At 49.0% G+C, this 115,343-nt stretch carries 90 protein-coding genes, 1 tRNA gene, 1 rRNA gene and 1 riboswitch; of the genes, 55 read left to right on the top strand and 37 right to left on the bottom strand.

What is annotated here, in order from left to right; translation table 11 throughout:
- Window positions 1-34 precede the first annotated feature (34 nt).
- From F458_RS0115460 to mutM, 7 genes are all read left to right on the top strand, one after another.
- Complete coding sequence (locus F458_RS0115460) at window positions 35-724, top strand: YjbF family lipoprotein (RefSeq protein WP_018984342.1); 690 nt, start codon at window positions 35-37, stop codon at window positions 722-724.
- A gap of 41 nt (window positions 725-765) precedes the next feature.
- Window positions 766-1,458 carry a capsule biosynthesis GfcC family protein gene (locus F458_RS0115455; protein ID WP_018984341.1) on the top strand — a complete coding sequence of 231 codons (693 nt, stop codon included), beginning with the start codon at window positions 766-768 and terminating at the stop codon, window positions 1,456-1,458.
- Window positions 1,455-3,560: a YjbH domain-containing protein gene (locus tag F458_RS0115450; protein ID WP_018984340.1), complete on the top strand. Its 2,106-nt coding sequence runs from the start codon at window positions 1,455-1,457 to the stop codon at window positions 3,558-3,560. Before F458_RS0115455 ends, F458_RS0115450 begins: the two co-directional genes overlap by 4 nt.
- A gap of 560 nt (window positions 3,561-4,120) precedes the next feature.
- Window positions 4,121-4,357 carry a 50S ribosomal protein L28 gene (rpmB, locus tag F458_RS0115440; RefSeq protein WP_018984338.1) on the top strand — a complete coding sequence of 79 codons (237 nt, stop codon included), beginning with the start codon at window positions 4,121-4,123 and terminating at the stop codon, window positions 4,355-4,357.
- A gap of 12 nt (window positions 4,358-4,369) precedes the next feature.
- The gene (gene rpmG / locus F458_RS0115435) at window positions 4,370-4,525 is read left to right on the top strand and encodes a 50S ribosomal protein L33 (RefSeq protein WP_013786148.1); all 156 of its coding nucleotides are present in this window, start codon (window positions 4,370-4,372) and stop codon (window positions 4,523-4,525) included.
- Between the two features lie 144 nt (window positions 4,526-4,669).
- Window positions 4,670-5,146 carry a hypothetical protein gene (locus F458_RS0115430; protein ID WP_018984337.1) on the top strand — a complete coding sequence of 159 codons (477 nt, stop codon included), beginning with the start codon at window positions 4,670-4,672 and terminating at the stop codon, window positions 5,144-5,146.
- Between the two features lie 11 nt (window positions 5,147-5,157).
- A complete protein-coding gene (gene mutM / locus F458_RS0115425; protein WP_018984336.1) occupies window positions 5,158-5,967 on the top strand; it encodes a bifunctional DNA-formamidopyrimidine glycosylase/DNA-(apurinic or apyrimidinic site) lyase in 810 nt (269 codons plus the stop codon).
- Here mutM and coaD read toward each other — a convergent pair whose 3' ends face one another.
- A complete protein-coding gene (gene coaD / locus F458_RS0115420; protein ID WP_018984335.1) occupies window positions 5,968-6,459 on the bottom strand; it encodes a pantetheine-phosphate adenylyltransferase in 492 nt (163 codons plus the stop codon).
- Between the two features lie 66 nt (window positions 6,460-6,525).
- Complete coding sequence (locus tag F458_RS0115415; RefSeq protein ID WP_018984334.1) at window positions 6,526-7,245, bottom strand: 3-deoxy-D-manno-octulosonic acid kinase; 720 nt, start codon at window positions 7,243-7,245, stop codon at window positions 6,526-6,528.
- A gap of 137 nt (window positions 7,246-7,382) precedes the next feature.
- On the opposite strand from F458_RS0115415, the gene F458_RS0115410 reads away from it, so the two are divergent.
- From F458_RS0115410 to glpG, 8 genes are all read left to right on the top strand, one after another.
- Window positions 7,383-8,339, top strand: coding sequence for a glycosyltransferase family 9 protein (locus tag F458_RS0115410; RefSeq protein ID WP_083928650.1), 957 nt, complete (start codon window positions 7,383-7,385; stop codon window positions 8,337-8,339).
- 101 nt (window positions 8,340-8,440) lie between these two features.
- Window positions 8,441-8,908, top strand: coding sequence for a type 2 periplasmic-binding domain-containing protein (locus tag F458_RS0115405; RefSeq protein WP_018984332.1), 468 nt, complete (start codon window positions 8,441-8,443; stop codon window positions 8,906-8,908).
- A complete protein-coding gene (locus F458_RS0115400; RefSeq protein WP_018984331.1) occupies window positions 8,905-10,065 on the top strand; it encodes a hypothetical protein in 1,161 nt (386 codons plus the stop codon). Before F458_RS0115405 ends, F458_RS0115400 begins: the two co-directional genes overlap by 4 nt.
- Before the next feature lie 3 nt (window positions 10,066-10,068).
- A complete protein-coding gene (locus tag F458_RS0115395) occupies window positions 10,069-12,510 on the top strand; it encodes a putative bifunctional diguanylate cyclase/phosphodiesterase (RefSeq protein ID WP_018984330.1) in 2,442 nt (813 codons plus the stop codon).
- 132 nt (window positions 12,511-12,642) lie between these two features.
- On the top strand, window positions 12,643-13,839 hold the full coding sequence (locus tag F458_RS0115390; RefSeq protein WP_018984329.1) for a glycine C-acetyltransferase: 1,197 nt from the start codon (window positions 12,643-12,645) through the stop codon (window positions 13,837-13,839).
- Entirely contained in the window at window positions 13,836-14,858 is a 1,023-nt protein-coding gene (gene tdh / locus F458_RS0115385) for an L-threonine 3-dehydrogenase (RefSeq protein ID WP_018984328.1), read from the top strand. Before F458_RS0115390 ends, tdh begins: the two co-directional genes overlap by 4 nt.
- A 5-nt stretch (window positions 14,859-14,863) precedes the next feature.
- Window positions 14,864-15,175 (top strand): thiosulfate sulfurtransferase GlpE, encoded by a 312-nt coding sequence (glpE, locus tag F458_RS0115380; RefSeq protein ID WP_018984327.1) that lies wholly within the window; start codon window positions 14,864-14,866, stop codon window positions 15,173-15,175.
- Between the two features lies 1 nt (window position 15,176).
- Entirely contained in the window at window positions 15,177-16,031 is an 855-nt protein-coding gene (gene glpG / locus F458_RS0115375) for a rhomboid family intramembrane serine protease GlpG (protein WP_018984326.1), read from the top strand.
- On the opposite strand, the gene F458_RS0115370 is transcribed toward glpG, so the two are convergent.
- Complete coding sequence (locus F458_RS0115370; RefSeq protein ID WP_018984325.1) at window positions 16,028-16,393, bottom strand: flagellar basal body-associated protein FliL; 366 nt, start codon at window positions 16,391-16,393, stop codon at window positions 16,028-16,030. The two genes, glpG and F458_RS0115370, sit on opposite strands and share 4 nt — an antisense overlap.
- Window positions 16,394-16,611: 218 nt before the next feature.
- Between F458_RS0115370 and F458_RS0115365 the strand changes: the two genes are divergently transcribed.
- Both F458_RS0115365 and ubiA read left to right on the top strand, forming a co-directional pair.
- On the top strand, window positions 16,612-17,178 hold the full coding sequence (locus F458_RS0115365; protein WP_018984324.1) for a chorismate--pyruvate lyase family protein: 567 nt from the start codon (window positions 16,612-16,614) through the stop codon (window positions 17,176-17,178).
- Window positions 17,179-17,180: 2 nt separating this feature from the next.
- Complete coding sequence (ubiA, locus tag F458_RS0115360; RefSeq protein WP_018984323.1) at window positions 17,181-18,056, top strand: 4-hydroxybenzoate octaprenyltransferase; 876 nt, start codon at window positions 17,181-17,183, stop codon at window positions 18,054-18,056.
- A gap of 8 nt (window positions 18,057-18,064) precedes the next feature.
- Here the strand turns inward: ubiA and ubiK are convergent, their stop codons facing one another.
- A complete protein-coding gene (ubiK, locus tag F458_RS0115355) occupies window positions 18,065-18,331 on the bottom strand; it encodes a ubiquinone biosynthesis accessory factor UbiK (protein ID WP_018984322.1) in 267 nt (88 codons plus the stop codon).
- A 114-nt stretch (window positions 18,332-18,445) separates the two neighbouring features.
- On the opposite strand from ubiK, the gene rep reads away from it, so the two are divergent.
- The gene (rep, locus tag F458_RS0115350) at window positions 18,446-20,461 is read left to right on the top strand and encodes a DNA helicase Rep (RefSeq protein WP_018984321.1); all 2,016 of its coding nucleotides are present in this window, start codon (window positions 18,446-18,448) and stop codon (window positions 20,459-20,461) included.
- Between the two features lie 41 nt (window positions 20,462-20,502).
- Here rep and F458_RS0115345 read toward each other — a convergent pair whose 3' ends face one another.
- Window positions 20,503-23,103, bottom strand: a complete 2,601-nt coding sequence (locus tag F458_RS0115345) for a sensor domain-containing diguanylate cyclase (RefSeq protein WP_018984320.1) — start codon at window positions 23,101-23,103, stop codon at window positions 20,503-20,505.
- A 208-nt stretch (window positions 23,104-23,311) separates the two neighbouring features.
- Window positions 23,312-23,722 (bottom strand): c-type cytochrome, encoded by a 411-nt coding sequence (locus F458_RS0115340; RefSeq protein WP_018984319.1) that lies wholly within the window; start codon window positions 23,720-23,722, stop codon window positions 23,312-23,314.
- A 398-nt stretch (window positions 23,723-24,120) separates the two neighbouring features.
- Here F458_RS0115340 and F458_RS0115335 point away from each other — a divergent pair.
- From F458_RS0115335 to F458_RS0115325, 3 genes are all read left to right on the top strand, one after another.
- Window positions 24,121-24,197 (top strand) — tRNA-Arg (locus F458_RS0115335).
- Between the two features lie 146 nt (window positions 24,198-24,343).
- A complete protein-coding gene (locus F458_RS0115330; protein WP_018984318.1) occupies window positions 24,344-25,330 on the top strand; it encodes a thymidylate synthase in 987 nt (328 codons plus the stop codon).
- Window positions 25,327-26,274, top strand: a complete 948-nt coding sequence (locus tag F458_RS0115325; RefSeq protein ID WP_232362677.1) for an alpha-glutamyl/putrescinyl thymine pyrophosphorylase clade 3 protein — start codon at window positions 25,327-25,329, stop codon at window positions 26,272-26,274. The genes F458_RS0115330 and F458_RS0115325 overlap by 4 nt, the downstream gene beginning before the upstream one ends.
- On the opposite strand, the gene F458_RS0115320 is transcribed toward F458_RS0115325, so the two are convergent.
- The 5 genes from F458_RS0115320 to F458_RS0115295 all read right to left on the bottom strand — a co-directional run bounded on the left by F458_RS0115320 (window position 26,271) and on the right by F458_RS0115295 (window position 30,980).
- Window positions 26,271-27,356, bottom strand: a complete 1,086-nt coding sequence (locus F458_RS0115320) for an ImmA/IrrE family metallo-endopeptidase (RefSeq protein ID WP_018984316.1) — start codon at window positions 27,354-27,356, stop codon at window positions 26,271-26,273. The genes F458_RS0115325 and F458_RS0115320 overlap by 4 nt on opposite strands.
- A gap of 426 nt (window positions 27,357-27,782) precedes the next feature.
- Window positions 27,783-29,426 carry a replication endonuclease gene (locus F458_RS0115310; RefSeq protein ID WP_018984314.1) on the bottom strand — a complete coding sequence of 548 codons (1,644 nt, stop codon included), beginning with the start codon at window positions 29,424-29,426 and terminating at the stop codon, window positions 27,783-27,785.
- On the bottom strand, window positions 29,413-29,697 hold the full coding sequence (locus tag F458_RS0115305; protein WP_018984313.1) for a hypothetical protein: 285 nt from the start codon (window positions 29,695-29,697) through the stop codon (window positions 29,413-29,415). The genes F458_RS0115310 and F458_RS0115305 overlap by 14 nt, the downstream gene beginning before the upstream one ends.
- Complete coding sequence (locus F458_RS0115300) at window positions 29,697-29,933, bottom strand: helix-turn-helix transcriptional regulator (RefSeq protein ID WP_018984312.1); 237 nt, start codon at window positions 29,931-29,933, stop codon at window positions 29,697-29,699. Before F458_RS0115300 ends, F458_RS0115305 begins: the two co-directional genes overlap by 1 nt.
- 78 nt (window positions 29,934-30,011) lie before the next feature.
- Complete coding sequence (locus F458_RS0115295) at window positions 30,012-30,980, bottom strand: hypothetical protein (RefSeq protein ID WP_018984311.1); 969 nt, start codon at window positions 30,978-30,980, stop codon at window positions 30,012-30,014.
- Between the two features lie 531 nt (window positions 30,981-31,511).
- On the opposite strand from F458_RS0115295, the gene F458_RS0115285 reads away from it, so the two are divergent.
- On the top strand, window positions 31,512-33,002 hold the full coding sequence (locus F458_RS0115285; protein WP_018984309.1) for a phospholipase effector Tle1 domain-containing protein: 1,491 nt from the start codon (window positions 31,512-31,514) through the stop codon (window positions 33,000-33,002).
- A gap of 223 nt (window positions 33,003-33,225) precedes the next feature.
- On the opposite strand, the gene F458_RS0115280 is transcribed toward F458_RS0115285, so the two are convergent.
- Entirely contained in the window at window positions 33,226-34,458 is a 1,233-nt protein-coding gene (locus tag F458_RS0115280; RefSeq protein ID WP_018984308.1) for a tyrosine-type recombinase/integrase, read from the bottom strand.
- Between the two features lie 515 nt (window positions 34,459-34,973).
- On the opposite strand from F458_RS0115280, the gene F458_RS0115275 reads away from it, so the two are divergent.
- A complete protein-coding gene (locus F458_RS0115275; RefSeq protein ID WP_018984307.1) occupies window positions 34,974-36,668 on the top strand; it encodes a class I SAM-dependent methyltransferase in 1,695 nt (564 codons plus the stop codon).
- Window positions 36,669-36,722: 54 nt separating this feature from the next.
- Here the strand turns inward: F458_RS0115275 and F458_RS0115270 are convergent, their stop codons facing one another.
- From F458_RS0115270 to xylB, 10 genes are all read right to left on the bottom strand, one after another.
- Window positions 36,723-37,343, bottom strand: a complete 621-nt coding sequence (locus F458_RS0115270; protein ID WP_018984306.1) for a mechanosensitive ion channel family protein — start codon at window positions 37,341-37,343, stop codon at window positions 36,723-36,725.
- A gap of 190 nt (window positions 37,344-37,533) precedes the next feature.
- Complete coding sequence (locus F458_RS0115265) at window positions 37,534-39,021, bottom strand: tryptophan halogenase family protein (RefSeq protein WP_018984305.1); 1,488 nt, start codon at window positions 39,019-39,021, stop codon at window positions 37,534-37,536.
- A 7-nt stretch (window positions 39,022-39,028) separates the two neighbouring features.
- Window positions 39,029-40,078 (bottom strand): cupin-like domain-containing protein, encoded by a 1,050-nt coding sequence (locus F458_RS0115260; RefSeq protein ID WP_026294713.1) that lies wholly within the window; start codon window positions 40,076-40,078, stop codon window positions 39,029-39,031.
- Complete coding sequence (locus F458_RS0115255) at window positions 40,056-40,823, bottom strand: SapC family protein (protein WP_083928648.1); 768 nt, start codon at window positions 40,821-40,823, stop codon at window positions 40,056-40,058. The genes F458_RS0115260 and F458_RS0115255 overlap by 23 nt, the downstream gene beginning before the upstream one ends.
- A gap of 306 nt (window positions 40,824-41,129) precedes the next feature.
- Window positions 41,130-44,207, bottom strand: coding sequence for a TonB-dependent receptor (locus F458_RS0115250; protein WP_018984302.1), 3,078 nt, complete (start codon window positions 44,205-44,207; stop codon window positions 41,130-41,132).
- A gap of 239 nt (window positions 44,208-44,446) precedes the next feature.
- Window positions 44,447-46,957 (bottom strand): glycoside hydrolase family 3 protein, encoded by a 2,511-nt coding sequence (locus tag F458_RS0115245; protein ID WP_026294711.1) that lies wholly within the window; start codon window positions 46,955-46,957, stop codon window positions 44,447-44,449.
- A 109-nt stretch (window positions 46,958-47,066) separates the two neighbouring features.
- Window positions 47,067-48,755 carry a glycoside hydrolase family 9 protein gene (locus tag F458_RS0115240; protein ID WP_018984300.1) on the bottom strand — a complete coding sequence of 563 codons (1,689 nt, stop codon included), beginning with the start codon at window positions 48,753-48,755 and terminating at the stop codon, window positions 47,067-47,069.
- A complete protein-coding gene (locus tag F458_RS0115235; protein WP_018984299.1) occupies window positions 48,748-50,685 on the bottom strand; it encodes a sialate O-acetylesterase in 1,938 nt (645 codons plus the stop codon). Before F458_RS0115235 ends, F458_RS0115240 begins: the two co-directional genes overlap by 8 nt.
- Window positions 50,686-50,747: 62 nt before the next feature.
- Window positions 50,748-52,067 (bottom strand): xylose isomerase, encoded by a 1,320-nt coding sequence (xylA, locus tag F458_RS0115230; RefSeq protein WP_018984298.1) that lies wholly within the window; start codon window positions 52,065-52,067, stop codon window positions 50,748-50,750.
- 115 nt (window positions 52,068-52,182) lie between these two features.
- Window positions 52,183-53,640, bottom strand: a complete 1,458-nt coding sequence (xylB, locus tag F458_RS0115225; RefSeq protein ID WP_018984297.1) for a xylulokinase — start codon at window positions 53,638-53,640, stop codon at window positions 52,183-52,185.
- Window positions 53,641-53,810: 170 nt separating this feature from the next.
- On the opposite strand from xylB, the gene F458_RS0115220 reads away from it, so the two are divergent.
- The 20 genes from F458_RS0115220 (at window position 53,811) to F458_RS19720 (ending at window position 85,706) form a co-directional block, all read left to right on the top strand.
- Window positions 53,811-55,022, top strand: coding sequence for a XylR family transcriptional regulator (locus F458_RS0115220; RefSeq protein WP_018984296.1), 1,212 nt, complete (start codon window positions 53,811-53,813; stop codon window positions 55,020-55,022).
- Window positions 55,023-55,188: 166 nt separating this feature from the next.
- Window positions 55,189-56,838 (top strand): glycoside hydrolase family 43 protein, encoded by a 1,650-nt coding sequence (locus F458_RS0115215; RefSeq protein WP_018984295.1) that lies wholly within the window; start codon window positions 55,189-55,191, stop codon window positions 56,836-56,838.
- Window position 56,839: 1 nt separating this feature from the next.
- Window positions 56,840-59,695, top strand: coding sequence for a glycosyl hydrolase 115 family protein (locus tag F458_RS0115210; RefSeq protein WP_018984294.1), 2,856 nt, complete (start codon window positions 56,840-56,842; stop codon window positions 59,693-59,695).
- Between the two features lie 162 nt (window positions 59,696-59,857).
- Window positions 59,858-61,006 carry a glycoside hydrolase family 43 protein gene (locus F458_RS0115205; protein WP_018984293.1) on the top strand — a complete coding sequence of 383 codons (1,149 nt, stop codon included), beginning with the start codon at window positions 59,858-59,860 and terminating at the stop codon, window positions 61,004-61,006.
- Window positions 61,007-61,056: 50 nt separating this feature from the next.
- On the top strand, window positions 61,057-62,442 hold the full coding sequence (locus F458_RS0115200; RefSeq protein WP_026294710.1) for a sugar porter family MFS transporter: 1,386 nt from the start codon (window positions 61,057-61,059) through the stop codon (window positions 62,440-62,442).
- Window positions 62,443-62,602: 160 nt separating this feature from the next.
- A complete protein-coding gene (locus F458_RS0115195; protein ID WP_018984291.1) occupies window positions 62,603-65,074 on the top strand; it encodes a glycoside hydrolase family 9 protein in 2,472 nt (823 codons plus the stop codon).
- Between the two features lie 186 nt (window positions 65,075-65,260).
- Window positions 65,261-66,124, top strand: coding sequence for a DNA ligase (locus F458_RS0115190; RefSeq protein ID WP_018984290.1), 864 nt, complete (start codon window positions 65,261-65,263; stop codon window positions 66,122-66,124).
- A gap of 198 nt (window positions 66,125-66,322) precedes the next feature.
- Complete coding sequence (locus F458_RS0115180; protein WP_018984288.1) at window positions 66,323-67,021, top strand: PEP-CTERM sorting domain-containing protein; 699 nt, start codon at window positions 66,323-66,325, stop codon at window positions 67,019-67,021.
- On the top strand, window positions 67,018-70,182 hold the full coding sequence (locus F458_RS0115175; protein WP_018984287.1) for an endo-1,4-beta-xylanase: 3,165 nt from the start codon (window positions 67,018-67,020) through the stop codon (window positions 70,180-70,182). The genes F458_RS0115180 and F458_RS0115175 overlap by 4 nt, the downstream gene beginning before the upstream one ends.
- Window positions 70,183-70,418: 236 nt before the next feature.
- The gene (locus F458_RS0115170; protein WP_018984286.1) at window positions 70,419-71,720 is read left to right on the top strand and encodes an efflux RND transporter periplasmic adaptor subunit; all 1,302 of its coding nucleotides are present in this window, start codon (window positions 70,419-70,421) and stop codon (window positions 71,718-71,720) included.
- A 3-nt stretch (window positions 71,721-71,723) separates the two neighbouring features.
- On the top strand, window positions 71,724-74,849 hold the full coding sequence (locus F458_RS0115165; RefSeq protein ID WP_018984285.1) for an efflux RND transporter permease subunit: 3,126 nt from the start codon (window positions 71,724-71,726) through the stop codon (window positions 74,847-74,849).
- 111 nt (window positions 74,850-74,960) lie between these two features.
- On the top strand, window positions 74,961-77,045 hold the full coding sequence (locus tag F458_RS0115160; protein ID WP_018984284.1) for a TonB-dependent receptor: 2,085 nt from the start codon (window positions 74,961-74,963) through the stop codon (window positions 77,043-77,045).
- 83 nt (window positions 77,046-77,128) lie between these two features.
- Window positions 77,129-77,908 (top strand): MBL fold metallo-hydrolase, encoded by a 780-nt coding sequence (locus tag F458_RS0115155; protein ID WP_018984283.1) that lies wholly within the window; start codon window positions 77,129-77,131, stop codon window positions 77,906-77,908.
- Window positions 77,909-77,956: 48 nt separating this feature from the next.
- Window positions 77,957-79,066: a hypothetical protein gene (locus F458_RS0115150; RefSeq protein ID WP_018984282.1), complete on the top strand. Its 1,110-nt coding sequence runs from the start codon at window positions 77,957-77,959 to the stop codon at window positions 79,064-79,066.
- 62 nt (window positions 79,067-79,128) lie between these two features.
- Window positions 79,129-79,332 (top strand): DUF1656 domain-containing protein, encoded by a 204-nt coding sequence (locus tag F458_RS0115145; protein ID WP_018984281.1) that lies wholly within the window; start codon window positions 79,129-79,131, stop codon window positions 79,330-79,332.
- Window positions 79,333-79,335: 3 nt separating this feature from the next.
- Window positions 79,336-80,196: an efflux RND transporter periplasmic adaptor subunit gene (locus tag F458_RS0115140; protein WP_018984280.1), complete on the top strand. Its 861-nt coding sequence runs from the start codon at window positions 79,336-79,338 to the stop codon at window positions 80,194-80,196.
- A 3-nt stretch (window positions 80,197-80,199) separates the two neighbouring features.
- The gene (locus F458_RS0115135; RefSeq protein ID WP_018984279.1) at window positions 80,200-82,275 is read left to right on the top strand and encodes an FUSC family protein; all 2,076 of its coding nucleotides are present in this window, start codon (window positions 80,200-80,202) and stop codon (window positions 82,273-82,275) included.
- Window positions 82,276-82,340: 65 nt separating this feature from the next.
- A complete protein-coding gene (locus tag F458_RS0115130; protein ID WP_018984278.1) occupies window positions 82,341-83,015 on the top strand; it encodes a hypothetical protein in 675 nt (224 codons plus the stop codon).
- A 443-nt stretch (window positions 83,016-83,458) separates the two neighbouring features.
- On the top strand, window positions 83,459-84,820 hold the full coding sequence (locus F458_RS0115125) for a YcjX family protein (protein WP_018984277.1): 1,362 nt from the start codon (window positions 83,459-83,461) through the stop codon (window positions 84,818-84,820).
- On the top strand, window positions 84,813-85,706 hold the full coding sequence (locus tag F458_RS19720) for a YcjF family protein (protein ID WP_018984276.1): 894 nt from the start codon (window positions 84,813-84,815) through the stop codon (window positions 85,704-85,706). Before F458_RS0115125 ends, F458_RS19720 begins: the two co-directional genes overlap by 8 nt.
- Here F458_RS19720 and F458_RS0115115 read toward each other — a convergent pair whose 3' ends face one another.
- The 14 genes from F458_RS0115115 to F458_RS0115045 all read right to left on the bottom strand — a co-directional run bounded on the left by F458_RS0115115 (window position 85,707) and on the right by F458_RS0115045 (window position 100,776).
- Window positions 85,707-86,933, bottom strand: coding sequence for a threonine/serine exporter family protein (locus F458_RS0115115; RefSeq protein ID WP_026294707.1), 1,227 nt, complete (start codon window positions 86,931-86,933; stop codon window positions 85,707-85,709).
- A gap of 150 nt (window positions 86,934-87,083) precedes the next feature.
- Window positions 87,084-88,391 carry a cation:proton antiporter gene (locus F458_RS0115110; RefSeq protein ID WP_018984274.1) on the bottom strand — a complete coding sequence of 436 codons (1,308 nt, stop codon included), beginning with the start codon at window positions 88,389-88,391 and terminating at the stop codon, window positions 87,084-87,086.
- A gap of 83 nt (window positions 88,392-88,474) precedes the next feature.
- The gene (locus F458_RS19715) at window positions 88,475-89,329 is read right to left on the bottom strand and encodes a PhzF family phenazine biosynthesis protein (RefSeq protein WP_018984273.1); all 855 of its coding nucleotides are present in this window, start codon (window positions 89,327-89,329) and stop codon (window positions 88,475-88,477) included.
- Window positions 89,330-89,386: 57 nt separating this feature from the next.
- The gene (gene thiH / locus F458_RS0115100) at window positions 89,387-90,502 is read right to left on the bottom strand and encodes a 2-iminoacetate synthase ThiH (protein WP_018984272.1); all 1,116 of its coding nucleotides are present in this window, start codon (window positions 90,500-90,502) and stop codon (window positions 89,387-89,389) included.
- Window positions 90,499-91,266 carry a thiazole synthase gene (locus F458_RS0115095; RefSeq protein ID WP_018984271.1) on the bottom strand — a complete coding sequence of 256 codons (768 nt, stop codon included), beginning with the start codon at window positions 91,264-91,266 and terminating at the stop codon, window positions 90,499-90,501. Before F458_RS0115095 ends, thiH begins: the two co-directional genes overlap by 4 nt.
- 3 nt (window positions 91,267-91,269) lie before the next feature.
- On the bottom strand, window positions 91,270-91,470 hold the full coding sequence (thiS, locus tag F458_RS0115090) for a sulfur carrier protein ThiS (protein ID WP_018984270.1): 201 nt from the start codon (window positions 91,468-91,470) through the stop codon (window positions 91,270-91,272).
- 5 nt (window positions 91,471-91,475) lie between these two features.
- Window positions 91,476-92,219: a HesA/MoeB/ThiF family protein gene (locus F458_RS0115085; protein ID WP_018984269.1), complete on the bottom strand. Its 744-nt coding sequence runs from the start codon at window positions 92,217-92,219 to the stop codon at window positions 91,476-91,478.
- Window positions 92,209-93,687 (bottom strand): thiamine phosphate synthase, encoded by a 1,479-nt coding sequence (gene thiE / locus F458_RS19710; protein WP_018984268.1) that lies wholly within the window; start codon window positions 93,685-93,687, stop codon window positions 92,209-92,211. The genes F458_RS0115085 and thiE overlap by 11 nt, the downstream gene beginning before the upstream one ends.
- Window positions 93,688-95,556 carry a phosphomethylpyrimidine synthase ThiC gene (gene thiC, locus F458_RS0115075; RefSeq protein WP_018984267.1) on the bottom strand — a complete coding sequence of 623 codons (1,869 nt, stop codon included), beginning with the start codon at window positions 95,554-95,556 and terminating at the stop codon, window positions 93,688-93,690.
- Between the two features lie 97 nt (window positions 95,557-95,653).
- Window positions 95,654-95,759: riboswitch (TPP riboswitch) on the bottom strand.
- A 184-nt stretch (window positions 95,760-95,943) separates the two neighbouring features.
- Window positions 95,944-97,116: a heme biosynthesis HemY N-terminal domain-containing protein gene (locus F458_RS0115065; RefSeq protein ID WP_018984265.1), complete on the bottom strand. Its 1,173-nt coding sequence runs from the start codon at window positions 97,114-97,116 to the stop codon at window positions 95,944-95,946.
- Window positions 97,113-98,387 (bottom strand): uroporphyrinogen-III C-methyltransferase, encoded by a 1,275-nt coding sequence (locus tag F458_RS0115060; RefSeq protein ID WP_018984264.1) that lies wholly within the window; start codon window positions 98,385-98,387, stop codon window positions 97,113-97,115. The genes F458_RS0115065 and F458_RS0115060 overlap by 4 nt, the downstream gene beginning before the upstream one ends.
- A gap of 2 nt (window positions 98,388-98,389) precedes the next feature.
- Window positions 98,390-99,103 carry a uroporphyrinogen-III synthase gene (locus tag F458_RS0115055; RefSeq protein WP_018984263.1) on the bottom strand — a complete coding sequence of 238 codons (714 nt, stop codon included), beginning with the start codon at window positions 99,101-99,103 and terminating at the stop codon, window positions 98,390-98,392.
- A 2-nt stretch (window positions 99,104-99,105) separates the two neighbouring features.
- Window positions 99,106-100,038 (bottom strand): hydroxymethylbilane synthase, encoded by a 933-nt coding sequence (hemC, locus tag F458_RS0115050; RefSeq protein ID WP_018984262.1) that lies wholly within the window; start codon window positions 100,036-100,038, stop codon window positions 99,106-99,108.
- Between the two features lie 66 nt (window positions 100,039-100,104).
- Window positions 100,105-100,776 (bottom strand): alpha/beta hydrolase, encoded by a 672-nt coding sequence (locus tag F458_RS0115045; RefSeq protein ID WP_018984261.1) that lies wholly within the window; start codon window positions 100,774-100,776, stop codon window positions 100,105-100,107.
- Between the two features lie 139 nt (window positions 100,777-100,915).
- Here F458_RS0115045 and gmk point away from each other — a divergent pair, with 139 nt between their 5' ends.
- The 4 genes from gmk to F458_RS0115025 all read left to right on the top strand — a co-directional run bounded on the left by gmk (window position 100,916) and on the right by F458_RS0115025 (window position 104,599).
- Entirely contained in the window at window positions 100,916-101,563 is a 648-nt protein-coding gene (gmk, locus tag F458_RS0115040) for a guanylate kinase (protein WP_018984260.1), read from the top strand.
- 113 nt (window positions 101,564-101,676) lie between these two features.
- Window positions 101,677-101,949, top strand: a complete 273-nt coding sequence (gene rpoZ, locus F458_RS0115035; RefSeq protein ID WP_018984259.1) for a DNA-directed RNA polymerase subunit omega — start codon at window positions 101,677-101,679, stop codon at window positions 101,947-101,949.
- Between the two features lie 133 nt (window positions 101,950-102,082).
- A complete protein-coding gene (gene spoT, locus F458_RS0115030) occupies window positions 102,083-104,191 on the top strand; it encodes a bifunctional GTP diphosphokinase/guanosine-3',5'-bis pyrophosphate 3'-pyrophosphohydrolase (RefSeq protein ID WP_018984258.1) in 2,109 nt (702 codons plus the stop codon).
- 21 nt (window positions 104,192-104,212) lie between these two features.
- Window positions 104,213-104,599 (top strand): RidA family protein, encoded by a 387-nt coding sequence (locus tag F458_RS0115025; protein WP_018984257.1) that lies wholly within the window; start codon window positions 104,213-104,215, stop codon window positions 104,597-104,599.
- A gap of 89 nt (window positions 104,600-104,688) precedes the next feature.
- Here F458_RS0115025 and F458_RS0115020 read toward each other — a convergent pair whose 3' ends face one another.
- On the bottom strand, window positions 104,689-107,364 hold the full coding sequence (locus tag F458_RS0115020) for a glycoside hydrolase family 3 C-terminal domain-containing protein (RefSeq protein ID WP_018984256.1): 2,676 nt from the start codon (window positions 107,362-107,364) through the stop codon (window positions 104,689-104,691).
- Window positions 107,365-107,575: 211 nt separating this feature from the next.
- Between F458_RS0115020 and recG the strand changes: the two genes are divergently transcribed.
- From recG to F458_RS0114975, 8 genes are all read left to right on the top strand, one after another.
- Window positions 107,576-109,645: an ATP-dependent DNA helicase RecG gene (gene recG, locus F458_RS0115015; protein WP_018984255.1), complete on the top strand. Its 2,070-nt coding sequence runs from the start codon at window positions 107,576-107,578 to the stop codon at window positions 109,643-109,645.
- Window positions 109,638-110,396, top strand: a complete 759-nt coding sequence (locus tag F458_RS0115010; protein ID WP_018984254.1) for a class I SAM-dependent methyltransferase — start codon at window positions 109,638-109,640, stop codon at window positions 110,394-110,396. Before recG ends, F458_RS0115010 begins: the two co-directional genes overlap by 8 nt.
- A 13-nt stretch (window positions 110,397-110,409) precedes the next feature.
- Complete coding sequence (locus tag F458_RS0115005) at window positions 110,410-110,883, top strand: peroxiredoxin (protein ID WP_018984253.1); 474 nt, start codon at window positions 110,410-110,412, stop codon at window positions 110,881-110,883.
- Window positions 110,884-111,152: 269 nt separating this feature from the next.
- Window positions 111,153-111,839: a helix-turn-helix transcriptional regulator gene (locus tag F458_RS21090; protein ID WP_018984252.1), complete on the top strand. Its 687-nt coding sequence runs from the start codon at window positions 111,153-111,155 to the stop codon at window positions 111,837-111,839.
- 99 nt (window positions 111,840-111,938) lie between these two features.
- On the top strand, window positions 111,939-113,117 hold the full coding sequence (locus tag F458_RS0114995; RefSeq protein ID WP_018984251.1) for a BaiN/RdsA family NAD(P)/FAD-dependent oxidoreductase: 1,179 nt from the start codon (window positions 111,939-111,941) through the stop codon (window positions 113,115-113,117).
- Window positions 113,118-113,189: 72 nt separating this feature from the next.
- A complete protein-coding gene (locus F458_RS0114990; protein WP_026294704.1) occupies window positions 113,190-113,549 on the top strand; it encodes a hypothetical protein in 360 nt (119 codons plus the stop codon).
- A 176-nt stretch (window positions 113,550-113,725) separates the two neighbouring features.
- A complete protein-coding gene (locus F458_RS0114985) occupies window positions 113,726-114,661 on the top strand; it encodes a type 2 periplasmic-binding domain-containing protein (RefSeq protein WP_018984249.1) in 936 nt (311 codons plus the stop codon).
- Between the two features lie 488 nt (window positions 114,662-115,149).
- Window positions 115,150-115,343 (top strand): 16S ribosomal RNA (locus F458_RS0114975); the annotation flags it as partial.

Below are 115,343 nucleotides of genomic sequence, written 5' to 3'. Positions count from 1 at the left end.
CCTTCTGGATTTTGTCTTTAAGCCACGCCTCTTCATGAATATAAAATTTGTTTTCAACGTGTTTTCGACTGCACTGCTGTGTCTGGCAGTGGCAGGATGTTCTTCTACCAACCGGGCCTATTACGATACTATTAAGCTAGCTCTTGCATCAGATGAACCTGTAACACTGTCCGTCGACCAGGTAAGGGCCAGCCAGGCTGATTTGCTGCAGGTAAAAAGTGGCGAAAGAGCGCCAGCAGTAATGGCGCTGGCATTTATTGAAAATGGCCGAAATAAGTGGGTTTCTGCCGATAAAGCACAGCTTCACATTCATCATGGTGTCATCGTGACCACCCATGGCCTTGATAATGACCTATTGTATACCGGCAATCTGGACGACAACCCTCTGGCCGAGCCTTTGCCATTGGCGTTTGACTGGTCGCGTAATGTGGATATCAAGGGTGTCGGTTATGGTTTGCCTGTAAGCAGTCAGTGGCTGGTCGCTGGCGAAGCCCGTATCTCGATTTTGTCATCACAATTTGCGGTGCAACGTATTGAGGAAACGATTTCGTTCCCCAAAACCACACCGTATATCGAAACCGGACTGAGCTGGAAAAATACGTATTGGATAAGCCGTCAGAATGGTGATTTACTGCGCGCGTCTGTCAAGCTGACTCCGCAGTCGGACCGTTTTGAGATGACCTACCTAAGCCGCGCTGCCCGGTTACTTGAAGAGTCGCAATAATGTCTATGTTCAGAGTTTTATGTATCGCCTGCATGGTGATAATGAGCCACACTGCACTGGCCAGTGTTAAAGTTGATATCAATGGTCAGCAATATCGGTACAGTGAGCCGGTGCGTCTTGCACAAGTGCTGGCACCGGTCGCCATGACCCAGGACTGGTATTGGCCAGCCAGCCGTTTTTACGATTTATCAGTCGATGTGGAAGAGCAGCGAGCTGAAGTCATTGCCTTGATAGACGCGCTGACTGTAGAGCTGGAACCAAAAGATGAACGGGCCATTGGTCTTCGAAGTTTGCGTCAGCAGGTAGAGGGATGGAAACTGGCTAAACGTGTCAAAGTGCCGGTAAACTATGATGTGGCCCGACTGGATATTTCGGCTAATCCACAGCTCCAGGCCGGTACCTATAAGCTTTCCTTAACCACCCGGCCTAATATTGTACACATCAGCGGCTTGGTAAAAATGCCCGGGACCTATGAGTACCAGTCCATGGCGAGTGGCTTTCAGTATACTCAGGCGGTAGCGCTACGGGCTGACGCAGAGCCTGACTTTGTGTATGTAATTTCCCCGGATGGCGAGTTGCGTCGCCTGGACACAGCGTACTGGAACCGTGACTTCGCTTCGATTATGCCCGGCAGCCAGTTAATTGTTCCTGTGTTCTCTTATCTTCTTACCCCTTCGCTGTCTGAGCTGAATCAACGCGTTGCGGAGCTAGCTGTAAACAGAGTATTTCAATGATTTCAGGCAAACCTCGTTACCTTTCAGCCCTCGTGGCTACTCTTGTGGCCGCCCCAGCGGTAAACGCACAGGAAAAGCACTCGTCCTTAGCAGTGACCCCTTCACAGATGGTTCAGGGGGGCACCGGGCTCATTCAGACGCCGACATCCAGAATGCGTCCTGAGGGCGATTTGGCCATCAGCTATTCCGATAACGATCAGTACCGTTTCTGGACGGTAAGCATGCAGCTTTATCCCTGGATGGAGGCAACCGCTCGCTACACCGATGTCAGAACACGGTTGTACAGCCAGGTGGAAAGCTTCAGTGGCGACCAAACGCTCAAGGATAAGGGGCTGGATGTCAAATTCCGTTTACTGGAAGAAAGCTTTTACCTGCCCGAGGTATCGGTGGGCTTTCGTGATTTCGGCGGTACCGGCTTTTTTGAAAGTGAGCATGTCAGCGCCAGTAAAGCCTGGGGACCCTTTGATTTCCACCTCGGCTTAGGCTGGGGCTATATGGGTACTGCAGACGATATCACCAATCCGTTTTGTAAGGTTAAAGACAGTTTTTGTGCCCGACCGTTAGGGTATTCCGGAAATGGTGGGAAGGTAGATTATGATCAGTTTTTTAAAGGCACCATGGCGGTATTTGGTGGCGTAGAGTACCAAAGCCCCTGGGAGCCTCTTCGTTTCAAGCTGGAGTTCGAAGGGAATGATTATAGCCGGGATCGTGCCGGCAGGCTGGAGCAGGATACGCGCTGGAATGTTGGTGCGGTCTATCGCTGGCACAGTTTTGATTTCTCGTTGAATTATCAGCGGGGCAATACTGTTGGTTTTGGTATTACCTATAACTTTAATATGGACACCTTCAGTCAGGTTAAAATAGATGAACCGCCGAAGTCGCTGTTCTCCACAAAATCCGCTGAGAGTGTGGAAACGGTAAATCGCGCCAGATTATCCCGCGAACTAGCTGCCGACGGCGCATTTTATATCCACGATGCTAACATCACAGAAGATAGTATCACCGTCTACGGTTCGCAGCGGGCGTACCGGGATCTGGTGGAGGCAACCGAACGTGTAGGGCGGCTGATAGCAGCTGAGATGCCCGATACAGTGAAAGAATATCGTGTGGTGGAAACACAAAACGGCTTGCCCATGACCACCACCCGTATCGACGCAGATGCGTTTAAATCCGTGGCCCGCTATGAAGGGCTTGAAACGACCATCGAGGATACTTACCAACGTGTGACGCCAAGTGATGCTGATATGGCTGAGTATGAACCGAAAGCGGTTACCGGCTTTGGTTATTCAACAGACTTTTTTTGGACCCAGAGTTTCGGCGGGCCGGAAGACTTTTATCTTTATCAGGGTGGGCTGATCCTAAGCGGTGCTTACTCTTTTAATGAAAACTTCGGTGTTTTTGGCGGAGTTTCTGCAACCTTGCTGGAAAACTACGATAAGTTTAACTATACCCTGGACCGTGCAGATTCCACATTGCCAAGGGTGCGAACCTACGTCCGTGAATATGTCACTCGCTCAGATGTGCTGATGACGGACCTGTACGGCCGCTGGGTCGACAAAATTGCGGATAATTGGTACGCCCAGGCTTATGCTGGTTATCTTGAGACCATGTTTGGTGGCGTTGGCGCAGAAGTAATGTATCGCCCGGTTGATAGCAACCTGGTGTTTGGTTTTGATGTGAATTATGCCCGTCAGCGTTCCTATGAAAATGACTGGGACTATTTTGATTACGATGTAATCACCGGTTTTGCTTCGGCGTACTGGCGCCCTGAGATTCTGCCCGATACGCAGCTTACAATCAGTGCCGGGCAGTTTCTGGCAAAAGATAAAGGTGTGAATATAGATTTTGCCAAACGCTTTGACAGTGGGATTGTAGTAGGCGCTTACGCGGCGTTTACCGACGCTTCGGCAGAAGATTACGGTGAAGGCAGTTTTACCAAGGGCTTTTATATTTCGGTGCCGTTGGATTTATTTGTGCTTAAACCCGCGAAGGGACGTGGACGATTCCCGTGGGTGCCTATCTCTCGAGATGGTGGACAGATGTTGAATCGTCCTTCAAGACTCATTGACTTTACCGCGCCGCGTTCACCGTTTTATCGGTAATCTTGGTGACAGGCGCTGCACTTTAGCGGGGTAGCGCCTGTAAGCAGCTTCTCATTCTGACCTGACTGGGTGTCTTGTTGCACGCTTACTTTGTACCTGATGATTTTGCCAAATTTCTCAGGGGGTGCTGGCGCTTACGTTTTAAGATATGTCGTTCTTTGAGCTATTTGCGAAGGGTGTATGTAGTGAAACGTATACGAGAAGTAGCACTTGTAGACGTGATCGAGGATCCTATGATAGATCACAAACATCAGTATCACCTACAGATCCCCAATGGCTGTAAATGGATCGCGAATAAAAAAACGCCAGTTTTAACAGTTAAAAAAGGCTTTTCGCTTCATTGCTGAGCTGGTTTGCGGTAGAATCCGCACCCCGGATCAGCCGGGATCGCATCTTGAGGGGCTTTTGCCAGGTTTTTTTGTTGCTTACCTTGTATTTTGGCTAGCTTTACTGTATAAAATGCGCCCTCTAATTTATAGTAATACGTCATTTGACCCAGTGACTAATGAAGTGGTGGGATCGATTGGCGCGACAGTTATCGTTGTTCTGGAGACAAATACATGTCAAAAGTATGTCAAGTTACAGGTAAGCGTCCTACGGTTGGAAATAACCGTTCGCACGCAAGAAACGCGACCCGTCGTCGCTTCTTACCAAACCTTCACTCTCACCGTTTCTGGGTTGAGAGCGAAAACCGTTTTGTTAAACTGCGTCTGTCTGCCAAAGGCATGCGTATTATCGACAAGTGCGGCATTGATTCAGTATTGACTGATATCCGTGCTCGCGGTGAAAAAATCTAAGGAAGCCTGAAAATGCGTGATAAAATCAAATTAGTTTCATCAGCAGGTACTGGATTTTTCTACACCACTGATAAGAACAAGCGTAATATGCCTGGCAAAATGGAGATCAAAAAGTTTGATCCCGTAGTGCGTAAGCACGTTATGTTCAAAGAGGCCAAAATCAAGTAATAAAACTTGCTTTTGTCTCCACGAAAACCCGGCTTTTGCCGGGTTTTTTGCGTTAAGGAACCGGTTAATTTGAACATCCATAGCCTTGTATAGGACATTGCTATACACTTTTTATTTTGCGTTGAACCCTCGTAGGTACTTAGAATGGCAAAAACCCGGATTTCCTCCAGAGTCATGAATAACATCGTTATTTTCGCGATGCTTTTCATGATTTTGTTGTTTAATCTGGATTCATTTATCCCAGAAAAGACAACGCCGCAAGCGCGCCCGATGCTAAGTCAGGACGATTATCTGTTACGTATTGAGCAAGGACAATATCGTCTTGAACGCGTTGGCCAAAGCTGGCGCCAAAGCCAGCTGGAAAGCACCAGCACCACCGGGCCGGATAAGCAACTCGCCGCCTGGCAACAGGCTGTATTGTCCCCCGCAGACGCAATACCTCAGGATATTACCTCTGTGGAGCCCTATGTCGCAGTGGTTTGGCTGGCGGGCGAAACGCAGGGCCAGGTTTTTGCGTTTTATCCTCACGCCGGGCAAACTTACGTTAAAACACAAAAGCAATGGTTTATCCTGAAACAGGCTACCTTGCCCACACTCTTACCCTGGAATACAACCAATTAAAGGCGCTTATCATGCCAGAGTTACCTGAAGTGGAAGTGAGTCGACGTGGCGTTGCTCCCTGGCTGAATGACCAGACTATTACTGACATCATCGTACGCCAGCGACAAATGCGCTGGCCTGTGCCTGAGGAAATCGCGTTGGCGGTGGGTGAGACTGTGCGCCAGGTAAAGCGTCGTGCCAAATATCTACTCATTGAAATGGACGCTGGCACTATTGTGTTGCATCTGGGTATGTCGGGAAAGCTAAGGGTGGTAGATGCCAGCCTGGAACCGGTTAAACATGACCATATTGATATTGTGCTGGGCAGCGGTAAATGTTTACGCTTTAACGATCCCCGCCGTTTTGGTGCGTGTCTGTGGCAGCCTGCCGACAGTGAGCTGGCCCAAATGCAGAATCTGGGGCCTGAGCCACTCACCGATGCATTTGATGATAAGCGGCTTTATACGCTCTCGCGTCAGCGCAAAGGTGCCGTTAAAAACTTTATTATGGATAATGCTATCGTGGTGGGGGTAGGGAATATCTATGCCAACGAAGCATTGTTTATGGCGGGTATCGATCCACGCCGGGCAGCGGGCCGAATCAGTGCTAAACGCTACCAATTACTGACTGACGCGATAAAAAAAGTGCTGGCAGATGCAATAGAGCAGGGCGGTACTACGCTGAAAGATTTCACCCAAAGCGATGGCAAACCAGGCTACTTTAAGCAGAAACTACGGGTATACGGGCGGGCCCAGGCGCCATGCGATATCTGTAAGACGCCAATCAAAAGTGTCGTCATCGGTCAGCGCAATACCTTTTATTGTCCCACCTGCCAGCGCTAATCAGGTAGCGCTGTCGTGAAAGCGTTCTGCCAGCGCTTTTACCACCTCAGGATGGCAAAACTCTGTCACTTTGCCGTGGTGCATGGCGACTTCTTTAACCAGGGTGGAAGAAATAAACGAATTTTCTTCTGCCGGCGTTAAAAACACACTTTCCAGTTTGGGATTTAGCCGGCGATTCATATTGGCAAGCTGAAACTCGTATTCAAAATCAGATACCGCCCGTAACCCGCGGATAAGAATAGTAGCATTTTGCTGGTCAGCAAAATCGGCCAGCAAACCGGTAAAGCCCTGAACTTCGACATTGTCTAGGTCACCGGTAACCGTTTTAATTAGTCTGACCCGCTCCTCCAGCGAAAATACAGGCTTTTTGCTCGGATTGGATGCAATGGCCACTATCACATGAGAAAACATCTGTGAGGCGCGCTGGATTAGATCGGCATGGCCGTTAGTAATGGGATCAAACGTCCCCGGATAAATCGCTCTGGTATGCATAATTCAAGAATAAAATGCTGATGTTATTGGCACACTACCGCCTAATGACAACGGATGCAACGCGGTTTAACCATGGCGATACCCCACCATCAGCGTATTCCAGTCATGTTGCTCCCAGTGATAGGTAGCGGTCCGGCGCCGCTCTTTTTCAAAGGAGCGACGCAAACGTTCAAGATTGGTTTTTTTCCAGCCACTTGCCTGTCGTTGAGCGCAACGGTCAAAATCGATTATCCACACCTGTCCTGCGTTATCCAGCATGATATTTTTCACATTCAGGTCGTGGTGATATACCTGCACATCGTGCATCTTTCTGATGGCACGGCCCACTTCCAGCCATATATCTTCATCCAGCGCTTCTTCCTGGATAACCTGATGTAATTCGCGGGCATCGGGGATCCTTACCGTAATTAAATCTGCCCGATAAATCATGCCGCTGCGACGCACCTGCGCAGCCACCCCCACAGGCACATTTAGCCCCTGTTTTTGCATGTCTTCGAGCAGATTCAGTTCCATAAACGGGCGAGTACGGGATAGACCGGCATACAGAAACTGATCATACAAAAGCTTGCCAATTAATCCGCCACGGCGGTAGTGGCGCAACACCCAGTTTTGGTTTTCAGGCGTTTTTAACAATAATGTTGTACCACGCCCCTTTGCTTCACCGATAACCGCTTTCTGGCTGTACCAGTATTCAGGGGAAAATACGTCTGTGTCCACGCTTGACAAGTAGTGGGTATTTACTAACGTATGATGTCCAATACCATGTTTCTGATGTATGATAGGCATATTTGCTTTATCTTGTGATAGATTCGCTATTCTAATGATTAGCTTACGCTATTTAACGTTTGGGGTACGACGCGTTGACGAAAAAAATATGTCTGGTTCGTTTGTCAGCCATCGGTGATGTCACCCATGCTGCTGCCATGGTGACCCGAATTCGTCAGACGTGGCCAAACGCAGAGATTACCTGGGTTATTGGTAAAATAGAATACCAGTTGGTACGCCTGATTCCGAATGTTCGCTTTGTTATTTTCGATAAAAAAGAAAAAAAAGCGGCCGTGAAAAAACTCAAAGCCGAACTTGGCGATGAATCCTTTGATGCACTGCTGATGATGCAAGTCGCATTAAGAGCTAATCTGGCCTCGCGGGTCATAAACGCCAGGCGTCGTATCGGATTTGACTGGGCGCGCAGTAAAGAATTGCACTGGTGGTTTGTAAACGAGCGCGTGGCGGCATCAAAACATGCCCATGTTCTTGAAGGTTTTATGGACTTTGCCGATAAGCTCGGTGTACCAGAAGCGCCGTTACAGTGGGATATCCCGCTGCAACCTGAGGCTACCACGTGGGCTGCAGAGCAGCGTCAGGCATGGGGCCGGTTTGTAGTGATAAGCCCCGCCGCCAGTAAAGCCGAAAGAAACTGGCTGGCTGAACGGTACGCCCAGATTGCTGACAACCTGGCCGAACGGGGGCTGCAGGTAGTGTTGTGTGGTGGGCCTGCGCCGTTAGACAGGCAAACCGGCGACGCTATCAAACATCATGCGCAAAGTGAGCTGATAGATCTTATCGGGCAGACCAGTCTGCATCAGATGGCGGCGTTGCTGGGCCAGGCGCAGATGGTCATAGCCCCGGATACGGGGCCGGCGCACATTGCGGTTAGCATGAGCACGCCGGTGGTTGGCCTGTATGCACATTCTAATCCGCGGCGTACCGGGCCATATAATAATTTAAATAACGTTGTCTCTGTATACGATGACGCTATTGCGCAAGAAAAAGGACAGGCATGGGACCAGCTTCGGTGGGGCACCCGTGCTAAAGGAAAGGAACTCATGTCGCTAATTACCGTGGAACAGGTATGGGAAAAAGTGGCAGCATTGCTATAGAAAGAGCAGCGCTGCGCCGATACCGTGTAACGCAAAAACGAAAACAATAACTACACTTATAATAAATGCTAAATTTCGGCACAACCAGGGAGAAGCGCTGGGTGTCCAGGCTGCTTGGGTTTATCCTGTTACAACGGGTGCGTTTCGCAATAGGAATTGCACTTATAGCACTGTCTCAATTATCTGTAACCTCTGCGAGGGCTGCAGAGGATAACCTGCAATTTGTGTTTCATCCTTCGGTGGGCAAACAAAACCTCACCCCTACAGAAGCACGTTCCATTTTTACCGCCAGGCAACAGCACTGGGAGGACGGGAATAAAATCCATGTGTTTGTGCTACAAACAGATTCTCCTACCCATCGCCGTTTTTGCCGGCAAATGCTACAGATGTTTCCTTATCAACTAGAACGCATCTGGAACCAGATAATTTATTCCGGACAAGGCGACGCCCCGCACGTCGTGGTCTCTCAGGAAGCACTCATCGACGCAGTACAAGCCACCCCTGGTGCGGTGGGCTATGCCAGCGAAGAACTATTAGAAAACCGGCAAGATAAGGTCGACCCGCAATGAAACGGCTGTTTTTTCTCTCCCTTTTTTCCGTCTGTGCACATGCTCAGGATGTGCAGTGGCACGGCTATGTATCACAAGGGCTTACCCAGTCGGTGGGCAGCGACTATATTACTGATGATGATGACATCACTACCGATCTAACTGAAGTAGGTATAAACGGCCGCTGGCAAATCCATGATCAGCTGGCTCTGGTAGGACAATTAAATTACCTCAATGGCGGCAATCGCTATGAGGCCGGCGCGCGCGTCGATTACTTATTTATTGACTGGGCTGTGCCACATATTGCCAACTGGTCGACGCATATTCATCTTGGCCGATATAAAAACCGTCACTGGCTGTACTCTGCCAGTCGCGATGTACCGCACACTCGTGCTACCGCGATACTTCCGCAGTCGGTTTATTTTGATGGCGCCAGAGATATTGCTCTGGGTAGCGATGGCATCAGCGTGCAAAGTACTCACAGCGACAGGAATGGGGTCTGGGAAGTCAACTGGAGTTATGGTAAGTCGCCGCTGGATGACCATGATACTGAAGCGTTTCTGGGTCCGAATGCTCTGGGTAAAACGGAGCAGGATTATGTTCATCAGTTTAGTGTTTTTTATCAGCCACCTTCTTACAACTGGCGGCTGGGTGCAAGCTGGCTCAGCTCTGATTTTCGTTATGAAGCGGCACCCCGGGAATTCTTCTTTGATGGTAAAAGTGAGATTGAGCGTGTTGTTTTATCCGGTATTTATTTTAGTGAGTTCTGGGAGTTAAGCGCAGAATGGGTGCAGGAAGCCCGGCTGGATTCCGGTGCGTATGCACCCACTTTCGCCACAGATAGGACCGGCGAAGGCGGCTATGTTCAGGCGCGCTATCTGTTTAACCCTAAATTTAGTGCACTGTTGAGCTACGATACGTTTAATCTGGATCGTAATGATCCTAACGGCCATAAGTTATCGGTTATGTCTCAGGGCCTGATACCTTCTTATTATGGCTATGAAAATACCTATGCTATTGGCGCGCGTTGGAACATCGCGCCCAACTGGCGCTTACAGGCCGAGCATCACTGGGTGGAGGGTGCTGCCCGCTCCACCACACGTATCATCCCAATGAATGCAGGGGGCACCGATAAGCACTGGCGCATGTGGGCGGTACAGCTGATGTACTGGTTTTAAAACATGCAGGTGAAGCTTTCGTTTCTCACTAAAGTCATGTTGCTGGTGTTGCTGATGATGGCCAGTATTACCGCAACTATCAGCTCGCTGCTGATCAAGCAGTCCAACATGGCGATAGAAACGCAGCATCAGGCGACGCAACAGCTGAACATGCGGCGTTATCAGCTGCTCAGTACCCTGCTGGATGATCGTATTCTGTTGTGGGCCGAAACATTTGCACGGCTTAAGGGGGGGCGGCCGGCCACCCTGGACGATCTCACCGCTTCCATCGAGGGCGCCAGGGCCTCTTTGGATGTCTCTTTGCAAATTGACAATATCTGGCTGTTTTCCGCAAATGGTGAACTGCTGCATGGGGAAGCAGAGGCGATGCCGGGGTTTGTCAGCACTATGCGCGAAAAAGCATATACCGAATTAAGACCCCAAACAATTACCTCCTGTGAACATCTGTGCCGACGTTACGTAGCGACGCCAGTCATGGTACAGGGGGACGATCCGGCCGTGTTGATCTTCTCATCCGGCACGCAAGCCATCCTGGCGCTGTTGTCACGGTTTGCTGATGTAGAGCGCATCGCCATTGCCCGGGGCGATGAGAAAGCTGCCTCGATGGAAGTCATCAGCCGTCTGTCCCCCACCAATAAAGCGCGGGTGACTGATATTTTGCAACAATTGCCTGACGATACCACTATTGAAAGTCTCATCGCCCAGGGGCGGCGTATAGACTTTGACAACCGGTTGATGCTGGTGAGTCTGCTGCCGGTGTTGGATGGTCGACTGCCTGACAGCTATATTTTGTTTACCCGGGACATTACCCAACAGGTGATGTCAGCGCGCAATTACCAGGACTGGGTTGTAGGTAGCGCACTGGTCACGCTGGCAGCGTTTGCCCTGTTGCTATACCTGATACTCAACCATTCACGAACCAAACTTATTGCACTGAGCCAGCGTCTGCCACTTCTGGCAGAGCATCGTTATGATGAGTTCAGGCGTGATGCCGCCAATAGCCGCAACTTTCGTAGTACACGTTTGCCGGACGAGCTGGATGTGCTTGAGTCTGCCGCCACCAATTTGGCAGCCGAACTGGAACGTATCGATATCAAGATGAATGAAACCACCGCTAAGCTTGAAAACATGGCGATGTTTGACGTGCTTACCGGCTTGCCCAATCGAAATATGCTGATGTTTCAGATGGAAAAAGAAGTCTCACAGCGCGCGCGCACCGGCAATTCGATGGCGATACTGTTTCTGGACATGGATGATTTCAAACGCATCAATGACATCCACGGCCATGACGTGGGTGATAAGCTGATCAAAGCTGCGGCTGAGCGCCTTGCCACGCCGCTGCGGGAAAGTGATGTGGCGGCTCGCTTTGGCGGTGATGAGTTTGTAATCTTGCTCTCTGGCACAGAAAACAAAGCGCAGCTTGAGGTTGTTGCGAATAAACTATTGCGCGCGTTTGAGGCGCCCATCCAGTTTGATGCGCATCAGTTTTACATTTCCCTTAGTATTGGCATCGCCTTTAGCGAAAACAGTGATCTCAGTGCTGTGGATCTTCTGCGCCATGCTGATATCGCAATGTATGAAGCTAAAGCCCAGCATGGTTCGGCATACTGCATCTTCGATAAAACCATGCATCAGAAAATTATGCGCCGGGTTGAGCTGGAAAATGATGCACGCATAGGGCTCAAGCAGGGGCATTTCTCACTGGCATTGCAGCCGCAGGTTGAACTGCCGTCACGCAAACTGGTTGGAATGGAGGCACTGATACGCTGGAACCATCCGGAAAAAGGGTTTATTTCGCCGGCTGAGTTTATTCCCTTACTGGAAAATACCTCACTAATGATGACCATTGATTATTGGGTTATTTCTCAGTCAATAAGCCGTCTGGCGCAGCTGCACGCCCGTGGTTATACCGATGTAAAAGTCGCCATAAACGTATCGGCGGCACAATTTCTGGACATCTCACTACCGAGTTATCTACAGCAGCAGATCAATTATTACGGGGTGTCGCCGGCGCACATAGAGCTGGAACTAACAGAAACCGCGCTGGTGGCTGATATGAATCGCGCCACGGCGACCCTTGAGGCCATTCGGGCGATGGGGTGTTTAATCGCCATTGACGATTTTGGTACCGGTTATTCTTCATTAGGGTACCTGAAAGCCTTACCTGCAGACTTTATCAAAATAGACCGGTCATTTGTATCAGGCATGGAGAAAAGCGCCCATGACCGCTCAATTGTTGCCTCGACCATTTCCATGGTCAAGGGCATGGGGCTGACGGTGATCGCCGAGGGCATAGAAACAGAAGAACAGTTCGACATGCTGACCGGGTTTGGCTGTCATCAGGGGCAGGGTTACCTGTTCAGCCCGCCAATTCCTGAAGCCTCCTTGTGGGACCAACTGAACAAAAACCTTACCCAGGGTGTATGGAAAAGAGATGCGTCATAACCTGTAAACCGTTAAGGTGTGGCGAATTATTTACAATAAATTCTGCTGTCACCCGTCATGCTGACGGAAAGAGTGTACCCTTCACCCCGCATTCTTTAAAATGACGCTTTTATTTTCTCAATGGAGATAAGCATGTCTGAGGCATTCATTGCACACCTTAGCTCACAGCTCGACCAGGTTAAAGAAGACGGCCTGTATAAAAAAGAGCGGGTTATAACCTCGCAACAAAAGGCTGACATTCAGGTAGAAAACAGCGAGCACGTTATTAATTTTTGTGCCAACAACTACCTTGGACTGGCCAATCATCCTGATCTTGTGGCCGCTGCCAAAGAAGGACTGGACAGTCACGGCTTCGGCGTAGCCTCGGTCCGGTTTATCTGCGGCACACAGGATATTCATAAGCAGCTGGAAACCAAAATCAGTGACTTTCTGGGCACCGAAGATACCATCCTGTATCCATCCTGCTTTGATGCCAACGGTGGTTTGTTTGAAACCATTTTGGATAAGGAAGATGCCATCATCTCTGATGCGCTAAACCATGCCAGCATCATTGACGGTGTGCGTTTATCCAAAGCTAAACGCTACCGCTATGCCAATAACGACATGGAAGCACTGGAAGACCAGCTTAAGCAGGCCAATGCCGATGGCGCCCGGTTTAAAGTAATTGCCACTGACGGTGTCTTTAGTATGGATGGGGTCATCGCCAACCTAAAAGGCATTTGTGACCTGGCCGACAAATACGATGCGCTGGTAATGGTTGATGATTGTCACGCCACCGGCTTTTTAGGTGAAAACGGTAAAGGCAGTCACGAATATTGTGGTGTGCTTGATCGGGTGGATATTCTGACCGGTACACTGGGCAAGGCGCTGGGCGGTGCTTCCGGCGGCTATACTTCAGGTAAAAAAGAAATTGTGGAATGGCTGCGTCAGCGCTCACGTCCTTATCTTTTTTCTAATTCTGTGGCGCCGCCGATTGTCTCTGCGTCACTCAAAGTCTTCGATATGATGGCTGACGGCCACGAGCTGCGCGAGCAATTATGGCGCAATGCCGGCCACTTCAGAAAGCGTATGCAAGAAGCTGGTTTCACTCTGGCTGGCGACGACCATGCCATCATTCCGGTTATGCTGGGGGACGCCAAAAAAGCCAGCGAAATGGCCGATAAACTATTGGCAAAAGGCATTTATGTCATTGGCTTTTCTTATCCGGTGGTGCCCAAAGGTGAGGCGCGTATCCGCACCCAGATGTCAGCCGGCCATAGCATTGAACATATTGATCAGGCAGTCGATGCGTTTATCGAAGTAGGTCGTGAGATGGGAGTGATTGAATGAAATCCTTGGTAAAAGCAAAACGCGAAAAAGGGATTTGGCTGCAGGACACCCCCAAACCCGAAGTTGGTCATAACGACTTATTAATCAAAATTCGTAAAACCGCCATCTGCGGCACGGACATGCACATCTACAACTGGGATGAATGGTCACAGCAGACCATCCCGGTACCTATGGTAGTAGGGCACGAATATGTGGGCGAAGTAGTGGGAATGGGCCAGGAAGTCCGTGGCTTTGAAGTGGGTGACCGGGTATCTGGTGAAGGCCACATCACCTGCGGTCACTGCCGTAACTGCCGGGCGGGCCGGCGTCATCTGTGCCGGAATACCACCGGTGTAGGTGTAAATCGGCCAGGGGCATTTGCTGAATTTCTGGTTATACCTGCTTTCAATGCCTTTAAAATACCTGAAAATATCAGTGACGAGCTGGCCTCGATTTTTGACCCCTTTGGTAATGCGGTGCATACCGCCCTGTCGTTTGACCTGGTCGGCGAAGATGTGCTGATTACCGGCGCCGGTCCCATTGGTGCAATGGCAGCTGCCGTGGCCCGGCATGTGGGCGCTCGCCACGTGGTCATCACGGATATCAATCCATACCGGCTGGAGCTGGCGAAGAAAATGGGGGCGACGCGCACCGTGGATGTCAGCAAAGAAAACCTGCAGGATGTGATGACAGAAATCGGAATGTCCGAAGGATTTGATGTAGGCCTGGAAATGTCCGGCGTCCCCTCGGCGTTCCGTGATATGCTCGATAAAATGAATAATGGCGGCAAAGTCGCCATGCTGGGCATTCCCCCATCTGATGTCGCCATTGACTGGAACCAGGTCATTTTTAAAGGGCTGGTGGTTAAAGGCATTTATGGCCGGGAGATGTTTGAAACCTGGTATAAAATGGCGAGTCTGTTACAAAGCGGACTGGACCTGTCGCCGGTTATTACCCATCAGTTTGATGTCGATGATTTTCAGAAAGGCTTCGATCAAATGGGCTCTGGCGAGTCGGGTAAAGTCATTCTTAACTGGTAGGATTTATGTCTGAATTTAAGCATATCAGCGTACAGGATGTGGCCGACAATATGTCGGCCTATCGTATTGTGGATATCCGCGATCCAAACTCGTTCACCATGGGTCACATGCCTGATGCGATTCCTTTGAATAATGACAATTTCGGGGCGTTTGTTCAGCAAACCGACCGGGCTCAGCCGGTGGTAGTAGTCTGCTATCACGGCATCAGTAGCCAACAGGCGGCAACGGTTATTGCTAATCAGGGTTTTGCAGAAGTGTATAGTATGGACGGCGGCTTTGAAGCATGGAAACAAACGCAGCCTGTGGTAACTGACTGACGTGTCGCAGCCTATCTTAACTATTCGGGATAAAAAATATGCGCACCTGTTGGCTAATTATTTGGTCAACCAGGGGCACCCGGTACAGGTTATCCCCTTATCTGATAATGAATATCAGATAAGCCTGGAAAACGACGCCGATTCAGAGCAGGTCAAACTGATTTGTGAGGCGTTTATTCGCGAACCGAACCATCCACGTTATCAACAGGCGGCCTGGCAGTCTGGCAAGCAAATCACTATGCCCAGGCGCTCCGGCGGTACCTTGAACACTGTGAAAAACAACGCCCGGCATGCTCCTTTTACGGCGCTGATATTTGTGGTTTGCACCTTAACCTATGGGCTTTCTCTGTTGGGGTTGTTTCCAACCATCTATAAGGGGTTGATGATGCAGCCGCTGGGTATGTTGTCGACCTCCCACGAGTGGTGGCGCTTAATCGGCCCGGTTTTTCTTCATTTCAGCGCCCTGCATTTTGTGTTTAATCTACTGTGGTGGGCGACCCTTGGCGCGCAAATAGAACGGACCCTCGGCGTGTCGATGTTGCTGTTGGTCTTTGTTGTTTCAGCCATCGCTTCTAATGTCGGGCAATTACTGGTGAGCGGCCCCAATTTTGGTGGCATGTCTGGCGTAGTTTATGCGCTGCTGGGCTTTATCTGGTGGCTGGGCTGGTTAAAACCGTCCTGGGGGTTAACCCTGCCGCGGTCAATCATCGGCTTTATGTTGGTATGGCTGGTCATCGGCTATGCCGATATATTGTGGGTTAACATGGCCAATACCGCGCACACTGTCGGGCTGGTCAGCGGTTGCCTGCTGGCGGCTTTGCTTGCCCTGGGCAGCAACCGCCGCAAAGCCGGTTAAATGTGATAAAGGTATTTGGTGAAAATCACATTTTTTATAATCTCTGCACCGGTCTCTCGTTTCATATGATCCTGCAGGGCTTTTAAAATAGCCAGCCGAATATCCTCCCGGCCAGTCAGCGACTTTACTTTTTCAGCTGTTTGCTGGCCGAACACTTCAATTGCCGTAGCCCGCAGCAACGGCATATGATGCTGGGCAATTTCCAGCTGGTCAGCATCATTGATCATCAGCTCTACAGTCACTCTGACATACCCCAGTTTGCGCGCAGAAGGGCTGATAAAATTTGTTACGATGTCTGGCTCCAGCCCCAGATAGGCATAATTGGCTTTTGTTTGCGCGTGAGCCGTCGAACTCAACAGCATAAACACACCACAAAGAGTAACAACGAGGCAGCTAAAAAAACGCTTATTCATAAGAGAGCTTTTCTTAAATGAGTTATTGCCAGATACAAGTGACTGTATAGTTTAGCAAAGAAGATTCATTAAACGGGAAAATTACCGTCTGTATGCTGATAACAGACTGGGACCATTTAATACGTAATGCTAAGATAACGCGCAAAGCAGCAAGAGTGAATTAGTCTTTGGAATTAACTTTTCCTTTTGAACACGGTGTATCGGTGCAGTGGATGCACGCCAGCCATGCTCACATACCTTCACAAAACCTGCGGCGATGGCTGCTGGATACCGGATCGCTCACAGAGCGGTTGCAGGAGTGTTGTGATACTTTCTCATTAACCCGGCTGGGACAGGGCGAGGTGCCGCTGTACGCTAACGAAAAGCGCTGGCTGCCCACTGCTTCGCAGAAGAGCTGGCAGATAAGAGAAGTCGTGCTGTATGGCGATGGTGCCCCCTGGGTATTTGCCCGCTCTGTTCTGCCTGAAACACTGATAACCAGTGAGCTGGCCAATCTGGGTACCCAACCTCTGGGCGTCAGATTATTCAATGATGACCGCTTCATACGCAGTAATTTTGAACTCTGTGAGGTGCCGGCCAGCGCATTTGATTTCTCCAACAGGCAGATAGAGCAGTCAGACGGGCCTCAGCAGACGATGCTATGGGGCAGGCGCTCACGGTTTCACATGGGCAATGATTATATAATTGTCGCTGAGATCTTTTTACCGGACGCCCCCGCCTACAAGAATGGATAAGCATGGATAATCGTCTCTCGTTTTCAAATATCAGCGCTTATATTCAGTTAACCCGGCTGGATAAACCTATTGGTATTTATCTGTTACTGTGGCCGACCCTGTGGGCACTGATTATTGCTGGCCAGGGCGTGCCTGCGCTGCATATTATCGCCATTTTTGTGGCCGGGGTGGTACTGATGCGTTCAGCTGGTTGTGTAATTAATGACTATGCCGACAGAAAAGTGGATGGCGCGGTGGAGCGAACCCGTCAGCGCCCCTTGGTCTCAGGCCAGGCCACAGAAAAAGAGGCGTTGCAGCTATTCGGTTTGCTCGTGAGCCTATCTTTTGTTCTGGTGCTGTTTTTAAACTGGCAAACCATCGCGCTGTCATTCGTCGCGGTGGCGCTGGCTTTTTGTTATCCCTTCATGAAGCGTTATACGCATATGCCGCAGGCTGTGCTGGGCGCCGCCTTTGGCTGGGCAATTCCGATGGCATTTATGGCAGTTAACGAAACGTTGCCGCTGGTGGCCTGGGTGCTGTTTGCCGCGAATGTGGTGTGGACAGTGGCTTATGACAGTATGTATGCCATGGTCGACCGAGAGGATGATTTAAAAGTCGGGATCAAATCCAGTGCTATTTTATTTGGCCGCTACGATCGGCTTATTATCGGTATTTTGCAGCTGGCTACGCTGGGTTTACTGACATGGGTTGGCATGCTAATCAATGCCAGCTGGGTGGTTTACCTGGCGTTACTGGTCTGCGCCAGTTTGTTTGCCTATCAACAGGTACGGATTCGCCATCGGGATCGCCAGGCCTGCTTCCAGTCTTTTCTGGATAACCATTACATTGGCCTGGCATTTTCCGTAGGTTTACTGTTGCATTATTTAATTATTCGTTAGCAGAGTAATCACTGACTTTTCTTTTCTGAGGCCGGATTTTTACCTTCAAGTTCGGCCAGCCGGGCTTCCATCGCGTCAAGCTTTTCGCGGGTACGGATTAATACCTGACTTTGAATATCAAATTCTTCACGGGTTACCAGGTCCAGTTTGGCAAGCTGCGCCTGCAAAATCTGCTTGATACGGCCTTCGGCACCCTCGGCTGCGTTGCGAACGCCCGGTGGCACTGCACCTGAAATTTGTTTTGCCAGTTCTTCGAGTTTTTTCGGATCGAGCATGGTTTTCCTCTATAATGCGCCACAGCATGAGTCTGTCTATTCTAAAGAGAAGTCGGGCACATGCAACGAAAACCACCTTTACCCTAAATTCAGCAATTTTCCGGTAGTGAATTCATGCGTTTAAACGATGCCCAACAATCTGCAGTTACATACGTGTCAGGACCCTGTCTGGTTCTGGCCGGTGCTGGTAGTGGTAAAACCCGGGTAATCACCAATAAGATTGCCTATCTGGTGCGCCAGTGTGACATCCCCGCCCGGTATATTGCAGCGGTGACGTTTACCAACAAAGCCGCCCGGGAAATGAAAGAGCGGGTGGCGCAAACGCTGGGTAAAAGCGAAGCGCGAGGTCTCAAGGTTTCAACATTTCATACCCTGGGCCTGCGTATCATTAAATCGCATGTTAAAGATTTAGGTCTCAAAGCCGGGTTTTCTTTGTTCGATGACAAAGACTCGATGGCTCTGTTAAAAGATTTAACCGAGGACATGCTGGATGGTGACAAAGATCAGCTCTCGCTATTGCAAAGCTGTATTTCAAACTGGAAGAACGACCTGCGCTTACCCGATGAGTTGCTTAGGGAAGCCACTAGCACCGGTGAAAAAGAGTTTGCACAGGCCTACCGGGAGTATCAGAACCATTTAAAAGCCTATAATGCGCTGGATTTTGACGATCTGATTTTACTGCCGACATTGTTGCTTAGAAGCTCGCAAACTATCCGTGAAAAGTGGCAGCGTAGATTGCAGTATTTGCTGGTGGACGAATATCAGGATACCAATACCAGTCAGTACGAGCTGGTGAAGCTGCTGGTGGGTGAACGCGCCCGTTTTACCGTGGTAGGCGATGACGATCAGTCCATCTATTCCTGGCGGGGTGCACGGCCCCAGAATCTCAACCTGCTGCAGCAGGATTTCCCGCGACTCAATGTTATAAAACTACAGCAAAATTACCGTTCCTCAGGCCGGATTTTGCACAGCGCCAACATTCTGATTCAGAACAACCCGCACCTGTTCGACAAAACGCTTTTTTCTGAACTGGCATATGGCGAACCTCTAAAAGTCATTGTGGCGAAAAACGAAGAGCATGAAGCCGAGCGGGTAGTGGCCGAGCTTATTGCGCACAAGTTTATGAATCGCACCCAATTTAAAGATTACGCCATCTTGTATCGGGGGAATCACCAGAGCCGGTTATTTGAAAAGCTGCTGATGAGTAACCGTATCCCTTACAAAATCAGTGGCGGCATGTCATTTTTCGGGCGCACAGAAGTGAAAGATATTATGGCGTATCTGCGCCTGCTGGTGAATCCGGATGATGACAATGCACTGTTGCGGGTGATCAATACCCCGCATCGTGGAATAGGACGTGCCACCCTGGAGCGGCTGGGTAATTTTGCCAATGAACTGGGCGTGTCTATTTTTGCTGCTGCGGTGCATGACGGGTTGTCTCAGGTTATGAGTGACGGCGCGTATCAGCGGGTGGCAGGCTTTGGACGCTGGATGGTGGAGTTGTCGGATAACGCCCAGCGTGGTGACACCAAAGCGGTGTTACGGGAGATGATAAAATCCATGCAGTACGAAGAGTGGCTGTATGAGCAAAGCAAAACGCCTAAAGCCGCAGAAATGGGTATGGCAAACATCAGCACATTGTTTGGCTGGGTTACCGATATGCTGGAAGGTAATGATCTTGACCCGCCAATGACGCTGCCAGAGGTCGTTAACCGTCTGATCCTGCGGGATATGATGGAGCGGGGCGAAGATGATGCGGAGGCTGATCAGGTTCAGCTAATGACCTTGCACGCATCGAAAGGGCTGGAATTTCCGATTGTGTTTTTAGTCGGCATGGAGGAAGGCCTGTTGCCGCATCAAAGCAGTATTGACGAAGATAATGTAGAGGAAGAGCGCCGCCTGGCCTACGTGGGGATCACGCGGGCCCAGCGCGAACTGATCTTCTCCCTGGCCCGGGAACGCCGGCAATTCGGTGAGGTCATCAACCCAGAGCACAGCCGCTTTTTAGATGAACTGCCACCGGATGATCTTCAGTGGGAAAACCAGAAAAAAACGGTAAGCGCAGAAGAGCGCCAGGAAAAGGGGCACAAGAGTATTGCCAACTTAAGAGCAATGCTGGGTAAGGACTAAGCCGTACAACTGGAAACCGGACGTGCAGGTGCGTTACGTAACTAAACCGCTATCCGGTCATTGTTCAGTGGTTCAGGCCGGCTGAGTACCTTGCCCTGGGCAAAGTTACAGTTAATTTCAGCCAGAGCAGCCAGCTGTGAGGGTGAATCAACGCCCTCCGCAATCACCTTAAAGCGCAGATGTTCAGAAATCAGCATCACCGACTGAATCAGCTTCTGATTGCGCTGAGAGCGCGGCAGCGACTTCACAAACCGGTGATCGACCTTGATGTAGTCAAAGGGATAGGCGAATAAATAGCTGAGGGACGCCAGCCCACTGCCAAAATTATCCAAGACCAGCGTGATGCCCGCACGTTTTAACTTTTTAATGGCTGGCAGAATATATTGCGAGCGCCGGTTTAAATCATTTTCATCAAACTCAAACACCAGCTCTTCAGGCGAGGTCCCACGCTCTTCAATGATTCGGATAATTTTGTTGACCAGGGACTGCTGCAGCAAGTGATTGATAGAGACATTTACTGCAATACGGGTAGGGCGACGATGTGTTTCTTTCCAGTTTTGCAGCAAATCACAGGCCTTGTGTAATTGGTACAAATCTAAGTCCAGTGTTAACCCACTTTGTTCTGCCACCTGACGAAACTGTTCACGGGCGACCTTACCGTATTGCGGATGTGTCCAGCGAACATACATTTCATGATAAATTGCTTCGTCGGTTTTAAGGTTAACCACCGGTTGCAGGTAACAGTCAAACTCTTCCTGGCGCAGCGACTGGCGAAACTCGTTTTCTAGTTCCAACTCTTCAAGAAGCCGTTCGCGCATACTTTTGTCGAACATGACAAAACGACCGCGGCCCAGCGTTTTAGCCTGGTACATTGCCGCATCGGCATCCCGCAATACCTCGTCAGCCGAACGGTAATAGTTTTCCAGGTGGGCAATGCCAATGCTGGCGCCTGAGTACATGTCCTTACCTTCCAGGGTAAAGGGCTCTGACACCGCTTCAATAATGCGCGAGGCTACCTCTTCCACATCTTCCAGATCTTCAAAAGCGTCAAGCAACACCACAAACTCATCGCCACCGAGACGGGCCAGTAAGTCATGCCCGCGAATACACAGAGAAATGCGTCGGGCCACTTCAATCAAAAACTCATCACCGGCATGATGACCCAGCGTATCGTTGATTACCTTGAAGCGGTCGAGGTCGATAAAAAGTACCGCAAACAGATTTTCTGAATAACGCTGCTTGTTGGCCAGCGCCAGATCTAACCGACTGGTAAACATCGCCCGATTGGGCAGGTCGGTCAGCGCATCATGATGGGCATCATGAATCAGCTTCAGCTCCATTTCCTTGCGTTCTTCAATTTGCTTGCGCAGGCTGGCGTTCACTTTATTCAGCTCTTCGGTCCGCTCGCGAACCCGTTCTTCCAGCTGTTGATTATACTGATGGATGGCATCGGTACTGCGCTTGCGCTCCATAGCCACCGCAATGTGATGTGACACAAACCGTAAAAGCTCCAAATCCCGGGCGGTATACTTGGCCAGTTTTCCGTAAGTCTGCACCGCAATAACGCCGGATACCTCACCATCGACCACCAACGGCGAGCCCAGCCAGGAGTTGGCACTATTAAGCATACTTTGGGCGACATCCACATCAATCTCGCCGGATTCGGCCAGCTCAAGCACGCGGGGTGGGTTGATCAGTTCTGCCTGACCCGTTCGCAGTACAAATTCAGTCAGGCCCAGGCCGAGCGGACGCACTTCAGCGCTATCCTGCTCTCTGTCACTAAAATAAGGAAAATGGAGTTTATCGCCGGTGTCATTGAGCGTAGCAATATAGCAGTTAGGGGCGCTGATGAGTCGGGCCAGGATGACGTGCAGGCTGGAGTAAAAACTGCCCATATCTCCTTCCACGTGCGCGGCCAGTTCTGATATCTCAAACAGCGCATTTTGCAGCTGTTCTACTTTCTGACGCTCCAGAATTTCTTCCTGCAGATCATCATTAATCTTGCGCAGTTGCCGGGTTCGGTCACGAATGGTGCGCTCAGTGAGCTCGCGGCTCTTTACCCGGTCGACGGTGGTCACAATGTGCTGGGAAACAAACAGCAGGACTTCAAGATCTTCACTTGAATAAGAGACTGCCTCATCGTAGGTCTGCACTACCATGGCGCCAATAACCTGCGAGCCTCTTTTCAGGGGGACACCTAAAAACTGGTGAGGCAACGCGCCGACCAGTTTGACACCGGTATCAACGGCAAAGGCATCTGCATTGTGTTTGTCTAGAAAAACATGATTACCTGTACGCAGAATATAGCCGGTAATGCCATCCATAAGCTCGTGTGCTGGAACCTGATGAATGGTTTGTTCATCGAACTCATCGACAAAGTAAGCAAAATTGATCAGATTAACGTCGCGCTCATAAAATGCGACAAAGAAGTTATCGGCGTTCATGAAATCGCCAATGATTTCGTGGATAGCTGTGTAAAGGCGGTTTAGCTGGCTGACAGAACTGGCCAGTTCGGCAATGTCGAACAAGGCTTTTTGTACCCGCTCTGCACGCTTATATTTTTCAGTCAGTTGCTGTAACTGGGGTATAAGCTCTCGAAGCTCTTCCTCAGACAACGGATACTGCGTAGACTCTGTCGACATTAAGTTAGCCAGTTTTACTCAAAAACACCAATGGTCGTTAACGGGTTAACTTAACTGATTTTTGAGTTCAATGCCACATTCTGTGCAAAAATGCAGCATTTTATTCTCATCGGACCAGAGCCAGGCGGGCCGTACATTCGCGCTCACGTTGTACAGATAACACTACACTATGCTCATACTTTATTTGTAGAAACGCATCACAAAACAGTTATATACCTTCCATCATGTATTCAATGGCTGCCTTGATTTCATCATCGCTACAGTCACCACATGTTCCTCTCGGGGGCATAGCGTTATAACCATTTATGGCGTTTTGCAGTAGCATATCAAAGCCTCGCTCATCCAGGCGCGGCTGCCAGTCGGCTGCAACCTGATGCTTAGGCGCACCCAGTACACCAGCACCATGGCAGGCTACACAGGCATTGTTATAAACCGCTTCGCCAGATCGGGTTCCACCACCGCCGCCGCCAGCTGCTGCGCCCTGGGCATCGTTGCCACCAATGTTTACCGAACCAACCGGTTTGATACGTTCTTTAATTGCTTCATCGCTCATTTCCTGAGCTTGCGCTACTGCTGCTAACGTCATCGCGCCAGCAACTAACCACGATTTTACTTTCACATCCGCCTCCGGGCATCGTATTCAAACGCCTATTTCATGAAGATTATAATGGTTATTTAATGACTACAACCATTTAGGGCCAATTAACCTATTTTTAATCGAAACTGAATTTCTGCACCGCAATACAGATTTATGACATAAAACGGTTGATGCAACCGCTTCGCGTAAGTATTATAGCGCTCCTCAACGCCATTCCCGACTTGAGCCTCTGCGCAAAGTCACTGGTTGTTGATACAAGTTTACACAATACGCACCCGTAGCTCAGCTGGGTGAGTACCGGTCGCCGCAGGCGATGAGGGGTGACTTAACGTCACGCCGAAAGGCACGCAACGCCGCAACAGGACGTTGCGGCTGGAATGACCCACCAGGGACGGGTCAGAAACAAGTTTTTAAAGTACGCACCCGTAGCTCAGCTGGATAGAGCGTTGCCCTCCGGAGGCAAAGGTCATAGGTTCGAATCCTATCGGGTGCGCCATTTTTAAAGGGCTGTAGCCCGACTCCTCTCCTCGAAAAATTCCCTTTTCAAAATATGTAGCAAATATGTAGCAAATTTTTGGCTGTATGTATTCAAATAATTTGCTAGCATCCAGAAACTAGCATGGATGACAGTTGAAAACTTAAATGGAAATCGAAGGTGAGTCGATAGATGAGATCATCAGATCAAGTCTCTGCATATTGAAAACTCAAGGAAAAGAAAATACTCCCACTAAGGGCAAAAACCTTGAATTGACTGGGGTTCTTCTAACACTATCTGATCCTCTCAACAGGGTAAGCCGAGCGGAGAGCAAAAATACACTTTATAGTTGTCTTGGTGAGTTGACCTGGTATCTAAGCGGTTCAGAAGATGCCGAACATATGATCTACTATCTGTCTCGTTATAGAAATTATGCTGAGCTTGATGGAACGGTAGGAGGCGCGTATGGCCCGCGACTGATTGGGCAGTCGGATTCAGTAAACCAGATTGAAAATATCATTTCTATCCTCGAGCACAAGCCGTCTTCTCGGCAAGCTGTCATTCAGATATTTGACAAGCATGACTTAGTTAACAAAAAAAAAGATATACCCTGTACACAGACTTTACAGTTCATTCTAAGGGAGAATTGTCTAGAGCTTATTGCCACTATGCGGTCAAATGACGTATTTCGTGGGCTTCCACACGATATTTTTTGCTTCACAATGCTTCAAGAGTTAGTAGCAAGTGAACTATCTTCACGATTAAATCGCAAAATCAAACTTGGTAGCTACAAACATTTTGTCGGGAGCTTCCACGTTTATGACGAGGATTCAGGCTTGATTGGGCGCTACAATCAAGAAGGATACCCTAACCCAACTCCTATAATGACACCAATGCCTGAAAACTCTTATGCAGATGTCAGAAACTTCATTGAAGTAGAAAAAGAGATCAGGAAAGGGGAATTAGGCGAAAGTATTTCAGCTGAACTTCCCCCTTATTGGGGAGATCTAACAATAATGTTGAAATCTTTTAAAATATATAAGAGCAATCCATTAGATGGATGTCGAAAACTCCAAAGTCAGATTGAAAACTTATCTAATAGCAACTACAAACCCATCATTCAGAAACTGATAGATAAAATAAGAAAAAAATGATGAAAAATAAAAAACAGAACTTATTTGAGGAAGTCCTGGAGAAATTGGCCAGTGTCCAAAGTGTAGAACTACCTGGAATCTTAGACGATGAAAGGAGGGCGGTGTTTGCTCGACAGGTTGTAGATAGCATTCGAAGAATTGATTTCGTTAAAAGACTGAGCGAATTAGAGCTAAGTGAATTTAGAGCTGACCCTAATTCAGAACTGTTTGATCCTCTTAAGGCTGCGGTTATACATAAAAAGAAGGGAGATTCAGACGAGGCATTCTGGTTGCTGCTATTAGCAACTCACTTTGGAAAGTCTCAAGCTTATGGCTGGAGTATTGTAGCAGATGTATATGGTGCAAGAGGCGAGACCGAACCATGGACTTGGCAAAATATAACTTCAAACTTTGATGCCTTTGATAGGTGGTTTCGACGCGCAAGTTTTGAAATTTCTAGTGAGAAGAAAAAGTTAAAGTTTAACAATCACAGGAAATACCAATCTTTCAGGTATGACACAGCTTTTTCAGTGCCTGTAGTTGTAAAAAGTTATATTGACTATATAGGAGGCCATTTCAGCCATGCTGCTAAAATATCCGAAGCTGAATATGCAACAAATAATGATAAATCTTTGATGTTTGATTATTTTTTCAAAGGTATGAAAAGTAATGTGAAGTCCTTTAGTCGCTTAGGTGTTTTTGATTTGCTGACTATGTGGGCTAAGTTAGACCTTGTTGACTTTTACCCTCAGAGTGCATATATCTCTGGTTCTACTGGACCAAGGCCAGGGGCTACGTTATTATTTTTTGGACTGCATGGAGGCCATAGCGCTGATTCTCTAGAGACTAAACTAGCCCAACTAAATCATGAATTAAATCTCGGACCGTATGCGATGCAAATACTCGAAGATTCGCTTTGCAATTGGCAGAAGTCACCAAATAAATATAAATTATTCAGAGGTTAATCAAATAAACCATTTGTGTCGTATCTAACTTTTAGTTTATTAAGGTATTTGTGATCGATATTTCCACAGTGTTGTAGCTGGCCTACAACTATTCCTCGAGCAATACCGATTTTTTTCGAGAATCTTATTATTTTTATCCAATCCTTATGTGTAAAGTTAAGCATCTCGTCCCTATAAATTAAAGGAATCAGAGCTTCTTGTGAAAAAACATCGGCTTCTCTCTCTTCTTCAGAATTAGCGATATCTTTACCTTCAATAAATATAGATGAAGAGCTATGTAATAAAAGATGGCCTATTTCATGAAAAAGAGAGAACCAGAAATGATCGTTGGTTTTGTATCTAAAACTTAGAACTAAAATAGGCTCGTTTTCTTTTGAAAAAAATGTAGCACCGCTGGCTCTGGTTCCTTTTGGAGTTGGCAATAAAACTAAGTTCACACCGCAAGATGCAAATAAGCTTCGTAATCTGGGTACAAACTCCTTGGGATTGTCAATTAATGTCAATTTTCTAATTTCAGGCAAAGAACTAGACAGCTTATCAGAATTCCAAGAGGCGATATTTTGCTGCTTTGCAATTTTTTCAGCCTGATATAGCCAAGTTATTACTGACTCTGGCGAATTATCAAAAGAATTGGATGTTCTAAATGCTACTTTGGATAGGCGAGAAGAAAACTTGTCGTCCCATTCCTCAAGAGATCGTATATTGAAAAAATCTAAACATGCTTCAAATTTTTCCCATACCCTTAACCCTTTAGGAATCCAGTTCCACTTGGTCATATCTTTGAGAGGAAGTCTCGCTAACCATTGAATGCGCTCGTCATGTGACGCATCGAGCTGTTTCCTATATCTACTCTCTCTATTGATCCAAAATTTTGCTGAAACCTCAGTGACCTCTTCAATACTTTTAGCTAAGTCTTGCGTAATTGATTCATAGCCGAGTAACATACGTTCGCAAAATTCACGTTCAATACCTACTAAGCTAGAAAACTCATCAATTTCTACATCTCTTTCATACAAGATAGTCCGAATAGTTTCTCCTGGCGGAGAAGCCCATTCAGGTGAAAATCCAAGATTATCGCTCATTGTATTGTCCCTATCTGCACAATTTTGATTCTATAAATATTTGACCAGGTATTATCTGGCTCAACTAAATGAGAGTTGTTGGTTGCAATTAAGTTTGAGTCGTTGAAAAGAGGGAAAAGCAAAGCGACAGCTCCATGATGTGTAGTAACGGTATGTTTCCTGAACGAAAGTATATCCGAAGCGTAAGAGGCTGCCTCGAAATCAAATAGCAATGGTTTAAGAACTCTAGAGCATTCACGTCCCAGAGTGTCCTCCATTATCTTGATCACAGTACATATACTCCTTAACTCAGGAGATGAAAAAAAAACTTCCAAACCTTACTACGACTTTATCCCTTTTGACGATGTTGTCATTATGCTTCATAAGATACTATTTTTCTACTTCGTACACTTATTTACAGAACTCCAAGTAAAAGCAGATGAGCCGCTATGCGGCTCTTTCTGATTGATGTTCAATGCGCCATTCGTGAACGCGGGTGATAACTTCTTTACCTGCATACTGCACGCCTTTTAAAGCAAATGTGACAACGCCGTCGAAGTAGCTTTGCTTCACTTCGCCGGTTTCCTCGTTCACCTTTTCCTTATACAACGGCCTAATAGGCTGGTCGTTCCGCTTGCAGAACACGCCGCCCATCAACTCAACAAATTTTGCCCAGTCGCCACTATCAGCAGCCTCATAAATTGCGTCGAAAGATTCAGACAAGCCAACAAGCTGCTTTAACCTGCGAAGTTCGCGCCATACGGTGACTGAACCGTTACCGATTTGTTGAAACTGGCGAATACCCCAACAGCTCGCCCAGGCTTCCACCCGTTGAGCTGCGTGTATAGCGTCACCGCCATCAATATCACTATCAAGTTGTTCGCCATTAACATTCTTACTGACGTATTTCGCAATGTAGCCAGTAGCGCTACCACGGCTATAATCAATATCTTTAAAATCACAACGGTTTTCCTGTGCACCGGCTTCGTCGCCGTCTTCCTGTAAGGCATAGTGGGTAATCACTGATTTAAATGCATCAGCGTGTATAGGCTCGATAAAAAGCAGCATGTGCCAGTGAGGCGTACCGTCGTGCTGGGGTTCAACGATACGAAAGCCGTATTGCTGGATTTTACGACGGTCGAACTCGGCGCGTATACGTCGCCACAGAGTGTTTAAGTAGTCCTGAGCATCACGGGGCGTAGAACCATCCCATTTCGGGTTTGAGTCGCCTGATTTTGCATAGGTGTTATGAAAGCGGGAAGGGCAGGTAACTGTGACGAATATCGCTTTGTGTCCGGCTTCTTTAGAAAGCTTTTCAAAGCCAAACATGCGGGTCATTAGCTCGTTTTTTCTGTTAACGGGATTCGAAACATTCTTATCCGATAATTCAGCTAACGAAAATGAGTCGCCGACCTCATTAACGACAACGAGGTTTTCAAGCATTTTACGTTGTAGCTCTTTTTGCGCTAAACGAGATTGAACGGTGAAGTCACTACAGTATTTGCCTTTGCGACTATGCACCTGGCCCAGGTGCATCAACACTATCTCACGCTTGCGGCTAACAACCTTTCTCAATTGCCGTAACCACCAATACACATCCTGCATTCTGCGTAGTGTGCCTATTAGCATCTTATCTTCTGTAAGTTTTGGTAATTCGATACCGTAGCCGCTCACATACTTTGATGCTTCTGCATAGGTAGTGCGAAGCCCCTGACCAATAGCTGAAGTGTTTTCAGCACGGTGCTTATCACTTTTTACCGCATACAGTTCAAAGCGCTTACAACGCCTTGCATTGTCTTCCGCTAACTCCCTTAACTCAGCTTCACCAGCATCAAAGTGAGGTATTAACTTGGTAGGTAACAAGCCGTTTAGCTTTGCGGTGATTTGCCTCAAATAGCTATTCGCATTAAAAGGCTTATCGAATTCCTGGTAACGGCCTATTAGGATCTGCTGAACGGCCTGCGGGAAGTGGGAAATTTGCTTCTTAACAAAAATCCGGTCTTCAGTACCCAGCGAACTATAGAACTGACCTTTTTTACCAGCCATTAAGTCCAGCGTTCTTGCGATAGAGGACTCTTTAAACCGTTTCATTAGATGCCTCCAATGCCTGAGCGTGTTTGATACCACGTTCTGATATCTCTACTCGTGACCATCGCAAGCCGTAAACGCATTGCTCTGTTGATTGCCTGAGCAAGCCTTCTTTTATAAGTGAGTACAGTACGGTTTTTGAAAAACTAAGCGGATAAACTTTAGGGAAATTAGTTTTGCCAAACTGATTGCATACAGAGGTACAAAGCTCGACGTAACCGCCGTTGGCAAAGTAGTGAAGCAGCTCAGTTTGATTCGAAGTTAACTTTTTCATTATGCCGCCCTCTCATCTTGATAAAGGTGAGTGCGACGAACAAAGCTTTCCAGCCAGGCGTCTAAGTCTTCTCGTAGGTAACGCACAGAACGGCCGATTTTGATAAACGGTGGTGCCGGTGTACGGTTTTCGCGGTTACCGTCCATCCGCGCCTGGCGCAGAAAAGAACGGCTCATACAGATATATTGTGATGCCTCTTTTTCAGATAAAAGGCGGGGTGTGATTGCTATTGTCATTGTTCGTTTCCTGATTACAAGTTTGTATTTCAGGAGCGAACTTAGCTTTCACCTTCTATCACATGATTGAATTCATGATTATTTTTTTAGCTCTGTAACATGATTATTGAAAGTACCTCTCGTTATCTGTTTCTGACGTTCCGGCAATTCTTCAGACACGTTCCATAAAATCTTATCAATGGTGACTTCGAGTACCACCCTCTCAGGGTCTATTAGGTCAAGAAGATCATCATCAGATTGGGATTCGTGCAGAAGAGCCCACAACTCGGAAGCAGTTGCGGTTGGTGAATGGTCTATTAGGTTTGAAACAATGCGCTTAGCTTTAGAGCCACGATTGTAATAAGTGGCGCGAGTTTGCCTATTAGGTTCAGCAGTTGACCTATTAGGCTTGCCATCAGCGCTTCCGTTTTGCTCCTTTAGCTTAGAAGAATGCGGCTTAGAAGCGGTATCGGAGCCTAATAGGCCATGACATTTTAAATCATCAACAAACAGGCATGCGTCAGAAAGGGAAAACGTAAACTCTTCACAATAGAGGTCTGTGTCGCCGTTCTTTTTTATTTTTTCCTTCAGGTAATTTGGTGGAGTAGCCTCCCCACTAAACATTTTAAAGATATCAGCCATTGCTGCTGCACCAGACTGTTGCTCGCGAGGAAAGTTTTTAGCCACGATGACACCCTGCTTAAGAGTCGACAGTCCAGTCGGATGCCATTCAATTATTTCTGAGTTTGGTGCCTTGGTTTTAAATGGATAGGCTGAAGAGTAGCCTTTAAAAGATGCTTGTCTGAGGTATACAGTCTTAGTGTTTACCTTTCCCCGACTTAAAAGCGCAAGTGAGTCAGGAATATCTACTGAGGCAATAGCATCAACAGTTGTCGAACCTTGACCAATAAAGCCTTGTTTAACACGCGTTCCCACTATCAAACTTATGCCTTGAAGCAGAAAGGAAAGGCGCAGACGTTTTTGCTCGACTAAAAAACGGATTTCATCTGCGGTAATACCGTGATGATGCTGAAGCTCGTTCAGCCTGTAGTAAGCTTTCTCCTGCATAATGCACGATGTCCATTGTTTGAGTTACAAAACGAAACTGATAAAAGGAGATTATAACGATGGTGTTGGATGATAAACAGTGTCCTTACTGCGGCGATGACGACGTTACATATACAAGTGCAAATTGGGTACAGTGTGAGCATAGTGAAGAACGTTGGCCAGTTGGCAGAAAAGTTGCCGGACCATACAACTGGCATACAGGCAAATTTGAGCCGGAAGAATCAGAATGAAGTTTTAGCGTAAAACAAAGCAAAAATCTTTATGTTAGCATTCGTAACTTTTAGCTTTGTTATTTATCTAATAAACTGGATGAACAACAACTCTATAAGATACTTTGGGTACGTATATCAACCAAGCCTGAAATCTGCTAAGAGGCCTGATCGCCGGTTCAGTAACGCCTCGAGAGTATGAATATTTTTACTCTTTTACAGCTCTATAACCAACATTCATTTGTTTTTGTATTAATTTTATGTGATATCATAATTATTATATTGAGCAATCTCTAATATTATTAAAGTACGGATGCTAATTATGAAATACAGGTTTCATTGCAAAAATTTTTTAATCCCTATAGCAAAAATTAAATTATTGAATAGGTCTTTACTTTTAATAATGGCTTTTATGCTCTGTGGATGTAGCAGTATATTTTCGGGAAATGAAGCCTTACCCATCCCTATGGAGGAGCGTTACCAACTAGATCAAGCGAAGTTTTTTATTGAAGCTCCAGATTTACGGCTTAATCCAAACAAAAAGAATATCAAATACTACGTAGCGGCATTTGACGGCACTGAAAACGACAAAGATAATTTAGATGAAAATAGCCGTGAAACAGTTGTTAGCTATCTTTATAGCATTCTAGATAAGAAAAAATCAATTAAATCTGAATATTATCCAGGTCCTGGCACTCAAAAAAACTATATCACTCGAACGTTAGACTCAGTTCGATGTCACTCATGTATAAAGATAGCAAATAAGGCTTTAGAGGACTTTGAAACATTTATAAAAAAGGAAGAAAGGAAAAATGATAATTTAGAGATAAAAGTCATTACTATCGGTTTTAGTCGTGGAGCTGCAATCGCAAGACACTTCATGAACCAGTTATCTAAACAATACAAAACAAGTTTATTAGACGACAGGCAGGAACCAAACTCTACTCTTATTAGAACCATTGGTTTATTGTTTGACACTGTAGCTACCAGTGTTGAAGACGAGTTGGAACTTGGTATATCAACTTCAACTGATTTCTTATTACATTTTATAGCAAATAACGAAAGTAGAAGACTCTTCCCGGTCATTTATGATGTCGATATTGATTTTCCAGGCGTTCCAGGAAGGATGCATATTTTACAACCTAGAAAATGTAAATTGCCGACAATTTCTAATTCCAATAGATTAGCGCAACTATCATTGCCTGGCTCTCATTCTGATATAGGAGCATCATATAAAAGTGGTATAGGTACATATTATCGAATTTACGGTGAGATAGCCTTGTTAGAAATGGGATTAATCAGCAAAACTCATTTTGAGATTGATGATTACTTATTCACATCAGGTAAACATGATTCTCGAGGATTATATGACTTTATTCTAGAATCAATTTTTGGAAAAAATTCTAGAGGGATAAAAAAAGTTCGTTCAGTCAAACTATCTCAAGATGAGTACAAACTAGCAAAAAGACGTCTGAGCAACCAATTCAACTCTAACTTTGGATATACCAGTGAATTAAAAGAAATTAAACCCGTTGTAATAGATCTCAAGAAGGAGGGAGATTATCTTAAGTTTTATCGTGGCTATTTTGGCCTGCGTGATCTTCAATTTTCGAATGATAAACGTGATGGGAAGCGGGTGATTAGTTTTACTTACGATGAGTCAGACTTTATTTCAAGGATGGAGTTAAATGATAAAGTATGGAATTCAATTCCGGAAAATGAGTTGAGTCGTTTAGAGTTCATTTTGCTTGAAAGTGAAGAAATTGAAAGAGGCTACTATTACGTAGATTGCAAAATGGTTTATGCTCAGTAAAATGAAATTAACTAAAACTTCTCTGTTTTAACTTAATGCGAGACTGAAAATGTTTCTGGCTCTAAAAAGCGTAGAATTTACATCAGGCCTGAGCGACTAGAACAGAGTTTCCGTTTTTTAGATCTAGCCAATAATAACTTATTTATGTGACAGTCTTTTATTATTAGCAGACACTAATTCATAAACTTTGGCGCATAGTTGAAGCAGCACAGTCAAACAGAAGTTAAAGCAGATTCACCGCCTTCGCCTTATGCTCTGGCGCCAAGTGTGCGTACCTGAGCGTCATATCTAACGAACCATGACCGAGCAATTCGCGGGTAGTATTCAAATCTACTCCAGCCATCACTAGTTTGCTAGCAAAGTGGTGGCGGAAGTCATGAAAACGAAAGTCGATAATCTTGGCGCTTTCCAGCAAGGCTACCCAGGCTTTTTTAAAGTCTTTAATTGGCTGGCCGTTTTCACCTTCGAATACCCAGTGCAGCGAACCGCAATCCAGCTTCCAGTTGAGCAGCGCCGACTTGGCTTTCTGATTAAGCGGAATGTGTCGAGCTTTTCCGCTTTTGGCATTGGCCGCTTTAACGGTCACAAATTCCCGTTCAAAGTTAATATCGGCCCAGGTCAGGCTAAGTAACTCACCTTTTCGCATGCCGGTATTCATAGCGACTATCACCAGGGGCGCTATATGATCCGCAAACGTGCGATTGCTCAAATCTGGTAGGAGTGGGTAGCCACGCTCTGTTCTGTGCTTGTTGCCGTTTTCACGGTCTTTTTTAATGCGATAGTCTCTGGCGGCGAGGGCGCGTTTCAGGGCTTCTTCTTCCTCAAAGCTTAAATAGCGAATATGGGTATTGTCTTCGCGCAGCATTTTGACCTTTTTCAGGTCGTGCTTTTCTATCACTTCCCACTCAACCGCTCTGCTCATGACTGATTTAAGCGTAGTGAAGCGCCGGTTAATAGTGGCGTTGCTTCGTTTAACTTTCATCATTTCTGTGCGGCGGCGCTCGACTACAGCGGCAGTAATATCTTTTAGCTGCATAGGTAGCAGGGTAGGGAAGTTCTTTTTAAGGTTTTTTATTTCCTGCGCGCCGGACTTAGGATACTGAGCGCTGTACCAGGGCGTAAACTGTAAATCCAAAAATGCTTCCAGCGTGGTTAACCTGGATTTTCTTTCCTGGGCTTTTAACTCTTTTTTATGCTCGTGAGGGTCAACACCCTGAACAACCGAAGCGCCGGCGGCTTTTGCTGCATCCTTGGCTTGCGCCGGAGTAATTTCAGGATGAGTACCCAGCTTCACATTTTGCTGTTTACCGTTATGGCGATAGTACAAAAAGTAGGTAATCCGGCCTTTGGGCGATATGCGCGCATGAAAGCCAGATATCTCTGTATCGTTTAGCCGCTTATCTTCGATTTTGAGGCTGGAAATCGTCGCGTTTGAGATCTTCTTTTTGATAGTCATTTCAAAATATGTAGCAAATATGTAGCAGATCGAGTGATATTGGGTGAGTTTACATGAACAATAGTGAACAAACTATGAATTTGTCTATATCAATTAAAACAATGACTTATGTTTTAATTTTTGTTTTTTGTGGTTCACTGAGCGTCACTGAAAAACACTATGTTTCTCGGCTCCGGAGGCAAAGGTCATAGGTTCGAAAAAATCGTCGGGAGCGATTTTGAACGCGCTTCAGCGCGGCCCGTGAGGGCGAGGCGCAGGGATGCGCCGAGTAATCCTATCGGGTGCGCCAGATATAAAAAGCCGACTTTCGAGTCGGTTTTTTTATATCTGTTGTATTCCCGTGGATGAGAATCTCCGTTCGACAAAATCGTCTCGTCTACTTCCAAAGACCTACCGCCATTGTGCGTACTCGACACACGCCTTTTGCAATTCTTTAGCATTGTTCGTATTGTACTGATTTTATAAAATATATAAGCCAAAGCTTGAATGAGTATTCAGCAGGGACGTGACGCCAATTGTCAGAAAACATACATTTTTACACCAAAAATGCTGAAAAGCTGACTGCACAATACAATAGTGTGTCCTTTGAAAAGGTACATCAGAGCTGGCTATCTGAAATTCCTGATGAAGGCTTTGTACTGGATGTCGGTGCTGGCTCCGGGCGCGATGCCCGCTATCTGGCAGCAAAAGGGCTAACCGTCTTTGCTGTTGAGCCTGCAGCCGGCATTCGAGAACAGGCTCGGCGGTATACCGTAAATCAGAATGTTCACTGGATTGACGACAAGCTGCCTTCTCTGGATAAAGTCTTTAATCTGCAGACAAAATTCGACCTCATTCTTCTTAGTGCTGTATGGATGCATATTGCACCGTCAGAACGTGAACGCTGCATTCGTAAAGTAAGCTCGCTGCTTAAAGCCAGCGGCAAAATTATCATTTCTTTACGCCACGGCGCATGTAGCGATGAACGAACGATGCACCCTGTGCCGGCCGATGAGCTTGCTGTGTTTGCCAGAACGTTCGGCCTGGCTTTCAGGTTGATAGATGAAAATAAGCGTCGTGATGAGTTAGGCCGTGACGATGTGAGTTGGCAAACCGTTATCCTCACATTACCTGACGATGGCTCTGGCGCTTTTCCACTGCTTCGCAATATCATCATGAACGACAATAAGTCATCCACCTATAAAGTGGCGCTGCTGCGAGCACTGTTGAGGATTGCTGAAGGGCATCCGGGTGCGGTAATAGAACGAAGGCTGGGGCATGTTGTGTTGCCTCTTGGTCTCGTTGCACTTTACTGGGTTAAGTTGTTTAAGCCACTGGTCGATCATTTTAAAATTCCCCAAAGCAGTAATATCAATCGGGGATTGGGTTTTGTAAAAGATGGAGGCTGGAATGCGCTGTCTTCTTTTACGGCAAACGATTTTTATATTGGTGCCATGTATCTGCAACCTGAGCTTGCTCAAGCGGTATATCAAACGATGAAGGATGTCGCTGTCACTATTCGTGATATGCCGGTTCGCTACACAACGTTGCCGGGAACCGGTGAGGGCATTTTTCTGGCTGAAACCCAGCGAACCAAAAAACCATCCGGAAGCCTTGTTCTGGATGCTGACTTCCTTACTTCACTGGGTCGCTTTTACGTGCCGGTGAATATCTGGGATTCGCTTACCCGTTTCAGCGTATGGATAGAGCCGTCACTGGTAAATGAATGGGCCGGGCTTATGCAGAGTTACGTTAAAAATACTGACGTAGCGTTTTCCAAAGCCGATTTATTAAATGCGCTTATCTGGGAAGATCCTAAAAGAACAACAACGCGAGTCAGAAATCGCATCAATGAATTGCTTCAAACCGGCAGTGTGAATTGTTGCTGGTCCGGGAAAGCGATTCGCCTGCCGAGCTATGCCGTGGATCATGCTATGCCTTTTGCTCGCTGGCCGAACAACGATTTATGGAATTTGCTGCCAACCCAGTCAGCTGTGAACAGCAGTAAATCTGATAAACTGCCCTCATCTGTGCGCATGATGAACAGCAAAAGCCTGATTACCGAATGGTGGGAACAGGCCTGGGACGAACAGGCCGATGAATTTTTCATACAGGCAAATCTGTCACTGCCCAATCTGTCGGCCAGTAACCGAAGCTTTGTGAACGTATTCGAAGCGATGACTATTCAAAGAGATCGAATCAAGGACTTTCAGCAACTGATGGAATGGTGACAGCAAATAAAAAGTATTTCTTTGCTGTTTCGCGCACTGCTTGATTGCTTAAACCTAAACCTCCTCCTGAGGCTCGCCATCATCCAATTTAGCTACTGACTTTTCTTCCGCTGGCTTCGTTATGACTTTGCCCATCGTACCCCATTTGACCTTCGGGTTGAGCAGTACCGGCCGCGTCAGAATCAGGTTATTCGGGTACATCAGTGTTTCGCGATCTGCTGTCACTAAGCGCGAACTAAACGGGCCGATATCGGCAATAATCCCCTCAATGTAATTATCACCATCCAGAATACGAACATAATTTCCTCTACGGTAGGCCACATTGGTTAACAAAATGAAATATGCCGTAATATTGCTGATCAGCGACCAGCTGGCAAACAGCGCCACGCCCGTGACCGTGAGGATAGACGTGGATAACACCAACAGCCCTGAAAAGTCGATGCCCCATGCGAGTAACAACAACGCGATAGAAATTATTGCAACCAGCACTCTGGCTACAAATAGCCCCTTGATGGCGCTGTTGGATTTTAACTTCGACTTTTCCATGTTGGCTTCAAGTTTTGGTAGTAGCTTTTGGGAGGTTGCCAAATAAATCAGTAACACTACTACGCTCCACACCACATTCGACTGGTATTCAGTCAACCACTGCAACAGTGTGTGCCACCACTCATTCATTACACTAAACCTCGAAACTAATTTAACGCGCAGAGTATAAGTAGAATTGATGGTATGTACTAGCCATAGACGCGGTTTTGTTCTTTAGCAAAACCAGCGCCTCGCTAATGCTGATTACAGCGAAAATCCTCTGCCGATATGCTCGTTTCAGAAGCCCATTAACGTTTTTTGTGCCGTCAGGCAAAAAGCGTCATTCGCCCCTCATCGCCCCACAATACCCTTTCACAAAGTCGGCATGCTCTGGCAGCTGTTTGACCGCGGCCAGCACACGCTCGCGCTGCTGTTTAAGAGAGTTTTGTAGCTGCTCATCGGTAAGCATAGTCGCGGCCGGATGAAAGTGTGTTGGCGCAATACCCTGACCGAGCATGACCTGGGTCCAGGAGTCGACGCGAAACAGCTCGTTTTGTTTTTGAAAGGCGTGGGCCTGCGCTTTGAAAAGCGTAATGCGTTCAGCCAGCGAATCCGGCACATCCATGGTTTTACATTGTTGCCAGAACGGGCTGTCTTCGCGTTGAGTCACATGGTAATGCAGAATAATAAAATCACGAATTCGCTCTAATTCGGCCTGAGTCTGGCTATTGTATTCAGCAATCAGCGCCGGATCGTGGCCGCTGTGGGGAAATAACTGCATAAAGCGTGTGATACCCATCATCACCAGATGAATGCTGGTGGATTCCAACGGTTCGACAAAACCACTGGCCAGGCCCAGAGCAAGACAGTTGCGGTTCCACGCCTGTTTGCGGCGGCCGGTTTTAAAACGCAATGTTTTAGGCGTGGTCAGCGGCTCACCTTTGACGTTTTTTAACAGGGTGTCACGGGCTTCATCGTCACTCATAAATCTACTGGCGTAGACTAAGCCATTACCAACGCGATGTTGCAAAGGGATCTCCCACTGCCAGCCAGCGTGATGCGCCGCTGCGCGGGTATAGGGCGGGGCAGGCTGGGTGCTTTGCGTTTGTACCGCACAGGCGCTGTCACACATCAGCCATTGCGACCAGTCTTCAAATCCGGTGTTCAGGGTTTCTTCAATCAATAAACCTTTAAATCCGGTGCAGTCGATAAAAAAGTCGCCCTCAACAATATCGCCATCCTGCAGGTGCAGCGCTTTGATATCGCCGTTATCATGCTGGGCCACATGTTCAATCACCCCCTCAGTGCGAACTACACCCAATGCGCTACAAAACCGCTTGAGAAATTCTACATAGTCGCCGGCATCCAAATGATATGCGTACTGAATATTACTTTTGGGCGAGGTGGCAAACTTATGCTGGCGCGCAGCCTCCAGCTCAAAGCAGTAATCGCCATAGTCGCCCTGGAATCCTCGTGCTTTTGCGCTTAAGTGAAAATGGACAAATTCAGCCAGCCAGCTTTGCTGGCCCGTCACGCCAAAAGAATGGATATAGCTGTCACCTATGTCTCCCCAGTTTTCAAACTGTATACCCAGTTTGAACGTGGCAGCGGTGGCGCGCATAAATGCCTGCTCATCAATTTGCAGCAGTTTATGAAAGGTGCGCAACGGCGGGATAGTGGCCTCGCCAACACCGATGGTACCGATAACCTCAGATTCAATAACCCGTACATTGACCAGCTGGCCCATTTTTCGGGCCAGTGCAGCGGCGGCTATCCAGCCTGCGGTGCCGCCCCCGGCAATAACAATATTTTTTGGATGCGCTGTCATAATGCAACTACTTATTCAGTTGGTTGGTGATTAATGCCCGTAAACGCCGGGCACTGGCTTCGTCCAGCTCGTCGAGCATACCTTTGCCTGCATCAGGGATATGGGCCGCCGGCATCTGAGCATCATTAAACACATAATAATCAAACAAGGATTTAAACGCGGCTTTTTCCCGTTCAGGGCGATCGCGAATGGCCAGCATGGCATGATAGAGGGCTGGCATGCCGCTGCCCAAAAATGCGGGCGCCTGTGACCACCAGTAATTCACCAGAATATTAAAATCACTCAGCCCTTCTACCTGATGCCACCACATACTGGGAATAAAAATACCGTCGCCGGGCCCAAGCTCTGCTATTTGGGCGTGCCTGAGTGCTTCTTTAAAGCGGGGGTGGGCGGTGAAATCCGGGTGATGAAAATCAACCATGCTGATTACCTGTCCGCCGGGGGTGCGTTCCACGGGTCCCGGATAAAGGTTGGCAACCTGGTCAGGTGGAAATACCACAATGCGGCGTTTACCGGCTACACAACAAGCGATATTTTCCAGGCAATCAAAATGGCACGACGCCAGTGACTGGTTGCCTACCCAGATGCTGACCAACGGGTCGTGCTGTGCTTCAGGGATAAGGTGCGGGGTGGCGGAAAACTGAACCTGTGCTTTAAGCTGTGGAAAAAATGTGTCCAGCGGGGCAGAGGCCATATAAAGAGACTTATCGTCAGCCCCGGCCACAAGCTCAGCTAACAACTCAGTCACATTGCCGCGCACACTCTCATAATTAAGCGAAGCGGCATTCTGCGCATAAAAATACTTACCCTTTATTGATGCCGGGGCCCGGTAAATCATTGAGGGACGGCCGTTATAAAATGATTGTATATAGTCGGCGGCATCGGCGGCGCTTTGCTGTGCCTTTTGGGTCAGTGCCCAGTGCTGTGCAATTCCCCGTAGCACCAGTGGCTGGGCTGTGTGTGTAAGCGTCGCAAGATCCGGTGCATCAATGGCCCGGACCTGCGCAATCGCGTTGCTGATACCTGCCAGCGAATCAGGCATAGCCCTGTTGCTCATGGTGTTTACGAATATTTTTCAGGTCAATCAGGGTTTGCAGGTTGGTCAGTGAGCTCATAACTAAAAACAGCCCCTGTAACAAGCCTTGCTGATGTAATTGATGTAATTCACCGGGCCCCAGCGCCGCCACTTTTTCATCACTGACCGTATAGTGTCCGGAAAGCGTCAGCGCCGTGCCATCGCTAAGTTCAATATCAACATTCAAAGGTTCCAGCAATGCCAGTTCATGCCATGCACTGATCATATCCCTGGTGACCGACGCCCCAGAGTGTATCAGGTGCAGCACTGAGGCCATCCGGTTCAGATAATCAGAATTCCCGCCCTTGGGTAAGAACAGTGGTTTGCCTTCGCTGGTGGAGAGTTTCGGACTGTCTGTGTCTACATGGACCATCACCTCGTTGCCGTTATCGTGCAGACCAATTGCAAACGGCCCGCGGGCAACCATCGCCGGTACATAATCTGCCGCCCAGCCGTGTTGTGCACGTAAATTTTCATAATCTGCCGGCAGGCTTTCTGTCAAAAATAAGTTTTCATTCCGCTCCAGGCCCAGTAGTGCGGTCATCGTAAACCCGCCATTTTTTTCATCAGGGTAAAACAATACCGGATAATGCTTTGTCACATTCGCCAGCTCTGTGGCAAAGACCGGCACAGAAGCAACATTATCGCCACAGTCGGCCCGATACTGCGTAATGATCCGCAGATCTTTATGGGTGACGTTGTCAAGGAGGGTGTAGTTACTCATCATTTACCTTCTTTTTCTAAACCTGCTGCGCTTAGCATCACTGCTTTAAAATTGTTATGGAGAATCCTCATTCACATTGTTGTAAATTTCGATTTTCCATAATAACTTTGCAAATAATCCTTACCGGTCAGCATGATGTTTAATGGCTCTCGAATTTAGGCTCTATCAAGTCTGGCAGTACTGTTAATGTCGCCCAAGAATGTGTGATTGCTCGCTTGTGAAGGTATTCACCTACTCTGCATCTTGATTCAAGCTCAAACGCATGCAGGCCACCGAAGTGGCCTGGTATGAATTGTGTTTTAGCCGCCGTTAGAAAGTATAGCGTGCACCAAGATTGTAGCGTGCACCTAAATCTTCTAAATACCAGAGCTGGTTCGGCGTCCTGCCGTGCTCACGACTATTCTCACCGGTCACGTTGATACCTTCAATAAACACGGAGAGGTTCTCGTTAAAGTCATAGCTTACATTCATATCAATCTGATAATAGTCTTCGATATAAGCTGGGTTATTAGAGCCTTTGTAGTTTATACGGTTGAGGTATTTTTCACGCCAGTTCCAGGCAACCCGGGCGGTCCAGCCGTAGTTTTCGTACAGCAAAACCAGGTTGGCGGTATCACTCAGGCCGGTAAGGGCAAACTGTGACACATTCGGGTTACCTTCGTTGTCAAAACCAATGTCGCCACGCACGATAGTGTAGTTGGCCTGAACACCAAAGCCGGTTTCACCGAAGAAATGCTGCACGGCAAACTCACCACCATACAGTTTTGCTTCCCGGTTGTTTTGCGGCACTGAGGTACGGAAGGTAAGCTCAGGGTCGCCTTCCTGAGGGATTAGATCCCATCCGGGAGTTTCGCCTAATTCCAGAATCTGCTCAGCTGAACCGGTGTAATCATCGGCGCCATTCGGGAATGCCTGCGGCTGTTCAAGCAGCACCATCATGGCAAACAGCGACGTATCATCTACAGCAAAGCCACGCTCGCGCAGTGCATTAGCCGCTGCGATGGCGCGAGGGCCGGAAGTTTGGTCCTGAATGCCGAAGAATGTGCGATCCTGCTGACCTGTTCCGATAAAGTTAGCCACACGCTTTTCAAAAAAGCCAGCAGAGACATAACTGGTTTCGTCGTAATACCATTCCAGCGACAGGTCAAAGTTATCAGATTCCAGCGGTAACAGCGCCGGGTTGGATGAACTTGCTGTGGCTCGGGCACCGTTTAAGGTTGATCCGGTCAGGCCAAAGTTACTGGGTGAGACCCGTAGTGACCCGTAACCTGCACGGGCAATGGTTTTACTGTAGGAAAAACGGCCCTTAACATCATCTGTCAACATGATGTCAAAATCGAGGCTCGGCAGCAGGTTGTCGTAATCTGCTTCAACGGCCAATGGCTGTGCGACAGTTTCAGGGTTAGTAAATACGCTGAAATCGTTATTGTTTTCCCATATCAGGTAGCTTGGCGGAGTCACCAGTGAAGAAGAGTTCACATCGGTGGTTTCGTAGCGTATACCAGCCAGGACATTGATAGGCATGTCATTCCATTCAGACTGCACATGCACCTGGAAGTAGGCCGCCATGGTATCTTCTTCTACGGTGTCGTTGGTTGAGAACACGTCACTGACACCAAAGAAATTATTTTCTGAGGGATACAGAGCGATACCTTCACGGGCCAGCGCGACGGTATCACCGGTAAAGCCGATACCCTGACTTTCACCAGTGTCGAAATCCTCAAATTCACCGCCGACATCAATCTGCTCCAGCATGCCTTCGGAAAATTCACCCGGGTTGGCAATACCCCAGTTACCCAGCGTCATATTGTCGCCGGCTGTTTGTCGGGCGTTCATTTCCATGGCGCGACCTTCTACACCAAACTGGAATTCACCGTTATCCAGGTAATAGGTACCATCGAACTTAAACTGAGTGATTTCAGTTATCTGAGATGCATGACGGAAGCGCAGAATAGATGAGCCTACATCGCCTGCATCCAGTACGCCGTTATCATTACCGCGTTGGGAGTCGTCGTATACGTTGCGATACGTGGGTAATTCACGGCCAAACCACCATTCCCGGGAGGCTACCACCGGCGCACCCAGACCTACCGCTATTTCGCCGGATGCGAGGTTGTCGCTGGGACCAGTAGGTAAACTTTCCATTTCTGAATTGTGCACATCAAAATTCAGCTTAAGGGCATCACTGTAATAATATTCAAAGTTAAAACCCAGTGAGGTTAGCGTATTGGTTTGTTCACGGTATTGCTGCTCAAAACCTTCATCCACAGTACCGTTATAATTTTCAGCCACATAAATAGGCGTTGCGACCGGACCATCATCAAATTCAACGCGGGTAATGTTTGAGCCGTTTTGCAGCCAGTTAGTAATTTCACCACGATGTTCTTTAATTTCATTTTCAGCAAACAGATAATCGAGGGTTGCTGTCATGTTATCAGCAGGTGCGTACTGCAATGTGATCTGCGCGTTTTTGCGCTCGCGCTGACGGTCTGAAAATGCATAGCGTAAGTCGTTCGGACGACCATACAGCTGCCCGGCATCCGGCACATTCTGATATACCGACATATCAGCATTGTTAAACAATGTATCCGGGTCATTCGGGTCACCCCATTCGCCAATATTCCAGTCGTTTACCGTGGCGCCGACATAACCGGAATCACGTTGCTGGATAATAGCTGCGATATTGACACCAAACTTTGCGTCATCATCGGTCCAGTTCACAATGCCGGAAACTTCCGGCGTAACATCATCGCCAACGCGGTTGGTGGTGTCATGTACAGCCTTTGCCGCCACAGACGCCGTAAAGCCAGGGTTACTAAGCGGGCGTGCCGTTAAAATGTTAATGGTTGCACCAATACCGCCGGTGGCGATATCTGCCTTACTGGTTTTATAAACCTCTACCGCGCTTACCCCTTCCGATGCAAGATTGGCAAAAGAAAAAGCACGAGTACTGCCGCCGCGGGTGGTACCGTCAGCGCCGCTACCGCCGCCGTAGGTCTGGGCTGCTGGCATCATACGACCATTTAGTGTGATCATATTGTTGCCACCGCCAAAGCCCCGTACCGTTACCTCGTTACCTTCACCGTTAGTTCGGCTGATAGATACCCCGGTAATACGCTGTAATGATTCGGCAAGGTTGGTGTCTGGAAACTTACCAATATCTTCTGCGGAAATGGCGTCTACCACGCCCACAGAGTTACGTTTAATGGATTGCGCCTCGGTCAGACTGGACTTCAGGCCTGTCACCTGAATGACTTCTACCGGCTCGCCATCCTGCTCATTTTCATTTGCCTCTTGCGCCAGAGCCGGCATCATTACACTGGTTCCGAGTAAGATTGAGAGGCTTTGGGTTAAAAGTGTCTTTTTGTATGGAATATTGCGTTTCATGTGTGTCCCCATTTCTTTTCCCTATGACTTGCTTACTACAACCTGCGTCAATCTCCGACATTCCTGGTCGAGACGGCAAATTAACTTCCTGTGAAGAGTAAACAGACTGTTAATGAATGGTAATAAGCTAGTGCTAGCAAGCTATTATCTTTTTTCACAACAGGGTGTCGATAAATTACGTGGTGGGTAAATAAATGCCGGGCCGAGGGCCCGACAAACACTACTGGCTGACCAAATTGTTATAACTTACAGGATGCCTCACCCTGATTTGAAACCACTTTTATTGCTTTTACCTGAATAGCCAGCGCATCTTCACTTTTGATTAACACCGGGTGAGTGAGCTGACTCATATCCACTGGACCGGAGAAGCAACTCAGCTTGATCAGATGACTTTGCCAGTCGCCGGTTTGACGAAAGGCGTCGGTCACATCAATGAAATGTGGTTTTTCATTTTTACTTTGCATACCCAGTTGCACAGTCCCTGCGGCAGGTTTTAGTACCTTATACTCAAATGACACAGCCATGTCGCCGTTACTCTGGCGACTGATATCCACCGTCTCACCGCTAATCCCGACGGTGGCCTTGCTCTGCCAGGTGAAAATGACAGTATCTTCCTGGGCCTGGTCATCGGCCGCGACAGCGGTTAGCGCATCGGCCGGGCTGGCAGATTGCGGCGGAAATGCGGCCTGTGTGCCAGCGTCGTCGGTTAAGGCTAATTGCCAGGGGGTCACAGGGTCTCCCGCCATCAAAAATTGTTGCGTGGCATCCTGATTGGAGTTCACCGCCTGCGTTTCGTCAAGGTTGTTGATGGTTTTTGGCGACTGGTAGGTGAGTCCGTACCCCAGCGGGAATAAAATCGCCGCAGTGTCATCTGAGCTGTCAGACTGGTCGACATGGGGCGTGGCTGGCCAGGCAAAGCTAAGTTTGCCGGTAAAATCATGCTGGGTTGTGTCATCGGCTTTACTGAGTACAACATCTGCAATGCCGCCGCCTTCCGTACCTGGTAGCCAGGCCGCAACAAAGGCATCCGAGGCATTGATTTCCGGGTTGACCCACATGGGCCGGCCCGACAAGAACACAGAAACCGTTGGAATGCCTTCGTTTTGTAAAGATTTTAAAAGCTCAAGGGCAGTGGTGTCCGGGTAGTCAAGGTGCGACCTGTCCCCCTGAAACTCGGCATAGGGCTGCTCGCCAAAAACCACGATTGCGACATCCGGTTGAGTAGAATAGCTGCCGTCTGGCTGATACTCCACTGTTCCGCCGGCTTGTTTAACCTGTGCCTGCAAACCTGCCAGAATGGACTGGCCATTGGGAAAGTCGCGATTGGTATTGCCAGTGCCCTGCCAGCTTAGGGTCCAGCCGCCGGCTGCCTGTCCGATATTATCTGCCGCTTCTCCGGCGACTAAAATCGTGCTGGCGGGGGAAACCGGCAGCACCTGGTTATTATTTTTGAGCAGCACCAGTGATTGTCTGACCGCCTGACGGGCCACAGCCCGATGCTCTGGCGCACTAAGCAGATCATAATTTCCGGCGTGGGGGCGCTCAGACGGCAGGCTGGAGTCCAGAATTCCGGCCCGAGCCTTAACCCGCAGAATACGGCTTACCGCTTCATCCAGCCGCGCCATGGAAATCGTGCCATCCTGCACCTGGGAAAGAGTATTGTGATACAGGGCTTTCCAGCTATCGGGTGCCATAAACATATCCAGCCCGGCATTAAACGCCTGCGGACAAGAGGTTGGTTCGCAGCCTGCAACCTGGCCATGCCCATTCCAATCGCCAACCACAAAACCGTCAAATCCCATTCGGCCTACCAGCACATCATTGAGCATGGCTTTAAAACCATGCATTTTGGTGCCGTGCCAGCTGTTGTACGAGGCCATAGCGACTTGCACGCCGGCCTGAATAGCGGGGGGATAACCTGCAGCATGAATATCTCGTAGTTCTGCTTCAGAGACCCGGCTATCTCCCTGATCTTTGCCGCCCACCGTACTGCCGTCGCCAACAAAGTGTTTAACGGTGGCAATGACATGGTCATTATCTAAAAATGAGTCTGAATTAACCTTGCCTTGCAGACCCGTCACCAGCGCCCTGGAATAGCGCGCAACGATATCGGGGTTTTCGGAATAACTTTCAAATGTGCGGCCCCAGCGATCATCCTGCGCCACCGCAACGGTGGGCGCAAATGTCCAGTCGTTACCGGTCACCCGGATCTCCCGCGCGGTGATTTCACCAATACGGGTCATCAGGTCTTCATCATCAGCTGCCCCCAGGCCAATATTATGGGGAAACAACGTTGCGCCAACAATGTTGTTATGACCGTGTACTGCGTCCACCCCCCACATCAGCGGTATCCCGACACTGCCATCAGACTTGTCGGTGGAGGCTGTCCACATAGCATCAGCCAGGGCCAGCCAGTTCTCTGGCGCAGTGCGATTGTCGTTACCAGGGGCACTGTTGCCGCCATTTAAAATCGAGCCCAGGTTATATTTTTTAACCTCTTCAGGGGTTACAGAGGCAATATCTGCCTGAATAACCTGGCCCACTTTTTCTTCCAGCGTCATTTGCTTAAGCAGTGCATCCACCTGGCGGGAAATATCAGGGTCATGACGTAATGGCGATGCCTGTTTTGGCCAGTTGTCCGGGTTGATTGTCGGTTCGTTCATCTGCGATGACTGCGGGTTGTTTACAGTGGGCCCACACCCGGCGATTGCCAGGGCAAGCATAGAAAGAATGGCTGGTTGATGTTTCACACCGAAAGTCCGTTTGTTAATAATTTATTAAAAGTTCACAGAACGGACACGTGGGGTAAAGACTAACCGCAAAAAACTCAACCAGATAACCAGAATTCGTAACCCATGGTCATAAGGGATCCGCGACAATACTGCCCAGTACGTAAACCAGTGGTGCGTTCCAGTTGATGGCGACTTCATTGGTAGAATAACTGCACCAGGCATCGAGATAAGACAGTGCAGGCAAATCTGAGGGATACTGACAATTGTCCTGATGGCCGTTTTGCGGGCCGCCTGCCAGCCACCCGGGCACCGGGTCTGCTATACCATCAGCTTCTGAGGGGCGATGATGAATAAAACGGGGTGACTGTTTGCCAAAACCTGTTACAAAACTATAACCGGTGGGGTTCCTGCCGCTTATATAGTCTACCAGCGCCAGCGATGCGTCGCGGTACGCGCGTTGGTTATCCAGCGACCAGGCAACCTCTAAAAGCATGGCCTTATTCATCATTACAGCATTACTGCCCCAGACAAAGTCATCAGCGATTGCCGGTATCCGAAATGCATTGTTCTGCTGGATTGTTACAAGTTGATCGGCGTGGCCTGAAAAAGCGCGCTTTAGTTTCTCGTAGGCAGAGGCCGGCAGCAATGCCCTGGCATCCCGTAGCAAAGAAAGATAACTCAGACCGGTGGTACTGGCCCATGAGGGAACTGATACATCAGCCAGCTGCTTTATGCTGCGTACAAGCATAGCTTGGTTCTGTGAGCTGATAGCGTACTCAATGTTAGCCCAGTTATGTTCATCGGTTAGCGCTGTATCACCATATTCACCGGTACTCACGCGCTCTTCATTGCGGTAATATTGCTGCGGATTGTCCTGCGCCCATGCCAGAGCCCGAGAGGCTCGCTCCAGGTACATCTCTGACTGTTCTTCAAACAGCCGTGCTGCCACCGCCATGACAGCGGCAAAGTTCAGTGTGGCTGCGGTACTTTTGGCTGTGGTGTAACGCTGCGCAACGGCTGCATCAGGCATAACAGGCCCGGCAAAATTGAGGGTGGTCAGCTTATGATACACACCGCCGTCGGTATCCTGCATGCTAACCATCCAGTCCAGGTTCCACATTATCTCATCCAGAATATCGGGGCGCTCATTCATAGACTCAGGAATATTCCAGTACCTGTTTGTATAAAAATCAGGGTGGTCGAGATAGGCGCGCATCAGGGTATAGGTGGTGATGCCTGAATTGACCATGTATTTGTTGTAATCGCCTGCATCATACCAGCCTTTCCGGTGAGCGGTGGTGTTGCCCGATGTTGAATTGATGCGCTGGACCGAGGTGTCCGCATGGCCGGCTGAACGGTGCCACTTGCCGGCGAAGGCCGGATCAAGTGCCAGCCCGGCCCGGGCATAATAAAATGCTTTGATAGCGGCATCATGTAATGCGCCATAAGGATTTGTGCTGATTGAAAAGAACACCGGTTCAGCGCCCTTTATATTAAGCCGGTATTCGCCGGGTTCAGTAACGCCAGTTAAGTCCGCCCGGGAGACCGGCTGGCCCGCCAGTGCCCAGGTCTCAGTGGGCGTGGTTTTGCTTTTCATCACCGGTTGATTGGTCTTAAGCTCTGTGACCGTAAATGGCTTTGTGCTGTCAGCAAAAAGAACGGCGATTTTATTCTGGTGAGGCAGAAAACCCCATTGATTGATGAACACACTGCGGGAAGGATCAGCAGACTTGAACCATGGCGCGAGAAACAGCGCAATAACAGCCGTGACAACAATAAGCCCGGTGAGCATAAACAAAATGCGTTTTTTATTCATTCGTCGGTGCATCCTTACCAGCTTGATTTAACTTATATTCGAACGGCGCAAGGGGCCAGCCCTGGCTGTCGGTAATACTATAAACCGGGTTGTTCGCCCAGGCATAACGGATCCTAACGGGGTTGGACACCCTGGGATGGGACAAAGTAAACGTATCCTCTTTGTGTGAAACATTAGCCCAGTAAAAGTGGCCATCTTCACCTGCCAGGGTAAACCCTGACCCGTCGCCGGCGGTTACCCGAAGCCCCTGCGGATCGGTGATTGTCAGTGTCACACGCTCGCCGTCAACGCTGACATCTGTAACCTGCGGGCCCTGAGCATTTACATCACGGCCATAAATCGCCCGGCGGGCCTGACTGGCCAGACGGTTGCCGACGATGCGCTTGTTGACCGGATGAATATCGTTGTACTCCCCGGCATCGATTATACTTACCAGATGAGCATTAGGACTTTGCGCTGCCTGTGCCTGCTCCGCGCGCAGTTGAGCCCAGTTACTTTCTTCAGGTGCTGTTTGGGGCGCCATGTAATTTGCCAGCTGCACAATAAAAAAGGGTAACTCCGGCAGTTGCCATTTGCTGCGCCAGTGATTCATCATGGCAATCAGCTTGTCGCTGTAGTCAGCCGGCGAGTCAGTATTGGATTCACCCTGATACCAGATAACCCCGGATAGCGGGTAATGAGTAAGCGGGGCAATCATGGCATTGTACAAACCAGTAGGCTTCCAGCGAATGAATGTCTGCTCCGGCGCAGGCTCATTCACCTGTACCGCTGGTTTTGCCTGCCAGTCACCCGCCAGGGAGATGCGCTGCTGCGACGTGCCGATAAAATACGCTTTGTCTGGGAAAAACTCGGTGCGCAGATTATTTGCCGTAATTCTCACGGCGATGGTGTTTTCACCTTTTTTAAGAACGTTATCCGGCACCGGATAACGGCGCGGCGGATAATGGTAGGTGGTGTTGCCCACCCGGACGCCGTTAATCCAGACCTCATCTGCATCTCTGATCCGCCCCAGGCGCAGAAAAACAGAGCCTTGCGGAATGACATTCAGGTTTACGGTTTTTCTTGCCCACCAGCTACCCGTGAAGCCTTCTTTGGCAAAATCCGGCGTACCCGGCACGGTGAAGGTCTGCCAGTCTGCGCTATCGAACTCAGGTGAATACCAGTAAGGCTCGGTTAAGCCCTCATCCTGGCGAGTTAATTTGCCGTACCAGTCATCGGCTGCAACCTGATCATTCTGGCGGGTTTGTTCGATAAACGTCGATTCTTTAAAAGGCGCAGCGTCGCGAAGGTATTGCGGATAATCAGCAAGCAGTTGTGGGGCCATCCAGGCCTCTATCGGAGAACCGCCTAGAGAAGCATTGATAATGCCGACTGGTACCCCTTCATAACGATAAATATGACGGGCGAAATAATGCGCAATAGCTGACAGTGTCAGAATATCTTCGGTCTGTGCGGTTTTCCACTGAGCCGCCGCTGGCGCTGCTAAAGGCGTATTAAAATCATAGGTGTCTGGCACGGTAAATTCACGTATCAGCGGATAATTCGCCTGTTCTACATCAGTCGGATAAGCTTCTTCTACCCGCGCCATGGTCAGTTCCATATTTGACTGCCCGGACACCAGGTAAACATCCCCAAAATAGATATTCTGAATGCTAAGCGATACGTTGTCGCCAGTGACCGTCAGGGTATGGGGGCCACCAGCTTGTTGTGCTGGCAAAGAATAGGTCCAGCGACCATCGATAACCTGCTCGCTGCCAAGAGATTTACCATCGAGGCTTAAGCTGAGTGATTGTGCTGTATCACTAAATACCGTAACCGGCACTGTTGTGTTGCGCTGCAGTAATGCGTTATCGCTAAATAGGGGGTGGAAGTGAGTGTCGCCCCATGCTGTCAGTGACACCATGGAAAACAAAAAGATAGCCACGCGCATGCGTTAAACTCCGCAAAACAAAAAGGTGCAGCAAGCGCTGCACCTTGTTCGAGTGGTTAAAGTTATTTGAAGATGACCTGATTAACCATATTTTCCAGCATTTCCTGCTGGCCTGATACATGTTTAGGATCCAGGTTATTTTGCTCGGTATGACTGGCCAGTGCCTCAAGACTGAAGTTGCCATCGGCAATTTTCTTACCAAAGTCAGACTCCCAGCCCTGATAACGTTTGGTTTTAACACTATCCATAAAGTCGTTCTCAATCATTGCTGCAGCTTTCTTCAAACCTAGTGCGCAGGTATCCATGCCGCCAATATGGCCGTGGAACAGGTCAGCCGGATCAATGCTCTGACGACGCAGCTTGGTGTCAAAATTAAAGCCACCTGACGTATAGCCGCCATTTTTGAGGATTTCGTAACAGATAAGGGTCATTTCTTCTACGCTGTTAGGGAACTGATCAGTATCCCAGCCCAGTTGCGCGTCGCCCCGGTTGGCATCAATAGAACCAAAAATGCCCAGCGCAAAAGCGGTGGCGATTTCATGATGGAAGGAATGGCCCGACAAGGTTGCATGGTTTGCCTCGATATTAACCGCAAATTCTTTTTCCAGACCGAATTCTTTCAAAAACCCATACACAGTGGCTGTATCGTAGTCATACTGATGCTTAGTTGGCTCCTGCGGCTTCGGCTCAATAAGCAGCAAACCGTCAAAACCAATTTTATGCTTATGCTCTACGACCATATTCATGAAGCGACCCAAATTGTTACGCTCACGTTTAAGATCGGTATTTAGCAGTGTTTCATAACCTTCACGGCCGCCCCATAATACATAATTAGCGCCGCCCAGTTTTTTGGTTGCATTCATTGCATGAAAGACCTGGGTCGCCGCGCGAGCAAAGATTTCCGGATCCGGATTCGTGGATGCACCCGACATATAGCGCGGATTACTGAACACGTTGGCTGTGCCCCAAAGGAGCTTCATGCCGGTTTCTTCCTGCTTGGCCGCCAGCACGTCCGTCATTTTGGCAAAATTATTGACGTAATCTTTTACCGAGTCACCTTCAGGCGCTACATCCACATCGTGGAAGCAGTAGTAGGGCGCACCGAGCTTGGCGAAGAAGTCGAACGCGACATCCGCTTTTTGTTTAGCCCGCTCCATGGCATCACCTGGCTGTAACCAGGGACGATTAAACGTAGGGCCACCAAAAACGTCAGCGCCATCCCAACAGAAATTATGCCAGTAACAGCTGGCAAAACGCAGATGTTCTTCCATCGTTTTGCCCAGAATTTTTTCCTTTGCGTTGTAATGTTTAAACGCCAGAGGGTTGGTAGAGTCCGGCCCTTCGAATTCAATAGGCGCAATGTCGCTAAAATAATTTGCCATGAGTCACTCCTTAATGAGTTTGTGGCGAGCATAAAGTTTGTTGATTAATGGTAACCATCCCATGCACCACAACAATTATGTAAATTTGATGTTGTTTTGTGTTTTTTAGTTGGCTTTAGAAATGGGATTCCACAGCGAAATATAATTCGCGGAACTTTTGACGACGTTTCAGGTAGACATCAAAATGTGAATTGTCAGGCTCAAAGGTTTTTACCAGCTTAGGAAACGGGCAGATATAAGACGGCTTGATGTCCGGGTTCATGGCCATCTGGGCCAGTCTGGCTGCGCCCAGTGCCGGGCCCACGTCGCCACTTTGACGCAGATTCATGGCAAGTCCGCTAACGTTGGCCAGCATCTGGCACCAGTAACTGCTGCGCACGCCGCCACCAATGAGGCTGATGCCGTCGGCCTGCACGCCACAGCCGTGGACTGCATCAATACCATCGGCGAGCGCCATGGACACACCTTCCATCACTGCGCGGGCCATATGCGCCCGGGTGGTCGCAGATGTAATACCGAAAAACATGCTTTTGGCTGCCGGGTTATTGTGAGGGGTGCGTTCACCGGTCAGATACGGCAGAAAGTAAGGCGTGGCAGCATCATCAATGCCGGTGTTTTGCTCAACATCGGCGGTCAGTTCGGCCACGTCCTGATAACCGGCATTAGCGGCATACCACTGTAAACAACTGGCGGCACTTAGCATGACTGACATCAGATGCCAGCGATCCGGCAGGGCATGACAAAAACTGTGGACGGCGGATTCCGCATTACTGCGAAATTCACGGGTAACCGCAAAATAAACCCCGGAAGTTCCCAACGACAGCATCGCCTGACCAGGGTTAATTATACCGCACCCTATGGCACCGGCGGCGTTGTCACCCGCGCCGGCAACCAGCGCCACTTCGCGCATGCCCCAACGTTTACACAGCGAGGGCGACACTGTTCCGGTCACCTGGCTACCTTCATATAATGCAGGCATTTTGTCCCGAGTCAGGCCGGAGGCTTCAAGTAGTGCATCATCCCAGTCTCGTTTACCGACATCCAGCCAGATAGTACCGGCCGAATCAGACATGTCACTGGCATAATCGCCACTCAGGCGGTAGCGCAGATAATCTTTAGGCAACAGCACCTTATCGATACGGTTGAAGATTTCCGGCTCATGTTTTTTAACCCATAACAGCTTTGGCGCGGTAAAACCGGGCATCACCAGGTTTCCGGTGATCTCGGTCACAGAAGGGACTAGCTCAGTCAGTTCAGCACACTCGGCCTGACTACGGCCATCGTTCCACAAAATAGCCGGGCGCAGCACGTTACCGCCGCGTCCCAGCAGCGTGGCACCATGCATCTGACCGGCAAAGCCAATGGCGCTCACCGGCGCCAGATTATGGGATTTGCTCAGTTCATCAAGACACTCGCAGGTTGCTGTCCACCAGTCCTGAGGATTCTGCTCAGACCACATAGGGTGGGGAATGGACAGACTCAGCTCTGCGCTCGCACTTGCGATGAGTTCGCCATCGGTGTTGGTCAGAATAACCTTTACGCCGGATGTACCTAAATCAATACCTATGAACATGTAATTACGCTAAAACAGTGAAGGATTGTTCATATCCTGATTATCAAAACCGAGAAGAACAATTATGATTTTTTGTAATTTTTTTGTTAATTCAGATTATCTGTATTAGTATCAAGGAGCCTGATAAATATCATAATGATTTTTACTTAATTTAGTTTTGCGGGGCACGTATGTTTGACAATAAGCACAGTATAACCGTGTTGTTTAATGCCAATAAGGTATATGACAGACAGATTATTGAAGGGATAGGCAGTTATCTTCAGTCATCCAAAGTAGATTGGGATCTGTACCTGGAAGAAGACTTTATGGCCCGGCTAGATCATCTGGATGAATGGAGTGGTGACGGCATTATCGCTGATTATGACAACCCTGAAATTCAGGTTGCCCTGCAGAAAGCCAAGGTGCCCGTGGTTGGGGTAGGTGGCTCTTACCGAGAGCCAGGCGACTATCCCGATGTACCCTATGTGGCTACGGATAACTTTGAACTGGTCAATGCCGCCTTTCAGCATCTTAGACAAAAAGGCATTCAGCGGTTTGCGTTTTACGGCGCGCCGGTGGATGAACATCATCGATGGGCCCAAGAGCGTGAGAACGCAATGTTAGACCTCACCGCCAAAGAAGGCTATGAATGCTATGTTTACCGGGGGCATCCGGTCCGGCCTGAAACCTGGCAGTACACCATCAAACGGCTGGCCGACTGGTTGCGCAGCCTGCCCACGCCGATTGGTATTGTCGCAGTAACAGATGCCCGGGCCCGGCATCTTTTACAGGTTTGCGATCATATCGGTATGCTGATCCCTGACCGAATGTCAGTGATTGGCATTGATGATGATGAAATTGCCCGATTCCTCAGCCGCGTCAGCTTAAGTTCTGTCAAGCAGGGGTGCCTGGAGATGGGCTACCAGTCAGCAAAATTACTGCATAAAATTCTCGATGGTTACAAAGGACCCAAGCGGCCTATCCTGGTCCCGCCTGAAAGAGTGGCAGAGCGCCAGTCCACTGATTATAAAGCCATTGCAGATCCGAATGTGATGCAGGCAATGCACTTTATCCGGCAGAATGCCTGTCGAGGAATTAAGGTCGATCAGGTACTCGACTATGTCGGCGTCTCGCGCTCAAATCTTGAAAACCGCTTCAAAGACGAGCGAGGTCACAGTATTCATACCGAGATACATAATGAAAAACTGCAAAAAGCCTGCAAAATGTTGCGGGAAACCGATGAGTCCACCTCTCAGATAGCCAAGATTTGTGGTTATCCTTCGTTGCAGTACATGTATGCGGTATTTAAAAAGCACTATCAGAAAACACCCATTGAGTATCGTGAGGCCGTTAAGCCTGCGCCGGTGGAAATTGAGCTGGATATGGTGCGAGCGGCGAAGTAGATATTACCGGATTGCCCTGTTCTGTTGGTAGTATGTGTATTGATGATTGTTTAACAGGATGTAAAAAAAAACAAAAACAGAGCGTGTAATCATAATCGGGTTTGTTTGAAGTTATCGTCAGTAAGCCGGTACATTTACCTGCAAAAAATAAGTAGGAAAATAAAGCATGGCCCGATTTTTACCTCACAAGGCGATAGTGTTACTGGCGGCTCTCATACCTGTGGCACAAGTTCAGGCAAAAGCTACCTTTGAGTGGTTTGATTATAAGGCGGCTGATTCAACGCCCGTCGCGGAAAAGGGGACATTCCAAAACCCGATTTTGCCTGGCTTTTATCCTGACCCCAGTATTACGCGCAAAGACGATACCTATTTTCTGGTCAATTCGTCTTTTGCGTACACTCCTGGCTTACCCATATTTAAAAGCAATGACTTAGTGCACTGGGAGCAGGCCGGCCACGCATTGCATAAAGCATCCCAGGTTACGTTTGACGGGCTGGGTATTTCACGGGGCATTTTCGCCCCTACCATTCGCTACCATGACGGACTATTTTATATCATCACCACCGCCGTGGATGCGGGCGGTAATTTTATCATTACAGCGAAGGATCCGGCCGGTCCCTGGTCTGACCCGGTGTGGCTGCCCGAAGTAGGTGGTATCGACCCGGACCTGTTTATTGATGACGACGGGCGGGCGTATATTGCTCATAACGATGCGCCTCCGGGCGAGCCGTTGTATGACGGACACCGTGCTGTGTGGTTGTGGGAGTTGGAGCTGGACACATTAAAAGTGGTACCAGATTCGCGCAAATTGCTAATCAATGGTGGGGTTGATATTTCGAGTGAGCCGGTGTGGATAGAAGGTCCCCACATTTACCATATCAATGACTGGTATTATCTTACGTGCGCAGAGGGCGGAACCAGCGTTAACCATTCTCAGGTTGTCTTTCGCACCAGGAATCTGGATGAACCCTTTGAGCCTTATAAAAATAATCCTATTCTGACCCAGCGTGATCGACCTGAATCAAACGTGACATCCACCGGCCACGCTGACTTTATTCAAACGCCGCAGGGCGAGTGGTGGAGTGTCTTTCTGGCTACCCGCCCTTATCAGGGCAACCATTACAATACCGGGCGTGAAACATTTATTTTGCCCCTTAGCTGGGACAATGGCTGGCCCCACATCTTGCCGGCTGGTGAACCTGTGCCCGTTAATGTGCCATTGCCAGAGGCTGTGGCGAAAAATAAACCAACATTTGCCGAGAAAAGCCGTCATTTTCACGATGATTTTGAAGCGCAGGAACCAGGCCCGCAATGGCTGGCCCTCAATAACTTCAACCGGGAGTGGGTCAGTCAGGCTGACAGCGCCCTGACATTGACTCCGGTAACACCGTCGCTGGTGGTAGCAGAACAGTCAGCGTTTTTAGGAAAACGACAACAGCACCTGAGTTTTAACGCCAGTGCGCAGGTCAGCCACATCGACGCCAACACGGCCGCGGGCCTGGTGGTCTTTCAAAACCGTCGTTACCATTATTTTCTGGGCACAGAAATTGTAGCTGATGGACGCAGCGTTTTTCTGGAAAAAGTGGCAGACGGGCAGGTGACAAGGGTGGCCCAAATGCGCCTAGATGATACCCGGCAGCGGGTTGAGCTGACAGTGTCCGGCGACCAGGACACACTTCGGTTTTCTGTTACCGATCATAAAGGCAATACGCAGCAAGTCGGTGATGAACAGGCGGCAACATTGGTCAGCACACAAACCGCTGGTGGGTTTGTCGGTGCACTGATTGGTCTGCATGCCAGACACACGGAGCAATAAGATGAAATGGTTAGTACTAAGCATTCTGTGGCTTGGCGTAGCGCCGCTGTGTCTGGCCGGCTACTTAAGTGATGATGCAACCACCGGTTTTGAGCTTGCCAGCCCTACGCGAACTGCGCCGGTTTTGGTGGAGCATACTGCCAGTGCCGGGGTTAAGCGCGCAGTAAACACCTTTTCACAGGACCTATTTAATGTAACCGGACAACAGCCGGATATCCTGCACGCTCTCTCACCTGCCGATTCATTGGTTCTGGTGGGTGAGCTGGGGAAGAGTGCCCTGGTGGATCAGTTGGTGGCCAAAGGTAAGCTGGATGTGAGTGATTTGCAGGGGCGCTGGGATGGCTATCTGATTAAGCACATTGACGCACCTTTTGCAGATATCGGCGAAGCCTGGGTTATTGTCGGGGCCAATCATCGGGGGGCAATGTACGGCATCTATGATTTAAGTGAAACTATTGGCGTTTCACCCTGGTATTGGTGGGCGGATGTGCCGGTGAAAAAACAAACGTCACTGTATTTATCACCCGCCACCCGGATTCTGGAGGCACCAAAAGTAAAATATCGTGGCATTTTCCTAAATGATGAGGCGCCGGCATTAACCGGTTGGGTGCATGAAAAATATGGGGGGTACAACGCAGATTTTTATGAGCATGTATTTGAGCTGCTGCTGCGGTTGAAAGCTAACTTTCTGTGGCCGGCGATGTGGAATAATGCCTTTGCCGACGATGACCCGAACAATGCGGTACTGGCTCATGAAATGGGCATTGTCATGAGTACATCCCATCATGAGCCTATGATGCGGGCGGACAAAGAATGGAACCGCTACGGTAAAGGCAAATGGGAATACTCCACCAATCCTGACAATTTATATTCATTCTGGCAGCAAGGCGCCCAACGTCACAAAAATCTGGAAAGCATATTTACGCTGGGTATGCGCGGACAGGAAGATACCCCCATGAGTGAAGGGCAAAATGTTGAACTGCTAGAAAAAATTGTGGCTGATCAGCGCACCATTTTAAAAGACACGTTTGACAAATCATTGACTGAAATCCCACAGGTGTGGGCGCTTTACAAAGAAGTACAGGGGTTTTACGAGCGCGGCATGCGGGTGCCCGAGGATGTGACCTTGTTATGGACTGATGATAACTTTGGCAACATTCGCCGTTTACCGACGCCAGAAGAGCGTTCCAGAGAAGGCGGCGCCGGGGTGTATTATCACTTTGATTATGTGGGCGGGCCGCGCTCCTATCGGTGGATTAACACGGTGCCCCTGGGCAAGGTGTATGAACAGATGAGCATGGCCTGGGAGTATGGCGCCAGAGAAATCTGGATTACCAATGTTGGCGATTTGAAGCCCATGGAACTGCCCATTGATTTCTTTTTATCGATGGCCTGGGATCCAACCGCCTTTAACGGCGACAGCGCTGATGAGTTTACCCTTGAATGGGCGGGCCAGCAGTTCCCTGCGACGGTCGTTGATGATGTGGCGACTTTATTGAATACCTATACACTGCATAATGGCCGGCGTAAGCCTGAAGCGGTATCGCCGGACACATACAGCATTTATCATTATGATGAAGCGGCACGAATCTCTGCCCGGTTAGCCAACGCCGCTGCAACAGCAGAGCGTATTGAAAAACAACTGCCACAGGAATACCAATCTGCGTTTTATCAGTTAGTTGGCTATCCGCTATGGGCCACACAGGCAGTCTACGAGCTAAATCATTCGCAGGCGCTGAATCAGCGGGATGCCCGCCAGGATCGTGCCACGACCAGCGACTCCGGCGCAGCCGTTTCTGCCTGGTTTGAACGTGACCAGGCTTTAGCTGAGCGGTATCATACGCTAGCAGACGGCCGCTGGAACCATATGATGGATCAGCCGCATATTGGTTATGTGCACTGGCGCAATCCACCAGCCAATGTGCCGCCGGTAACCCGGCATAAAGCGCTGGCGGTGCCGGCCGTGGCTGATATGGGCGTAACCACAGAAAATCAGGCGATTTACTGGCCCGCCAGTGAGTTTGCCGATGCATCACTGAGTTTGAATACTTTTACTCCCTACGGCGTCCAAAACCGTGACATTGTTATTTTTAATCGTCAGGCCAAAGCCTTTAGCTTTAAGGCAGAAACCTCCGCAGACTGGATCACACTGTCGCAAACAAAAGGGACAGTGAAAACCACACAGACAGTGCGGGTCAGTATAGACTGGTCGAAATTACCCGCCGGTAATCATCAAGCCAGCATTACCGTGACAGGAACGGGGTGGGGGGGCGCACAGATAGCCGTACAGGCAGCGCAGACCAAAGCCAGTCCTTACGGTTATGTGGAAAGCGACGGTGTCATCGCGCTGAATGCTGTTAGCGGGTCGGTGCGTAATAATACACCCTCGGTTGAATGGGAAACCCTCACACTGCATGGTCGCACAGGAAGCGCAGTGCGAAGCTTTATCGGGGCAAATGCAACGCTCCCTGAATCGATTGAACAGCGGCCTGCGCTGACCTTTCCGCTTTACTTTTTTTCCACAGGTTCTTTTGATGTGAACATTGATATTTCACCGACCCAGTCGATTTTTCCAGACCATAAACTGGCGTTCTGGATGCAGCTGGATAATGCCGCCCCCACACGTATAGAAGGGGCCGCAAAAAAACAGAACTGGGCCTTAGAAGTGTTGAACAATGTTCGCACACTGACTACCACGATAACCATCGACAAGCCCGGGGCACATCAGCTGACTTTTTATCCGCAGGATACCGGCGTAGTACTGCAAAAGATTGTTATTGATACCGGCGGTCTGAAGGATAGCTATTTAGGGCCGCCTGAATCGCCGTACATTGAGCGCCAGAAAACAGGGCTATAAAAGGCAAAAAGGCTAAACTCGATAACGCAGACTTGTAAATTTTATGTAATTGCATACCGCAATGGCGTTATCTTGTTTTGCAAAGGTTTAACATTGCTCAGTTGCACAGTTCGCTGCAAAATGCTTTTCAATGAATGATTACAATAAGATAAGGAGAAAGTTGTGGCATTAGGACCTTTTCGTGCAAAAACACTTTCATTAACCATTTCAGCGTTACTTCTGTGTGCCTGTCAGCCCACCAATGAAAACGAAACCGGCGACACCCAGACATCTTCTGATATGCAGCAGTCTGCCAGCCAGGATAATCAAATGGCCAGTGATGCAGATAACGCCGCAGGGTATTCAGAGCCGCTGGTTACGCATATTTATACGGCTGATCCATCAGCCCATGTTTTTGAGGGTAAACTTTATATTTATCCTTCACATGATGTGGAGTCCGGCATTCCGCAAAATGACAACGGCGATCATTTTGATATGCGCGACTACCATATTCTTTCCATGGATGAAGTGGGTGGCGAAGTTACCGACCACGGTAAAGCGCTCTCTGTAGACGATATTGCCTGGGCAGGTCGCCAGCTTTGGGCGCCTGATGCGGCGGAAAAAGACGGTACGTACTATTTGTACTTTCCGTTAAAGGACAAGCAGGACGTATTTCGTATCGGCGTGGCAACCAGCGACAATCCGGCAGGCCCCTTTGAACCTCAACCAGAACCGATGGCCAATAGCTACAGCATCGATCCGGCCGTGTTTAAAGACGATGATGGCGAATATTATATGTACTTTGGCGGTATCTGGGGCGGCCAGCTACAACGCTATGAGGGTGAAGAATATAATCCTGAAGACGAATACCCGGCTGACGATGCACCTGCAGTAAAACCGCGCATTGCAAAATTAAATGACGATATGCTGTCATTTGCCGAGCCTATACAGGAAATCGAAATACTGGACGAAAATGGTGAGCTAATTACCACCGGCGACAATGACCGCCGCTTCTTCGAAGCAGCCTGGGTCCACAAGTTTGACGGAAAATACTACTTCTCTTACTCAACCGGTGATACCCATAAAATTGTTTATGCAACCGGAGATAATCCGTATGGCCCGTTTACTTATCAAGGGGTAATTCTGAACCCGGTAGAAGGCTGGACCAACCATCATTCTATTGCCAAATACAAAGGTAAATGGTACCTCTTCTACCATGACAGCTCACTATCCGGCGGCAAAACCTGGTTGAGAAGTGTTAAGATGACAGAATTGACACATCGCCCGGATGGCAGCATTGTGACCATCGACCCGTATAAAAAGGCCGAGTAAGTATGGAAGACACCATGAACGGGCAGACCAGCGCGTCTGCCGATGATGCAATGAACAACACCGCTTTTATTATCTTTATCAGTATTGTTGCCACCATTGGTGGCTTTCTGTTTGGTTTTGACAGCGGTGTGATTAACGGCACGGTTGACGGGCTGCAGCAGGCGTTTAACTCTGAAAGCGTGGGAACAGGCTTTAATGTTTCCAGTATGTTGCTGGGTTGTGCGGTCGGTGCATTTTTTGCCGGACGGATGGCCGATAAATTTGGCCGTCGTGCCTTGCTGATGACCGCTGCGGTGTTCTTTATTATCAGTGCCTGGGGGTCAGGTGTTTCCGCTGACTCCGGCGAGTTTGTGCTGTATCGGATTCTTGGTGGGCTGGCCGTGGGTGGCGCATCTGTCATGGCGCCAGCCTACATTTCTGAAGTGGCACCAGCGCGGTTCAGAGGTATGCTCACCACGATTCAGCAAATTGCCATTATTAGTGGATTATTTGCTGCATTTGTAAGTAATTACTTACTCGCTGATGCTGCTGCGGGCTCTACCAGTGAGTTATGGATGGGGTTTGAAGCATGGCGCTGGATGTTCTGGATGGAGCTGATTCCTGCATCGCTATTTTTCCTTATGCTGTTTTTCATCCCCGAAAGCCCCCGCTTTTTAATGGTCAAAAAGCGCACCGACAAAGCCCGGGTTGTGCTAACACGACTGTACGGTGACGTTGCTGCAAAACGAAAAATTGCAGATATTGAGGGCTCTCTGGCCGGCGATCATGTTCCGCGGTTTTCCGACCTGATGCAAAAAGGGACCAGTAAAATTCGCCCTATTGTCTGGGTAGGTATCGGTCTGGCTGCTTTTCAGCAACTGGTAGGCATTAACGTGGTCTTCTATTATGGCGCGGTGTTATGGCAGGCAGTAGGCTTTTCTGAGTCGGATTCTCTGCTTATTAATATTATCAGTGGTGCAATCAGTATCGCTGCGTGTGTTATTACCGTTATGGTTATTGATAAAATAGGCCGTAAACCACTGCTTAAGTGGGGCTCTATAGGTATGACGATAACCCTGAGCCTGATGGTTTATGCATTTTTGAATGCCGATCAGGACCCAACCGGCCGGCTTATTCTCGGTGAATACGGCACCATGGCCCTGATTTCCGCCAATGCCTATGTGTTTTTCTTCAATATGTCCTGGGGCCCGGTGATGTGGGTAATGCTTGGGGAGATGTTCCCCAATCAAATACGCGGCTCAGGCCTGGCGGTTAGCGGGCTGGTTCAGTGGAGCACCAATTTTGTAATCACCTGGTCATTCCCTATCCTTCTGGCAGGCGTTGGACTGGCCGGCGCGTACGGGCTATACGCTATCTGTGCATTACTCTCGGTGTTCTTTGTTACCGCGTTAGTGAAAGAAACCAAAGGCCGCGAGCTGGAAGATATGGAAGGCTAACCGTGCGGTGGGCTATCTGACACAACGTGGTTTAAAAAAGAGGCGCAACGCCTCTTTTTTTATGTCTCTGGCAGAAACTACAATACTGAAAGTCAATATCGTAATTTTATCTGCAGACTGACTTGGTAACCTCCTGTTAACAATTGAATGGGAGTGTGACGTGATAAAGTCTTTAATTCAAAGCGCTGTAGCAGGCGCACTGCTTACTGCATCGGCAGGCGTAACAGCGAAGGCACCAGCGCTCAACGACAGCGCTTATTTTGAGCAGCCAGGGTTAAATGTGGTGGTGTTTAGCAACTGGTATAACGGTATGTTTGGCGACTCCAAGATAAGCGGGGTGGAACTTATTCATTTTGGTGAACGCACGGCAACCAACGGTGATGTACGGTTAAGCGCAACGCCCGAGCAATGGGATCCGATACCTACCTTTGTGGAACGCAACGTTGACCAGAAAAACCAGACAGTCAGTGCAACCCTGGCGTATCCCGAGTTCGACTTTACCTACACCATAAGTGCCCGGCCCATTGAAAATGGGGTGGAAATTACATTATCCACCGACCAGCCGCTCCCTGACGCACTAACAGGAAAAGCCGGTTTTAACATGGAGTTCTTACCGGCTACCTATATGGAAACCGCGTTCTTAGCAGATGGCCGCCCTGGTGCTTTTCCTATTTACCCCACCGGCGTAAAAGAAATAATCGGCGAGCATGAACCGGTCCCGCTGGCCAGGGGAAACCATCTGGTACTGGCCCCTGAAACCGCGCAAAAGCGCGTTTCCATCGTGTCAGAAAATGCCGAGCTGGCGCTCTATGATGGCCGGGCAAAAGCGCAAAATGGCTGGTTTGTGGTCCGGGCGATGTTACCGGCAGATAAAACCGGCGATATTTTAACGTGGGAGCTTACGGCCAGTACCGATGAAAGCTGGCTACGTCCCCCGGTCATTGGCCATTCCCAGGTTGGGTATTTGCCCGGACAAACTAAACGCGCCATTATTGAGCTGGACGCCAACGCCAGCCGTCAAGGCGAGGCTGCCCTGTTAAAGGTTAATGCCGACGGTTCAACGTCTGTGGTGAAGCAGCAGGTTCCTAAAGACGAAGGTACATATACCCGGTATCAGTACGCCAGCTTCGATTTTAGCGACATCACGTCGCCCGGCGTCTATCAGCTTCGCTACGGAGATACCACCACGGCGGCGTTTGCTATTGCATCGGATGTGTTAGACAAGGCATGGCATCCTACTCTTGACCATTATTTTCCGGTGCAGATGGACCATGTTCTGGTAAACGAGGCGTATCGGGTATGGCACGGCGCATCCCACCTTGATGATGCGTTGCAGGCACCGGTTAACCATGAGCATTTTGATTTGTATGCGCAGGGCCCGACGACGGATACAGGATATGAACCCGGTGAACATATCCCTGGGCTAAACGTGGGTGGCTGGTACGATGCCGGCGATTACGATATTCGCACTCAAACCCAGTACCGCACCGTTAGAAGCCTGGTTCAGGCATGGGAAGAATTCGATCTTAAGCGTGATACCACGCTGGTGGACTATGACCGAAAATTTGTGGACATTCACGTACCCGATGGTAAGCCGGATATTCTGCAACAAATTGAACATGGCACGTTAGCGTTGTTAGCTCAGTATGACGCGGTGGGACATGCCATCCCGGGGATTATCGTGCCGGATATTAGTCAGTACACGCATTTAGGTGATGGTCTGACCATGACGGATAATCTTATCTATAACGCAGATATGAAAGAAACCGAGTCAGACGGCAGGCAAAGTGGTGTTTTTGACGACCGCTGGGCGTTTACCTCTAAATCCACACCACTGAACTATGGTTCAATGGCCGCACTGGCCGCAGCAAGCAGAGCACTGCAAGACTATAAGCCAGAATTGGCCAGAAAAAGCCGCGAAACTGCTATCAGGGCGTGGGCTCAAGAGGCAGATAAAAAACAGCCGGACATGTTTCAGGTGGGTAATACTACCGGTGGCGGACTACAAGAAGAAAAGCTAAAAGCGGCGGTGGAGCTGCTGATCACCACGGGTGAGAAGCAATATCGGGATGCAGTTAATGAGCTGGTGTCCTACATCGAGTCGGATTTTGGCCGAAATGCAGTGCTGGCGATACGGGCAATGCCACTGATGGACAAGGCTTACAAAGACCGTATGCGTAAGGCTGCCCAAAAGTATCAGCCGACGCTGGAAAAAGCCACCACGCGCAACCCCTTCGGCGTGGTAATAACTGAGTACGGCTGGGCGGGGAACGGTACAATTCTGGAAATGGCGGTTACTCAGTATTACTTAAATCAGGCGTTTCCTGAGTTATTCAGTACAGATCTGATTTTCCGCTCACTTAATTATTTATACGGTACCCACCCGGATTCTGATATCTCGTTTGTGTCAAATGTGGGTACAGTGTCGAAGAAGGTTGCCTATGGTATGAACCGCGCAGATTATTCTTTTATCAGCGGCGCTATTGTGCCCGGGGTACTTATATTAAAACCTGATCTTCCGGAAAATAAGGAAAACTGGCCCTTCCTGTGGGGTGAAAACGAATATGTTATCAATGTCGGCGGTGCGTACATATTTGCCGTTAACGCAGCACTGAAAGCCGCTGGCAGGTAACAGACAGTAAAACCACAGCGCCGCATTCAATGCGGCGCTAAGTGCTGCTATCCACGTACCTTCTGCCTTACCCCAAAGACGTGAGCATTACCTTCTTACGACCTGATCCGCGGCCAGCCTCTGGTCCAGTTTACTCTTGCCCGGTACCACCTACACTGGTGCTATGGTGATAATAAGGGCGAAATTATGAGGTCGTTGTGGATTGTTATTTTTATAGTGCTGGTCTTACTACCCAAAACGGTAAATGCAACACCAGGTAGCACCATTGATACCGGGCCATTACAACTGGCGGATAAGTACAGCCCAGAGATAGCGGTGAACGAGTATTACATCAGCGAAAAATTAGACGGCATCCGTGCGCGCTGGACCGGTTCCCAGCTTATCACCCGCAACGGAAATAAAATTCACGCGCCAGCGTGGTTCACCCGGGGCTGGCCCTCTCAACCTCTGGATGGCGAATTATGGACCAGGCCCGGTGACTTTGAGCGTATCGCATCTATCGTTCTTTCTCATACGCCGGATGCGCGGTGGCAGGAGATTAAAATGATGGTCTTCGATACGCCTGTGACAAACGTGCCATTTCGCGAACGGCTAGCGCAATTACAGCAACTTATCTCCCTGACCGATAATCCAACCCTGGTCCTGATACGCCAGTTCAGACTTTGCTGCAAGGATGCGCTTGAACATAAAATTGATGCGGTAACCGCTGCCGGCGGGGAGGGGGTAATGTTACACCATCAACACGCATTGTATGAAGATGGCCGCAGTACAAATTTACTCAAAGCAAAACGTCATGAGGATGATGAGGCCAGGGTCATAGCGCATTTACCAGGCCATGGGAAATTTGCCGGAATGATGGGGTCGATGCTGGTTGAGCTACGTAATGGCAAACAGTTTAAACTGGGCACCGGATTCACAGACCAACAACGCCTTACACCACCTCCGGTGGGCAGTTGGGTAACATTTAAATACTACGGCTTTACGCAGCGCGGCCTGCCGCGTTTCGCCAGCTTCATGCGCGCGCGACCCGACAGAGATATTAAAAATTAATGCGCTGATGATTACGCAGCCCCCGCGTCGAAATACTGGCAAAATTATTATAAATATAAATGAAAAACGTTATGCAGATGTAAAAAAAATACATGTGACAGGTTAAATCTGGTTGGTAGAAATAGATATGCCTGATTAATTTTACAGCAGTACAGGTGAGATTATTTATTCCTAAAATAATTAACCAGAGAGAAATGAATGAAAAAATCTACTTTAGCTTGCCTGCTTCTGGCGCTCACCTCGGCCCACCAGGCACAGGCCAACCTTGTCACTAACGGGGACTTTTCTGATTGCAGCTTCGCCGGTTGGCAGAAAGATACCGATGGCGTCGGCGAACTTGCTGCCGGTAATGATTTTCAGCAGGTCGGCGCCCCTGACTGTGCTGCTCAGCTAACCGTTGATGGCCCGGAGACACAGGCATTTTTTGCCAATACCCTTTTTCAGGGGGTGGGCCTGATGGCTGACACGCAGTATTCGCTGAGTTTTGATCTTAATGTTAACTCAGAACTGACCAGCCAGGACCAGGGCTTCGTCGCTGATTACTTTGTAGTGGGGCTCGGTGATGGCAGTGGGGCCTACTATAACGCAAATGGCACACTGGGTAGCCTGCTTGAAGCGGACATTGATGGTGCCCAAAGCTACAACGTTGAAGTCATGCTGGATGATATGCTCGCTTCCTGGGACATCCTTACGCTTGAGTTTCAGCTGCTGCTCGGCGCAGATGCAACGGACATGACCGACTTTGGCGCATCCTTCCTGCAAATTGATAACGTTGCAATCAATCCGGTTAATATGGCATCGGTCAGTGAACCCCTGACATTTGCCTTATTCGGGTTAGGATTAGCTGGCATAGCCGCGGGGTCACGTAACCGAGCGGGTAAACGGAGTGCGTTATGAACAATTTGTTTAAAACCACACTTCTTTCTGCACTAATTGGTTGCAGTGGCATGGCGCATGCTGCCTGGATTCAGGCGGACAGCTCGCTGGAATTAGCCTCGGCTCGGGCCTCTTTTGATCGGGTAAACCGGGTCTACAACTCTGTGGTAACCGTATTTAATGGGGCGGATGAAGCCCTGGCCGGACCGCTTAGGATCCTGATCACCGACAATTCCATCCCGTTGGTGGAGGCTGATGGGTATACCGATTCTGGCATACCCTATGTAATGATCGACGCTGAAATCCTCAATCCGGGGGAATCATTGGCGGTAAACTTACAGTTTGAACTGCAACGCAAGCGACTGACTTACACCCCCATTCTTGAGCAAAACAACCCGGATGTAGGCGTTTATGCACAGGCAGAAGGCGGGCAGAGCGCACTACTTAACTTTTTAGGCGCGGATATGCGCGTAGAAGCAGGGCCGCCGCAGTTTGTTACCGCCAGTGTTAATGGCGTTGATGAACCGGCCACTGACAACCGGGTTGGCGAACTTGCTGTGAGTTTTGAATCGGCCGGTGACTATACCCTTTATGCCAGGGTCCGCATTGGTCCGGAAGGAGCCAATGACGACAGCTTTTATATTGCCCAGGGTCTGGGGAATAACCAGGGCTGGGTGCTGGTTAACAGCATTCTGGGGTACGCTGCGCCCGGTGAAGATGGATACACACCCGGCGCCATAGTGGATACCGGCGGTGACGATACGCCCGGGGCGTTCCGATGGGTGAAAATCCCTGATGGAGAGTATAGCGTGGAAAATGATAACACCACTGCTATTTTCCGCTACGCGGGCCGTGAGGATGGCTTGGATATTGATAAATTTGTGTTTGCCCCAGAAGGGGTAACCTACACCGTTGAACAGCTTGAAAATGGGCAGCCAGGTGAAAGGCTTCCGCCACCTGACGCTTATGTACCGGAAGGACCACCACTTGCACAAGGTAAATCAAAATTTCTGGGTGGGGTCTGCTGCGGTGCGCAACGACCCAATTTTGAAGCGTACTGGAATCAGGTAACGCCCGAAAACGCAGGCAAGTGGGGCTCCGTGGAAGCGGTTCGGGATGAATATAACTGGGCCGGACTTGATGAGGCGTATCAGGTTGCTAAAGAGAACGGCTTTATTTACAAGCACCATGTGTTGGTATGGGGCAGTCAGCAGCCGGAATGGATAAGCGCGTTACCACCAGAAGCGCAGTTAGCTGAGATTCGCGAATGGTTTGAACTGGTTAACCAACGTTACCCGGACATTGACTTTATTGAAGTGGTCAATGAGTTTGATAACGCACCGCCAGATGGCGAGAATGACAGACCAGACTATGTCGATGGTTTGCGGCTCTTTAACCCTGATACAACCGCGCAGGTGGAAGCCTATTTCATAGACCAGGGTGATAGTCCAGCAGATGCCGCTCAAAAAGCCTCATCTTACGACTGGATTGTTAATGCGTTTCAAATGGCCAGAGACATCTTTCCGTCTTCGACTCAGCTAATGTTCAATGAGTACAGTGTGGTGAACTCTAATGATCGCACGCAAAAGGTCATTGATTTAGCCAACCTGCTGCAATCACGTAATCTCATTGACGCTGTGGGCTTTCAGGGGCATGCATTTTCGACCACCGGACCGCTGGAAACCCAGCGCAACAATGTTGATCGTATTGACCAGCAAACCGGGTTGGATATTTACATGACCGAGCTGGATATTGACGGGCCCGATGAGCTAACGCAGTTACTTGAGTTTCAACGGCTGTTTCCCATGTACTGGAATCATCCTGCCATTGAAGGCATTACTGTGTGGGGCTACTTACCCGGTCACTGGCGTGAAGCACAGGGCGCAATACTGGCGTATGACAACGGTGCTGAAAAGCCGGCATTGAAATGGCTTAAAGGTTACGTGCGTGAAGTTGCTCCTCAGTTCAATCAGCCTGGCACAATTACCATTGATGAAACGACAGAAGTGGGGACGGAACTAGCGGACTTCACCTCATTTGATGCATCAGGTAATGCACACACAGCACAAAGCGATGTGGTGTGGTCAGTATTAGGCGGCAATGAGGATGGACGCTTTGCATTGGATGAAAGTACCGGGCAACTGACGGTCGCCGACAACCTGGTACCGGGAATCTATAATCTGTATGTCCAGGTTCAGGAAGGCGAGTACACCAGCTTTGCCCGTCAGGTCCAGATTGTGGTGCCCGGCGATAATCTTCCACCCACTGTCATAGAGTACAATTTTGCTGAAGGCGTACAGGGATGGCGTGGCGATTATGGCACATCCGCGTCAGTAAGTTATGACAATGCTACACCGGCAGCGTTACTGGAACCGGACTGGCAGGCCAGCAACGAGCAGGTCTTTATTGAAGAGGTGAGTCTGTCTGATTTGACGGGGGCATCATTAACTTACACGTTTAATGTAACCCAGGAGCAAGCTGAGGGCGGACTGACAATTCAACCGTTTGTGCAAACGGGAGCACCTTCGTATGCCAGAATCTATGCTGATGCGGTCGCGGTACAGGCCGGAGAAAATATTATCTCCTTTGCACCAGAGGATAATGCTGCCGGTGACCTGACCATTGTCGAGCGTCTTGGCGTGCAGCTTAACGGGCCATTATCTAACGGTAATACTCAAAGTGTGGCAATGACCCATGTGAGACTGGAGATTCCAACGGTCATTCCTTCAGCAGAAACAGTTGTTTATGATTTTGCCGATGGTGATGAAGGTATGCAGGGTGAATTCGGTACTGATGCCACCGTAACTTACCAGGCTAACCAGCAGGCGGTAAGTTTGCAGCCAAACGGTACCAGTGAGACCCACAACTATATTTTGCAGGTAGGAAGTCGCGACTATACCGATGCGGCCATTACTTACACGTTGCGGGTAAATGGTACGCCGGGGGCGACGGAGCTCAGCGTTCAGGGGTATGTGCAGACTGGCGCGCCAGACTATGTCCGAATTTACGGTACGGTAGAGCCGTTGTCATCGGGGAGCGCTGTATTTACTTTTTACCCTGACAGCGATGATGCCGGGTCAATAGCTAATATAGAGCGTATTGCCTTACAGATAAATGGCGCCTTTGAATCTGATGAAAGTAATCAGATCCTGCTGGAGCGCATTGATGTGGACTTTCCGTAACGCGCAAGTGGTTCGGGTTTAAATAAAAAGTAACGCCTGGGTGGCAAATGGTTTGCCCCCAGGCATTTTTTGTCTGCGCAAAAAATAACTTCTTACCTAACAAAAATGTCATGGGATTTGTGGTGATCGCCTGATTTACCGCCAGCGTAGTAACTAGCTGATTAGTAATATAAATCCATATGTGTATCGATTGCTCTAATTGGTACCTGCCAAGTCTGGCTAAACAGGCATTAAAAATGACGCGTTTTCTTATGCAAACTTTATTTTTTCACGGCAAAATTTCCCGAGGTCTTGTCGCTGCGCTAGGTGTTTTAGTGATTACTGTACTTAGCGCCTGTAGCGAAGAAAAATCAGGCAATGGCCAGGCTCAGGGCCCCGGTGGTTCCCAGGGGGAAGCGCAACAGGCAATTCCGGTGGGATACATTACGGTTTCTCCGCAAAAAATCGGCTACACCGAGAAGCTGCCTGGGCGTGTTGTCTCTTACCGGGTAGCACAGATACGTCCACAGGTCAGCGGGATTATTCAGGAGCGTCTTTTCGAGGAAGGCTCTCTTGTCGAGGAAGGCGACCAGCTTTATCAGATTGATCCGGAACGGTATCAGGCTGATTTAGACATGGCACAGGCAAATCTGGAGAGTGCTCAGGCGGCAGTTGCTAATGCGCAGGCGGTGGTGAACCGGTTTGATGGACTGGCGCAAAAGCAAGTTCTCAGTGAACAGGAATTTGATGACGCCAAAACCCGGCTCAGACAGGCCCGGGCCTCTGTCAGCCAGGCTGAAGCTGAAGTAAAAAATGCCAGAATTAATCTGGCGTATACGAACGTTTATGCACCTATCAGTGGTTTCATCGGCCCGTCCAGCGTAACCAAAGGAGCGCTGGTTACACAGCAACAGCAAGAGCCTCTGGCGATTATCCGCCAACTTGATCCGGTCTATGTGGACTTATCGCAATCGGTGGGGGATGCACAAAAACTGAAAGCCCGTCTGATAGAATCCAGAATTCAGAAGCGCGATGATGTGAAATTTGAAGTCAGCCTGTTTTTTACCGAATCCGGGGAGCCCTATCCCCATAAAGGTAAACTGGACGCTACGGATTTAGCTGTCGATGAGCAAACCGGTGCAATTCGTTTACGGTCGGTGTTTCCCAATCCGGATAACCGGTTGTTGCCGGGGCTTTTTGTGCGTGCCTCCATTGAAGATCTTTCCTCGAGCCAGGCATTGGTAATACCGCAGAAAAGTGTGCAGATTGGAAATGGCGGCGCGAAAAGTGTTTGGGTGGTGGCGAGCGGAAATAAAGCCAGCAAGCGAAGTGTGCAAACCGGTGTGGCTTATCAGAATCAATGGGTTATTGAAGACGGTCTACAGGCAGGCGATAAAGTGGTGGTAGAAGGCACAATGAACTTACAGGATGGTGCGCCGGTAAAACCAAAAGATATCTCGCAACAGAAGAAATCATCTGCCGGAGGCTCCTCAAGGCAAGATGACAGCGCAACAGCCGGTAACGCGGCATCATCGTCACACTCTACCGGCGAGCGTTAATTCATGTTTTCAAAGTTCTTTATCGCCCGACCAATATTTACGATTGTTGTTGCCCTGCTGATTATTGGCGCGGGTATCTTTTCAGTACTTAGCCTGCCGCTGGAACAATACCCGAATATTGCACCACCTAAGGTGTCAATTTCAGCCAATTATCCGGGCGCGTCGGCCCAGACACTGGAAAATACTGTCACGCAGGTTATTGAGAAAAACCTTACTGGTATCGACAACCTGCGCTATATCCAGTCACAAAGTTCGTCTGCCGGCACCGCTTCTATAACATTAACATTCGAGCCGGGCACCGACCCCGATATTGCCCAGGTTCAAACTCAGAACAAAGTCTCGCAGGCGCAGTCATCTTTGCCTCCGGTGGTTCAGCAGCTTGGGGTGTCAGTAGAAAAAGCCGGCAACAGTTATGCGTTAATCGTGGCGTTTTTCTCAAAAAGCGGGAACATGAGTCGTAATGATATTTCAGATTTTCTGGTTGCTAATCTGGAAGAGCCGCTGAGCCGGGTCAGCGGTGTGGGTCAAATTCAGACCTTTGGCCCTGAGCATGCTATGCGTATCTGGCTGGATCCCCATGCCATGAACAACTTTAATATCACCACGCTGGATGTAATCAGTGCCATTGAAGAGCAAAATGTTCAGCTGGCTTCCGGTGAGATTGGCGGCGCGCCTTCTGTGGAAGGCCAGCAGCTCAATGCGACCATAACCGCGCAAACGCTGTTGTCCACTCCCGAAGAGTTTGCGCAAATTTTGCTATCGGTGAACTCTGATGGCTCCCATGTGGCGTTGGGGGATGTGGCTAACATTGAAATCGGCGCAGAAAGTTACCGGGTAATTGGACGCTGGAACCGCAAACCCGCTTCAGGGATTGCCATTGAGCTGGCGCCTTCGGCCAATGCTTTAGAAACAATTAAAAATGTGAAGGCCCGGGTTAAAGACTTCGACAGCATTATCCCTGACGACCTGGATGTGCAATATCCGGTAGATATCTCGCCATTTATCGAAGCCTCTATATTTAATGTAGTAGAGACACTCGCCATTGCCGTTGTTCTGGTTATCCTGGTCATTTACATCTTTCTCCAAACCTTCAGAGCAACCCTCATTCCGGCCATTGCAATACCTATTGTGTTGCTAGGTACGTTCATTTTCTTAGCTGTGCTGGATTACTCAGTCAATGTGCTGACATTGTTTGCATTGGTGTTGGCCATCGGGATGCTGGTGGATGACGCCATCGTGGTGACCGAAAATGCTGAGCGTAAACTTGAAGAAGATGACTCGCTGAGCCCGAAAGACGCCGCCCGTAAAGCCATGAAGGAAATATCATCGGCATTGCTGGGTACCACAGTGGTGATATGGGCCGTATTTTTGCCTATGGCGCTGTTTGACGGGTCCGTTGGTGTTATATACCGGCAGTTTGCCATTACCATTTCAGCAGCGATGGGTTTGTCACTCTTTGTGGCTTTGACGCTGTCGCCTACTTTATGCGGCCTGTTTTTGGAGCAGGGCAAGGTAGAAAAAACCAGCGGGCCCTTCGGACTATTTAACCGCGGTTTTAATAAACTTCGCGCCGGGCATGAACGGTCGCTGGAGTCGTCCCTCAACAACCGCTTTATTTTGCCGATCATTTTCTTCATTGCACTGGTTATTACGGTGCTTATCTTTTTGCGCATCCCCACCTCGTTTTTACCTGAAGAAGATCAGGGACGCATGTTTACACTTATTTCCGGTCCGCCAAGTACCACACTGCAGCAAACCCGGGACAAAATAGAAAAGGTGGAAGATTTTTTTCTGGATAATGCCGATGGCGCTGTTGAAGGACTTTTCACGGCCGCGGGCTTTAGCTTTTCCGGGCAAGCGCAGAATGTGGGTATCGCCTTTATAAAGATGAAAGACTGGGAAGCACGGGGCGAAGGCAAAAGTGTGTTCAAAATTCAGGAAAAGGCAGCGGAAGCGTTGGCAACGGTGTCAGATGCCATGATTGTTCCGCTCATTCCACCGCCGGTTAGCGCACTGGGTAATGCCAGCGGATTCGAGTTTCAGCTAATTGATCAGGGGGGCTTGGGTCATGAAGCCCTGGTTCAGGCAAGCGAACAATTTTTAGGTAAAGCAAACCAGAGCCCGCTACTTACCTCCGTGCGCTTTAACGGTTTGTCGGATAATCCGCAGTACAATCTGGATGTCGATACGATTAAAGCACGCGCACTGGGCGTGCCCATTTCCACCATCAACCAAACCCTGAGTGCTGCTTTAGGTGGCACTTATGTGAATGACTTTATTGAGAACGGACGCATTAAACGGGTATATGTGCAGGCGGAGGATAAGTACCGCATGCTACCGGAAAATGTTAACGACTGGTATGTGCGTAATGAAACCGGCGGAATGGTCCAGTTAAAAGAGATTGCTGCCGGAGAGTGGACTTACGGGCCGCCTAAACTTACCCGTTTCAATGGCAGTTCTTCCAGGGAAATCCAGGGTTCAACCACTGCCGGGGTCAGCTCCGGTGAGGCGCTTAAGGAAGTGGCCCGTATCGCTCAATCGCTTCCTCAGGGAATTGATATTGCCTGGACCGGCCTGTCCTATGAAGAGAAACAAAGCGGCAGTCAAACCATGTTGCTTTACAGTATCACCGTTATTGCAGTGTTTATGATTCTTGCTGCACTGTATGAAAGCTGGGCCATTCCCCTGGCCATTATGCTTACCGTGCCATTTGGAATTTTAGGGGCGGTACTGGCTACCTGGTTAACCGGACAGGCCAATGATGTCTATTTTCAGGTCGGCCTCTTGATGACCATCGGCCTGGCGGCTAAAAACGCCATATTGATTGTGGAGTTTGCCCAGCACAATGTTAACGAGGGTATGGACGCGTTTGATGCTGCTTTGACTGCCGCTAAACAACGCCTGCGGCCAATCCTGATGACATCGCTAACCTTTATTCTCGGCGTAATGCCACTGGCCTTTGCCACCGGGCCGGGCTCAGGCGCGCAAAATGCTATCAGTATAGGTGTACTGGGCGGTATCACCGCTACCACATTATTCGTGGTATTTTTCGCCCCGTACTTCTTTGTCTGGGTATACCGGGTGTTTTCAAAAGGTGAGAAAAAAAACCAGGAAAATAAGCAGGCCTGAGATCTACGCGTTGCGTGCAGGCAAATTATTTTCAAGTTACAGGTAAACTGACACCACGTTTTTGTCTTACAAAGGCGCTGAACCATTGAATTGTTAAGGATTGATGTTTATATGCCGGCTAAATTGCCCGTATCACTTTATTACGCCATTGCGATCGCGCTATTGCCTGGCTCCGCCGCCGTTGCTCAGCAACAAAGCACAGATGAAAATATTGAACGGATTGTGACCACTGGCAGCCGTATCGCGCAGGAAAGTCCTGAGCATGGTTTGGCGATCAGTCAGATTGACAACCAGACGCTTAATCTGGTGTCACCCATGCACATCGAAGAAGTACTCAAGTTTGTCGCCGGGGCGGGTGTTCAGCGCGGCAATGGTCAGGAATACCTACCCGCTCTGCGCTCCCAGGTATTTACCGGGGCAGGGGCGTGCGGTGGTCTGTTGACCGCAGAAGACGATATTCCGCTCAGGGCAGCTGGCTTTTGCAATATCAACGAACTGTTTGAAGCGCACACAGAAATGGCGCAGCGTATTGAGGTATTAAAAGGCCCGGGCTCAGCGTTGTACGGGTCGAACGCTATTCATGGCGTAGTCAATGTCATTACACCGGATGTAACCCGTGATGCGGGTTTGCTGGGTGTGGATTATGGTTCCTATGGCTACAGCCGCTATAAGCTAAGGCACGGTGAAGACTTTGGCAAAAGCGGTATCGGTATCAATGCCAGCATTACGCGGGACAGCGGCTATCGTGAAAATGAGAGTGTGCACCAGGAAAAAGTTAATGTGCGACATCGGTATGAGTTTTCTGATGTTACCCTGACCAGCGGGCTCACTTACACTAATTTAGACCAGGACACAGCGGGCTATATTGAAGGGTTTGAAAGTTACAAAAACGAAACCCTTGCTCAACAAAATGGTGATCCGGAAGCCTTTCGTAAGAACCGGGCGCTGCGCATCTGGAGTAAAGCTCAATGGTCATTGGACAACGGTGACTCGCTTCTTATCACCCCTTATTATCGCGACCAAAGCATGGACTTTCTGATGCACTTTCTACCGGGCCAGCCGCTGGAAAAAAATAGTCAGGAAGGCATTGGCGTGCAGTCGCTTTATCAGCATGCATTTAATAATCAATGGCAGCTGGAAGCGGGCCTGGACGCTGAGTATACCGAAGGGACATTGAGTCAGTTTCAGGATGGTCCTACCCAGGGCTCGGCATTTTTGCAGGCTACAATTCCAGAAGGATTTCACTACGACTACGATGTAGATGCCACCATGATAGCGCCTTTTGCGGCACTTACCTGGCAGCGCGATGCCTGGCGGATTACTGCTGCGGCGCGCTTTGAGTCGATGCAATATGATTATACCAATCATCTGCCCGCTGGTCGCACCCGCGCCGATGGCACTGAATGTGGTATGGGCGGCTGCCGTTATGCCCGGCCCCCCAGCTCCAGTGATGATTACACCAATTTCTCACCTAAACTGCGTATCAGTTATCAGATCAATGATGCACTGAGCCTGTATGGCAATATAGCCCGTGGTTATCGTGCACCCCAGGCGACAGAGCTTTATCGATTACAACGTGAACAGCAAGTGGCCGATTTGGATTCAGAAACGGTGACCAGTATTGAAGCTGGTTTAAAAGGGCAGGTTGCAGGCACGCGTTTTACGCTGGCGGCCTATACCATGGATAAAGACAATTTTATCTTCCGGGATAGTGACTTTTTCACCGTGAGTGATGGGGAAACCCGTCACCAGGGCGTTGAAATGGAGCTAATGCATCAGTTTAACCAGCAGTGGGACATTGCTGTTGCTGCTTCTTATGCAAATCATACCTACGAATACGATCAAGTGCTTAACGGCGTTAATATTAACGGGAATGACATTGATACAGCGCCCGATACACTGGTAAATACACGTTTAGGCTGGCAGGTAACAGATGCTGCCCGGTTGCAGATGGAGTGGCATCATGTGGCAGCATACTATACTGATCCTGAGAATCTAAACGAGTACGAGGGACACGACTTGCTACATCTGCGTGGCAGTTGGGCGTTAAGTAATACACTTACCGTCTTTGCCCGGGTGAATAATGTTACAGATGAGCGTTATGCAGAGCGCGCTGACTTTTCATCGTTTTCTGGCCCGCGGTATTTTCCCGGACGGCCGCGTAACTACATGGTGAGCGTGCAGTACCAGTATTAAACCGCTGAAAGCAGGTGTTTTTTGTGGTGTTGCCAGCAGGTTTTTGCTAGCGTAGCTAACTGTTTTGGCAACCCAATTAAGATATGCAAATACATACACTGCACGGCTATATTCAGCATATTTTTCTGGTTGAGGAAGCAGATCAGCTTCTGTTGCTGGACGGGTGCTCGCGCGCTGATGTGAAACTGGTGTCTCAGTATATTACCCAGTCATTGCAACGCCCGTTAAGCGATCTTACGCTTATCATGGTGACACATATGCACCCCGACCATGCCGGCGGAGCACATAAGCTTCGCAGCCTTAGCGGAGCGCGTATTGCAGCGCATCCTAAGGCGCCGCGCTGGTATACCGGAATAAAGGGAAGGGCCGCTCATATCATTGATGTGGCACTGATGAATTGGGTTGCTGGCCGGCTGGGAAAGCGTAAGCGCATGACCTGGTATTCACCTATTCTTAAGCCGGATATTATGGTGAAAGACGAGCAGCAGCTGCCGGGTTTTGAAAACTGGCAGGTGCATTACACGCCCGGGCATACCAATCATGACTTATCGCTGCTGCATACACCTTCAGGTAACATGTACGTAGCCGATTTGCTGGTTAAAGTAAAAGGGCAATTATGCCCGCCGTATCCGATTTGTCACCCGAATCAATATAAACGTTCTTTACAGCGGGTTGCTCGGCTACAGCCGAATACCTTGTTTTGTGCCCATGTGAAGCCGCTGACTGGCGAGCATGTTCCTTTTGATGACATCATTGCCCATGCGCCCACACAACCCAAGAATCACTGGCACTCTACAAAAAATCGAATTGTGAAGAAACTCGGTATAAATAAATCTAAAACTGATCAACGCGGTAAACGCTAACCGCCCGAATACTGTATAGTTAGTGCCACTTTTTTACAGGGAAACTTTATGGCGGATCGCCCGCTTCTAAAACACATCCGTGACCACAGTGTCTTATTTGCCGAACTGGCTGGGTACCGTGACCAGACAGTAAGCAATCTTGGGTTGTCAGGTTATGAGTTTCACAAAACCCCTAAATTTTACAGCCCAACCGGGCAGCGCCTGACCATTGAGCCTGAACGCAGTATTATTCTGCCATCGCTGACATCTCTTAAAAATGTCCGACAGACGCTCAGCCGTGAATTACCAGCGCTTACTGATGTAATTAACAGCGAGGTAGGCTATCGCTATCCCACGGCTGCACTGGCCGGCACAAAAGCCCCTTTTATTAAAAGACTCCGCTCTGAGTATTTTCACCGGGTGGATGAGGATCGCAGTATCTGTCGACCGGTAAACCTTTCATTTGGCATCAAAAGCCGCGGCAAAGGGGATGACCGCCAGGAATACGAAGTCTGGATGCCAAACGACGATCCCAGTCAGAATCCGCTGCCTCTTTTTATTGAACGCTACGGGGAAGATTTACCCCATGAAGTTCGGCATTTTGTGCAACAGCCGTCTTGTGTGCATGGTTGGATGGGTGTTAAACGGGCGGCGTTTGAAGCCCTTTATTATGATCCCGCAACGTTGGGTGATGTGGTGATTTGTGTTGCATTATCGGTGGATGCCTACAACATTGGCGCAAAGCCTGATCTGTCACTGTGTGAGCAGTTGGAAAGTTCAATCGCGGTAAGTAATGCTGAACTGGAGTGGGAGATAAACGGCTATTATGCGCCGCCGGATGCTTATCTGTCGCACGACGAAATCTGGCACGCTATCAATTATACGTTAGAAGCTGTGGGCGAACCTCTGGAACACCAGTTTGCTGAAGAAAAATTAACCATCAACGAAAGCAAAACAGAACGTATCTTGTCCACGGTCCTCAGTCATGGTGCGACTGAACAGGCGATCAGTGAGCTGAATTTACAGCCCTGGGAGTTTATGCAAAATACCAGCGAAACCCGCAAAAAAGCCCATGATTCTGCCAGAGGGGTTAATTTTTTAGGACGGTTGAACCGACTGTTCTATCAGCCGGAGCATAAATTACCTGACATTACCTATATGCATGATTTAATAAGTTGATCAGTTAGTATTTTTTGCTGTCTGTTTGGGTTGGATTGATTACCAGTTAGCGGGAGTTATCTATGCTAGAAGAAGTGGCAGTAGGCGGAATGCTATTCAGCCCGCTGATTGTATTTATCCCGATAGCTTTTGTGTTTTCGGTAGTAACCCGTTTTGCGTTATTTAAAACCGGTACATACCAGAAATTATGGCGACCCGCCTGGTGTGAGGTGTCACTGTTTGTTTGTTATTTAGCGATTGTTGTACTTATCGCAGGAGGTTACTGATTCATGGGCACTGTAGTTCGGATTATTGTTACCCTCATTATAGTTGCCCTTGCCGTACTGGCAGGGCGGTGGGTCTGGGAGCGCTATCTACATGCGCCCTGGACCCGTGATGGCAGGGTTCAGGCGCATATCACCACAATTTCGCCAGACGTATCCGGCTGGGTTACCCAACTGGCCGTACAGGATAATCAAAAAGTCGAAAAGGGCGAATTACTGTTCACCATCGATAATGCCCGGTATCAGGCCGCGATAGAAGAACAACAGGCTGCTGTTAAAGCCAGAGAGCTTGCCTGGCAACTGGCCCAGCATGAGTATCAGCGGCGCACAAAGCTGGCACGAAACAACACCATCAGTCAGGAAGAATTAGAGGTAACCCGCATCAGCGCTGAGCAGGCCAGAGCGGAATATAATCTGGCCATGGCAAAGCTAAACACGCTGCAGCTGAATTTACAACGAACCCGCGTTAAAGCCCCGCAGGCAGGCACCATTGTTAATCTTGATTTACGAGAAGGAAATTATGTCAGCCAGGGAAAACCGGTGTTATCACTGGTCCGGCGAGGCTCTTTCTATGTCACCGGTTACTTTGAAGAAACCAAGCTTTCACTGATACATGAGGGACAGCGCGCGACTATTAAGCTGATGAGCAGCAATCAGCCGCTTACCGGAAAAGTAGTCAGTATCGGCGAAGCGATTGCCGACACCAATATTAACCGCAATGAACAGCTGTTGCCGCACGTGCAGCAAACTTTCAACTGGGTGAGACTGGCTCAGAGGGTGCCGGTGGATATCGAGCTTGACCCGGTGCCTGAAAATGTTCGCCTGGTGGCCGGAACCACCGCGTCTATACATTTGAACGAGCAGTAACACATGCAACTGCCACTGCTCGCGGCAACCTATCTGACGCCTTCCCGGGACAACATTATCTTTGCGTTCAAAGGGGTGCTGGCCATGGCTATGGCACTCTACATCTCTTTGTACTTTAATCTTGAAAAACCCTATTGGGCGGTGGTTTCCGCAGTATTTTTGCAGGTAAGGCCGGAAGGCGGGCTGGTAGTAGAAAAAACGGTTAGTCAGATTACCGGCACTTTGATAGGCGGCATTTTTGGTTTGTTTGTACTTAACTACCTGCACGCCGCACCTATGCCGGCAATGGGCACACTCGCAGCGTGGCTGGCGCTAAATTCCACATTATCGGCCCTGGTCCGGCGGGTTAACTTTATCTATTTTTTTGCCATGGCCTGCGTGACGCCCTGTATTATCGTGTTGCTGACAATGGCAGCTCCGGAGCTGGCTACCAATCAGACTATCTTTGGTATTTCACAGGCGCGGATTACCGAAATCATTGTAGGCGCACTGTGCGCCATGACAGTAAGTATGCTGGTTTTTCCCAAACGCATAAAAACCTCGTTGCAGGCGCAGGCAAAAACAGTGATTAATCAAACGCTACATTATGTCAATCTGGAACTTGATCGGGAAGGCTCCCACGAAGACCGACATCAGTGTATCGATGAAATTTTAGAATCACTGGCCACTTTAAATGATGACTCCAGTGCTGTGGCCTATGAGGGGCCACAAGGCCCGGGGCGCGCCAGAGCGGCCAGTGTTATCAGCAACAAAACGTTGTCTGTGGTGGCGGTGATACAGATTTTTGGCCGTTTGCAGCGCAACCATTCGGATATTATGTCTGGTACGCTTAGCGGTTTACTGGATGTGCTGCGTGAGGATTTGAAAAAAATTGCCAGTACCCGGGATTACCAAACCTGCTACGAAATTGCGCAAGCGCAGCGACGCAGTCTGCTGAAAATCTCCAAACAATCAGAGCGGGTTACACCGCTGGAAGCGCGCCTGCTTAAAACCGCTCACGAAATGCTCTCTGAGCTGGTGTTGATTCTGCGCGCCTATAATACGCTGATGAAAGGTCACGAGTCTGTGTTAAAAGCGCCTGAACACCGGCCATATCGTGACCCGCTTATTGCTCTGGCAACCGGCTTCAGAACATTTCTGGTATTTGGCAGCGGTGCCACTTTATGGCTGTATACCGGGTCGCCTGCTGCCATCATGGTGATGATTCTCCCGGTTATCTTTTCCATCATGTTTGCCCGTCTGCCTCCTATAGAAGTGAAAGCTGCTTTGAAAAAAATGCTCGTGGGCGTCACGGTGGCTATACCTGTAGCTATTTTTTTCGCGCTGAACTTACTGGCCCAGAGTAGCGGCGATTATGCCTTGCTCATACTTATATTGAGTGGACCGTATTTTCTTGGTCTGATGGCAATCTCGCAGCGCGAAACGCGACCCTACGGGCTTGGGTTCTGCATTCCGTTTACCTTATTGGTGCAGCCGGCTAATGACATGTCCCGCCCATTGTCGGTGGATTATACATTAAGCGCAGCCATTGCCATTATCATCGGCGTCAGTATCTTATACTGGGTCTTCAGGCTGGTCACCGGGCCTGGGGTTGAGACAGTACAAGGGCGCTTACTGGCCGCAACGCGGCGCGATTTGCAGCGGCTTATTGAACAACCTTCCCCGGCGCACTGGTTCAATGCAAGAATGGGCGATCGCTTGTTACGGCTGGCCAGCTACGATAAGGATATCGCTAGTGATGCCCGGGTTATCACAGATTTGGGGCTGACCGGACTGAATCTTGGTCATACTTCTATTCGGGTCAGAACACTGGTTCAGACAGTGACCGATAAAGACTTATCGGTCATTCTCAAGCACTGGCAATATGTATTGGCCGACACGTTCATTGATGCCGCCAAAGGGCGCTCTACAGAACGATTTAAACCGATGTGTGATGCTGTGCTGGCGCAGGTCAGACAGGATTCACAAGGCACCGCACACCTGACCCTGATTGAAGGGATTTTTAAGCGGCTCGACCTTACCTTTCAGCGCACAGCGATGATGGTGCAACAGAAGAACACGGAGATCCGCAATAACTGATCTAAAACATGACAATAAGGTTATACTTTTATTACAGGTTGTCATTTTTTAGCAACAGGACTTGCATGCCATCGCTACGCTGGACATTTTCATACCCCATTACCACTATTATCGCCCTGATGATGTTATCTGATGTTGGCTTTGTGCTTGTGCATCTGGCATTTAAACTGGATATCGTCAGTCATCCCCATTTTTCGCTGACCCGCGACCGTGGTTATGCTGAAGTGTTTCAATATCTGAAAATATTCTGGATTGTTTGCTTGCTGGGAATACTCTTCATTCGCTTTAAAGCGCTGGTTCTGGTGGCATGGGCAATGATTTTCAGCTACATGCTGCTGGATGATTCTTTGCAAATTCATGAATCAGTAGGCGGATACCTGGTCACTATGTTTGATATCCAGCCTGCATTTCGGCTCAGGGCCCAGGATTTTGGTGAGCTTCTTGTCACCGCCATTGCTGGCATTGTTTTACTGAGTTTTTTGATGGTGGGTTACTTAAAAGCAGATAAAACATTCCGAGAGATTTCCCATCGATTTTTGATTATTTTAGCGGGTATAGCCTTTTTTGGTATCGTCGTAGATATGGTGCACAGTATGGTGCCCTGGGGATACCAGCTTTTCTCAATTATCGAAGATGGTGGCGAAATGTTTATCATGAGTCTGGCGCTGGGCTATAGCTTTCATTTATTGTTCGAACAACGACGTCAGCCTGTTACCCAGGACACATACAAGCCCACCTGAACCTCTCAAAAGAAGGCCTTCATTTTGCCGTCAGCGCTCTGGCGGTTTTAACAACTTCAGCGCCACTTTTAGAAGATGTTTAACCCTCTTACGAATAACCACCCCGATCTTTTATACATTCTATATCTAGTGTGCTTTACTCGATGTTCCAACTGTCCCTGGTCATCACTGGCCTATAAATGCTGGCGATGGGCTAAACGCGCCCGGGGTTGAGTTCTCTTGTGGTCTGTCGGTCGCAATTTTTGCGTAGGACAAGTGTTACACTGTGTCGGCGTAACAGACATACATGATAATGAGCATCAGATTCTTTAGCTCGTCACGCAATATTTTCAAGTTGCTGCGCATTGATCGAAGCAGAATATGATGTAACAAAGTATAAACAGGTATTGAAACTGAACACAGCGCAGGCACATTAAGACAGAGCGAAGAGAAAAGGCATAATAGTGATTACACAATGGTTCAAACCGGCGAACAACAACCACTGGGCTGACTGGTTTTTAAAAGAGCATCACCGTTTTACTATCACCGGTTTGAGCCGAAGTGGTAAATCTACGCTGTTTACCAGTCTAATGACCATGCTCAAATACCGAAGCGAGGGGGGATATCAGTGCCTGCCTTTACTGGAATACTTGCCCGCGGAGCTCGTCGAACACATGTGGGTGGAGCCGGTGGATGGCTTTGAAATGTTCCCGCTTGAAAATCATATGCAGGCATTGGCAGAGCAGCGCTGGCCGAGCCCTACTGAGGACGTGTACGGATTTAAAGTCGTCGTAAGGCTGCGCCAGACCCATGGGGTTAAAAAGCATCTGCTTCCTTACACGGATGTGGTGTTTGAGTTTATCGATTATCCGGGCGAGTGGCTGACAGATCTGCCCATGCTGACCAAATCTTTTGCCCAGTGGTCAGACTCCGCCTGGGCTCAGCAAATGAATCGGCCCCAGCGGGATTATGCGCAGCCGTGGCATGATGCGGTAGCAGAGTTTGACTTTGATCAGCCGCCGGAGCCTGATGCTGTGGCTGCTCTGGTTGGGCAGTATCGAGACTATTTACTCAATGCCAAAAAAAATGGCATCACCTTATTACAACCCGGTAGTTTTTTACTTGGTGATACCGGCTTCGACTGGCGTGCTCATGGGTTTACCCCCCTTCCTTCCAGCGTCAGCAGCGATATTACTCATCCGTGGACAAAGGTATTTGATAAGCACTACCGGTATTTCCAGAAACACTGGCTGACACCCCTGAAAAACAAAACGTTTCGTCAGGCCGACAAGCAAATTATTCTGATCGATCTTTTCGAAGGGCTCAATCACAGCAAGCAGCATCTTTATCAGCTCAAAGAAACGCTGAGTTATCTTGCAGAAGTATTTTCGTACGGCGAGTCGGGTTGGTTTAGCCGCACGATTTTGCGTCAGCAAGGGATAAGTAAAGTGGCTTTTGTTGCGGCCAAGTCAGACCTGCTGCCTGCGGCTTATCATGATGATTTACTCCGTTTGCTGAAGCAGGTGACCGAAGGTGCTGTGGCCCGAATCCAGGATAAACCGGTACATTATGAGCATTTTCTGGTCAGTGCACTGCAGGCTACGGATCCCGGCAGTACTTCCACCAGTCTTCGTTATCGTGGCACAAGCCGGCAATATATTGAAGCCGAGTTTGAGCCGCTGCCAGAAGCTATCTCAGCGATGTCGGCGCAGGAGCATTTTCCCGTGTTGCCTGCGCAGGTACCGGATGACTATCTGCCGCGTATTTTAAACGGCAGAGGGCTGGATCGCTTATTACAGTTTTTACTAGGAGACCACCATGAGTGAACCTGTATCCCCTTATCGCGCTAAAGTGCAGCAGCGAGAAGTTGATGAGGCACCACCGACTCACGCCATGCCCGAAAAATTCGGCACCGAGGAATGGCAGCCTGCAACCAGCGGCGGCCGGTTGTCGCTATTTACAATAACCTTATTGCTAGGCTTGCTGGCACTGTTTGCTTTTAGCATCGTCGATGCAATCTGGTACTTGCAAGGCGCTTATGTGGAGTCGCCCGTATTGGCGGTAGTGCTTAGTGTCTTGCTGGCAGCCTTTTGCGGCAGTCTGGTGTGGCTGGTAGTCCGGGAAATCAGAGGTTATCGGGCGGTGAATAAATATTTGCACCGCACGCCGGATTTGTCAGCGCTAGCTCAGGGCGATCGTCACAGCGCAATAAAAGAATTAAACCAGCACGCTGCAACGTTCTCTGCCGATAGTTTCGCGGCACATCGCTTTCGCCAGTATCAGCACAGTGTGCAGGATGATATGAGTGCTCAGGAAACTGTCAGACTGTATCAGCGCATGGTCGATGAACCAGTCGCTATCCGCGCCCGGGAGATTGTAAGGCGCGAGTCGATGATCAGCGGGAGTCTGGCCTTTGTCAGCCCCAATCACCTGATTCAGACACTGACTATCTTATGGATAAGTCTGCGCATGGTGCGTCGCGTAGCTCAGGTTTACGGATTGCGGCCTGCCACCACCGGAAACTGGCGTCTGTTGACGATTCTGGCACAAAACCTGGCCGCGCAGAGTATATTCGATTTAGCCAGTGATGAGATTGCCAACCAGATAAGCGGCTCCCTCACCGCCCGCTTTGTGGAAAATTCTGCAGAGGCTGTGGCTGCCGGTGCCCTGAATGTCCGCCTGGGTAAAGCGCTGATAAAACTGTTAAGTTAATTACAACGCTTTTTTTGTGGGCATGACGACATTGGCAAAAATTAAGCCGGCCACTAGTGACATAAAAATTAAAAACACATCCTGACCGATGTGGTCTGCCTGCACAAAATTCTGACCAGAAATAAAAGAGTTCAGCCCGATATAAGTCTTTGAGCCGGGCACAAGCACAATCAGTCCGTGCATACTGACAATCGTTGCAGGCTGCTTGACGATGCGGGTAAAAAGATTGGAAAACACGCCCAGGGCGAAAGCACCGATAAAGGTGGCTACACTCTGATCCATAAACTGAGAACTGCCGACAGTGGCACCGTAGGCCACAAACGAAGACACTATCCCCCACAAAATATGTTTGGGGCGCGTGCGAAATATTGCTATCAGGGCGATACTGAGTAATAACACAGAAAGCCACGTGGCCCAGTAGGGCAGTGACTGAGCGGGCTGATAGATGTTCTCACCAAACAGCGCGAACCCACTGGCGACACCCAAAAAGGCACCGAAATACAGTTTAAAAAGCTGCATCAGGGCATCCATTACCCGTGCGGTACCTGACACAATATTCCGTGAAGCCAGTTCGGCCAGCCCCATAGTTAGGGCGAGTCCGGGCACCAGAATGATTACTGAAGACAGCACAATAAGCGGAATATTGATACCCGGGTCCAGATAGCTACTGATAGCGCTGACCACAAGACCAGAAACAAAAGCGGTGACCGGTTCCAACATCAGGTTGACCCGCTTTGAGCGCGTGGCCCAAAGACACCAGATATAAGTGAGCAAACCCAGCAGCCCGGACCAGGCAATCTCTGATAAACTCGCGCCCATCAGCATAGCAAAAGCACTGGTTGCCAGCCCAAAGGCACAAAAGGTTACGAGCTTGCCATAAGGGCTGGGCATGGCATCAATCTCATCCAGCTTTCGGTCAGCTTCAGCAAGGGTCAGTCGGCCAGCTAACAATTCAATGGCAAGCTCATCGGTACGGGAAAGAGCATTAAGGTCTAACTCACCGGGCTGCAGGCGGGCAGCTGAATTGTACTCATCTTCGTGGCGATCACTCCATAGCACGAAGGTGAGTGAGGTAGGTGTGGAAATGAACGCAGAGCGGACACCCAGATAGGTCGCTACTTCGGTCAGGTACGCTTCAAGACGGAACGCTGGCGTACCATATTTATGTAACATCTTACCCAGCTTTACGATAAATTTTCGTATCTGTATAAACTCTAAGGTGTCCACGCGTTACTTCACTTATTGCCAATGAATGACTGGTTGAAATTCCGGCGGATTGTAGAGTCGAACTACTGATAACTCAATCTATATATTTGCTTTTTTCATATTAAAAAATCTAATCTGAATGAGGCATACTGATGACCAGTGTAAACCTCATCAGTCACCTTTGACACCTTCAACAAATGTCTTTTCCCGAAAAGTGTGCGCCGCTTTTCGTTCTGCCTTTGCCATCAACAGAGGCGCAGCTACACCATGGACCACGATAGACAGTAAAACGGTGAACATGACGGCAGACCAGATCGATGCAATATCGCCAAATTCGCCATGGTTTTGGCCATACAACAGGTAATACACAGATCCGATTCCGCGAACGCCCATAAATGCTATGGTAAGTTTGCCAAAGGTCGGAAAATCGCATCGGGCCTGACCTATCATACCGGCCAGCGGACGGAAGACAAATACAATAAGAACACCCAGCAGCGCTCCTTGCCAGGTGAGTGCATCCAGTGCACCACGCGCTACAAACGCGCCCAGTATGAGCAAAATGATAACCAACAATACCCGCTCAATTTGTTCCATAAAGGAATGCGCTTTGTTGTGATAACCATGATCAGGCTCAGCCTGTTTAGTGGTAACCGCACCGACAAAAACTGCCAGAAAGCCATAGCCATGAATAGCCTCAGCCAGACCGTAGGAACACAATAATGCACCTAATGTCACCACACCTTCGCTGCTGTATGACAGCGGGTGGTTCTGCGCACTGGTTTCATCCTGTCGTTTGGCCAGATACGAAAATAAGTACCAGGCGCCGATTTTTCCGAATAACAAACCAGCAGCCAGACCCGCGCCCACGCGCCATAGCACATCTTCCAGTGCCCACTGCATAGTCCAATCACCTAAGGAAGCCATACCTACTGCGGCCAGTGCCAGATGAACAAAGGGAAATGCCAGGCCATCATTAGCCCCGGCCTCTACGGTCAGACTAAACCGGATATCATTGCGATTGGTTTCACCGGGCGGCCCCACCTGGACCGACCCGGCCAGGACTGGATCAGTGGGGCTGAGTACAGCACCTAGCAATATCGCCGAGGCGACGGTCAGGCCCATAATATACCAACCAAACAAGGTCACCAGGATAATACTTAATGGCATGGTAACCAGTAGCAGCGGCCAAACCTGATTCCAGCAACGCACAGAAAATGGACGATCGATGGCTGTACCTGCGGCGCTTAAGGAGGCAATGACCAGAAATTCGGTCAAATATTCTCCGGCCAGCGAGTGGGACTCGTTATAAAGAAAATCGATAGGCGGCAGGCCGATAGGCAGGCTGAAGATACCCCAGCCAAGTAGCACATAAATAAGCGGGAACGGGATAAGGCTGCTGCGTAAACGGTTCTGTAAAGCCACAGCACCGATTATTGCCACACCAAACAGGATGTACAGATAAATTCTGGCTTCAATCATTCTTGATCGCTACAGTTCTGGGGACGTCAGAGTTAGCCCCCGATTTTTAAAAGTCTACAGATAGCTACCACATTACATGAATTTTAGATTATAACAGTGTCATCTATTGGGCCGATTACATCACCGCTAACGGTCACTGATGTGTCCGGCTTATCTGTTAGTGAGGCAGCCAGGGTGCAGGGCTGCCCCATAGCGTCGCCCTGGGTAAAAGACAGTGTCGCGGTACCATCGGTTGAATAGGTAAGGCACTGGTGATCCCGAAGATAGCCGGCGACCGCTGCCGCCGCGGCCCCCGTCGCCGGGTCTTCGTAAACATTGCCGGCCGCGAAAAGGTTGCGCATGTGCACGCTGGACTGTGCCACATGCATAGGTACCAGGGTGGTCAGCTGATCCTGCTGCATGGCGCGTTTGGCTTTTTCAAAGTCATAAGCAATGGTATCGACATCCTCGATAGCGGGCAGGGGCAGCATTAGGTGCAAATTACCTGCATAAGCCAGGCCGCCAGGTAAAGACTTACTTAATGCATCCGGCGAAATTCCACAGATAGCCAGATACTTTTCAAGCATAGGTTGAGATATCGGTCTGGCAGAGGCTGGCGGACTATGAAGATAAGCCGTCGAACCACTACAACTGACCGTTATGTGACTGTGATTCAGTTGCAATGTAAAACTACCGTCACCAAATTTAACCGCCAGTGCTTTGCCCAGCGCTAAGGTGGCGTGGCCGCAAAAATCGACTTCTGCGGCGGGGGAAAAATATCTGACTCTGAAGCCCGTGCCGTGTCTAATTGCAAATGCAGTTTCTGAAAACCCCATTTGTGCTGCAATATCCAGCATTTGGGTATCTTCAGGAAACCTCTGGCTCAGGCAAACACCAGCAGGGTTGCCGCCTGCTCCATGGCGCGTGAACGCGTAATAAGTATCGACGTGCCAATTCATAACGGGTCCTGAATCATCTTTTAATAAGATCTATGATTGTTCACCTAGCTGTTCAAATCAACCACCAAATCCGGCGAGCCAGTCTTGCCACACCGGTTCAATTCCCCGGGATTGCAAAGCACTGGCAACCTGTGCCGGGCTGCGCGTGTCTTCAGTGTCAAACTGGCTAAGCTGAGTTTCGGTGTTACTATAGCCGCCTGGTTGCGTTTGTGAGGCGGCTGACATACTGGTTATTCCCAGAGTAGCGACATTGTCGCGAAAAAATGATGATTCGCGGGTGGACAAAGAGAGCTCTGCCTGAGGATGCAAAATGCGATGAGCACATATCAGCTGGACCAGTTGCTTATCAGTGATCACTGATGAGGGGGGGGCACTGCCTTCACAGGGGCGCAACCGGGGAAAAGCGATAGAACAACGTGAGCGCCAGTAATGTTTTTGAATAAGCGCGGCATGCAGCGCAGCAAAAGTGCTGTCGGTACGCCAGTCAGCCAGGCCCAGAAGGGCGCCCACACCTATTTTCTGAATACCAGCCTGACCAAGTCTGTCAGCGGTTTCCAGCCGCCAGTCAAAGTCTTTTTTTGTGCCGCGCAAATGATACTGCGCATAACAGCGGCGGTGATAAGTTTCCTGATATACCAACACACCGCTGACACCAGCCTTTCGAAGTGAAAGGTATTCGGCGCAGCTTAACGGCTGAACCTCCATCATGATGTAGTCAAAGTGACGCCTGAGTATGGCAAGGGCTTTCTTAAAATAGGTCATTCCGACTTTTGTTTCGTGCTCGCCGGTCACAATAAGAATATGACGAAAACCCATTTGTTTTATTGCCAGTGCTTCCTGCTCAATTTCCTCGGCATCCAGGGTTTTGCGTTTTATCCGGTTACTCATGGTAAAACCACAGTAAGAACACTCGTTAGCACACAGGTTCGACAGATAAAGCGGCACAAACATCGACATGGCGTTACCAAAATAACGTCGGGTGAGTTGGTGTGCTTTTTGTGCCATGGGCTCTAGAAAGGCTTCAGCCGCTGGTGAAATCAGTGCCATAAAATCACTCATGCCCGGCGTAGATGTGGCTAGTGCCCGTTGTACAGCCTGGGGTGTGGTGGCTGGAATCGACAGGCGAATATCTTCCCAGTTAACGTGTTTTAGTGCATCTGCGACAGGTGTCATAGTGCTTCCAGAAATGTCGTCAACGGGCTGGAGGGGATAGCCTGGGTACTTGTCACGCCCAGGCCGGCTTCATAGGCGCAGCGCCCGGTGGCCACTGCCTCACAAAAGGCCCGGGCCATTGCATCCGGCTTACCGGCGCTGGCAATCGCGCTATTAACCAGTACCGCATCTGCGCCCATTTCCATTGCTGCCATGGCGTCGCTGGGCTTACCTATGCCTGCATCAATGATAACCGGCACCATCGCCTGTTCAATAATTATTCGTAAAAATGGCGCAGTGAGCAGACCCTGGTTTGAACCGATGGGGGCCCCCAACGGCATAACCGCAGCGCAACCGACTTCCTCCAGGCGTTTACATAGTACCGGATCAGCGCTGCAATAAGGCAGTACGGTAAACCCCTTCGCGACCAGTTGTTCAGCTGCTTGCAGTGTTTCCACCGGATCAGGCAGCAGGTAACGCTGGTCCGGGTGTATCTCCAGTTTTACCCAGTGGGTGTCCAGCAAGGCCCGTCCAAGCTCCGCGGCATATACGGCTTCTTTTGCATCCCGGGCCCCGGAGGTGTTAGGCAATAATTTAACCTCAAGTTGTTTCAGCACCGCCAGCGTGGGATCCTGTACGCTGCCATCTTCGATGCGTTTTACTGCCAGCGTCACTAACTGGCTTTGGCTCATAGTAGTCGCATCACGCATAATCCGGGGGCTGGAAAACTTTCCCGTGCCGGTGAATAGTCTTGAGTTAAATTTAGTGTTATCGATAGTAAGCACTGGCTAACCTCCTGCTGCAACAGTAAATGCATCAATGCGATCAGCTTCATGCAGCGGCGTTGCCGCCCAATATTTACGATGAATAATTGTCTGATTAATTGCCAGTGCCACCTCGGCATGTGGCAGCCTCAATATCTCAGGGATCTCATTTAAATGCGTAAACGGGCCGACCGTATAGCATTTTTCGTTAATAAAAATCTTCATAAGTATTAATCCTGACAAACTGAACAATTGGGGGCCTGAGGCAAATAAACGTGCTTCCAGGTAAGGCTAATTCCGCAAAATTGCATCAGCGTCCCCCAGGGCAGAGGATGGCGGTGGGTTAGATAGTGAAGTGCCAGCAGCGCCTGATAGGTTCCGGCCAGATTAACCACTGGCCCCAGAATGCCGTGCCGCAGGCAGGACTCATCAGGGGTAGCGTCCAGGGCGTGCAGACAGCCATAGCAACTCTGGCCGGCGTGCCAGTGAAAGGGAATAATATGCGCGCGCTCACTGTTAGCTGCCGCGCTTATCACCGCTTTGTTATAACGACGCGCCTGGCTGGCTATGAACAATCGTGCCTGGGCGTTATCAGTGCAGTCCAGCAACAAATCTGTCTGTTTTATTACCGGCACTAAATGACTATCTTCAATATATTTTTCAAAAGCCAGAATATGGCAGTGCGAATTGTGTTGACGTAAGTGCGCTCGGGCAACGGCTGTTTTTGCCTTACCGATATCATCTTCACTAAATAAGCACTGACGGGGCAGATTACTTAAGCTTACCGTGTCCGCATCGATTAAATTCAGCGCACCGACACCGCTTGCTGCAAGGTGCATAGCGGCGCTACAGCCCAGACCGCCGAGCCCGATAATCGTCACATTTGCGTCGCCCAGTAAATGCTGATGCTGTTCATCAAAGCCATCGATCAAAAGCTGCCGGGAATAACGTGAGTACCAGGCTTTATCCGTCATCAGAAGGCGTCCTGTTAGTCAGCAGGTGCTGTATTTCCACAATGGTCTGTTCAGGGGCCGCTGACTGGGTAATAGCGCTGACCATCGCTACACTGTTTACCCCGGTTTGCCAGACTTGTTCTACCTGTTCACGGCCGATACCACCAATGGCAACGCAGGGAATATCGCCGCATATCTCGCGATAACGGGCTAATCGTGCAAGTCCCTGTGGTACCGAGGGCATAACTTTGGTCTGAGTAGGAAAAATATGTCCAAGGGCGATGTAGGAGGGTTTCAGGGGCAACGCTCTGCAAAGCTCAGCATAGCCATGGGTTGAGATACCCAGGCGCAGACCGGCTGTTGATATGGCTGGCAAATCAGCGGTGGCCAAATCTTCCTGACCTAAATGCACCCCAAATGCCTGATGTTTGATAGCCAGCTGCCAGTGATCGTTAATAAACACTTGCGCCTGATACTGATTGCCAAGTGCCACTGCCCGGGCAATTTGTGTTTCAAGATCGTCTGAGACAGCTGATTTAATTCTTAACTGAGCGATACCTACACCGCTTTTTAACACAAGTTCCAGCCAGTCACAGTCACTGACCACCGGATACAGTCCAGGGCTGATGTTGGTCAGCGTTCTGAACGTTACCGGAGCCAGAGGCCCATTGTCCCAGCCTACTATGGGAAAGTCTTCGGATAACACGGGCCATTGCAGCGGACCAGCGACACTCATTGCTGGGGTGACCGGACGATGCGTGCGAAATGCCATGGTTATGCAGGCTTTTGCCAAACACAAGGCGTCTTCAATAATATAATTATGCGCCATAAAACAGGCCAGAGCGGTGGCAAACATGCAGCCGGTACCGCGCACGGACAAAGCGTGCCGGGCTCCGGAAAAGGACACACAGTTGCTCTGGGTGTAGAGCTGATCTGTGGCGGTAGCGTGCTCGCTATGTCCGCCCTTTACCACAACGTACTGCACACCGCGCTGTTGCAACCAGTGCACAGCATCATTGATCTCGCGATGGCCGGTTAGCATGGTTAATTCCGGCAAATTCGGTGTGATGACATCAATTAGTGGTAACAGGGCATGAAGTGAATTAACACTCAATGCACTTAGCTGGCCGCCTGCGGTACTATTGAACACCGGATCCCAGATAACGGGTACTGGTTCGCCATCTGTGCGGGCGGTGTTACGAATCTGCTTTAATTGTGGTATCAGCGTATCGAGACATGCGTCGTTGATAGCGCCGATTTTTATCGCCGCTGCTGGTAGGTTACTGATGGCATCAAGCTGCCGGTGAAAAGTGTCACTCAGACAGATACAGTCATAAGCAGTATCATGGGTTTGGGCACTGATGATAGTTGCCGCCAAGGCACACTGACAGTCAAGTCCACCTGCGACAGTGGCATCGCGGGTGATCCCCGCGCCGCCGCTGGTGTCCAGTCCGCCAATACTCCAGATGGTGGGTATGACAGCAGACATTTATTTTGCTACCTCACTGGCATCAACATAGAGTTTAGCGCCCTGTTGGTTGAATTTATCGGCCATCTGCGCCATGCCTTTTTGCGCTGCTGCGGTGTCCCGCACCTCCTGTGATATTTTCATCGAGCAAAATTTCGGCCCGCACATAGAACAAAAGTGCGCCACTTTATTAGATGCCTGAGGCAGTGTTTCATCGTGATAGGCCCGGGCAGTGTGCGGATCCAGCGCAAGGTTGAACTGGTCTTCCCAGCGAAATTCAAAGCGCGCTTTTGACATGGCGTTGTCACGAATTTGTGCGCCGGGATGTCCTTTTGCCAGGTCAGCTGCATGGGCCGCAATTTTATAGGTGATAAGGCCTTGCTTTACGTCGTCTTTATTAGGTAGTCCCAGGTGTTCTTTGGGGGTGACATAGCACAGCATGGCACAGCCATACCAGCCAATCATCGCAGCACCGATACCCGAGGTAAAATGGTCATAACCAGGCGCAATGTCGGTGGTCAGCGGGCCCAAAGTATAGAAAGGGGCTTCATGACAATGTTTGAGCTGCTCTTCCATATTTTCTTTTATCAGATGCATAGGCACATGGCCGGGCCCTTCAATCATCACCTGCACATCGTGCTGCCAGGCAATACGGGTAAGCTCACCCAGTGTGCGCAGTTCTGCAAACTGAGCTTCGTCGTTGGCATCAGCTACAGAGCCGGGGCGTAATCCGTCGCCTAATGACAGGGATACATCATAGCGGGCGCAGATTTGGCAAATTTCGGCAAAATGGTCGTACAGAAAGCTTTCTTCATGGTGGCTCAGGCACCATTTGGCCATAATGGCACCGCCCCTGGAGACGATGCCTGTGACCCGTTCGGCCGTTAGTGGCACAAATGCTAATCGCACACCGGCGTGGATGGTAAAATAATCGACACCCTGTTCAGCTTGTTCGATTAGTGTGTCGCGAAAAATTTCCCAGTCCAGTTGCTCTGCGACACCACCTACTTTTTCCAGTGCCTGATAAATGGGTACCGTGCCAACTGGCACCGGGCTGTTGCGCAGTAACCATTCGCGGGTTTCGTGAATATTGCGCCCGGTGGATAAATCCATGATGGTATCGGCGCCCCAGCGGGTGGCCCAGACCAGCTTTTCAACTTCTTCCTCGATGGACGAGGTGACTGCTGAATTACCTATATTGGCATTTACTTTGACCAGAAAGTTACGTCCGATAATCATCGGCTCAGCTTCCGGATGATTTATGTTTGCCGGAATGATGGCTCTGCCTTCGGCCACCTCCTGGCGAACAAATTCCGGTGTAATATCCTCTGGCAGATTTGCACCAAAATGCTCGCCGGCGTGTTGCTGTTTGAGTGTTTCGTCTCTTACCCGGGCACGACCCATATTTTCCCTGATAGCGATGAACTCCATCTCGGGGGTAACAATGCCTTGTCGGGCATAATGTAACTGGGTCACATTTTTGCCATCTGCTGCCTGCAGCGGCGCGCGACGACGGGTAAAGCGCAGCTCGTCCAGCGCAATGTCAAGGGCTCTGGCCTGAGCATATACAGAGCTCACACTGGTAAGTTTGCGGGTATCATTGCGCTCACTAATCCAGCCGGCGCGCAATGCAGGCAGGCCTTCGTTTACATCAATGGGGCAGTTTGGGTCGCCATAGGGGCCCGAGGTGTCGTATACCGGAATAGGGTCATTGGGTTGGGTGGTGTTTTCATCAATGTGAGTATCAGTAAGCTGAATTTCGCGCATAGGCACGCGCAGGTCCTGACGCGTACCCGTTTCATACACCCGCAAAGAGTTGGGGTATGCCTGGCCTTTTAACTGATGAATGAAAGATTGCGCTTCTTCACGCTGTTGACGACGATTTGACATAGCATTTTTGCCTTGCTTGACAGTGAAAAATGCTTGTCTGGAGGTTGAAAGACGTTGGTAACGGATCTATGCCGTGGATAAATGGATACAAAAACATTACGCAACTCGTCCTGTTCCCTTCGCAGGTATTAGCCTGATCAGGTTCAACGGATCCCGCTTCGCGGTCTCAGCTTGTTTTTACACAAGCACTCCGACAAGAATGAGTTTTCAGTATAAAGACGTTTGGCCGCTGACATCAACCGGAATTTTTGTGATTTCCACAACGGACCAGCGCACTGGGCCGTCAGATTATCGTCCATCTGTTATCAGACAGTTGTTTGAGGCGGAATAAAAAAACCACCGGTTGGCGGTGGTTTTTGTCTGTAAAAAAAGCTGCGCCGACTGTTTTTAAACGTTGGCCGCCATGCCTTGTTTGTAAAAAGCCAGCGCCCTGCTGTTGTCATTCTGACGTTCACTTATCTCGGCCAGCAACATTAAATCTGCAGGGCTTTCGCGCAGCTTCACCGCTTTCAGTAACGCCCGTTCTGCCAGTTGGTAGTCACCAGCATTAAACGCTACCTGCCCCAGGATTGAATAAAGCTCGGCATTTTTTTCGTCGCTTTTTATCCAGGCTTCCAGCAGACTGATGCTAGCCGCCGGGTTGGGCATTTTCAATTGACGGAATAAAGGCAGAAGTATCTCGTCAGGGCCTTTGCGTTGCCATTCTACCAGACACTCCTGGGCATCATGATGCATTCCCTGTTCAATCAGTTGCTGAACATAAGCTGCTCGAAACGCGGTATCGTGACGCTTTTTGCGAGGCAGTTCTTCCCAGTACTGTTTGAGCGCATTGGCACCTTGCTTACTCGCAATTTCTGCAAATTTTCCTTTGGCTGCCCGCTGAGCAAGGGGAACTGCATCATTTTTAAGTGTCTTACGCCATTGGGGAAGATGATTCTGAAGTTGTTGCCAGTGGCCCAGAGATGCCATCGATTCTGCTTTCATCTTAATAATTTGCGGATGTTCAGCGGCATTTTCGTCAGCTGTTTCAAGAACCTTCAAAGCCTGCGAGGGTTCCTGTCTGACTAGTAACAGACGAGCATGCATTAATATTGCCGCGGTACGCGAGTGGTCGTAATCGGCCGCGTGGCTAAGCAGTGTCTGACACCGATCCCATTCTCCCATTTCATGGGCCACCTGCGCAGCAATGAGAAAATTTACACCGTCAAAATCGCCATCAGAGGTGGCCTGAAACGCTTTTTTTGATTCCTCAAGCTCGCCTTCAGCATATGCCTGGATTGCCCGATAAAACTTTTTACGGCGCTTGTTGCGACTTAAACTGCCGAACCACTGCCATGACCCTGAAAGAAGATGTTTAATCGCTCTCAGGAAACGGACAATGACCCATAATACCAAAAGGCCGATTAATACACTGATGACAAGACTAACCACGGTCATTTCTATAACCAGTGAGCCCATGGAAATCAGCACATATCCCTTTTCACCAACAACCTGAGGCGCTACCAGCAATGCAGCCAGCACTACCACAATCAGCAAAATTGAGACTATCAGTTTTTTCATAGCGCACGCGCCCCCTGGCCAAATGCATCATCCACGCGCTTATCCAGTAAGCGGCGCAACGGTTCAGCGCTGTCCAGCGATTCCGGTAAGTTCTGACTGATGTCGGTCTCTACCAGATTTTGTAACGCTTCCAGATATTGTTGGACTGGTGCCGCGTCCATATCGTACTTTTTAACCAGGATATCCATAGCGTTTTGCAGTGATTGATCGTACAGCGTTTTATTACCGCCAATCGCGGCCGACTGCGCCTGCATCATTTGCAGCTTAAGTTGTTCGCGGTTCAGCCACTGTTCCTGTCTACTCATCACCGGCTCTACAGCCGTTTCGGTGCGGGTAACAGAAATAAAATCATCCACAATATTACGCCAGACGCGTTTAAGGTTTGCCTGCCAGTCGTCAACGGATTCGCTCAGATCTTCTTCATTCGAGCCGTCGGCAGGCTGCTCAAAGGTATCCAGTGGCAGCGTTTCTACCTGTGACAGCATGCCTGATATGGCCAGTGCCACAGAGGTCCGCGAGACAGGATTCAACTGGCGGAGCATCTGGATATCTTTAGCAATACGCTCTCTCACCGGCAAGACAGACGGGTCTGCAAGTTCAGATAAACGTTCATCCGCGTTTGATAGCAGCATGATGGCGGTTTTTATGTCTTTTTCCAGCCAGACCTTACGTCCAGCCATGCGCACCAGATAATCTGCCTCGGCCAGTAACCAGTCAGAAGGTCGCTTGCCTTCCATATTGTCCAGTTGCGCTAAAGCCTGTTGGTTCTGCTGCTGTAATGTTTGTGTTTTATCTTGCAGCTCGCTGATCGCCTGATTCAGCGATTGTCTGGCCTGACCCAGCTCAGCGAGTTGTTGCTGCAGTTCGCGATTTTGCTGATTCATAGCCTCTATGCGCTCGGACTGCTGCGTTTGAGCGTCGGTCAGCGCCTGATTGTTACTGTCGCGCTGCATGTAATACCAGTAACCGGCACCGGCCAGAGCCAGCGTCAGTAATAACGTCAGTATCAGTACAAACCATAACCCGCCGGTGGACGCTGGCTTTGTTGCCGGTTTTGCTGTGCGCTGCTTACTTGCGGATTTGTCGGTGCGGGATGGTGAGCTGGCTGCCGCGGTGGTTTTTCCTTTGGGTTCACTGGCCGGGGATGCGGGCGCTGAAGACGAAGATGATGTCGATGTCTGTTTCTTGTCTGCTGCATTGTCTTTTTTACGCTGAGAATTTGTCGAAGACGCTGAGTCTGACCCATTTTCTTTTTTATCGTTGTCCGCCATTCTTACTCCCAATTTTCCTTTATCCACCGGCACAATTGCTCGTCACTCGCCCCATTGGCGACACCGATGTTGATTATTTTGTACGTGCTTATCACATCTGCGACTCGCGGGCTCACGGTAAGCCAGGGCAAAGCCGTCAGTACTGCGCTGTCGTACAGGTCAAACAGTTGTCTGACCATCGCTTCGCTTGTGGCAATAATGCCTTTTACGTCATCCCATTGCCATTGGTTTGTTTGTGGTGGTGCTTTCATCTGCACACGTCTATAAACCGCAAAACTATCAACCAGCGCACCGTTGTCGGTGAGTGTCTGTTGTAAAGTGGTTCGACCACCTTCTCCCTTTATAATAGCGATTTGCTGATTTTTTGCATCCTTTAACGCCGGCATTTCCAGTAATCCCTCTGAGGTCGGGACTGCCGGGCTTTGGGCAGGCACATTTATGCGCGCCAGAGCGGTGGCCGTGGCTGCCCCTACTGCCAGTACCGTGGAGGTTGCCGGCAAATCCGCCGCCAACGGTGCCATTGCCTTTACGGCATACTGACTAGTAACAATCATAATTGTCGGCGGATGGCTGCGCATAGCCGTTTCCAGCCGGCCGATCTCATTAACTTCATAAACAATATCGACCAGGCCAAGACACGTCACGCGCACATCATGGCGGTGCCAGTATTGCTGACTTTTCTCGATCCCGGGGACAGGCCGGGTCAACAGATACATGGCTATTCGTAAAGGGCTTTGAGAATTTCACCAGCCCCCTGCGCCAGAAGCGCCTCAGCAACCTCGGTACCCAGTTCATCACCACGGTGAGCTTCGCCGGTGGCGGAGGCAAACAGCAACTCGGAACCGTCAGGTCTGCCAACCATGCCGGTAATGGTTAGTGATTTTCCATCCAGCGTTGCATAGCTGCCTATTGGAACCTGACAGCCGCCTTCAAGCCGGGTATTTATCGCGCGTTCGGCTCTTACCCGCAGTTGCGTGTGGGGATGGTTGAGGGCTTCCAATAGCTTTATTAACTGGGCATCGTCATTGCGACACTCAATGCCTACTGCTCCCTGACCTACCGCCGGCAGTGAGATGTCAGCAGGCAGTTGCTGAGTGATTCGCTCTTTCATCCCCAGTCTGATTAATCCCGCGGCTGCCAGAATAATGGCATCGTAGTCACCGCTATCGAGCTTTGCCAGGCGCGTATTTACATTTCCTCTTAAATCACGGATATGTAAATCAGGGCGGTATTTGCGGATCTGGCATTGTCGGCGCAAACTTGAGGTTCCTACCACGGCACCGTGGGGTAAATCATCCAGCTGAGCAAAATGGTTAGATACAAAAGCATCAAAGGGATTTTCACGTTCGCAGATAGCATGAAGACCAAACGCGTCAGGGAAGTCGACAGGGACATCTTTCATTGAGTGCACCGCAATATCGGCCCGACCTTCCAGCATGGCAATTTCAAGTTCTTTTATAAACAAGCCTTTGCCGCCGACTTTGGCTAGCGGTGTATCAAGAATTTTATCACCCTGAGTACTCATGGGTACCAGTTCGATCTGTAAATGAGGGTGGTGTTCCAGCAATTTTGCTTTAACGTATTCAGCCTGCCACAGCGCCAGTGCACTTTTACGGGTTGCGATTCGGATAGTTCGGGACTCAGCCGTCATGTTTACATCATCCTGTCGGTGTTATTAAAAAGGTTCGGCGCAGCCACCGAACACTCGTGATGTTTGTTACGCCAGACGTTCCTGTAACCATGCACTGACGTGCTCAACTTCTTCAAGACACACATTGTGCTGCATATTATAGGTGCGCCACTGAGGCTGATAGCCATTTTCTTTAAGCGTGTTAACTGCCATTTCTCCGAGCATTATAGGCACCACCGGATCCTGTTCACCATGAGCCACAAAAACAGGCACGTTACGATTAGCGTCGCTGGCCTGTTCTGTAATAAGACCCGGCTCACACATATAAGTTGAGAGGGCCAGGATGCCTGCTATAGGTTGTTCCATTCTCAGCCCAAGATGATAGGCAATAACACCGCCCTGAGAGAAGCCGGCCAGGACAATTTTATCCGGAGAAAACCCAGCTTCCACCTGCGCGTCGAACAGTTGTTTGATCTGCTGGGCACTCTCTTCTACGCCGGTTAAATCTGCCCGACTGTTGAAATCCAGTGATTTAATATCATACCAGGCAGGCATCTCCATATTGTTATTGATGGTCACAGGGCGAACCGGTGCATGGGGAAACAAAAACTTCACCGGCAAGGAGTTTGGCAGTTTTAGTTCAGGCACGATTGGCGTAAAGCCGTGACCTGAGTCGCCCAGACCGTGCATCCAAATCACACAGGCTTGCGGATTATCACCGGAATTTACTTCAACATGGGAAATTAGGGAATCTGACATAGTGAGTATTAACGCCTTATTACTGTCGATGCCTGCAAATGTCTGCAGACGGATAAAGGATAGCCATTACGGCATTTAGTGATTATGCTACCATTGCAGGTTAAAATGACCAGCATCCCACATTCTCAATAATACAGTTATGGCATCTCAATTAGGAAATTTGTTTATTCTTGCTGCGCCTTCCGGGGCAGGTAAGTCAAGTCTGATCAAAGCACTACTGGAAAAACACGAGCACGCCGCCGATTTTCCAATGCAGGTGTCGGTCTCTCATACCACGCGCAATCCGCGGCCCGGCGAACAGGATGGTGTCCATTATCATTTTGTCAGCCGCAATCAATTTGAAAAGCTCATTGAACAGGGCGTATTTTTTGAATGGGCAGAAGTGTTTGATAACTACTACGGGACTTCACGGGTAACTATCGAACAAACACTGCATCGTGGCATCGATGTATTTCTGGATATTGACTGGCAGGGGGCCCGTCAGGTCAAAAAGCTCTTACCTGATGCCTGTGGCATATTTATTTTGCCGCCCTCCACCAGTGTGTTAAAAGAGCGGCTTAATCGCCGCGGCCAGGACAGCGATGATGTGATTGCATCACGAATGCAGGAAGCTGTGTCTGAAATGTCTCACTATGATGAATTTGATTTCGTACTGGTTAATGATGATTTCTCGACTGCGTTAAGCGATCTCGAAGCCATTGTTCGGGCGCAGCGACAGCGCACATACAAACAGCAAATGCGGCATCTTGATCTGCTTAAAGATCTGCTGGGCGATCTAAAGAACTGATCATCGCTATTAAATGATGTAATATTGATCAAAAGGCTAGGACTTAGCACGGTTGTAAGCTATACTGCGCGGCCGTTTTCAATACTGCTCAATTCATTTTTTCGGAGAATTTCATGGCTCGCGTAACCGTAGAAGATGCGATAAATAAAGTAGGTAACCGCTTCGACCTGGTGCTGGTTGCAGCCCGTCGTGCCCGCCAGTTGGCAACTGAAGGTAAAGATGCCATGGTAGATGTGGCAAATGATAAGCCTACGGTAACTGCGCTTCGTGAAATCGAAGAAGGCCTGGTGACAGTTGAAACACTGGAACAAGATGCGATACGTGATCAGGAACAACAGGAACAAGCCGATTTTTCTTCTGTTGCGAACATTCTTTCCGATCAGTAAGTTATACATCACATAGTTCTTTAGTCAAAAACGCCAGTGATCGGTAAGATCTCTGGCGTTTTTGCATTGGCATTGCGGGTAATTCCTCGTATTCTGTTGATTCACTTTTTTTACCGGAAATCTTTTAAGCACTGTGTATTTGTTCGAGGGACTAAAACAAAAAATCGCTGATTATCTGCCACCTGAACGTGTTCAGCTGGTACAGGATGCGTTTGTACTTGCCCATGAGGCACATGACGGCCAAATGCGTTCCAGCGGTGATCCTTATATTACCCACCCTGTGGCAGTGGCGGGCATTCTTGCGGACATGCATTTAGACCATGAAACGCTGATGGCCGCGTTGTTACACGATGTTATTGAAGATACTCATTATAGTCAGAACGACTTGGCCACTGCCTTTGGCAATACAGTCGCTGAGCTGGTTGAAGGGGTGAGCAAACTCGATAAGATTGCGTTTAACAGTAAACAGGAAGCACAGGCAGAAAATTTCCGTAAGATGATGATGGCCATGGTGCAGGACATCCGGGTCATTCTGATCAAGCTGGCTGATAGGACGCACAATATGCGTACTCTGGGCGCGTTGCGTCCTGACAAACGCCGCCGGATTGCCCTGGAAACCCTGGAGATTTACGCCCCGATAGCCCATCGTCTGGGTATTCACGATGTAAAAAATGAGTTAGAGGATCTGGGCTTTCTGGCCATGTATCCGATGCGCCACAGGGCATTAAAGTCGGCGGTCAAGCAAGCCAGAGGCAATCGCAAAGAGATCATTGAAAACATTCGCCAGGAGCTGGATATCCGGCTGGATGAATACAAGATGAAGGCCATTGTCATCGGTCGTGAAAAGCATTTGTATTCTATTTATCGAAAGATGCGCAATAAAGAACTCATGTTCAATGAGGTCATGGATATTTATGCATTTCGTATCGTGGTGGACTCGGTCGATAATTGTTATCGCACGCTCGGTGCGATTCATAGCTTGTATAAACCCATCGAAACGCGCTTTAAAGATTATATTGCCATTCCCCGGACCAATGGATACCAGAGCTTACATACTTCATTAATAGGCCCTCACGGCATTCCTGTTGAAGTACAGATTCGTACGCATGCCATGGATCAGATGGCAGATAAAGGCGTTGCGGCCCACTGGATGTATAAAGAGCCTGGTGACAGCGACACTACAGCCCAGCTTAGGGCCCGTAAATGGATGCAAACACTGCTGGAGTTGCAGCAAAGCGCCAGCTCTTCATTTGAGTTCATTGAATCGGTAAAAACGGATCTTTTCCCTGACGAAATATACGTGTTTACCCCTGATGGCCGTATCATTGAATTACCTACCGGTGCCACGGCAGTAGATTTCGCCTATGCAGTCCACTCAGATATCGGTAATACCTGTGTAGGTGTGCGGGTAGAACGCCGTAATTATAGTTTGAGTAAGCCGCTGGAAAATGGTCAGACCGTTGAGATTATTACCTCGCCCAAAGCCAAACCTAATGCTAACTGGCTGAACTTTGTGGTCAGCGCCCGGGCGCGCACACGAATCCGGCAGTATCTGCGCAAACAGCATTCCCAGGAAGCGATAAACATGGGCAACCGACTGTTGCGCCACGCATTGGGTAATGCCAAGTTTGATGATATTCCACAAGAAGATATCGACAGGGTAGTGGCAGAAACCAAGCATCAGACATTTGATGATTTGTTGGTGGATATTGGCCTGGGTAATGAGCTAAGCGCCATTGTTGCCCGTCGTCTGTTAGGACAGGGCACGGAGCTGCCGGATAAAAAGGGCAACGTGGCTATTCGCGGTACTGAAGGACTGTTAGTGCATTACGCCCGATGCTGTCATCCCATTCCGGATGATGAGATTGTGGCGATATTAAGCCCCGGCCGGGGAATGACGATTCACCAGACCGGGTGTAATAATATTCGCAAGCTTACCCGTGAAGAGCCGCAACGCGTGTTGCCAATGCAATGGGATGATAAACCGCAGGGTGAATTTAAAGCGTCGTTGCGTATCGAGCTGTATAATCATCAAGGCACGCTGGCCACGTTGACTAACACTATCTCTGGTGCCGATTCCAATATAATCGGGCTACAAACAGAAGAAAAAGAAAGTAACATTTATTTTATCGATATCGAACTGACCACCCACAACCGGGTACATTTGGCGCGTATTATGAAGCGGATCCGCACCATGCCCGAAGTTCAGCGAGTGTCTCGCCATAGTCAGTTAAAGCACTAAATTCTTAATTAGGAAGCCAACATGTCTAAATCAATTATCCAGACCGACAATGCACCGCAGGCTATCGGTACTTATAGCCAGGCAGTGAAAGCCGGCACTACGGTTTATTTGTCCGGCCAGATTCCTCTTGTGCCTGAAACCATGGAAATGATCTCGGACGATTTTGAAGCACAGACCCGTCGCGTGTTTGACAATGTGAAAGCAGTTTGCGAGGCCGCCGGTGGCTCAATGAATGATGTTGTTAAACTGAACATTTACATGCTGGACCTGGCTCATTTTACCCAGGTAAACGAGATCATGAGTGGCTATTTCAATCAGCCCTATCCGGCGCGCGCAGCGATTGGTGTCAAGGCGTTACCTAAAGGTGCGCAAATAGAAATTGATGGCATCATGGAACTGCCTGAGTAAATCAGTTTGTTTACGGGTCTGCGGTTCCGTAATTTTGAATAAAAAAAGGCCAGCATCACGCTGGCCTTTTTGGATTTGGCTGCCGGTCACTAATTTATCGTTACCACAGCATGCTGTATCTTGTTGTCTTTGGTAAAGGCAGGTTGACCATCTCCTACGTAAACTTCCAGTTTGCCGGTATATGGCTGTTTTCTGCCCTCATTATCAATGTACGTCAATGCCTGTGCTGGTAATGTCAGGGCCACCGACTGACTGCCATTGGCGCTAACACTATCTTTGCTGAACCCTTTAAGTTCGACCTGGGGAACCTCTATCGGTGCATCCGGCATGCGCACATAAACCTGGGTAACCTGATTAGCATTGTATTTGCTGCGGTTATTCAGGGTCACGTTGAGTGACAGATCGTCACCGGCCTTGAGGGTTTCAGGTGCCGCTAGCTTACTGTAGGTGACATCAGAATAATCCAGCCCGTGGCCAAACGGATAAAGTACCTCACCGTCAAAATAGCGATAGGTACGGTTATCCATCGCATAGTCGTCAAAATCTGCAAAGCCGTCGAGGTTTCGATAAAATGTTACCGGCAATCTGCCTGATGGATTGTACTCACCATACAGCAGTTTTGTTAATGCAGTGCCGGTGGCTTCACCCGGATAAAACGCCTGTACAATGGCATCCAGATTTTCATCAGACCAGTTCAGCGCCATAGCGCTACCTGAAAAGTTAACCAGAACCATCGGCTTGCCAGTTTTCTTCAATGCTTTGAGCAGCGATTTTTGTTCATCAGGCAGGTCGATATCAGTTCTGTCTCCATAATTAAAACCGTCGAGCTTCACCGGCATCTCTTCACCTTCAATGCGCGGTGTGATGCCTGCGACCACTACCACGACATCAGCTTCACTGGCCTGTCTTACAGCCTCACGCTGAAAATCAGCGCTGGTATTGACCCAGCGCACAGAAAATTGCTGACGGGTAATGGCTGAGGTATTACTGACTGTGTTGTCGGCAAACGCCATCTTAATTTTAACCGGATAAGTCTCGCCTGCTTCCAGCGAAACCGAATCGCTGATGACATTACCATCAATGCTTATTTCAGCCGGGCTGTCAAATTGATACTCGCCGCTTTCCTTAGGTTTAATAACGCCTTCCCATATCACGCCGAAATTACCCAATACACTATTATCTACGGGTGAGCGGTCGAAATAGAAGTCCATGGTCTGGTCAATACGCGTCACCGATGGCGCATCTGCCCACTGCACCGGGAATGCCAGGTTGGTGTAATCGTCAACCACTTTTCTTTTAAGGGTAAAGTATTTACCTTTTAAGCCTTTAGCCAGCGTGCCGTTTTCAGATTTATGAAACAAAACCTGGCTATCAAGCAGTTCAGCATGACCATAAATATTGTCGATAATCGCGCTACCTGGCGAATAGGTGACCTTGCTTTTGCCCAGATGATTTTGTAAGCCGTCAAGTGGCGTTATCGGGTTGATAGGTATACCGTTGTAGTTGCCCAGCAAGACATCCTGATTATCGGCGTTAGGGCCAATGACGGCTACCTTCATAGAAGACGTCAGTGGCAAAATACCATTATTTTTCAGCAGTACCATAGATGCTGCCGACGCTTCTTCGGTTAGCTTAAGATGCTCTTTCGAACCCACGACATCTATAGGAATTGCGGCATAATCGATGTTATCACTGTTATCAAACATACCCAGTTTAAAGCGCGTCATAAACAACCGCTCGACGGCTTGATCAATTAACGCTTCATCGATAAGGCCTTTTTGAACCGCAAAACCCAGATTGGCAAAAGTACTGAGCGCACCTGTTCCGCAATTCAAGTCAGTACCACTTCTTACAGCCCAGGCAGCAGCAGCGGCAGGGGCTTCCACCACATCATGGGCATTGGGGTCATAAAAGTCTCTGATGGCGCCGCAATCAGACATAACGTGGCCATCAAACTTATATTCATCACGCAAAACTTTTTTCAGCAGCATATCACTGCCACATGCTGGCACTCCGTTAACCCGGTTGTAGGCGCACATCACGGCCTCAACATTAGCGTCCGTGACTGCTTTTTCGAAGGCGGGCAAATAGGTTTCATAAAGATCTTTGTCTGACACCACGTAATCGTCTGAGTGGCGACTGATTTCAGGCCCGTTATGAACAGCGAAATGCTTGGCGGTCGCTGCGGTTTTAAGATACTTAGGATTATCACCTTGCAGGCCATTGATAAATGACACGCCCAGTTCACCGGTCAGGTAAGGGTCTTCGCCGTATGTTTCCTGACCACGGCCCCAGCGCGGATCTCTGAAAATATTGATATTCGGCGACCAGAAAGTCAGCCCCGTATACCGATAGGTAATCCCGTGGTCTTGGTAGAAGTGATGTTTGGCACGGGCTTCATCGGAAATCGCTGTGGCAATTGTATGCAGCATTTCCTTGTCCCACATAGCTGCAAGACCGATAGCCTGCGGGAACACGGTGGCCTGACCAGCCCGGGCTACGCCGTGTAGTGCCTCATTCCAGTAGTCATAGGCGGGAACCCCAAGCCGTTCTATCGCCGGCGCATCGTTGTACATCTGGCTGATCTTTTCTTCCAGGGTCATGCGCGCAACCAGATCCTTAACTCTGGTTTTCATGTCGTTGGCTTCATCCTGGTAGGCAGGGTTTTGAGATGATTTGTCTTGCGTATTAGCATAAACAGAGGAAAAGCAGGCTAAGACTGTCAGGCCGCTGCCTACAGCCATCACTAATAGGGTCTTTTTCATAAAGATACCAACGAAGGAATATTATGCTTACCTTAAAACGGATGAAAAAAGGTACAAGAGGAACACAGCAAAACGTAAACAGGGTGTTAAAAATAGCAATAAAGAGATGCTTACGTGTAGCGGCGACTGACCTTTTTGTGACTCGCCATCAGCAAAAGGGTGGTTTACACTGCCGGGCATAAGAATAGTTAATCAGGACGACACAGATATCATGCAGTCTCTGGCCCATACACCCATTACCAACCTGAAAGGCGTTGGGGCAAAGGTGGCTGAGAAGCTGGCGAAGATCGGACTTCATACAATACAGGATGTTCTGTTTCATTTGCCTGCCCGGTATGAAGACCGAACGCAGGTCTACGCCATTGATCGCTGCCGCCCCTTTACGCATGTAAGTATTCAGGGTGAAGTAAAGAGTGCTGACATCCAGTATGGTAAAAAGCGCATGCTGGTTGTAAAGGTAAGTGATGGCAGCGGTACGATAACGTTGCGCTTCTTTCATTTTGGCGCGGTGCAGCGCACTATGCTCTCCCCGGGCAATCAGGTTCGGTGTTTTGGAGAGATTCGTACCGGCAAGTGGGGCCTTGAAATGATGCATCCGGAATTTTCTCTTATTGATGAAGAATCGCCGCCGGATGATCCAACCCTCACACCGGTTTATCCGACCACGGAAGGGGTCAAGCAGCTCACCCTCAGAAATCTGACCGAACAAGCTCTGGCTTTACTTGATAAAGGCGCCCTTGCTGATTTGCTGCCAGAGGGAATGTATGCCCAGCAGGTGTCGCTAAAAGAGGCGCTGCACCTGGTCCACAGACCGCCGCCGGATGCCGGGCTAATCTTGCTTGACGAAGGTAAGCATCCGTCCCAGCACCGCCTGATTCTGGAAGAATTGTTAGCACATCATCTTAGCGTGCTGAAAGTCCGCCAGGTGTCTGATCAGCAGCCGGGTATAGCTATTGCGGTAGAGCAGTCCCTTATTGATAAGCTACTGTCGGGTTTGCCATTTAGCCCCACGGGCGCGCAGCAGCGTGTCACCGAAGATATTCAGCGCGACATGCAGCGTGGGCGACCCATGATGCGCCTGGTACAGGGCGATGTGGGCTCAGGTAAAACCTTGGTTGCTGCTATGGCAGCACTTTCTGCTATCGGCGGTGGTTACCAGGTAGCGCTCATGGCCCCGACCGAATTATTAGCAGAACAGCACGCGAACAATTTTCGTGAGTGGTTATCGCCGTTGGGCATAGAGGTCGGCTGGCTGGCAGGTAAGTTAAAGGGTAAAGCCAGAGAACAGGTATTAACAAGACTGGCCTGTGGTGATATTCAGATGCTGGTGGGTACCCATGCCATTTTCCAGGAGGCTGTGATTTATCAGCAACTGGCGTTGGTGATTGTAGATGAACAGCATCGCTTTGGTGTGCATCAGCGCCTAGCGTTACGGGAAAAAGGAGAAGCCCAGGGGCGCTTTCCTCACCAGCTTATTATGACCGCTACACCTATTCCTCGAACGCTGGCGATGACAGCTTATGCAGATCTGGATACCTCTGTTATTGATGAATTGCCGCCGGGACGTACACCGGTGACCACCGTAGTGGTTCCCGATACCCGGCGTGAAGATGTGATTGGCCGGGTTTACGAAGCCTGCAAGCAGGGTAGGCAGGCCTACTGGGTGTGTACGTTAATTGACGAATCTGAGGTGTTGCAGTGTCAGGCCGCCGAAGATGCGGCAATAACACTGCGCACCGCCTTGCCAGATTTACAGGTGGGATTGGTTCATGGCCGATTGAAACCGGCAGAAAAAGCTCAGGTAATGGCAGATTTTAAAGAAGGTAAGCTGGACTTACTCGTGGCAACAACGGTTATCGAGGTTGGGGTGGATGTACCCAATGCCAGTATTATGATCATAGAGAACCCCGAACGGCTGGGCCTTGCTCAGTTGCATCAGCTACGCGGCAGGGTAGGGCGTGGTGCAGTGGAAAGTCAGTGTGTATTACTTTATCAAAGCCCGCTTTCCAAAACTGCCACCCAGCGACTGGGCGTACTACGTGAATCCAGCGATGGCTTTTATATTGCGCAGCGCGACCTGGAAATTCGCGGACCCGGCGAACTGATGGGGACCCGTCAAACTGGTATTGCAGAGCTACGCATTGCAGATTTGATTCGCGATGCAGCCCTTATTCCTCAGGTTCAGGATATCGCGGAGCGCCTATGGCGGGATTACCCGTCCCACGCGCAGGCTATTATTAACCGCTGGATTGGCGATAAGGAGCAGTACGGTCATGCGTGATTTACTTCCGGTCTGGGTTCCTGAGCATGCAACTGCAGAGGATCACGAACTGGCTGCGGCAGTGGCCGATAAATGGCAGTTCCCCCTTGTCAGCAACGAACCTGGTAATTTTATGCTAATGGTTGAGCATAACCTGCTACAACTGAAAGATAACACTATTGCGCAACAGCGCGGCGTTTCAGTAGACTTCCTGGCTGCAGATATACAGTATCGTCGTGCGCATGGCGGGGGCAAAAAAGAACCTATCGCTAAAGCGGTGGGTTTAAAAGGTGAGTTTCGACCTACAGTTATTGATGCAACCCCCGGTTTAGGTCGTGATGCATATGTATTGGCGACGCTGGGGTGTAAGGTATTTATGGTGGAGAGGTCGTCGGTAGTGGCCGCGTTGCTTGAGGACGGCCTGCGCCGTCTGGCTGATAGTAAACCTGAACAGGCTCAACTATTTACCTTGATTCATGGTAATAGTATTGAGGTTCTGGCAAGCTGGCAGCATGCCCCGGCTGATGTTGTTTATCTGGACCCGATGTTTCCGCATCGTAAGAAAGCGGCAGCTGTGAAAAAAGAAATGAAAGTGTTTCAGCATTTGCTGGGAAATGATCCGGATGCAGACGAATTACTGGCTCCGGCAAGAAAACTGGCAACAAGACGAGTTGTGGTAAAGCGGCCCAATAGTGCAGAGTATCTTGCCGGTGGGCGACCCTCCATGGCCATTACCAGCAAAAAACATCGATTTGATGTTTATATAAAATAATCAGGAGAAAAACATGTTGAATGTAGGTGGTTCTTTACCCGAAGTGTCGTTTGGTATTATCAAAGATGGTGAGCTCATCAATCCGCACACTAACGCACTTTTCAAAGACAAAAAAGTTGTATTATTTGCCGTGCCGGGTGCATTCACACCGACGTGCTCAGAAGCACATCTACCTGGTTATGTCGCCCTGGCTGATAAAATAAAAGCTAAGGGTGTAGATGAAATAATGTGTGTATCGGTTAATGATGCATTTGTTATGGATGCATGGAAGAAAGCGGCTAATGCCGAGGCAATTACTATGCTTGCTGATGGCAACGCCGTGTTTACTAAAAATATTGGGCTGGATATGGATACCGGCACCTTCGGTGGAACCCGCTCGCTGCGCTACTCGATGGTCGTAGAAGATGGCGAAGTCACCCAACTGAATGTAGAAGATCCTGGTCGTTTTGATGTTTCTGATGCACAAACGATGCTCGACAGCTTATAACGTGGTAAATTAAGTAAACCAAGCCTGAGAATGAAGCGTATACACTCAGGCTTTCGTTGTAATACGTTTTTAGCAGATGCAACAAATTTAATGTTTTATAGCTGGTACGCCCGCATCGCTTTGCTAAACTCAGTACGTTATAACGAAACTTTCCGAGGTGAAGGTCAGGCAGTACTTCACGTATTGTAAACCTATACCCAGCGCGCATTCGAGTCAGTCAGGACAGTCTGACGTTCTTCTACTTCGCTGGGCCATGGAGGGTTGTACTTATGGCAAATGGCCAAAAGTTCAATGTGTATCTGATTTCTACATCCTGCTACTCAGATGTTCAGCAGGATCCTAATGTTAATTTGTTCAAAGGCTTACTTGCTACGTGTGGCTATGACGTCATTGAGCTAGGTAGTACTGAGGCGTTGCCGGAAACCTCTAACCAGGATCTGGTTTTTTATGATGCCGCATCTAAGGAAAATAAACTTAGTGACTTTTATCAGCGCAATGGCCATGCGCGATGGGTGTTATTCAATCTACAACCTGGCGAGTTGGATGAGTGCGAGGCTATCATTGCCGGCGTGGAAGGGACGTTTTACGCGTCTGATTCCCCCGAGTTGCTGTTAAAAGGCGTACGGCGCCTGGGCAAAATGGATGTCTGGTTTAAGCGTGGCTCAATAAACGAGGCTTTGCGCAGAATGCGCCAGTATGCGCGTCGGCCTGCCATAACGAAGGCTCGCGCTAACAGGCAACCGGATACAGGGGTTCATCCCAAACTGACTAAGCGTGAGTTAACGATTATTGAGTTGGTTTCAAAAGGGTCACAGAATCAGGAAATAGCTGACCAGTTGCATATCAGTGTAAATACCGTAAAAACGCACATCTACAGTATTTTCAGAAAAACTCATTCACGCAACCGAATCGAGTTATTGTCCTGGTCGCAGAACTATATGAGCGAACAACTCTGACGGAGGCTAGCCCCTCCGTTTTTTCTGCCTGACAAAGTCGTTTTTTTCACCGCTATCCCTGCGTATAATCATCGCGTTTCTTATCAATGGGGTTACAGAGTGATAAAGCGGGATGTAATTGTCATAGGCGCGGGGGCTGCCGGCCTTTTTTGCGCAGCGCAGTCCGGCCAACGTGGCAGAACAACTGAAGTACTTGATCACGCGAAAAAAGTTGGCCGCAAGATACTGATGTCGGGTGGTGGCCGGTGTAACTTCACCAATATGTACGCCAGTCCCGAAAACTTTCTTTCTGAAAATCCCCATTTCTGTAAATCTGCCTTGAGTCGTTATACCCAATGGGACTTTATCGGGCTGGTTAACGAGTACAGTATTCCTCACCATGAAAAAACGCTTGGGCAATTGTTCTGTGACAACAGCGCATCGGACATTGTGGATATGCTGCTGACAGAATGCCGTAAAGCTGATGTCACCATCACAACCCGGTGTGACATTACATCAGTAAGCAAGAATGCCGACGGCTATATATTGCAGACCAGTAACGGCGAATACTTCTGTGAGTCTCTGGTCATTGCTACCGGTGGCTTGAGTATGCCCAAATTGGGTGCCACCCCGTTTGCCTATAAGATAGCAGAACAATTTGGCCTGAACGTATTACCTACCCGGGCCGGTCTTGTTCCATTTACATTACAACCCAACTTGAAGGCGCCTCTGGCCGAAATCTCTGGAATCTCGCAGAAGGTCCGGGCAAGCTGTCAAAATACCTCGTTTGTAGAGGATATGCTGATCACTCACCGCGGTATATCAGGGCCAGCGATATTACAAATTTCTTCCTACTGGGATGGGCAGGAAATTGAATTAGATTTGAGTGTTGAAGAAGATCTTCTCGAAAAGCTCAGGCTGGAGCGCGCGAACAAACCCAATGTTCAGCTTAAAAACTTTATTGCTACCTGCTTTGCCCGCCGTTTTGCCGAAACACTGATTAGCGTTCTGAATCTGCCGAATGTACCTCTAAAGCAACTCAATGATAAACAAGTTAATGACATAGCTGAGCAACTTCACCACTGGCGTATACAACCAGCTGGGACCGAAGGCTACCGCACTGCCGAAGTTACCCTGGGCGGCGTGGACACCAATGCGCTTTCATCTAAAACCATGGAAGCTCGAGGCATCGAAGGACTGTACTTTATTGGTGAAGCAGTGGATGTTACGGGCTGGCTGGGCGGCTATAACTTTCAATGGGCATGGAGCTCAGGCTGGGTAGCGGGACAGAATGCCTAAATAATAATGATTTTCATTTGCATGTTGGTCTTAAGTTGAATATGTTAGAACTTCAACACGGAGAACATGCTTATGCAATTAACGTATTTATGTCCCAAGCATATGGACTGGGTTTACAATAATCCCCGGGAAGCTCTGCTGTTTCTGCAGCGAGATGAGAATCAGGGAACCATGCTGTTTTCTCAACACGCATATGCCGAAGCAATTCCCTATCTGGGCTGTGCGTTTGATATTGCCGCTATATTACTGGAACTGGAAGATCAGAATTTAAGACCTTTACTAAATAGAATACAGGGACTGAGCTATTTACTGGTTTCGGCCTACCAGGCAGCTGGACGACAAGATTGCCAGGAAGCCATAGCCTTCAGGGCAATCAGCATAGTCAATGCTACTATGGCCGCTAAAGAGCTATCAGTCTTTGTAAAAAATTAGGGCTTTTAATAGCAATAAACTGATCTGATAGTCATCATCGTTTCGTTTTTAATTCAATTAAAATTTTGACTAAGCAGAGAAAATCAGCGCTAAGACTACGCAACTTTATAAAGTATGCACTAGGCTGATAGCAACTGATGGTTTTCAAATAGTAAATTGGCGGACCAGGACACCAGATGAAGTTATGGTGCATAACGCTGTTGGTTTTTGTGGTCAATGCTGCTACTGCAAAGGGAAGAGTTAGTGTTGAGCCTTCCGATGCTATTGCGCACCGAAAATTGCACATTCCAGCCGGCGTAAACACAACCGATGAAATTCATAGTTATATTGTAGGAGTTCTCACCAGAGCACTTGAGCTTACGGAAGATGAGTATGGTCCGGTGGTTCTTGATATGCAACGCGAAGCCACTGTCCAAACCAGGCAAATTCTGAACCTGGAAAAAGGTATGGCTGATATTATTTGGATGATCAGTGACAGTAATCGTGACGCACGGGTGCTTTCGGTTCCTATACCTATCATTGGCGGATTATATGGCGTTCGTGTGCTGATGGTAAGAAAGTCTGATACAAGGTTTTCGCAAACACGTACTTTGGCAACGCTTAAAAAGCTGTCTCTTACCCAGGGAATAGGCTGGCCAGATACCCAAATACTAAGAAGCAATGGTTTTAATGTCACCAGTAACCCATATCTCGCAGGATTCAGAGCAGTAAGTAAAAATTATGTGGATGCATATCCAAGGGCATTACATGAAGCAAATTTGGAACTCGACAATGATGTCACACAAGGGTTAATGCTAGACCCCCATCATTTATTATTTTACCCCAATCCAATGTTTTTTTACGTAGACAAAAAGAACATAGTTTTGGCAAAAAGAATTGAGTATGGCCTTGCTCTTATGATTGAGTCAGGCGAGCTTCAATCTTTACTAGAAAACACGACATTCTATGTGCGTGCGAAAAAGGCGCTAGCGGGAAGAAAAGTTTTTGAGCTTAACAATAAGCAATTAAGTGATAGTGCCGTACGAGCTTTCAATCGATACCTGGAAGAAAAGCCGTTATTAGAGTACGCAAGGAAAAGTCCCAGACTGAAGCAGTCTTCAACGTTCAATTAAATGATAATTACCAGTACTCAATATAGCTAATACTGTTAGATATACTCTGGATCTGAACTAAAAAACGTCAGATCGCACAGGAAATAAGCAAACAAACCCAATATGACACTTTTTTGAAATTAAGTGTTGACGGTGCGGCTCAGATCGCTAGAATGCGCACCACTTCGACGGGACAGGCCAACGGCCAGAACGGAACAAGGGTTTATCAGACCGGCTCAGGCCAGCGTGATAAACGGTTTTTACAACGCTTCGAAATTAACTTTCAAAAAAGTGTTGACAATAAAAACCAACGGCGTATAATGCGCCTCCCGCTTCGGGGTAAAGCCTGAAGCCAACGCGAAGTAAGATTGCTTTTAGCAAGTACTGAAAAGCGTGTCAGGCAACAATGTTGACTGACAAATTGCTCTTTAACAATTTATAACAAGACAATCTGTGTGGGCACTCGTTAAGAGTGTCAACCGACGATTCATAGATAGATTTTCGATTTTTAATTGAAGAGTTTGATCATGGCTCAGATTGAACGCTGGCGGCAGGCCTAACACATGCAAGTCGAGCGGTAGCATTTCTAGCTTGCTAGAAGATGACGAGCGGCGGACGGGTGAGTAATGCTTGGGAACTTGCCTTTGCGAGGGGGATAACCACTGGAAACGGTGGCTAATACCGCATAATGTCTACGGACCAA

The organism is Salinimonas chungwhensis DSM 16280 (assembly GCF_000378185.1).
Taxonomy (GTDB): Bacteria; Pseudomonadota; Gammaproteobacteria; order Enterobacterales; family Alteromonadaceae; genus Alteromonas; species Alteromonas chungwhensis.
Note: the sequence above shows the minus strand (reverse complement) of the source record. Positions and strands in the feature narration are given on the sequence as shown.

Bases quoted from the DNA above. Each gene is read 5' to 3' on its own strand.
- xylA (WP_018984298.1), bottom strand. From the start codon at position 52,067: ATGGCAAATTATTTTAGCGACATTGCGCCTATTGAATTCGAAGGGCCG.
- F458_RS0115330 (WP_018984318.1), top strand. From the start codon at position 24,344: ATGGAAATCGAAGGTGAGTCGATAGATGAGATCATCAGATCAAGTCTC.
- F458_RS0115020 (WP_018984256.1), bottom strand. From the start codon at position 107,364: ATGAAAAAGACCCTATTAGTGATGGCTGTAGGCAGCGGCCTGACAGTC.
- mutM (WP_018984336.1), top strand. From the start codon at position 5,158: ATGCCAGAGTTACCTGAAGTGGAAGTGAGTCGACGTGGCGTTGCTCCC.
- F458_RS0115280 (WP_018984308.1), bottom strand. From the start codon at position 34,458: ATGACTATCAAAAAGAAGATCTCAAACGCGACGATTTCCAGCCTCAAA.
- gmk (WP_018984260.1), top strand. From the start codon at position 100,916: ATGGCATCTCAATTAGGAAATTTGTTTATTCTTGCTGCGCCTTCCGGG.
- F458_RS0115410 (WP_083928650.1), top strand. From the start codon at position 7,383: ATGGTGACCCGAATTCGTCAGACGTGGCCAAACGCAGAGATTACCTGG.
- F458_RS0115325 (WP_232362677.1), top strand. From the start codon at position 25,327: ATGATGAAAAATAAAAAACAGAACTTATTTGAGGAAGTCCTGGAGAAA.
- F458_RS0115165 (WP_018984285.1), top strand. From the start codon at position 71,724: ATGTTTTCAAAGTTCTTTATCGCCCGACCAATATTTACGATTGTTGTT.
- recG (WP_018984255.1), top strand. From the start codon at position 107,576: ATGCAGTCTCTGGCCCATACACCCATTACCAACCTGAAAGGCGTTGGG.
- F458_RS21090 (WP_018984252.1), top strand. From the start codon at position 111,153: ATGGCAAATGGCCAAAAGTTCAATGTGTATCTGATTTCTACATCCTGC.
- F458_RS0115220 (WP_018984296.1), top strand. From the start codon at position 53,811: ATGTTTGACAATAAGCACAGTATAACCGTGTTGTTTAATGCCAATAAG.
- F458_RS0115310 (WP_018984314.1), bottom strand. From the start codon at position 29,426: ATGAAACGGTTTAAAGAGTCCTCTATCGCAAGAACGCTGGACTTAATG.
- ubiA (WP_018984323.1), top strand. From the start codon at position 17,181: ATGGATAATCGTCTCTCGTTTTCAAATATCAGCGCTTATATTCAGTTA.
- F458_RS0115200 (WP_026294710.1), top strand. From the start codon at position 61,057: ATGAACAACACCGCTTTTATTATCTTTATCAGTATTGTTGCCACCATT.
- F458_RS0115270 (WP_018984306.1), bottom strand. From the start codon at position 37,343: ATGAATGAGTGGTGGCACACACTGTTGCAGTGGTTGACTGAATACCAG.
- F458_RS0115060 (WP_018984264.1), bottom strand. From the start codon at position 98,387: ATGGCGGACAACGATAAAAAAGAAAATGGGTCAGACTCAGCGTCTTCG.
- F458_RS0115045 (WP_018984261.1), bottom strand. From the start codon at position 100,776: ATGTCAGATTCCCTAATTTCCCATGTTGAAGTAAATTCCGGTGATAAT.
- rpoZ (WP_018984259.1), top strand. From the start codon at position 101,677: ATGGCTCGCGTAACCGTAGAAGATGCGATAAATAAAGTAGGTAACCGC.
- F458_RS0115085 (WP_018984269.1), bottom strand. From the start codon at position 92,219: ATGACGGATAAAGCCTGGTACTCACGTTATTCCCGGCAGCTTTTGATC.
- F458_RS0115450 (WP_018984340.1), top strand. From the start codon at position 1,455: ATGATTTCAGGCAAACCTCGTTACCTTTCAGCCCTCGTGGCTACTCTT.
- F458_RS0115395 (WP_018984330.1), top strand. From the start codon at position 10,069: ATGCAGGTGAAGCTTTCGTTTCTCACTAAAGTCATGTTGCTGGTGTTG.
- F458_RS0115260 (WP_026294713.1), bottom strand. From the start codon at position 40,078: ATGAGCAACAGGGCTATGCCTGATTCGCTGGCAGGTATCAGCAACGCG.
- F458_RS0115255 (WP_083928648.1), bottom strand. From the start codon at position 40,823: ATGATGAGTAACTACACCCTCCTTGACAACGTCACCCATAAAGATCTG.
- F458_RS0115295 (WP_018984311.1), bottom strand. From the start codon at position 30,980: ATGCAGGAGAAAGCTTACTACAGGCTGAACGAGCTTCAGCATCATCAC.
- coaD (WP_018984335.1), bottom strand. From the start codon at position 6,459: ATGCATACCAGAGCGATTTATCCGGGGACGTTTGATCCCATTACTAAC.
- hemC (WP_018984262.1), bottom strand. From the start codon at position 100,038: ATGACGGCTGAGTCCCGAACTATCCGAATCGCAACCCGTAAAAGTGCA.
- F458_RS0115455 (WP_018984341.1), top strand. From the start codon at position 766: ATGAGCCACACTGCACTGGCCAGTGTTAAAGTTGATATCAATGGTCAG.
- thiH (WP_018984272.1), bottom strand. From the start codon at position 90,502: ATGACACCTGTCGCAGATGCACTAAAACACGTTAACTGGGAAGATATT.
- F458_RS0115150 (WP_018984282.1), top strand. From the start codon at position 77,957: ATGGCGGATCGCCCGCTTCTAAAACACATCCGTGACCACAGTGTCTTA.
- F458_RS0115250 (WP_018984302.1), bottom strand. From the start codon at position 44,207: ATGAAACGCAATATTCCATACAAAAAGACACTTTTAACCCAAAGCCTC.
- F458_RS0115305 (WP_018984313.1), bottom strand. From the start codon at position 29,697: ATGAAAAAGTTAACTTCGAATCAAACTGAGCTGCTTCACTACTTTGCC.
- F458_RS0115065 (WP_018984265.1), bottom strand. From the start codon at position 97,116: ATGAAAAAACTGATAGTCTCAATTTTGCTGATTGTGGTAGTGCTGGCT.
- F458_RS0115390 (WP_018984329.1), top strand. From the start codon at position 12,643: ATGTCTGAGGCATTCATTGCACACCTTAGCTCACAGCTCGACCAGGTT.
- F458_RS0115180 (WP_018984288.1), top strand. From the start codon at position 66,323: ATGAAAAAATCTACTTTAGCTTGCCTGCTTCTGGCGCTCACCTCGGCC.
- F458_RS0115155 (WP_018984283.1), top strand. From the start codon at position 77,129: ATGCAAATACATACACTGCACGGCTATATTCAGCATATTTTTCTGGTT.
- F458_RS0115160 (WP_018984284.1), top strand. From the start codon at position 74,961: ATGCCGGCTAAATTGCCCGTATCACTTTATTACGCCATTGCGATCGCG.
- F458_RS0114990 (WP_026294704.1), top strand. From the start codon at position 113,190: ATGCAATTAACGTATTTATGTCCCAAGCATATGGACTGGGTTTACAAT.
- rpmB (WP_018984338.1), top strand. From the start codon at position 4,121: ATGTCAAAAGTATGTCAAGTTACAGGTAAGCGTCCTACGGTTGGAAAT.
- thiC (WP_018984267.1), bottom strand. From the start codon at position 95,556: ATGTCAAATCGTCGTCAACAGCGTGAAGAAGCGCAATCTTTCATTCAT.
- F458_RS0115240 (WP_018984300.1), bottom strand. From the start codon at position 48,755: ATGAATAAAAAACGCATTTTGTTTATGCTCACCGGGCTTATTGTTGTC.
- F458_RS0115175 (WP_018984287.1), top strand. From the start codon at position 67,018: ATGAACAATTTGTTTAAAACCACACTTCTTTCTGCACTAATTGGTTGC.
- F458_RS0115135 (WP_018984279.1), top strand. From the start codon at position 80,200: ATGCAACTGCCACTGCTCGCGGCAACCTATCTGACGCCTTCCCGGGAC.
- thiS (WP_018984270.1), bottom strand. From the start codon at position 91,470: ATGAAGATTTTTATTAACGAAAAATGCTATACGGTCGGCCCGTTTACG.
- F458_RS0115145 (WP_018984281.1), top strand. From the start codon at position 79,129: ATGCTAGAAGAAGTGGCAGTAGGCGGAATGCTATTCAGCCCGCTGATT.
- F458_RS0115265 (WP_018984305.1), bottom strand. From the start codon at position 39,021: ATGACAGCGCATCCAAAAAATATTGTTATTGCCGGGGGCGGCACCGCA.
- F458_RS0115370 (WP_018984325.1), bottom strand. From the start codon at position 16,393: ATGCTGTTGAGTTCGACGGCTCACGCGCAAACAAAAGCCAATTATGCC.
- ubiK (WP_018984322.1), bottom strand. From the start codon at position 18,331: ATGCTCGATCCGAAAAAACTCGAAGAACTGGCAAAACAAATTTCAGGT.
- F458_RS0115215 (WP_018984295.1), top strand. From the start codon at position 55,189: ATGGCCCGATTTTTACCTCACAAGGCGATAGTGTTACTGGCGGCTCTC.
- F458_RS0115400 (WP_018984331.1), top strand. From the start codon at position 8,905: ATGAAACGGCTGTTTTTTCTCTCCCTTTTTTCCGTCTGTGCACATGCT.
- F458_RS0115345 (WP_018984320.1), bottom strand. From the start codon at position 23,103: ATGTCGACAGAGTCTACGCAGTATCCGTTGTCTGAGGAAGAGCTTCGA.
- F458_RS0115320 (WP_018984316.1), bottom strand. From the start codon at position 27,356: ATGAGCGATAATCTTGGATTTTCACCTGAATGGGCTTCTCCGCCAGGA.
- F458_RS19720 (WP_018984276.1), top strand. From the start codon at position 84,813: ATGAGTGAACCTGTATCCCCTTATCGCGCTAAAGTGCAGCAGCGAGAA.
- F458_RS0114985 (WP_018984249.1), top strand. From the start codon at position 113,726: ATGAAGTTATGGTGCATAACGCTGTTGGTTTTTGTGGTCAATGCTGCT.
- F458_RS19715 (WP_018984273.1), bottom strand. From the start codon at position 89,329: ATGAATTGGCACGTCGATACTTATTACGCGTTCACGCGCCATGGAGCA.
- F458_RS0115025 (WP_018984257.1), top strand. From the start codon at position 104,213: ATGTCTAAATCAATTATCCAGACCGACAATGCACCGCAGGCTATCGGT.
- F458_RS0115010 (WP_018984254.1), top strand. From the start codon at position 109,638: ATGCGTGATTTACTTCCGGTCTGGGTTCCTGAGCATGCAACTGCAGAG.
- F458_RS0115210 (WP_018984294.1), top strand. From the start codon at position 56,840: ATGAAATGGTTAGTACTAAGCATTCTGTGGCTTGGCGTAGCGCCGCTG.
- F458_RS0115140 (WP_018984280.1), top strand. From the start codon at position 79,336: ATGGGCACTGTAGTTCGGATTATTGTTACCCTCATTATAGTTGCCCTT.
- thiE (WP_018984268.1), bottom strand. From the start codon at position 93,687: ATGTCTGCTGTCATACCCACCATCTGGAGTATTGGCGGACTGGACACC.
- F458_RS0115130 (WP_018984278.1), top strand. From the start codon at position 82,341: ATGCCATCGCTACGCTGGACATTTTCATACCCCATTACCACTATTATC.
- F458_RS0115005 (WP_018984253.1), top strand. From the start codon at position 110,410: ATGTTGAATGTAGGTGGTTCTTTACCCGAAGTGTCGTTTGGTATTATC.
- F458_RS0115110 (WP_018984274.1), bottom strand. From the start codon at position 88,391: ATGATTGAAGCCAGAATTTATCTGTACATCCTGTTTGGTGTGGCAATA.
- F458_RS0115460 (WP_018984342.1), top strand. From the start codon at position 35: ATGAATATAAAATTTGTTTTCAACGTGTTTTCGACTGCACTGCTGTGT.
- F458_RS0115055 (WP_018984263.1), bottom strand. From the start codon at position 99,103: ATGTATCTGTTGACCCGGCCTGTCCCCGGGATCGAGAAAAGTCAGCAA.
- F458_RS0115415 (WP_018984334.1), bottom strand. From the start codon at position 7,245: ATGCCTATCATACATCAGAAACATGGTATTGGACATCATACGTTAGTA.
- F458_RS0115300 (WP_018984312.1), bottom strand. From the start codon at position 29,933: ATGACAATAGCAATCACACCCCGCCTTTTATCTGAAAAAGAGGCATCA.
- F458_RS0115430 (WP_018984337.1), top strand. From the start codon at position 4,670: ATGGCAAAAACCCGGATTTCCTCCAGAGTCATGAATAACATCGTTATT.
- tdh (WP_018984328.1), top strand. From the start codon at position 13,836: ATGAAATCCTTGGTAAAAGCAAAACGCGAAAAAGGGATTTGGCTGCAG.
- rpmG (WP_013786148.1), top strand. From the start codon at position 4,370: ATGCGTGATAAAATCAAATTAGTTTCATCAGCAGGTACTGGATTTTTC.
- glpE (WP_018984327.1), top strand. From the start codon at position 14,864: ATGTCTGAATTTAAGCATATCAGCGTACAGGATGTGGCCGACAATATG.
- F458_RS0115190 (WP_018984290.1), top strand. From the start codon at position 65,261: ATGAGGTCGTTGTGGATTGTTATTTTTATAGTGCTGGTCTTACTACCC.
- F458_RS0115170 (WP_018984286.1), top strand. From the start codon at position 70,419: ATGACGCGTTTTCTTATGCAAACTTTATTTTTTCACGGCAAAATTTCC.
- F458_RS0115285 (WP_018984309.1), top strand. From the start codon at position 31,512: ATGAAATACAGGTTTCATTGCAAAAATTTTTTAATCCCTATAGCAAAA.
- xylB (WP_018984297.1), bottom strand. From the start codon at position 53,640: ATGTTCATAGGTATTGATTTAGGTACATCCGGCGTAAAGGTTATTCTG.
- F458_RS0115235 (WP_018984299.1), bottom strand. From the start codon at position 50,685: ATGCGCGTGGCTATCTTTTTGTTTTCCATGGTGTCACTGACAGCATGG.
- rep (WP_018984321.1), top strand. From the start codon at position 18,446: ATGCGTTTAAACGATGCCCAACAATCTGCAGTTACATACGTGTCAGGA.